Source organism: Streptomyces sp. NPDC006384, assembly GCF_042870695.1.
Lineage (GTDB): Bacteria > Actinomycetota > Actinomycetes > Streptomycetales > Streptomycetaceae > Streptomyces.
In genome coordinates this window covers 1-90,363 of sequence record NZ_JBIAHR010000031.1, presented here as the reverse complement: position 1 = coordinate 90,363, position 90,363 = coordinate 1, and the positions used below count along the sequence as shown (strand labels likewise).

81 protein-coding genes, 3 tRNA genes and 2 pseudogenes are annotated in these 90,363 nt (G+C 70.9%); 30 read left to right on the top strand and 56 right to left on the bottom strand.

The annotated features are described in order from the left end of the window. Positions 1-211 precede the first annotated feature (211 nt). Positions 212-604, bottom strand: a complete 393-nt coding sequence (locus ACFYOJ_RS32090) for a hypothetical protein (protein ID WP_356558620.1) — start codon at positions 602-604, stop codon at positions 212-214. A 584-nt stretch (positions 605-1,188) separates the two neighbouring features. Here ACFYOJ_RS32090 and ACFYOJ_RS32085 point away from each other — a divergent pair. Beyond that, positions 1,189-1,773 (top strand): hypothetical protein, encoded by a 585-nt coding sequence (locus ACFYOJ_RS32085; protein WP_356558619.1) that lies wholly within the window; start codon positions 1,189-1,191, stop codon positions 1,771-1,773. Between the two features lie 329 nt (positions 1,774-2,102). On the opposite strand, the gene ACFYOJ_RS32080 is transcribed toward ACFYOJ_RS32085, so the two are convergent. Further along, positions 2,103-3,509, bottom strand: coding sequence for a DUF2637 domain-containing protein (locus ACFYOJ_RS32080; protein WP_356558618.1), 1,407 nt, complete (start codon positions 3,507-3,509; stop codon positions 2,103-2,105). Between the two features lie 1,505 nt (positions 3,510-5,014). On the opposite strand from ACFYOJ_RS32080, the gene ACFYOJ_RS32075 reads away from it, so the two are divergent. From ACFYOJ_RS32075 to ACFYOJ_RS32045, 7 genes are all read left to right on the top strand, one after another. After that, a complete protein-coding gene (locus tag ACFYOJ_RS32075) occupies positions 5,015-5,965 on the top strand; it encodes a ParA family protein (protein ID WP_356558617.1) in 951 nt (316 codons plus the stop codon). A 628-nt stretch (positions 5,966-6,593) separates the two neighbouring features. Then, positions 6,594-7,022, top strand: coding sequence for a hypothetical protein (locus tag ACFYOJ_RS32070; protein WP_356558616.1), 429 nt, complete (start codon positions 6,594-6,596; stop codon positions 7,020-7,022). 565 nt (positions 7,023-7,587) lie between these two features. Continuing rightward, positions 7,588-8,400 carry a hypothetical protein gene (locus ACFYOJ_RS32065; RefSeq protein ID WP_356558615.1) on the top strand — a complete coding sequence of 271 codons (813 nt, stop codon included), beginning with the start codon at positions 7,588-7,590 and terminating at the stop codon, positions 8,398-8,400. A gap of 680 nt (positions 8,401-9,080) precedes the next feature. Beyond that, the gene (locus ACFYOJ_RS32060) at positions 9,081-11,600 is read left to right on the top strand and encodes a hypothetical protein (protein ID WP_356558614.1); all 2,520 of its coding nucleotides are present in this window, start codon (positions 9,081-9,083) and stop codon (positions 11,598-11,600) included. Positions 11,601-11,724: 124 nt separating this feature from the next. Then, positions 11,725-13,059 (top strand): MarR family transcriptional regulator, encoded by a 1,335-nt coding sequence (locus ACFYOJ_RS32055; RefSeq protein WP_356558613.1) that lies wholly within the window; start codon positions 11,725-11,727, stop codon positions 13,057-13,059. A 160-nt stretch (positions 13,060-13,219) separates the two neighbouring features. Continuing rightward, positions 13,220-17,455, top strand: a complete 4,236-nt coding sequence (locus ACFYOJ_RS32050; protein WP_356558612.1) for a DEAD/DEAH box helicase — start codon at positions 13,220-13,222, stop codon at positions 17,453-17,455. Further along, the gene (locus ACFYOJ_RS32045; RefSeq protein ID WP_356558611.1) at positions 17,452-18,666 is read left to right on the top strand and encodes a hypothetical protein; all 1,215 of its coding nucleotides are present in this window, start codon (positions 17,452-17,454) and stop codon (positions 18,664-18,666) included. The genes ACFYOJ_RS32050 and ACFYOJ_RS32045 overlap by 4 nt, the downstream gene beginning before the upstream one ends. Positions 18,667-18,897: 231 nt before the next feature. Here the strand turns inward: ACFYOJ_RS32045 and ACFYOJ_RS32040 are convergent, their stop codons facing one another. The 7 genes from ACFYOJ_RS32040 to ACFYOJ_RS32010 form a co-directional block, all read right to left on the bottom strand. After that, complete coding sequence (locus ACFYOJ_RS32040) at positions 18,898-19,086, bottom strand: hypothetical protein (RefSeq protein ID WP_356558610.1); 189 nt, start codon at positions 19,084-19,086, stop codon at positions 18,898-18,900. 190 nt (positions 19,087-19,276) lie between these two features. Next, positions 19,277-20,539 (bottom strand): endonuclease domain-containing protein, encoded by a 1,263-nt coding sequence (locus ACFYOJ_RS32035; RefSeq protein ID WP_356558609.1) that lies wholly within the window; start codon positions 20,537-20,539, stop codon positions 19,277-19,279. A gap of 256 nt (positions 20,540-20,795) precedes the next feature. After that, positions 20,796-21,380 (bottom strand): hypothetical protein, encoded by a 585-nt coding sequence (locus ACFYOJ_RS32030; protein ID WP_356558608.1) that lies wholly within the window; start codon positions 21,378-21,380, stop codon positions 20,796-20,798. Positions 21,381-21,486: 106 nt separating this feature from the next. Next, positions 21,487-22,461 (bottom strand): polyprenyl synthetase family protein, encoded by a 975-nt coding sequence (locus tag ACFYOJ_RS32025; protein ID WP_356558607.1) that lies wholly within the window; start codon positions 22,459-22,461, stop codon positions 21,487-21,489. Positions 22,462-22,479: 18 nt separating this feature from the next. Further along, positions 22,480-23,376 carry a squalene/phytoene synthase family protein gene (locus ACFYOJ_RS32020; protein ID WP_356558606.1) on the bottom strand — a complete coding sequence of 299 codons (897 nt, stop codon included), beginning with the start codon at positions 23,374-23,376 and terminating at the stop codon, positions 22,480-22,482. Positions 23,377-23,492: 116 nt separating this feature from the next. After that, a complete protein-coding gene (locus ACFYOJ_RS32015; protein WP_356558605.1) occupies positions 23,493-24,335 on the bottom strand; it encodes an ABC transporter permease in 843 nt (280 codons plus the stop codon). Further along, entirely contained in the window at positions 24,332-24,937 is a 606-nt protein-coding gene (locus ACFYOJ_RS32010; RefSeq protein WP_388598398.1) for an ATP-binding cassette domain-containing protein, read from the bottom strand. Before ACFYOJ_RS32010 ends, ACFYOJ_RS32015 begins: the two co-directional genes overlap by 4 nt. Before the next feature lie 536 nt (positions 24,938-25,473). Here ACFYOJ_RS32010 and ACFYOJ_RS32005 point away from each other — a divergent pair. From ACFYOJ_RS32005 to ACFYOJ_RS31985, 5 genes are all read left to right on the top strand, one after another. Then, positions 25,474-26,916 (top strand): NF041680 family putative transposase, encoded by a 1,443-nt coding sequence (locus tag ACFYOJ_RS32005; protein ID WP_356553034.1) that lies wholly within the window; start codon positions 25,474-25,476, stop codon positions 26,914-26,916. A gap of 282 nt (positions 26,917-27,198) precedes the next feature. Further along, entirely contained in the window at positions 27,199-28,164 is a 966-nt protein-coding gene (locus ACFYOJ_RS32000) for a nucleoside 2-deoxyribosyltransferase domain-containing protein (RefSeq protein ID WP_356558970.1), read from the top strand. A gap of 357 nt (positions 28,165-28,521) precedes the next feature. Beyond that, on the top strand, positions 28,522-28,803 hold the full coding sequence (locus ACFYOJ_RS31995; protein ID WP_356558972.1) for an HU family DNA-binding protein: 282 nt from the start codon (positions 28,522-28,524) through the stop codon (positions 28,801-28,803). A 169-nt stretch (positions 28,804-28,972) separates the two neighbouring features. Beyond that, positions 28,973-29,179, top strand: a complete 207-nt coding sequence (locus tag ACFYOJ_RS31990) for a cold-shock protein (protein ID WP_138058062.1) — start codon at positions 28,973-28,975, stop codon at positions 29,177-29,179. A 53-nt stretch (positions 29,180-29,232) separates the two neighbouring features. Next, positions 29,233-29,306, top strand: a tRNA-Met gene (locus ACFYOJ_RS31985). Between the two features lie 82 nt (positions 29,307-29,388). On the opposite strand, the gene ACFYOJ_RS31980 is transcribed toward ACFYOJ_RS31985, so the two are convergent. Next, positions 29,389-29,880 (bottom strand): hypothetical protein, encoded by a 492-nt coding sequence (locus tag ACFYOJ_RS31980; protein WP_356558974.1) that lies wholly within the window; start codon positions 29,878-29,880, stop codon positions 29,389-29,391. 128 nt (positions 29,881-30,008) lie between these two features. Here ACFYOJ_RS31980 and hemC point away from each other — a divergent pair, with 128 nt between their 5' ends. Both hemC and ACFYOJ_RS31970 read left to right on the top strand, forming a co-directional pair. After that, complete coding sequence (hemC, locus tag ACFYOJ_RS31975) at positions 30,009-30,932, top strand: hydroxymethylbilane synthase (protein WP_356558976.1); 924 nt, start codon at positions 30,009-30,011, stop codon at positions 30,930-30,932. 210 nt (positions 30,933-31,142) lie between these two features. Next, positions 31,143-33,908, top strand: a complete 2,766-nt coding sequence (locus ACFYOJ_RS31970) for a serine/threonine-protein kinase (protein WP_356558978.1) — start codon at positions 31,143-31,145, stop codon at positions 33,906-33,908. A gap of 115 nt (positions 33,909-34,023) precedes the next feature. Here ACFYOJ_RS31970 and ACFYOJ_RS31965 read toward each other — a convergent pair whose 3' ends face one another. From ACFYOJ_RS31965 to ACFYOJ_RS31915, 11 genes and pseudogenes are all read right to left on the bottom strand, one after another. Continuing rightward, positions 34,024-34,368 (bottom strand): hypothetical protein, encoded by a 345-nt coding sequence (locus ACFYOJ_RS31965; RefSeq protein ID WP_356558980.1) that lies wholly within the window; start codon positions 34,366-34,368, stop codon positions 34,024-34,026. Between the two features lie 27 nt (positions 34,369-34,395). Next, the gene (locus tag ACFYOJ_RS31960) at positions 34,396-34,542 is read right to left on the bottom strand and encodes a hypothetical protein (protein WP_356558982.1); all 147 of its coding nucleotides are present in this window, start codon (positions 34,540-34,542) and stop codon (positions 34,396-34,398) included. Between the two features lie 106 nt (positions 34,543-34,648). Beyond that, complete coding sequence (locus ACFYOJ_RS31955; protein WP_356558984.1) at positions 34,649-36,142, bottom strand: nuclease-related domain-containing protein; 1,494 nt, start codon at positions 36,140-36,142, stop codon at positions 34,649-34,651. A 45-nt stretch (positions 36,143-36,187) separates the two neighbouring features. Next, positions 36,188-36,397 carry a hypothetical protein gene (locus ACFYOJ_RS31950; protein ID WP_356558986.1) on the bottom strand — a complete coding sequence of 70 codons (210 nt, stop codon included), beginning with the start codon at positions 36,395-36,397 and terminating at the stop codon, positions 36,188-36,190. Continuing rightward, positions 36,381-36,935 (bottom strand): annotated as a pseudogene (locus tag ACFYOJ_RS31945) (HD domain-containing protein). Before ACFYOJ_RS31945 ends, ACFYOJ_RS31950 begins: the two are co-directional and overlap by 17 nt. Positions 36,936-37,168: 233 nt before the next feature. After that, a complete protein-coding gene (locus tag ACFYOJ_RS31940; RefSeq protein ID WP_388598389.1) occupies positions 37,169-38,326 on the bottom strand; it encodes a hypothetical protein in 1,158 nt (385 codons plus the stop codon). 57 nt (positions 38,327-38,383) lie between these two features. Beyond that, positions 38,384-38,827, bottom strand: coding sequence for a hypothetical protein (locus tag ACFYOJ_RS31935; RefSeq protein WP_356559071.1), 444 nt, complete (start codon positions 38,825-38,827; stop codon positions 38,384-38,386). Further along, entirely contained in the window at positions 38,824-39,216 is a 393-nt protein-coding gene (locus tag ACFYOJ_RS31930; protein WP_356559073.1) for a hypothetical protein, read from the bottom strand. Before ACFYOJ_RS31930 ends, ACFYOJ_RS31935 begins: the two co-directional genes overlap by 4 nt. Positions 39,217-39,495: 279 nt before the next feature. Further along, entirely contained in the window at positions 39,496-40,398 is a 903-nt protein-coding gene (locus ACFYOJ_RS31925; protein WP_356559075.1) for a hypothetical protein, read from the bottom strand. Positions 40,399-40,528: 130 nt separating this feature from the next. Next, entirely contained in the window at positions 40,529-41,389 is an 861-nt protein-coding gene (locus ACFYOJ_RS31920) for a hypothetical protein (RefSeq protein ID WP_356559077.1), read from the bottom strand. Positions 41,390-41,467: 78 nt separating this feature from the next. Continuing rightward, positions 41,468-41,740, bottom strand: coding sequence for a hypothetical protein (locus ACFYOJ_RS31915; RefSeq protein ID WP_356559079.1), 273 nt, complete (start codon positions 41,738-41,740; stop codon positions 41,468-41,470). Between the two features lie 1,199 nt (positions 41,741-42,939). Here ACFYOJ_RS31915 and ACFYOJ_RS31910 point away from each other — a divergent pair. Next, positions 42,940-43,392 carry a hypothetical protein gene (locus tag ACFYOJ_RS31910; RefSeq protein ID WP_356559081.1) on the top strand — a complete coding sequence of 151 codons (453 nt, stop codon included), beginning with the start codon at positions 42,940-42,942 and terminating at the stop codon, positions 43,390-43,392. Positions 43,393-43,816: 424 nt separating this feature from the next. Here the strand turns inward: ACFYOJ_RS31910 and ACFYOJ_RS31905 are convergent, their stop codons facing one another. From ACFYOJ_RS31905 to ACFYOJ_RS31850, 12 genes are all read right to left on the bottom strand, one after another. Then, positions 43,817-45,877, bottom strand: a complete 2,061-nt coding sequence (locus ACFYOJ_RS31905) for a hypothetical protein (protein ID WP_356559083.1) — start codon at positions 45,875-45,877, stop codon at positions 43,817-43,819. Between the two features lie 274 nt (positions 45,878-46,151). After that, positions 46,152-46,469 (bottom strand): hypothetical protein, encoded by a 318-nt coding sequence (locus ACFYOJ_RS31900; protein WP_356559085.1) that lies wholly within the window; start codon positions 46,467-46,469, stop codon positions 46,152-46,154. A gap of 89 nt (positions 46,470-46,558) precedes the next feature. Then, a complete protein-coding gene (locus tag ACFYOJ_RS31895) occupies positions 46,559-47,962 on the bottom strand; it encodes an ADP-ribosyltransferase (RefSeq protein ID WP_388598386.1) in 1,404 nt (467 codons plus the stop codon). Positions 47,963-48,150: 188 nt separating this feature from the next. Next, positions 48,151-49,422, bottom strand: coding sequence for an ADP-ribosyltransferase (locus ACFYOJ_RS31890; protein ID WP_388598385.1), 1,272 nt, complete (start codon positions 49,420-49,422; stop codon positions 48,151-48,153). A 273-nt stretch (positions 49,423-49,695) separates the two neighbouring features. Beyond that, positions 49,696-49,989 carry a hypothetical protein gene (locus tag ACFYOJ_RS31885; protein WP_356559346.1) on the bottom strand — a complete coding sequence of 98 codons (294 nt, stop codon included), beginning with the start codon at positions 49,987-49,989 and terminating at the stop codon, positions 49,696-49,698. An 85-nt stretch (positions 49,990-50,074) separates the two neighbouring features. After that, positions 50,075-50,890 (bottom strand): toxin glutamine deamidase domain-containing protein, encoded by an 816-nt coding sequence (locus ACFYOJ_RS31880; protein WP_356559344.1) that lies wholly within the window; start codon positions 50,888-50,890, stop codon positions 50,075-50,077. Between the two features lie 187 nt (positions 50,891-51,077). Next, a complete protein-coding gene (ligA, locus tag ACFYOJ_RS31875) occupies positions 51,078-53,132 on the bottom strand; it encodes an NAD-dependent DNA ligase LigA (protein WP_388598383.1) in 2,055 nt (684 codons plus the stop codon). Positions 53,133-53,274: 142 nt separating this feature from the next. Further along, positions 53,275-53,658 carry a hypothetical protein gene (locus ACFYOJ_RS31870; RefSeq protein ID WP_356558799.1) on the bottom strand — a complete coding sequence of 128 codons (384 nt, stop codon included), beginning with the start codon at positions 53,656-53,658 and terminating at the stop codon, positions 53,275-53,277. Between the two features lie 130 nt (positions 53,659-53,788). Continuing rightward, positions 53,789-54,241, bottom strand: a complete 453-nt coding sequence (locus ACFYOJ_RS31865; protein WP_356558797.1) for a hypothetical protein — start codon at positions 54,239-54,241, stop codon at positions 53,789-53,791. A 218-nt stretch (positions 54,242-54,459) separates the two neighbouring features. After that, positions 54,460-54,696, bottom strand: coding sequence for a hypothetical protein (locus ACFYOJ_RS31860; RefSeq protein ID WP_356558795.1), 237 nt, complete (start codon positions 54,694-54,696; stop codon positions 54,460-54,462). 36 nt (positions 54,697-54,732) lie between these two features. After that, positions 54,733-55,029 (bottom strand): hypothetical protein, encoded by a 297-nt coding sequence (locus ACFYOJ_RS31855; RefSeq protein WP_356558793.1) that lies wholly within the window; start codon positions 55,027-55,029, stop codon positions 54,733-54,735. Positions 55,030-55,125: 96 nt separating this feature from the next. Continuing rightward, the gene (locus ACFYOJ_RS31850; RefSeq protein ID WP_356558791.1) at positions 55,126-56,145 is read right to left on the bottom strand and encodes a DUF932 domain-containing protein; all 1,020 of its coding nucleotides are present in this window, start codon (positions 56,143-56,145) and stop codon (positions 55,126-55,128) included. Positions 56,146-56,381: 236 nt separating this feature from the next. Between ACFYOJ_RS31850 and ACFYOJ_RS31845 the strand changes: the two genes are divergently transcribed. Next, positions 56,382-56,612, top strand: a complete 231-nt coding sequence (locus ACFYOJ_RS31845) for a hypothetical protein (protein WP_356558789.1) — start codon at positions 56,382-56,384, stop codon at positions 56,610-56,612. 533 nt (positions 56,613-57,145) lie between these two features. Here the strand turns inward: ACFYOJ_RS31845 and ACFYOJ_RS31840 are convergent. The 22 genes from ACFYOJ_RS31840 to ACFYOJ_RS31735 all read right to left on the bottom strand — a co-directional run bounded on the left by ACFYOJ_RS31840 (position 57,146) and on the right by ACFYOJ_RS31735 (position 74,201). Further along, positions 57,146-57,469 carry a hypothetical protein gene (locus tag ACFYOJ_RS31840; protein WP_356558787.1) on the bottom strand — a complete coding sequence of 108 codons (324 nt, stop codon included), beginning with the start codon at positions 57,467-57,469 and terminating at the stop codon, positions 57,146-57,148. Positions 57,470-57,544: 75 nt separating this feature from the next. After that, a complete protein-coding gene (locus ACFYOJ_RS31835; RefSeq protein ID WP_356558785.1) occupies positions 57,545-58,531 on the bottom strand; it encodes a hypothetical protein in 987 nt (328 codons plus the stop codon). Positions 58,532-58,953: 422 nt separating this feature from the next. Next, positions 58,954-59,286 (bottom strand): hypothetical protein, encoded by a 333-nt coding sequence (locus ACFYOJ_RS31830; RefSeq protein ID WP_356558783.1) that lies wholly within the window; start codon positions 59,284-59,286, stop codon positions 58,954-58,956. Between the two features lie 87 nt (positions 59,287-59,373). Continuing rightward, a complete protein-coding gene (locus ACFYOJ_RS31825; protein WP_356558781.1) occupies positions 59,374-59,880 on the bottom strand; it encodes a hypothetical protein in 507 nt (168 codons plus the stop codon). Positions 59,881-60,540: 660 nt separating this feature from the next. Then, positions 60,541-61,713 carry a hypothetical protein gene (locus tag ACFYOJ_RS31820; RefSeq protein ID WP_356558779.1) on the bottom strand — a complete coding sequence of 391 codons (1,173 nt, stop codon included), beginning with the start codon at positions 61,711-61,713 and terminating at the stop codon, positions 60,541-60,543. 71 nt (positions 61,714-61,784) lie between these two features. Continuing rightward, positions 61,785-62,441, bottom strand: coding sequence for a hypothetical protein (locus tag ACFYOJ_RS31815; protein ID WP_356558777.1), 657 nt, complete (start codon positions 62,439-62,441; stop codon positions 61,785-61,787). A gap of 58 nt (positions 62,442-62,499) precedes the next feature. Then, positions 62,500-62,820 carry a hypothetical protein gene (locus ACFYOJ_RS31810; protein ID WP_356558775.1) on the bottom strand — a complete coding sequence of 107 codons (321 nt, stop codon included), beginning with the start codon at positions 62,818-62,820 and terminating at the stop codon, positions 62,500-62,502. A 100-nt stretch (positions 62,821-62,920) separates the two neighbouring features. Beyond that, entirely contained in the window at positions 62,921-63,322 is a 402-nt protein-coding gene (locus tag ACFYOJ_RS31805) for a hypothetical protein (RefSeq protein ID WP_356558773.1), read from the bottom strand. A gap of 315 nt (positions 63,323-63,637) precedes the next feature. After that, positions 63,638-64,669 (bottom strand): hypothetical protein, encoded by a 1,032-nt coding sequence (locus ACFYOJ_RS31800; protein WP_356558771.1) that lies wholly within the window; start codon positions 64,667-64,669, stop codon positions 63,638-63,640. Between the two features lie 229 nt (positions 64,670-64,898). After that, positions 64,899-65,219, bottom strand: coding sequence for a hypothetical protein (locus ACFYOJ_RS31795; RefSeq protein WP_356558769.1), 321 nt, complete (start codon positions 65,217-65,219; stop codon positions 64,899-64,901). A gap of 208 nt (positions 65,220-65,427) precedes the next feature. Beyond that, positions 65,428-66,441, bottom strand: coding sequence for a hypothetical protein (locus ACFYOJ_RS31790; protein WP_356558767.1), 1,014 nt, complete (start codon positions 66,439-66,441; stop codon positions 65,428-65,430). Between the two features lie 92 nt (positions 66,442-66,533). Continuing rightward, positions 66,534-66,734, bottom strand: coding sequence for a hypothetical protein (locus tag ACFYOJ_RS31785; protein WP_356558765.1), 201 nt, complete (start codon positions 66,732-66,734; stop codon positions 66,534-66,536). Positions 66,735-67,755: 1,021 nt separating this feature from the next. Further along, positions 67,756-68,334: an LPD29 domain-containing protein gene (locus ACFYOJ_RS31780; RefSeq protein ID WP_356559388.1), complete on the bottom strand. Its 579-nt coding sequence runs from the start codon at positions 68,332-68,334 to the stop codon at positions 67,756-67,758. Between the two features lie 710 nt (positions 68,335-69,044). After that, the gene (locus ACFYOJ_RS31775) at positions 69,045-69,497 is read right to left on the bottom strand and encodes a hypothetical protein (RefSeq protein ID WP_356559390.1); all 453 of its coding nucleotides are present in this window, start codon (positions 69,495-69,497) and stop codon (positions 69,045-69,047) included. Positions 69,498-69,570: 73 nt separating this feature from the next. Beyond that, complete coding sequence (locus ACFYOJ_RS31770) at positions 69,571-69,861, bottom strand: hypothetical protein (protein ID WP_356559392.1); 291 nt, start codon at positions 69,859-69,861, stop codon at positions 69,571-69,573. A 283-nt stretch (positions 69,862-70,144) separates the two neighbouring features. Beyond that, positions 70,145-70,684, bottom strand: coding sequence for a hypothetical protein (locus ACFYOJ_RS31765; RefSeq protein ID WP_356559394.1), 540 nt, complete (start codon positions 70,682-70,684; stop codon positions 70,145-70,147). Positions 70,685-70,763: 79 nt separating this feature from the next. Beyond that, entirely contained in the window at positions 70,764-71,186 is a 423-nt protein-coding gene (locus tag ACFYOJ_RS31760) for a hypothetical protein (protein ID WP_356559396.1), read from the bottom strand. A 502-nt stretch (positions 71,187-71,688) separates the two neighbouring features. Further along, positions 71,689-71,880 carry a hypothetical protein gene (locus ACFYOJ_RS31755; protein ID WP_356559151.1) on the bottom strand — a complete coding sequence of 64 codons (192 nt, stop codon included), beginning with the start codon at positions 71,878-71,880 and terminating at the stop codon, positions 71,689-71,691. Positions 71,881-72,090: 210 nt separating this feature from the next. Further along, a complete protein-coding gene (locus tag ACFYOJ_RS31750; RefSeq protein WP_356559149.1) occupies positions 72,091-72,657 on the bottom strand; it encodes an LPD29 domain-containing protein in 567 nt (188 codons plus the stop codon). A gap of 85 nt (positions 72,658-72,742) precedes the next feature. Beyond that, positions 72,743-73,018, bottom strand: coding sequence for a hypothetical protein (locus tag ACFYOJ_RS31745; RefSeq protein ID WP_356559147.1), 276 nt, complete (start codon positions 73,016-73,018; stop codon positions 72,743-72,745). Between the two features lie 595 nt (positions 73,019-73,613). Beyond that, positions 73,614-73,814 carry a hypothetical protein gene (locus ACFYOJ_RS31740; protein ID WP_356559145.1) on the bottom strand — a complete coding sequence of 67 codons (201 nt, stop codon included), beginning with the start codon at positions 73,812-73,814 and terminating at the stop codon, positions 73,614-73,616. A 3-nt stretch (positions 73,815-73,817) separates the two neighbouring features. Continuing rightward, positions 73,818-74,201: a hypothetical protein gene (locus ACFYOJ_RS31735; protein ID WP_388598375.1), complete on the bottom strand. Its 384-nt coding sequence runs from the start codon at positions 74,199-74,201 to the stop codon at positions 73,818-73,820. Positions 74,202-74,442: 241 nt separating this feature from the next. Here ACFYOJ_RS31735 and ACFYOJ_RS31730 point away from each other — a divergent pair, with 241 nt between their 5' ends. From ACFYOJ_RS31730 to ACFYOJ_RS31700, 7 genes are all read left to right on the top strand, one after another. Continuing rightward, on the top strand, positions 74,443-74,823 hold the full coding sequence (locus ACFYOJ_RS31730) for a hypothetical protein (RefSeq protein WP_356559141.1): 381 nt from the start codon (positions 74,443-74,445) through the stop codon (positions 74,821-74,823). A 53-nt stretch (positions 74,824-74,876) separates the two neighbouring features. Then, entirely contained in the window at positions 74,877-75,590 is a 714-nt protein-coding gene (locus ACFYOJ_RS31725; RefSeq protein ID WP_356559139.1) for a hypothetical protein, read from the top strand. A 202-nt stretch (positions 75,591-75,792) separates the two neighbouring features. After that, the gene (locus ACFYOJ_RS31720; protein WP_356559137.1) at positions 75,793-76,236 is read left to right on the top strand and encodes a hypothetical protein; all 444 of its coding nucleotides are present in this window, start codon (positions 75,793-75,795) and stop codon (positions 76,234-76,236) included. Between the two features lie 778 nt (positions 76,237-77,014). Further along, a tRNA-OTHER gene (locus ACFYOJ_RS31715) sits at positions 77,015-77,083 on the top strand. Positions 77,084-77,260: 177 nt separating this feature from the next. Next, a tRNA-Glu gene (locus ACFYOJ_RS31710) sits at positions 77,261-77,339 on the top strand. A 722-nt stretch (positions 77,340-78,061) separates the two neighbouring features. Then, the gene (locus ACFYOJ_RS31705) at positions 78,062-78,241 is read left to right on the top strand and encodes a hypothetical protein (protein WP_356559135.1); all 180 of its coding nucleotides are present in this window, start codon (positions 78,062-78,064) and stop codon (positions 78,239-78,241) included. 3,625 nt (positions 78,242-81,866) lie between these two features. Next, on the top strand, positions 81,867-82,052 hold the full coding sequence (locus tag ACFYOJ_RS31700; protein ID WP_388598372.1) for a hypothetical protein: 186 nt from the start codon (positions 81,867-81,869) through the stop codon (positions 82,050-82,052). Positions 82,053-82,101: 49 nt separating this feature from the next. Here ACFYOJ_RS31700 and ACFYOJ_RS31695 read toward each other — a convergent pair whose 3' ends face one another. Then, positions 82,102-82,302: a hypothetical protein gene (locus ACFYOJ_RS31695; RefSeq protein WP_388598370.1), complete on the bottom strand. Its 201-nt coding sequence runs from the start codon at positions 82,300-82,302 to the stop codon at positions 82,102-82,104. A gap of 905 nt (positions 82,303-83,207) precedes the next feature. On the opposite strand from ACFYOJ_RS31695, the gene ACFYOJ_RS31690 reads away from it, so the two are divergent. The 6 genes and pseudogenes from ACFYOJ_RS31690 to ACFYOJ_RS31665 all read left to right on the top strand — a co-directional run. Then, complete coding sequence (locus ACFYOJ_RS31690) at positions 83,208-84,218, top strand: hypothetical protein (protein WP_356559508.1); 1,011 nt, start codon at positions 83,208-83,210, stop codon at positions 84,216-84,218. 846 nt (positions 84,219-85,064) lie between these two features. After that, the gene (locus tag ACFYOJ_RS31685; RefSeq protein ID WP_356559432.1) at positions 85,065-86,273 is read left to right on the top strand and encodes a hypothetical protein; all 1,209 of its coding nucleotides are present in this window, start codon (positions 85,065-85,067) and stop codon (positions 86,271-86,273) included. A 430-nt stretch (positions 86,274-86,703) separates the two neighbouring features. Further along, positions 86,704-87,171: a lasso peptide biosynthesis protein gene (locus ACFYOJ_RS31680; RefSeq protein WP_356559434.1), complete on the top strand. Its 468-nt coding sequence runs from the start codon at positions 86,704-86,706 to the stop codon at positions 87,169-87,171. Positions 87,172-87,427: 256 nt separating this feature from the next. Next, on the top strand, positions 87,428-88,039 hold the full coding sequence (locus ACFYOJ_RS31675; RefSeq protein ID WP_388598366.1) for a GNAT family N-acetyltransferase: 612 nt from the start codon (positions 87,428-87,430) through the stop codon (positions 88,037-88,039). A 640-nt stretch (positions 88,040-88,679) separates the two neighbouring features. Next, the gene (locus ACFYOJ_RS31670) at positions 88,680-89,558 is read left to right on the top strand and encodes a hypothetical protein (protein ID WP_356559490.1); all 879 of its coding nucleotides are present in this window, start codon (positions 88,680-88,682) and stop codon (positions 89,556-89,558) included. 602 nt (positions 89,559-90,160) lie between these two features. After that, positions 90,161-90,363, top strand: a pseudogene (locus tag ACFYOJ_RS31665) (hypothetical protein); the annotation flags it as partial.

Below are 90,363 nucleotides of genomic sequence, written 5' to 3'. Positions count from 1 at the left end.
CACCTGGCAGCCGCTGGGCATGGACACCACCCGCTTCGGTCCACTGCCCGGCCACCTCGCGGCCCGCTGCGCGCCGACCGAACTCGACCAGGACAGGGAATGGCCCACATGCTGCGTCTTAACAAGCAGGGCAGCTCGGTGGCTACGGCGACCATGCGAGCAGTCCCCTTCCGTGCAGCTGCAGCCGCGATGGTGCCGAAGGCTCCCGTCGTCAGGCGCCGGGTCCCAGCGCCGCATCCACCAAAGTGCGTTGATGCTCCTCGCCCAAGACGTACGAGGCGCCCGGAGCTTTCACCAGGACCGGGGCCAGCACGAAGTCCGAGATGGTCTCGCCTAAATCCCGCAGTTGATCGCGCAGCGGCTGGGGAACAAGCTCGTCGAGCAGGTCTGCCTCCGCTGCCCTCATACCGATCCGGATCGCGGCGCGGAGGGCGAACACCTCCTGTGCCATGAGCTCGCGTAGGAATTGGGCGGACTGCGGCTCGCCCTCAACGTACGGGCTCATCCTTTGTGTCAGGTGGGCAAGCCGACCCAGGAGCCACTCCTGAAGATCCCGATCGGCGCGAGACAGCGGCGCTTGAGGAGTATGGCGGGGGGTGGGCATACACGCTTTGTAGCACCTGGGACCCGACTCGCCGATGCGCCGCGCCTGAAGGTCACTCGGTCCAGCGACCAGATCGAAGCGCGTCTTGCCCCCTGCATTCCAGCACGGTGTCCGGATGCTTCGGGTGGCCGTCACGGGACGAGCGGTACCCGCGCGGCGGGTGCGTGCCGGCCTGGCGCATGGCGCTCAGTAGCGAGAGCGCGATATATGGCCCGCTCACTGGCCAGCTGTGCTGCTTCGTCACACGGCCGCACCAGCCGCCCTATTCACGAGCAGGCGCCGGGCCGCTCGGGACCCACACATGCGTCGGACCACAGCACCCTGGAGCCCCGCCAGCGCACGGAGGGGCGCGGGCACAAAGCGAGGTCCTCGCCCCGAGCGCTGTGCACAACAACTACACGGTCCTGGTCGGGAGTTCCTCGGCGGGCATCGTGATGCGCTCCCGAGGCGATACCGTCAGGGCATGACCCGACCTCATCCGCCAGCCCGGTCGCCGGGACGCCTGCCTACTGGTCGATGCTGGAGCGCGAGGTCGGCAACTTCTCCCGAACCCGCCCGGCGACTGGTCCGATGCGCAACGGCTGATGACGTTTCTGCGCCTCTACGGCATGACAGGCCTCCTCGACCTGTGCACCCTGCTCGTCCTTCGCGCCGTCGACCGCTGTCCTGCCGAACTCCGTGACGCCCAGGACCGCCCGGACCTTTCGAAGATCATCGTGGGCAAGTCCGACGCACTCACCACCATCGACACCGCGTCCTCCGCGAATACGCGACTACACCGCGGCTCCGTGACGGCCGACGACCTCACCAGCGCCGAGGAACAGATCGAGCGCATCAACGGCCTGGAGCCGGTGGTGACCGCTGCCCTTCAGACTCGCCCCGGGCATCCCAAGGCGCGGCGCAACGTCCGCCGGACCCTCTCCGAGCAGGGCGAGGGCGCCGGCGAAGGGACCGCGATCTTCGGCATCCTCAGCGAGGTCATGGAAGCCGTCGGCCGCAGGACCTCTCCCATTCCAGGGCCTGCGCGACGAGCCCTCCCCCACGATGCGCGGGTGCGGCGCCCGGCACCGCACGGCGGCATCACATGGCCGTGCCGACATCGCGGACGCGGCAGGACCAGCGCTCCTGACGCTCGGCGCCGGCATCGGCAAGAGCCGGCCGCCGCTTAGAATCGATCCTGGCGAAGAATCGAACACATCGAACAAGCCCGAGGAAGTCGCGGCGGCCACCTCACCCCCCAACACGCGCAGCACCGAACAGGGGTGCCATCGTCGCCCCAGCCGCCCCTCGTGAGTACGACGGCACAGAGCACCATTACCAAGGTGACGAGCCACGTACGCGAACCGGAGCAGCCGATCGCGGCAGGGTGCGCAGCCGGCGGGAGCACACTCGGCTCGTGAAGGTCAGTCGCGGGCACTCCCCCACGGTCCGTTGGCGCACCAGGATCGGGAGGTCGCCGCGGTGCTTGGCCGGCCTCCCGCGAGGATCGCCGGCGCGGCTACAAGGTGCTCCTGACCGTGGAGGGGTGCCGATCGCGCTGTTGCCGTTCTTCCTCCTCCTTCGTGATCCGGTGCGCCTGCCCCCTGTTCACCTCCCGACCGTGAGCAGTCAGCCAGTCGACAACCGTCGGAGTGTGCGTGGACCCGAGCACCTCCATCGCGTAGCGGACAGCCGCGGCGTTCGACTTCAGGCACGCGATGGCGGCCTGATGCTCCGGGTCAGCTTGCACCTGCGCTGGCCTGACAGGTATACGCGCCTCCGGCGCTGCCGCCGAGCCACCCTTCTCCGAGGCGTCACGTACCCCTGGGGTATCCCCCGTCTCCAAGGGCGCGGCGCTGCGATCTCGGATCGCCTCGCTCGCGTCCAGTGCCTCTTCGCTCCGGCGCGATGTGGACCGTTCCAGCTGCCGGTCGCCCACGTCCCGAGCAGATGACGGGGCCGGTTCCTCAGTGCCCGCTGGGGAGGCTGCATCGCGGGGGCGCGCGGGCGCCGCTGCCTCTGGAAGCCCTCCGTCAGTTTCCGTCTGCTGCTCCGTCGGCGGTTCGAAGACCACCTCCGGTCGGGACGCGAGCTCGGGGCTCTGGCGCGGCTTCCGGTCAGGCGTCCCCCCGCCACACGGGCTCGCGCCCTCTCCTGCCTTGGGTTCTGGCCTTACCTGCTGGCCGTCATGTCCATCCTTCCCCGCAGCACTCTGAAGGTGGTCTCGTGTTCGGCTCGACGGTGCCTCAAGCGGGACGCCGTAGCGCGCGATCCGAAGTGGCAACAACTCGTCAACGGGAGCCCTCCAGCGCCACCCGCGGCCGAAGCGACCTCGGAGCCGGGCCTGGTAGACCAACCGCTGCTGCTCAGCCTGGATCACCTCGTCGTACTTCCGGATCTCCCAGAGCTTCATTCGACGCCAGAGCCTGAAGGTCGGCAGAGGCGCAAGGATCCAGCGCCACCATCGCACGCCCTCCATGTATCGGTCTGCGGTGATGGCGGCCAGCCGACCGATAGCGTGCCTGGCTGCCTCGACGGTGACGACGAAGAGCACCGGTATCACTCCGTGCATCCCGACACCCACTGGATCTGGCCAGGCGGCGGCCCCGTTGAACGCGATTGTTGCTGCGGTGAGTAGCCACGCCGCCTGGCGCAGCATCGGGAAGGGAATCCGCAACCAGGTCAGCAACAGGTCGAGCGCCAGGAGCACCCCGATGCCGGCATCAACACCGATCGGGAAGACGACAGCAAACTCACCGAAGCCCTTTCGCTCGGCTAGGTCTCGCACAGCCGCGTACGATCCCGCAAACCCGATCGCTGCGATGACAACAGCCCCGCCAAGCACGACAGCCACGAGTGCTCGCTGGGGTCGACTCAGACGAACGAGTCCTGTATTCCGCTCCACACTTCCCCTCCTTCCAGACATGGTCCTGGGGGAGCGTGCCAGGTCAAGCCTGTGGACAGAGTCTGTGCGCCACGGAGAAGGTGCGCCCCGCTGATGAACTTAGCTGTCAAGAGGAAGTAGCGGGCGTGATCCATGCCAGACTGAGCTGACCTCAGGATGCACTGACCTGCAAATATAGGTATCTAGATAGGTTCTTCGATCGCCATCTAGATATGGCTTCGGATGGTGACATACATAGGCTGCCACCTAGCTAGATAGTTAGCTAGATAGGCATGCAGCTAGGCTTCCACCTAGGGAGCGACATGGGCATGCACCTCACTACCTATCTACCTAAGTAAGTAGACATCTAGCATTCTTTGCGCATGTCTTAGCCGTCTCCTCTTAACGTCTGCTCCCTTACCCTCACTGCCTCATACGCTTAGGCACTCGATTCTTTTTCTGACGGCACCCTCATGCATCTTGACTTTCACTTCGGTCATCTTGAGGCGACTCATTGAGTGCTCTGCTTGTCTAGCCGATGCTGTCATGCGTCACGTTTCTATTTAGTTCCGTCGATTATTGCCTCGCGAGTCTGCTGTCTTGTTCACTTGTAACTGTGTTTTTTGCTCATGGTGCCTATCTGCCGCCACACAGCCTGATCATTCGGTGGTGTACTTGTTGTGTCATGTTTGCATTTCGATGACTGCTTGGCTTTGCACTTAATGATCACAAGTAACGCTCTGCCCTTTGTAGATGAAAACACCTCTTGCCTCGCTGACCCAGTTGCGTAGCTGCCAACTACACTGCGTCTTGCGCTAACAAGCGCATGTTGCACGCTTTCTGCTTTGTGTGGACTTCGAAGGGCACTCACTCAGCCTAGGAGTCAGGTCATGCTTCGTTATTGCGGCAACTGCTGCGCTACTTCGTTCTTCCTGGCTTCTCACGTATCCCTGCTCGCAACTGCCAGTCAGCTAGCCATTCGTGTCTATGCCTGAGCTGCTGCCCCTTGAATCCGCCGCCTCGCCCGTGACACTGCCGATCATCGATGGAGGCTGCAGCCCCACCCTTGACGCCGCCCCTGCGTTGGCCGTGACCGCATTCAGCACCCCGTGCAGAGATGCCTCGGCATTCGTCTTCAACTCCCAAGTCGGCTCTGAGTTGATGATGCTGCACTTCGGCTAGCCTGCCCCTGCCCCCGAGAGGCGCACCCATCCGACGTCCCGCTTGGGGATCGATGGTTCACTTGGGAGTCCCCTGGCCCCCTACGTTCGCGCTTCAGTCATCCGCCGGGAGTCTGCTGTGGCTAGCTCGTGACTGGACCAGGCCCGCCGCACTCAGTCCGGCCTACGAATGGCTCTCTGCCGTCGTGGATGCTGTCCAGGTGCCGCTGGTGCGGCCCTCTCGCCAGAAGCAGTTACCTCCAGCAGCTCCACGCCAGACTGACGCACGATCGTTCGTCACCGCGTGGCAACCGTCGAGTGGATAACTCGGACCTTCCACGCCACTCCGAGCACTGCAACTGCTCGACAGTCGATACGTCGTAGGATGTGGCCGATCGTAAGGACACTGAGGAGATCCACATGTGGGTTCTAGCCGTCGCCTCACAAAAGGGCGGCGTGGGCAAGACGACTACGACGGTGAACCTGGCAGCACGACTCGCTATGGCCGGCCAACGGGTGTTGGTCGTCGACCTTGAGCCGCAGGCTCAGGCTGGCACAGCACTCGGAGTCACTCTGGCTCCGCAGGGACCGGACGTGGCCAGCTCGCTCGGGTGGCTCATGCAGGCCACCCTGCAGGGAGTGAGCGAACCGGACATCATGCAGCACATCCGAGACGTCTCCCACGTTCTGGACACGTTCGACGGGGCTGGGGCGCTGGGAGTGCTTGCCTCCCTGGAGCACACGATGTCTCGTGCCCAGGAGATGTTCGTGACGGCGCCGAAGGAGCACACCCTCATCCTGCGCCAGTTGCTCAGCACTGCATCTGACGCATATGACATCGCCGTCATCGACACACCGCCTGCTGTCTCCAGTCTCAACCTGGTCGGTCTCCTAGCGGCCGACGCGGTCATCACCCTGTGCAACCCCGAGTACGCAACGGTCAAGGGCGCTCGTGTACTTCGCTCGGCTGTAATGAGCCTCGCGAACAACGAGACCCAGAAGGGCCGGCCGCAGTTCCTGGGAGCCCTCCTCAACCGGGCAAATCCTCCCACGGCCGAAACGGGAGAAGACGAGGACGTTCGTGCTCTGATGCTCAACGGGAACCTCATGCCGTTCGTGGCTGAGGTTCGGAGGAACCGCCTCATCTCCAAGGCATACGCATCCGGGGTACCTGCCGTGATCACCCACTCGGGCGGCACCGTTGGCCGGTCGTACACGAATCTGACCGAAGAGATCCTCCAGCGCATGCAAACACCGCAGGAGCAGTGGCGCCTCCCCGCCCCGCGTGAGGAGCAGGGTGAGTTCGAGGTGCCGGAGGAGGCGGTGACCGGTGCCTGACGACAAACCTTCGACGACGACACCGGGCCGCCGCCCCAGGAGGAAGGCGGCCCCGCTCGGCAACCTCATGAACAACCCAGCGTTCGCAGGGGCGGAAGACGTCGTCGACTACTCGGTCTTCGGATCGCCTCCTTCACCTCAGCAGGTTGGACAGGAACCTGGAGGCTCACCAGAGGCTCCTCATGGGGTGCCGGCTACGCCTGGCCAGCGTCAGTCAACGGATCCGCATACCTCAGTTTCTCCAGCTGACCCCGCGCTGGCTGTGGACGCTCAGCCGGAGACGGGATCCGAGCCTGCCCAGCCGGCGGACTCCAACGTGGCGGCCCATCCCGTCCCCGCCGCAAGCGCACAGAGCACGGGTCCGGACCCGGTGCCGGAGCCGGAGCCGGACCCGGAGCCGGACCCGGAGCCGGACCCGGAGCCGGACCCGGAGCCGGAGCCGGAGCCTGCCCAGTCGGCGGCTTCCAGGGGGGCGGACCATCCCGCCCCCGCGGCAAGCCGCGCCAGAACTGCCGGTCGTCGAAAGCGATCCCAGGAGCCCGCCGCCCAGGAGCCCGCCGCCCAGGAGTCCGCCACCCGGGAGCCCTCGGAGGCCCACAAGGCCGTGGCTCACTCCTGGACGGAAAGCATGTTGGACCTCATGCTCGGCGCGAAAGCTTGGACAGCTGTGCCGGTTCGCCTCACCGCGGGCATGGCGGAGGTCATCACCAACAGGATGGTCCTCGACTCCGAGGCCACCGGAAAGCGCATGACTCAAGCGCACTACGTGGACGCGGCCTTCAGGCGTCACCTGCCCTCGACTCTCGACGCGCAGGTGAAGCTCGCTGAGGCATACCTTCGATCAGGTCGTGCTGGCACGACAGGCAGACAGTCCACCTATCGCCTGGGGCCCGATGTGGCCAGCCTCGTGAAGAGCTTGCCGATGGGGATGAAGAAGGCAGGCCGCAGTCGAACCGCCGTTCATGTGTACTCGGCAGCCGTTCAACGACTACTCGATGAACTCGAAGCGGATGGCCCGCTGATCTGGCCGGAGGAGTCTCCGGACGGTGAGTCCTGACTGAGCTAATCCTTCGAAGGCCGAAGCCCCCTGACGTATCCCTTACGTCGGGGGGCTTCGTCGTGTCACAAAGCCGACAATCAGCGAATAGAGGTATACAGATAGCTTTCAATGTAGGGAACTCGATAGGTAGGTAGCGATCCACATAGGGATCGAACCACCTATCTAGCTATCTACGTAGGCATGCAGTCTCGCCTCTGCTCCGGCGGTAGCCCCTCCGCGTCCACGCAAGATCATTTGACCCTTTTGGCCTTCATGGCCGACATCGGTAACTGCTCCCCCCTCCTCGCCCCCCGCACCTCACTCGACACGTCGTGACAACTCCGGCCAGCGAGGGAGGCAATGAAGCGCGCAAAACACCCAATCAAGCCCCTTGGTGCGCGCGAACGTTGATACGGCGTAACATCTCGCGTGACGGTGTCAGTCGTGGCGTACGTGGCCCACGACGCTGAGTGACCGTCGTGCGTCCAGGAAGGAGGGACCCACGTTGTCTAGTCCCGCAGAGGCTCGCAGCGGTCACACGCGGCACCGAGTTGCTACGGCTGCAGACGTCAACACTCGTTGGGTGAAAGAGGCCATCAAGGAAGGCCTCGTCGACGAAACCGCGCTCGAGGGCGAAGACGTCATCGTGGTCCGCAGCTACGCCTTTCTGGACCGAGTCGTCTGGCCAGGGGAGCGCCGCGACCCGAAGGATTCCCGGCAAACCGCGCTCTGGCAGGTGCTGGCCCTCAACACAGTCCGCGATGCGCTGACTTCTCCCGAAGCGAACCCGGACACCGTGGTGTGGGCAAGCCCGGAAGGGGCGCTGGCCACTCACACCCCCCAGGACGCGGCCTCGCTCGCGGCACGAACCAGCGGCCGGACGATGGTCAAATTGCCGGTTGGGTCTTGGGCCGCTGCCCTACCTCATCCTTTCGAGATTCGTTACGCCGCCCGCGACTACGACGAAAATGCTCGAATCGTCGCTCGAGCAGCCGGCACGCCCCTCTCCTTGGTTCACCGGCTTGCTGCCGCAGACCTAGCCGACCTTCAGCATCTGGGGGTTCAGGACGTGATCATGCTCAAGGCGGCGGCCTCTCTCGACGGGGTGGCCTGGCCGAACAGCACAGTCACGCCGGGCTCACCCCATTCGTTCCCGGGCTGGGTTTCGGACGCTCTCGTGGCGGTCCGAACCGCCCTTCAGTCCTCTTCCTGCTCTGCACGCACCAACGTCTGGGCGACACCAAGTGGAGCACGTATCACCCACACACCTGGTGAAGCCGCCCAGTGGCTGATCGACGAGATCAATGACCAGCCGGTAGTCAAACTGCCCGTTGGCTACTGGTTGGCGCGCACACCGGATCCGCTCACCGAGTCGCCTCGCCCATCCAGCCGATAGCTAACTGAGTGCCGCCCGTACGGACAGAAAACGGCGGCCCCCGCAGGTTGGGGACCGCCGTCACCGCCGAGTCGGATCGGCCGACACGGAATCGTAAGGACACCCCCAGTATGCACGCACCCCCGGCGAAGCGCCGATACACCTCCTCCACAGGCGCGCGCGTGCCCCCTGCGCGGACGGCTCAGGTGACGTGGCGTCTGTGTGTCCAGGAGGCCGCAACCATGTTGGTTGCGGCCTCCTGGACACACCGGCATCAGAAGCGTCAGTCCCAGTTGGACAAGGTTCGCGCACGCCACCCGCTGAAGCTGGACTTTATCCACAGGCCGACTCCCGCAGGGTGTCCCGGAAGCGAACAGGCCCGGGACTGCCGATCCCGGACCGTTCGCACTGCGTGGAGGGGGTGTTGGCCAGCCAGGTAGCCAGCTGAGTTCCGGTGTCGCCGGGTCCGTCTCTCGTGCTTTCCCTAGCCAGACGGGCCGCGGTGCCGGTGTTCCCTTCCCACCTCGATTATGGAGCAGATCATCGCTGTCCGTACGAGGGCTGGCTCAGTCATGCCAAAAACGGCTGACCGGGCAGCTCGCTTCAAGCGTTCTGGTACGTCCCGGCGGCGCGGCGCGCGCGGGGGCGAGGTTGTTGAGCTGGCGGGTCCGGTCCCGGAGTCGGGGCCGGGGGATCCGCTGGTGCTGAACCGGGTGATGCGTGCCCGGCTGTACGCCGCGGTGCGGTGCCTCCTGGCGCACCCGTCCCTTGACGGTGCGTCCGATGCGGAGAAGGTGGCGGCGGTGGTACTGCTGGCGAAGGCGCCGGCGAGCAGTGCCGTGCTGCGGCTGCGGACGGGGGAGATGGGGCGGTGGCTCGGCGTGTCCGAGTCGTACGTCAAGCACACGGTGGCCCCGGCGATGCGGGAGGCCGCCGCGGTGGAGACGGAACCGTGGCTGGAGGAGTCCGGCCGGGTGGCGGGGCTGAAGTGGAAGCTGCTTCCGCTGCTCACGGCGCGGAAGAGCGGTGATGCGATGCACCCACTGGCCCTGGCCCGCAAGGATCTGGCGACGCTGTTGCGGTTCTGCGAGGCGCTGTTCGCGCCGGGCTGGGCACCGAAGGACGGTCCGGTGACGCCGCCCGGGCTGCTGGCGGCGCGGCGGGGTAGGGGCGCGGCGACGGACCGGCTGGCCCTGCTGCTCCTCGCGCTACAGACCCGTCCGGACGGGCGGGTGCGGCTGGTGGGCGGCTCGGTGAAGGAGGGCCGGGGACGCGCGGATGCCACGGTTGCGAAGGCCCTGGGCTGTTCGGTCTCCGGCGGGGGGAAGGTCGTCGACCGGCTGGAGGGCATGCGGCTGGTTGAGGTGGTGCGCGCGGACGGCCCGTTCGGCAAGTCGCGGCTGGTGGTTCCGGCGATCGCGGCGGCGTTCGGGCGCGGCTGGGTGCCGAAGGTGGTGGAGGGCGGCGTCGAGGAGCCGGAGGGGCGCTGCTCGTGCGCGTGCGGCGCGGACGGTGAGAGCGAGACGGCGTCTGATGAGGTGCTGGTGCTGTCGGGGGAGGGGTGGCAGCAGGAGTCGTTCGACGACGTCGAGCCCGAGGAGGCCCAGCGCCCCGCTGCTGTACGCGGAGATCTTGATGCCGGTCCGCAGGCCGAGAACCCGGTAGACAGCGGGGAAGAGGCCTGTGCGGCGGGCTCGGAGACCGGTGTGACCGAGCGCCCTGCTGGTGCACCCCTCCACGCCGATCACCCGCAGGTGGTCTCTCTCGGTGGTTCTCTCTTGCTCGATGGTGGGTTTTCCGGCGAAGCCGATCGTGGGTGCGGTGATCTGCCGGGAGGCGCGTACGCCCGCGAGGACGAGCACGGGCCGACCGAGACGGCGGAGGGTGCCGCCGAGTCGGGGCTGGGCGGCCCGCTGCGCGGGGAACAGCAGCAGGAGCTCGCTGGTCAGTCGGGGAAGTCGGCCTCGTACGGCCCGGTCAAGGGCGGGATGCGGCAACTGGGAGCGCCGGTGTTCGTCCGGGCTGCGGCGCTGCCGGAGGGCCTGGAGTCGGTGCTGGCTCCGGTGCGCATGGTCTGGGAGCGGATCGTGCGTCCGGCTGCCCGGCGGCATGTGGCTGCGGCGGTACGGGTCCAGCTCGGTGTGGTGCGCGGGATCGTCGGGCCGCACGATGCCGAGCAGGTCCTCGCCGAGCGTCTCGAGCGGCGGCTCGATCAGCAGATGGGCCGACCCGTGACCGATCCCGTTGGCTGGATCCTGGGCCGGGGCTTGGTCCAGCGGGCGTGGTGCTGGTCGCAGATGTGCGACGAAGGCCGGCGGATGGACACCGGCGGCGACTGCCCCAGCTGCCAGGTGCTGATCGGCGACCGGCGTGGACTGCGCGCCCGCATCGCCGAGGAGACGTCCCGGGAACTGGCCGACGCGGATCCGCAGGCGCTGCAGGCCGAGACCGAGAAGCGGTTGAACGCCGCGGTGAGGCTTCAGGCCGCAGCCCAGGCAGTGCGGCGAGAACAGACGCTGGCCCAGCAGGAGGCCCGCGCCCGGGTCATTGAGCAGCGCCGCGCCGAGTACGCGGCGGCCGAGCAGGCGCGCCTGGCGGCGCCGTGCGCGGACTGCGGGCTCCCGGACGCGGCCGGCCGGTGCATGTCCTGCACCCAACGCCGCTCGGTGGAGCGGCTGGTGGCCGAGGCGGTCGACCTCGCGGTCATGGCCCGGGCCGACCTGAGCGACGCGGCCGCGGTCGCCGAGGTGACGGCCCGGTGCACGCAGGACACCCGGGCGCTGCTGGAGCAGCACCTGGAGAGGCTGCGCGCGCAGGGCCTCGCCGATGTCGAGCTGCTGTTCGCGGCGCGGGAGACGGCCGAGAAGCTCCGCGACCGGCGGCGCGAGAGCCTGCACGGGCGGCTGATGTGCTCGGAGCGGGCCCAGGCGGAGGCGGACTTGGCGTACGACGCCACGATGCGCGCGGCGCACCGGTTCCCGAACCGGGCGATGGCTCAGGAGGCCGCCGAGCGGCGCGCGGACGAGGCCCTGGAGCGGGCGGTGGAGTTCCTGTACGCCGAGCGGGCCCGGCAGCTGCGCGTCGTGCGGGGCGAGCAGCCCGTACGGGCGGCGGAGACCGACTGGTCGCGCCGGTGCGCCGAGCTCGCCGACCAGAACCTTCCCGAGGACGGCGTCGACTGCACCGCCTCCCGTGCGCGGGAGGCGGTGAGCACGGCATGACTTCGCCTCCCGCCCGCGCAGGCCTGGCCTCGCCTTGCTCCGCACGGTTCGCGCCGCCGCGGTCTCCTCTCGGCGTGCCGACGCGCCGGCAGATGGAGTCCCCGCTGCGACCTGGGGCGACATCATGAGCGCCGCCAGCCTCACCCGCACCCGACCCGCGCCGCCGGCGCCGGTGTGGGAGCGGCGCCCGCTCTCTGCCCGCTCCCGGCGCCTGCTGCTTGAAGGCGATATCGAGGGCCGCTACGCCGGACGGGACGACGCGGACGCCGGCTACCGAATCACCATGGCCCTCGCCCTGGCCTGCTCGCAGCCCGGGCGGGAATGGACACCAGCTGACTTCCATCAGGCGCTGATCTACGCCCCGACCCGCGGAGGCTGGTGGGCGCGCAAGCTCCGCGAGCGCAAGGGCACCCTGTACGCGGAGAACAAGCTCACCGCGATGCTGGACAAGGCCCGCGAGTTCGTCGCCCGCAACGGAACGATCACCGGCCGGAACGATGCCCTGGCGCAGATCACCGAGGTACGGCACGCCGTCGAGCACTTGGCCTGGCCGGCGCGCGGCGGGGGAGCGGTCGACCAGAAGAACCTCGCCGCCCGGCTGACGCTGTGCGAACGCGCCGGCGGTCTGGACCACACCACCGCCCTGCGGCCGCACGCCGAGCGGATGGGCTGCGCGAAGTCGACCGTCGAGGCCAGCGACAAGCGGCTCGTCGAGATCGGCTGGCTGGAACTGCTGGAGGCCGGCACCGGCAAGAACCACGGCTCACGGTGGCGGCTGAAGATCCCCGAACCCGTACGGGAGCTCCTCGCGCGTGCAGCGCCGGGACACTCCCTGCCCCCCACTACCCCGGAGCTGGCAACTGTCCCGGATCCGCACACCTGCACCGACACCGCCGCACTCGCCTCGGTGATGGCCCACGACGCCTTCCACCACTACGGCCACGGCACCAGCGGCGCCCGCATCCTCACCTGCCTCGACGTCATCGAAGGCCTCAGCTCTGCCCAGCTCCAGCAGGCCACCGCCCTCCACCGCACCACCGTCTCGCGCCGCCTGGACAAGCTCGTCGCCGACGGCCTGGTCCGCGAGAGCGAGGGCCTGTACTACCTGGTGCGCGAACTCGCCGGCCCCGCCCGCCTCCAGCCCGACGAACATCTCCTCGACCAGGCCGCCGAACAGCAGGGCACCACCGGCCTTGGGGAACGCCGACGGCAGCGGCACGCCCGTGACCGCGCCAACTACCAGCGGTGGATGGCCGAACGATCCACCCGCTCCCGGCCCGTCCGCCCCCGGCCGCTCCTCGTGCCCGAAGGCGTCGTCGACCCCGACACCGGCGAACTCCTCGACGAAGGATGGCGCGGCTGGGACACCTCCGACCCCTTCAGGCCCGCCTGGCTCGCCCCGGGGGCCCACCTCATGCCCAACCGACGCTACGACCCCGTGGAGACAGCATGCGCGTAGCAGCCGGCGGCCCCGACCTGATGACCGCCAAGGACCTGCGGTGCCGAGGTGTGCCGGCAGGCACCGGACGTGTCGGTGTTCTCGCCTACTGTGGCGACGTCGAGGCCGCCAGTAACCGCCGTCCGAGCCCCGTGCCGGCGGCTTGTGCAGGGGAGTGGGAGTGAGTTTCACGGCTACAGCCGGTACGCCGACGACACCGGAAGACCACGAGGTGCGCGCGCTGGACGCCGACCAGTGGCACGAGGCGCTCAAGCAGCTCGCCGGATCGGACACCGACGACACCGCGATGGCCCGCGACGCCCTGCGCCGCAGCCGCGCCGGTCTGCTGAACGTGCGGGACATGCGCCTGGTGCTGCTGACCGCACCCCACACACCGGCCTGGACGCCGGCTCGGCAGGCCGTCATGGACGTCCTTGCCCGCAACCCCGAGACGGCGCGGCAGGTCCTGACCACCCACACGCAGGTGGAGGTGTGGCCGCCCCCGCGGTTCGAGGAGACCGACGCCGCCCAAGACGGCGACCAGGCGCAGGTCACCGTTGCCGCCGTCATCGGCCCGGCCGAGTCCCAGGTCACCGGCCCCGCACAGTCCGCTCCCACCAGCCGCCAGGCCAAGGACCGGGCGGCGCTCGCCCTGCTGGCCCGCCTCGCCGGTGTTGCCCTGCCCGGCCAGGAGTCGACCGCCCCCGGCGAAGCGAAGCGCCTGGTCCTGCCTGGGATGCCCTCCGAAGTCTTTGAGCAGCGCCTGCGCCAGGCCGTGGACGCCGGACGAGGCCCCGGCGCCGAGCTGGAGGCCGAAGCCCTGCACCGTGCCCGTGCCGGCCGGCTGCGCCACCGCGACCTGTACCTCCTGCTCCTTGAGGCCCGCAGCCCGGCCTGGGCCCGCGTACGCGAAGCCGCCCTCCAGCGGGCAGCGGCCATGCCGCCGGCCCCCGCCCGGCTCCTGCACTGGCACGCCGAGCAGCACGGCGCCGACCACGGCCTGACCTACACCGAAGAGATCGACGCGGACGGCCTGCACCACACGCGAGCCCAAGTCACGACGGGGGAGGGGACGTCGACCGGCCCGGTGCGCTCCGCCCTGGTGCGCAAGACAGCCCGGCACTACGCGGCGTGCGCGCTGCTCGCTCTCATGGCGGACCTGCCCGAGCCGCCATACCCGGCCGACGACAAGCCGGCGCGCACGCCGAAGATCACCATCCCCGGACCCGGCGAGGACCCGGTCAAGTACCTCAACAAGCACCACCAGCTCGACACCATCACCAAGCCCGAGACGAGCGTGCGCACGCTGGGCTCCCGCAAGAAGGTCACCTACTCCTGCCGGCACCGGGCGAGCGACACCCCGGTGAGAGCGACCGCCGCCGGCCCGGACAAGACCTCCGCGCGCCGAGCGGCGGCGTTGGAGCTGCTGCGCAAGCTCCACGCCCTCGACCACACCGCGCTCACCCCCACACCGGCGCCGGACGTCACCGGCGGCGAGCGGCGTGCGATCCGTCCGGAGACAGCCTCCGCCCCCTCCTCGGCACCGGCACCCGCTCCCCGTACGCCCACGGCCCCGCAGCGGGCCGTCCTGGAGGTGGGCAACCGTCCGGCGACCGCTCTGCTGATGGATGCCGTCACCTCCGGCTGCGCTGTCACGTTCGTGCCCGCCGGTGCCGGGCGGACGGCCGCGTGGCGGGTGCAGGACACCGGCCGGCTGGCGCTGCCGATGACCGGCCTGCCGGACCCGCTGACCGCGGAGGCCCCCTCCGACGGCCCGGCCGGCTGGAGCGTCCCCCTCCTTGAGGGCCTGCCCGTCCTGCGCGGCGCGCACCGCGGCGCGAGCGCGACGGCGGTGTTCTGGCAGCGGGCGCTGCACATCGCCCTCCAGCTCATCGCCGCCCAGCTGGTCTACCCCGCTGCTGAGGACGGCCGGGCGGCCTGGCGCGTCGGCCCGATCCCGCCGAACGCCGAGCACGCCCTGTCCGCGCTCGCCGCCGCCGCGCCCCCCGGCGCGACACCGCCCGCGATGTCGGCCCGCCAGGCGCTCACCGCCGCCGCCGACACGATCGCCGACACGCTGGTGCGCACCCCCGCGGCCGCACTGTTCGGCACCGGCCCCTGGACACACCCCGACCAGACGACGGTGGACACCGAAGGGGAGGTAGGTGTCTGGCTGGACAGGGTGGAGGACCAGGCCGACGACAGCCCGGCCCCGCAGGTGGTCCTGCGCATCGAGGACCCCAGCGACGATCAGGCCGCCACCGGACGCCTCACCGCCGAACTGCACCTGGCACCCGCCACCGAAGCTGCCCCCGGCGAGGACCCGGTGCCGGCCGCGCGCCTGTGGTCGGGCGCGGCCCGCCTCGCCGGCCAGCACCCGGACACCGTGCGTCCCCGCGTGCGGCGCGTCCTGCGCCGGGCCGCACGCCGGTGCGCCGCGCTGGCCGGACTCGCCGCCCAGGACCACCCCGCGCGGTCCACGCTGTACCCGGCCGCCATCGAGGCGCTGCTGGAGCAGGAAGCCGAACTCGCCGAGCACGGCGTGCGGGTGGTGTGGCCCGAGCAGCTGCGCGCCGCTCTGCAGGCCGCCGCGGTCATCGGCACCGAACCCGCCACCGGCGCGGCCGGGCACCGCCCGGCAGGGGAGGCGCCCCGGTTCAGCGTCACCGCGCTGCTGGACTTCCGCTGGCAGATCGCCCTGGACGGCGTGCCGCTGAGCGAGGAGGAGATGGACGCCCTCGCCGAAGCCGCCCGGCCCCTGGTCCGCGTCCGCGGCCGCTGGGTCCTGGCCGACCCCGTCCTGCGCCGTCGCGCACGCCACCGCCTGCTCGGTCACCTGCCCGGCACCCAGGCACTGACCGCCGCGCTGACCGGCACCCTCACCGTCGACAACACCGTCGTCCCCTGCCGCACGGCCGGACAGCTCGCCCGCATGATCGAGGTGCTTACCGGCAGCGAGCACCACCCCGAGCCGGTGCCCGCCCCGGACGGCCTGCGCGCGACGCTGCGCGGCTACCAGCAGCGGGCCTTGACCTGGCTCGCCCACACCACCGGCCTCGGCTTCGGCGCGGTCCTCGCCGACGACATGGGCCTGGGCAAGACCCTCACCGCGCTCGCCTTCACCCTGCACCACCAGCGGCACACCCCGGGCCCGACTCTGGTCATCTGCCCGGCGTCCCTGGTCACCACCTGGTGCCGCGAGGCCGCCCGGTTCACCCCCGGCCTGGATGTCCTCGCCTACCACGGCCCCGACCGCACCCTGGATGACGTCACCGACACCACGGTGGTGGTCACCACCTACGGCGTCCTGCGCCGCGACACCGCCCTCCTGGCCGGCCGCACCTGGTCGCTGGTCATCGCGGATGAGGCCCAGCACGCGAAGAACCCGACCTCCGCCACCGCCCGCCACCTGCGCGCCCTGCCCTCCACCACCCGCCTCGCGCTGACCGGCACCCCGGTGGAGAACAACCTCTCCGAGCTGTGGGCCCTGCTGGACTGGGCCAACCCGGGCCTGTTCGGGACGCTGAAGGCCTACCGGTCCCGGTGGGCGAACGCGGCGGAGAAGGACCCGGGCGGCGAGAAGGCGCTCGAACTCGGGCGGATCATCGCGCCCTTCCTGCTGCGGCGCCGAAAAACGGACCCCGGGATCGCCCCGGAACTCCCCGCGAAGATCGACCAGCCGCGCCTGGTGCGGCTCACCACCGAGCAGGCCGGCCTCTACGAAGCCGTCGTCCGGGAAACCCTCGAGCAGATCCAGGCCTCCCGCGGCGTCACCCGCAACGGTCTCGTCTTCAAGCTGCTCACCGCCCTGAAGAAGATCACCAACCACCCCGCGCACTACCTGCGCGAAGACCCGGCAACCGCAGCAGGCGCGCCCGAGTTCACCGCCCGCTCGGCCAAGGCCTCAGCCCTGATGGAGCTCCTCGAAGCGATCCGGTCCCGCTCCGAGGCCTCGCTCCTGTTCACCAGCTACGTGAGCATGGGACACCTGCTCCACCGCCACCTCGAACGGCACGGCTACGACCCCCTCTTCCTGCACGGCGCGACCACCCTGCCCGAGCGCCAGCGCATGGTCGACGCCTTCCAGGCCGGCCGGCACCCGGTGATGATCCTCTCCCTCAAGGCAGCCGGAACCGGACTGACCCTCACCCGCGCCGCCCACGTCATCCACTACGACCGCTTTTGGAACGCCGCCGTCGAGGACCAGGCCACCGACCGCGCGCACCGCATCGGCCAGCACAAGACCGTCACCGTGCACCGCCTGATCACCGAGCACACCGTCGAGGACCGCATCGACGAACTCCTCACCCACAAGCGCGACCTCGCCTCCGCCGTCCTGACCGGCGGCGACCGAGCACTCGCCCAGCTCACCGACCGCGAACTCGCCGACCTCGTCACCCTGGGAGCCAGCCGATGAGCCCCCGCACCACCGACGTGTGGGCCCGCGCCCTGACCGCCACGCTCACCACCCACGCCGACACCGCGACCCTGAACACCGCACGACGTCTCCTCGCCGGCACCGCCCCCCAGCTCAACGTCAACAAGGGCTTCGCCACCGCCAAATTCCCCCAGCCCGACGGCCGGCCCGCCCGAGCCCGCCTGATCGTCGAAGAACTCACCGCGGCACAGTGGGACCGCATCGAAGCAGCGATCGCCGCCCACCTCCCCGCCACCACCACCATCGGTGACCACCTCGCCGACCCCCACCACACCGCAGGCATCCCACTGCTCCCCTCCGCGCAGGACCTCTCCCACCACTGCACCTGCACCCAGGCGCCCGCCGGCCCGTGCGCCCACACCCTCGCCGTCGGCCTCCTCCTCGCCGAACGGCTGCGCACCGCGCCCGCCCCGCTGTTCACCCTCCGAGGCCGCCCCTACCAGCACATCAAGAAGCGCCTGCGCGACGGCGAACCCTCCGCCGTCGTGGCCGACGCGGCCCCGGCGCGCGTCCCCTCCCCGGCCGCCCCGCCGCCCGCCCGGCCCGCCACCGACCACGCCCCGGTCATCCCGGCCCAGCAGCCGGCCCCCATGCCCGAACCCGCCGACCTCGACCTCACCACCGCCCGCCCCGCCCTCACCGGGCCGCTCCCCCCGCCGCCCGCTCCACTGCCCGAACTACCCGCACAGCAGGCCCTGGTCGCCGACGCCGCCCACCGCGCCCGAGCACTCCTGGCCGGCACCGAGCAGCCGACGAGTCCCGACACCGGCAGCGACCTCGCCCGCTTCACCGCCCTCGAACACGGCGCCCCCTTCCGGCAGGCCGCCATGGACCACCTCGGCCTCGACGTCGTCGCCATGGGACACCTCACCCTCGCCCACACCCACGGCGGACCCGCCGGCGCCGCCGCCTACCTCCACCGCTACACCCTCGACCACGACCTCCTCGCCCGCGCCCAGGCCGACATCCAGCCCCTGCGGCCCGCCCCCAACGCCACCGTCGAATGCGAAGACAACCACCTCACCGACCCCGCCGCCGGCATCCAGCTCCGCTACGGGCCCGACGGCCGCTGGCACCCCTACCTCGCCCCATACGGCACCTGGCAACCCGTCCCCGGCCCCGCCGCCGACCCCGCCGACGCCTACCGCGCCGCCCGCACCGCGGCCCGGACGCACCGCCGCACGCGATAGGCCCCGGTGTCGGTACCCGCCGATACGCTTTTCCGCAGACCCGGCCCCCGTCAAGGGCCGGGACGCTGCGTGCCCACTGCCAAGGGCGCGTAGCGCGGCTGCCGACGGATGGCTTCCCGACGCAGCGCACGTCCCGGCCGTGGCAGCGGACCGGACACAGCCTCGGTGCCAAACGAGGCCGGCCGGCCCGCCCCGGACAACCGAGGCGGGCCGGCACCCCCAACCACCAGTTCAGTCGAACTCCAGACGGCGGCGAACGTCGTCGGCCTCCTGCTCACGCAGCGCGGCGATGATCTGCGGGTGCTCGGCGTCGAAGGCGGCCAGCGCGTCGCAGGCCCGCTCCCACTCCAGGCCATGCCCGAGACCACGGACAGTGGAGTCGAGGCGGCCCAGTTCAGGGTGCAGCGCGGTGAAGGGCATGGAGCGCGTTTTCCGGCGATCCGGCGTACTTGCGGCGTATCTGGCAGGACACCAGGTACCAGGCGTCACCGACAGAGGCCCCGGGCCTGGTGCTGGCCGGGGCCCCGGCCGCCGGGCGCCCGCCAGGGAGCCGCACGCCCGGCACCGGGGCCCGGTATGCGGCCAGCGCCCGCCCGGCCCGCGCCGCGTTTCAGACGGTGTGCCCGGCCGCCGGGTGGCGCCTGCTTGCGGAACCGCTGGCCCGCCTCCGTCCGGCAGGCGCCTCCGCCCGGTCCGTGCACCGCCCGCCCTCGGAGGGTGCCGCCGCCCCGGACAGCGCGGAATCGACGACACCGCGCACCAAGGCGTGTGCTTCGCCCACGGTGACGCTCCTCGTCCACGCCGGCACCCGGGGGTGCTGCCGGCACCGCAGCACGAACCCGTACGCCCCGTCCACCGCGCCCGCCGGCGTCACGGTCGGCTGCTCGGCACAGCGGCCGTGCCGCTCCGTGCGCTCCAGGTGCGCCTGGACGACCGCCGGATGGTACTGCTCCGGCAGACTGCGTTCCGCCCGGCAGCCCGGGCAGCCCAGCAGGTACCCGACAGCCCCCTGCCGCTGCAGGAAGACCGCCTCGAACTTCTTCTTCCCCTCGCTGGTGTTGCAACTGCCGCACAGCGGGCCGCGCACGAACTCGTGCTCCTCGATGTGGCAGTGGTCCCACGCCCACGCGCGCTGCGCCCCGCAGAGCCGGCACAGGTACTCGGCGGCCCGGTGCCGGCTCTCACGTGCCCACTGGTAGGTCCTGCCGGCCAGCTGGTCCTCGTAGCGGGGCACGAGCGCCCGGGAGCAGGGCGGGCAGCGCGTGACGTAGCCGGTGTCCTCCACGGTCCGCCAGCTCCCGTCGGCTGGCCCCCGCGTACCGCAGTCGCGGCAGATCCGGACCTGCTCGGCCAGTTCGTTCTCCCGCGCCTGCCAGCGGTCCAGGAGCTCGGCGTAGGCCCGGGGAAGCACCCACTGCCCCTGCGCCCGGCCCAACAGCCGCAGCGGCAGCGTCCCGCCGATGCTGAACACGTCGACCTGGACGCCCGGAAACTCCAGCGCGCCGGGCCGGGCATCCGGCCACGGCGCCGGATCCTGCCCCGGATAGACACGCCGGGTGAGGTCGGCCAGCCACCTGCCCAGCTGGGCCCGCCAGTCGGCCTTCGGTGTCCATTCGGCGTTCGGCAGGTCGACGGCGACGACGTCGTCCAGGTCCAGCGGCAGCTGCCGAGCCGCCCGGCGTACGTCCTTCTCCAGGTAGTGCCAGCGTCCGTGCTGCTTGTAGCGGGGGACGTGGACATCACCGATGAGGACGTCGCCGTGCGACTGGTACCGCGGCCGGGCCCGGGTGAACTCGCGAGGAAAGACAGGGATCGGTGCGCCATGGGTCAACTCGGCGAACCGGGACTGTGCTTGGGAAGGACTCCAGTACATGCCGCCGACCCTCGGCCTGGCGCCCTGTGGACAGAGTCTCGGATCTGGCACGGCTCCGACGCCCGCGACGACGCCGTGTGGCTGAGCACCTTACTTGACCGCCTTGAGTGCCTCACCGACATAAAGGGCCAGCTCGATGAGCGGACCGAGGAGCTCGATGCCGCGCGGACGGCTAAGCGGGAACTGACCCGGGCACTGAACCAGGCCCACTGAGAAGGCGTGGAATCCTGGCGGACAGGGGCCAGGGCCGCGGTGGCTACCAGGCGGTCTTGGCGGTGCTGTAGGAAGTGCGGCAAGTGGCGTCGGAGGCCGTAGCGGAAAGCTTGGCCATGGCCTCGGTCCACACCTTCTTGACCACCTTTTCCAGGCCCCGGACCGTCGCCGGGGTGTTCGGAGAGAACTTCCTGACCGTTCCCACAGTGGCGACGGTGAACTTGTTGCACACCGGCAGGGGAGCGTTGCGGTAGCGGTTGTCGAGTTCACTTGTTACGGCGGTGCTGTTGGCGGTGGCCCAACTGTTCCACGCCGCACAGGCAGGCTGGGTGAGTTCGGCCCGCTCGGTCTCGGTCAGACTGTCCAGAGCGGCGACAGAGGCGTTCCAGAACTCGTCCGGGATGGCGTAGCGGGTGGTGGCGAACTGATCCCCGGTCTTGAAGATCGCTTCCTGGCAGGCGAACGGCAGCGAAGCCGCTTGCGTAAGGGCGGCCAGGAGCGGAGGGGGCTTCACACTCCGGGCGGCCGGGGTCTCCTCCTGAGGGATGACAGTCACCGCCACCGCCAGGACACCGGCGGCCCCGGCCCCGGCCAGAGCGGAGCGCTTGAGGACGCGGGAGGTGTTCATGAGTGCGGACCTCCTGTACTTGAAGGGCTGAGCAGCCAGCCCGGTGCAGACCAGGGTCGGGGACTGGAAACGGAGCAGCGGCCACCGCGCCAGTCCCCGGCCCTGCTCAGTGCTGACGGTCGGCTGCTGATGTGGCCAGTTCGGCGAGCCGCGTGGAGTCCGGCAGGCCAGTGAGTGCGGCGCGTGCTTGTTCGGCGCAGGAGGATGCCATCTGGGCCGCCTTGGTGAGAGCTCCGGTGCGTGTCAGCACGGCGAGGATGTCCCGGTGTGCGGTGACGGGGTCGGTGTCGCTACGGAATGCAGTGGTCAGGCGGTCGCGGTCGGCTGTGTCGGCCACTTCGTAGGCGAGCAGGACAGGCAGGGTGGGCTGCAGGTTGGCGACGTCGCTGATGGCGCTCTTGCCGGTGATCTGGTCCTCGGCGGTGTAGGGGAGCAGGTCGTCCCGGATCTGGAAGGCCATGCCGAGCTGTTCTCCGTACTGGTGCAAAGCCTGGGTCTGCCCGGGGGTTGCTCCGGCCAGGATGGCGCCGGCCTGGCAGGCGGCGCCGGTCAGCGCGGCAGTCTTGGCTTGCATGACGTTCAGGACGGCGGGTACCCCGCAGGTCAGGTCGCCGCGGATTTCGATTTCGCGCATGATGCCCTGGCACATGTGACGCAGGGCCTCGATGGTGACCCGTGCTGCGTGCAGTACGCGCTCGGCGGGGCCGCCGCTGAGCATGGCCGCAATTCCGGCCATCGACAGTCCGTCGCCTGCTACCAGGGCCTCGGCGAGGCCGTACTGCTCGGCGGTGGAGGCCCGCCCGCGGCGTACCGGGTCCTGATCGACGATGTCGTCGTGGATGAGGCTCGCGACGTGCAGGCATTCGATGCCGGCCGCGAACGCCAGCACCTGCTCAGCGGTGCCGCCGACGGCTTTCGCCGACTCCATACACAGGATGGGGCGAAGGAGCTTGCCCGGGGGGAACAGGGCGTCCAGGCAGGCCACCTCCAGCAGACTGTCGCCGCTGCCCACCCAGCGCAGCAGCTCAGCCTCCAGGAGCGGAATGTGTGTGCCCCCAACTGGGGTCACGGCGATGGACAAGACACGTCCTTTCGATGGTCAGCAGGGGATGACGGCGCGCATGAGAGGGCGCCACACGTTGAGGAAGGCGCCCATGGGTGGCTGCACCGGCTGGTGTAGCACGTCCTGACCTGCGGCCAGCACGCTGGCCACTTGCAGCCTGAAATGCTCGCCAAATGCGTGGATGACGGGGCCGACCGGGGTGTGTTCCAGTTCAGCGGTCAGAGCGGTCAACCGGTCTGTGACACGCTCGGCCTCGAACGCGATGACGTCGGCCATGGCCGGTGTCCACCGTTTGGCCCTGACGTCCTCGGGGTGGACCCCGAACTGGTGGAGATCCGCGAGAGGGAGGTAGAAGCGGCCGTCGTCGAGGTCCTCCGACAGGTCACACAGCACGTCGGTCAACTGGCCAAGTTCGGCGAACTCACGGACCAGCGGCTGCGCTTCCGTGAGTTCGGTGCCCGCCACGGCCCACATGGCCCCGTAGAACGGGCAGCCCGAGACCTGCGTGGCCCACTGGCACAGTTCCGCGTAGGTGGCGAAGTCGCGGAAGTCGACGTCGCGCTGCATCCCGGTGAACATGTCCTCGATCAGTGACAGCGGCATGCCGAAGGTCCGGTAGGTGTGCACCGTGGCATGCAGGACGGGGTCGTCGGAGCCGCCGGCGGCGAAGGCAGCCCAGGTGGCCTCCGCGAACTCGGCGAGCCGACGCTGACGATCCTCTACCGGCCCGCTGTCCGCACAGGCATCGGCACGGCACCCGTGTGCAGACAGCGCCGCCGTATGAGGCCGTGCCGCTGCGGGCGTGATGCGCAGCACCACCCAGTGGCCGCGCCCTCTGCCGAAACCCGATACCTCTCGCGCGCACACCGTGTAGCAATGCCGAAGGACAGGATCGGTGATACCCGCCGCGTCCAGCCATCGCCCTACCAGCATCTGTGAACCCCTTTCTGCTCAACCGGCCCCCTTTCGGGGCCAGGACTTCGCTCTGCGATGAGGGCGCGACAGGTCCCTCCAGGGCCCTTGTTGGGCCGTCGTGCCGGGGTGTCGCTTCAGCGGGGCGTCGACGTGGCCCGGGCCGGGTGCGCAGGTTGTCGGCGCGCGGGCAGCCACGGCAGACGGAAGGACGGCTTTGCGGTCAGGGCGTCTTTGGTGCGGCGGTGGAAGGCGAGCAGGCCCAGGAACGCGGCGCCGGCGAACCACAAGAACTGAACGGCCAGATCACCGGGCAGCCACTCGCGGGTGAAACCCGCGGCCGAGGCAGCCTGCATGGTGCCGTAGGTAGGCAGGAACCGCACGACCTGGCTTCCGGCACCGCCGCCGGCCAGCGGATTTTGAAGACCGACATCCACGAGGCTGGTCATGACCAGGGCGAACATGCCCTCCACCTCACGGCGCAGCAGCGAGCCGAAGACGACGCCGAGCGCCCCGTAGGTCATCGCTCCGCAGAACAAGGCAGCGGCGAGCAGCAGTGGCTGGCGAGGGCTCCAGGCCATGCAGATCACCGCGGTGGCATAGGCGGCGATGGCACCGGAGGCCAGGGTCAGCGAGGTGGTCTTGGCCAGGACGAGATGGATGCGGGGGTAGCCGGCCAAGGCCAGGCGGCGGTCGAAGCGCCCGCCGTTGAACGTGACGGCGAACATCATGAACCCGGTGATGAGGGTGACGGCGTTGATGGCGCCGGTGATCTGCGTGATCTGGTTGCCGGCCGGTGCCAGGAGCTGCCCGGTCGCCCGCAGGCGGAAGGTCAGGTGCCTGCTGGGGATGACGGCGTACGCCAGGCTGGTCCAGCAGGGGATGAACACGGCGACCAGGACCATGGCGAGCCTGTTCCGGGCGTGTTCGACCAAGTCGAAGCGGACTGCTGTGACGAACAGGTTCAGGTGCCGCCTCACGCCGACACCCCCTCAGCGGGGCGCAGCACGCCGCCCTGAAGGCGCCACAACTCGTCCAGGCGCTCCGCGTCATAGGCCAGGTGCGAGACGACAAGGACTGAGCGGCCCGTATCGCGTAATCCGGCCGCCAAGTCCCAGAAACGCTGGTAGGTCTCCCAGTCGAAACCCTGGTAAGGCTCGTCCAACAGCACCACCTGCGGATCATGCATCAGAGCCAGGGTCAGGTTCAGCTTCTGACGGGTTCCGCCGCTGAGCAGGCCGGCACGCTCATCGACGTACTCCGACAACCGCAACACCTCCATCACCTGCCCGGCATGCCGCAGATCCGACAGCCCGCGCGCGACGCGGAAGAACTCCAGATGCTGGCGCACGGTCAGAGCCTCGTTGACCACCACATCCTGCGGGCAATAGCCGAAACGGCCCTCATGACGGACCGTGCCACCCAGCGGGCGCAGCTCACCAGACAAGATCTTCAACAGCGTCGACTTGCCCGCACCGTTCTCGCCGACAATCCCGGCCAGCACTCCAGGCCGTAGATCAAGATCGAGGCCCCGCAAGACCTCACGGCGACCGTATGCGTGACGCACATCCCGAACCTCCACCGCACCCCCGGGCTCTACGGCGGTGGCACGCACTCACTGCTGGCCACTCGCCGTCACGGCAAGGCTAGGCATCACGTACCGTCAAAACCGGGGCATGATCGCTGATTAGCACGCAAGGGTGAAGACCGCGCTGTAAACGGGGCTCGGACAGGGTGATCGCCTACGTTGTCGAACCGTCGCGCGAGGCAACGCACAGCGACAGGCGAGAGTTGGATTCTGGCAGCACGGGCTCGGCAGACCAGGACAACAAGGGTCACCTGACGCTCGGAACGGTTTCGTACCCCTACCAGCAGGCCCTGTTTCCGTGCGCAGCCCTCACGAAGATCACCCGTACGGGTTCCGGGTCGAGACATCCGTTCGCTTGCCACCCGACAAGATCGAAATGACAACAGCCTCTCAGCTTGTTCTTTTTCTTCCGGCCTCGAACGGTGTCTCGTACTGAGTCGCTCACCTGGGGGTTCGCCGGACGTGGGGGCGGCCTTCGTCTGATCATGTGCTCCGACCAAGGTGCACTGACCAAGACGAAGGCCGTGAGGGTGAGTCTGCTGCCTGATTCTGTCCGGAGGGAAGCATTCGCGGAGGCGTCACGCTTCCGGGGCGAGTTCTACGAGTGCCTGAGCGCCCGGCGCGATGCGTTGTTCGAGCTGGCGGACGCGGTGTTGTGTGCGGACGGTGCGGTGAAGTCCCCGGTGGACCTGACGCTGTTGCCCGAGCATCGTCGTGGGCACGGAGCGATGTACGGCGGCCTGAACCACGGCCGGATCGACGTCGGTCGGCTGCGGGCGGTGCTGGCCGGCCTGTCACTGCCGCGCTTCGACGGCGGACGCCTGGTCCTGGCGGTCGATGTCTCGCCATGGCTGCGTTCGGACGCGCCGTGCTCAGCGGAGCGGCTGTTCTGCCACGTCTACGGCCGTGCGAAGACGGCATCGCAGTTCATTCCGGGCTGGCCCTACTCCTTCGTCGCCGTGCTGGAGCCGGGTGCCACGTCCTGGACCGCGATCCTGGACGCGGTCCGGCTCGGCCCGGTGGACGACGCGACCGCGATCACCGCAGCCCAGCTGCGGGATGTCGTGGAGCGGCTCATCACCGCGGGCCAGTGGCAGACCGGCGACCCGCATATCGTGATCGTCAGCGACGCCGGCTACGACGTCACCCGCCTGGCCTGGGTCCTGAGTGACCTGCCCGTCGAGCTGGTCGGCAGGGTCCGGTCCGACCGCGTCATGCGGCTGCCGAAGCCGCCCCGCCAGCCGGGGACGAACGGACGGCCGCCCAAGCACGGCCCGGAGTTCCGCTTCACCAAGCCGGAGACCTGGCCCGAGCCCGCGATCACCACGGTCACCGACACCACCAACTACGGCAAGGCCGAAACGCAGGCATGGGACCGGGTCCATCCCCGGCTCACCCACCGCTCGGCCTGGCTCGACCACGACGGCGAACTCCCCTTGGTCGAGGGCACGTTGATCAGGCTGAAGGTCGAGCACCTGTCGAAGGAACGGGACGCTCCGCCAGTGTGGCTGTGGTCCTCGAAGACCGGCGCCACCCCGGACGATGTGGACCGTTTCTGGCAAGCATTTCTCCGTCGCTTCGATCTGGAGCACACCTTCCGCTTCGCGAAGCAGACCCTCGGCTGGACCACCCCGAAGCTCCGTACTCCCGAGGCGGCGGACCGCTGGACCTGGATCCTGATCGTCGCTCACACCCAGCTCCGGCTCGCCCGACCGCTCGCCACGGACCTCCGCCGGCCCTGGGAGAAACCCACCGCCTCGGACCGGCTCAGCCCGGCCCGGGTCCGCCGGGGGTTCAGGAACATCCGCGTCCACCTCGCCTGCCCGGCCCGCGTTCCCAAACCCCGAGGCGCCGGCCCTGGACGCCCGCCCGGCGCCAAGAACAGACACCGGGCACCCCGCTACAACGTCGGCAAAACCGTCAAACGCCCCGAGACCCTCAAGGCCATCGGCAAGCCCGGAAGATCTTGGTAGATAAAGAACAAGCTCAGTGACGGAAACAGCGATGGGCTCGCCAACTACCGCTGACCAAACTCGCCAACTACGTTCGACCACACACGCGTCACCTGCGGGATTTCTCCGGCCATCCGCCAACTATCAACAGCCGTCACAACGCCGGGCCTGGCATCTGCGGGATCCTCCGGCCCGGTTGCCGGGGAGGGTGAACAGGCAACAGGCAACTACTTCCGGCGCGTTGATGCTGCGGCCACGATCGACGGCATGACCACACGCCATCGCACGCCACGGAGTCCTGACGTGACCGACTGCGCTTTCTGCGACATCGCCACCGGGCGGGCCCCGGCGGTCATCGTCCGCGAGTGGCCCGACGCCATCGCAATCCGCCCGCGCAACGGCGGCGTCCACCCGGGCCACCTGCTCGTCATCCCGCGCCGGCACATCGCCGACGCGGGCGCGGACCTGGACAGCGCCGCCGCAGCCCAGCGTCGCGCCTCGGAACTCGTCGCCGAGCTTCCGGCCGCGAACATCATCACCAGCAAGGGGCCCGAGGCGACGCAGACGGTCTTCCACGCGCACTGGCACGTCCTGCCACGGGAGGCCTTCGACGGCTTCCTGCTCCCGTGGACCCCGCAGCAGGCCGCCCGCAACGCAGCCGGCCGGAGCGCCAGCGCGGGCAGCAGAATCAACCTGGCCGTGGCCCGCGAGCCCATCCCGGCCGGGCCGTCCGTCTTCCTCGCCGGGCCTACCCCCGACAAGAGCACGCCGGTCCCGTCCTGGCGGCCCGAGGCCGCCCGGCTCCTGGCCGAGCAGTGGACCGGTCAGCAGCCACTGGTCGTCCTCAGCCCCGAGTCCCGCAACGGCGAGCGCGCCGACCGGTACGAGACGCAAGTCAACTGGGAGACCGACGCCCGCGAAGCAGCCACGGCCATCATGTTCTGGATCCCCCGCGACATGCGCACCTTTCCCGGCATGACCACCATCGTGGAATTCGGCCTCGACGCCCCGAGTGGCCGGGCGGTCCTCGGGTGCCCGCCCGACTGCCCCAGCCCGGAGCGCAACAGGTACCTGATCCACGTGGCCCACCGCCACGCCGTTCCGGTGCGCACCACCCTGGCCGACACCGCAGCCGCAGCCCTCGCCCTGGTCACCGCTGCGGGCGCCCCGGCAGTGCGAGGGGACGCACGTCGGCGCTCCCCGAGGCATCGCACCGCCATCGCTCGGCGTCAGGCGCAGTGGGCACCGGCCGTCGGCGCGTGTGACTGAGCACGATGGCTGTCACCAATGCCTTGGCGTGACCTGGTGTTCTTCGTCGGCGTGAGCACGGTTGTTGTCACCAGATGAGCAGGCTACTTGTCACCAACTCGCCGTTCGCGGGCTTGTTGTCACCGGCGCCGATCTCACGGGACAGCCCTGACCTGCGTCGGTTGCCGTGCCGGGTTCCGCCGTGGGGCGTGGTGACAGATACCGCGCTCGCGGTGACAATCATCGTGCTCAGTCACAGCGCGACCTGCCGCCGGTACCGGGGCGCAGCGCTGTCCGACCCCGGTGACAGGATGGCGCAAGAACCGTCGCGTCCGCCCAGCGGCCGCGGCACCCCGAGCACCACGGAGCACCGTTTTCATGAACCGCAGTGAGCTGACCGCCGCCCTCGCAGAGCGCGCCGAGGTGACCCGCAAGGACGCCGACGCCGTGCTGACCGCCCTCGCCGAGATCACCGGTGAGGTCGTCGCCAAGGGCGACGAGAAGGTCACCATCCCCGGCTTCCTGACCTTCGAGCGCACCCACCGTGCCGCTCGCACCGCCCGTAACCCGCAGACCGGCGCCCCCATCGAGATTCCGGCCGGCTACAGCGTGAAGGTCTCTGCGGGCTCCAAGCTCAAGGAAGCCGCGAAGGGCAAGTAATTCCGCGTCCTCCGCCTCGCCGGGTGGCCCAACGGCACGCCTCACCCGCGCCGAAGCCGGATAGGCATCCCGCCCGCGGGGTAGTACAGACGTCGGACGCTCTCCGGCGACGGAGAGCACTACCCACAGACCAACCGGGCAAAACCCGGCATTTTCGAAGGACAAACGCATGGCCAGCGGCACCGTGAAGTGGTTCAACGCCGAGAAGGGCTTCGGCTTCATCTCCCAGGACGGCGGCGGACCGGACGTCTTCGCGCACTACTCCAACATCTCCGGCAACGGCTACCGCGAACTCGTCGAAGGCGAGCAGGTCACCTTCGACGTGACCCAGGGCCAGAAGGGCCCCCAGGCCGAGAACATCGTCCGCGGCGGCTGACCCCGGAAAATGAGCGCCGCCCCGTGACGGCCACTGTAGAGTGGTCTCACCGACGCGGGGTGGAGCAGCTCGGTAGCTCGCTGGGCTCATAACCCAGAGGTCGCAGGTTCAAATCCTGTCCCCGCTACTGACCGAAGGGCCCGGATTTCCGTCCGGGCCCTTCGTCGTATCCGGAGACCCCGCACCATCGCGGCCCAGCCGGACCTGCCTCACTCCAGCGAGACGACGTTGTCCGGGGAGACGCAGACGCGGCCCGACCCGATGGCGGCGGCCGTCGCCAGAGCACGGCTGACCAGCCCGGCATGACCACCGATGGCGATCCGCACGTCGTCGAGCGTGCTCATCCTCGCCTCGATCACGCCCCGGCGGCCGGCCACCTCCACCTCGAACCGGCCCGCACCGCGCTCGCACACCCGGTAGGTGTCCGGCCCGAGCGTGCATTCCCACCGACCAGGAGCGCTCTCAACCAGGTCAACGAGGGTACGGATCTGCTCCAGCGGACTGCGCCCGGCCGGATGGTTCTCGTCTGCGTGCTCCTCGAACGCTCTTCGGGCCAGCAGCGCGAAGGCGTGACGGCCCAGCTCACCGCACACCGGGCACGTCAAGGCGAACCGGTCGGGCCCGGCATCACCTGTCTCGGTGATCGTCGGCCGCAGCCCGTTGACCATCGGTTCCAGCGACTTGCGCTCACGTCGCCCCACCTGCCGGCCCTCCTTCCTCGTACGCCGTTCATCTCCGGCGCATTCTCCGCCACGGGCAGAGCCCGGCTCACGGCGACGGACACCATGTCGGCATGAGCACCCCCACATCGGGCCTACGGTGCATCGGTATGACGCAGCACATCAGGATCGCGAGCCGGGCCTCGGCCATGGCGACAGCACAGGTCAACTGGCTGATGGAACAGATCACCCGCACGAGCCCCGGCACCGTGCCGGAGTTCGTCCCCATCACGACAGCCGGCGACAGCTGGACCGGACCCCTGGCCGAAGTCGGCGGCAAGGGCGCCTTCACCAGCGCGGTCGCCCGGGCCGTTCTCGACGGTCGCGCGGACCTCGCGCTGCACTGCGCGAAGGACATGCCCGGCGACGAGCCAGAACCCGACGGCACGCTGTGCCTGTACCCGCGACGCGACAACGCCCACGACGTCCTGGTCCACCCCGCCGGAACCAAGCTCGACGACCTGCCCACCGGCACCCGCATCGGCACCTCCGCGCCCCGACGGCTCGCCCAGCTCACCGCCTCCCACCCCCACCTGACGATCGTCCCCGTACGCGGCAACGCCGACACCCGCCTCGGCCTGACCCGCTCCGGCGACGTCGACGCGGTGATCCTCGCCCTCGCCGGACTACGCCGCCTGGGTCGGGAGGCCGAAGCCACCGAGATCATCGACACCCACCGGATGATGCCCGCCCTCGGCGCCGGCCAGCTCGCCCTGCAGATCCGCGCCGACGACCACGACCTCCTCGACGTTCTCGCCCCGCTCACCGATGCCGCCGCCACCCGCGCCGCCCTCGCGGAGCGGACGCTGCTGCGCGCCCTCGCCGGGCACTGCCACGCCCCGATCGCCGGCCACGCCACCACCCATGCGGGGCAAGAACTTCACCTGGCCGCCCGGGTCTACACCCCGGACGGATCGGCCATGCTGGCCGCCGCACGGACCGGACCCGACCCCCAGACCCTGGGCCGAGCAGTCGCCCAGGACCTCATCGCCCAGGGCGCCAACAACCTCCTCGCCTCCTCCCGACGCCGCTGACCGGGCCTCCCCACAAGCTGCCGTCACTTCGGCCTCGGCGGAGGCCACAGGCCGGGAGGGCCGCATCCGTCCTCAGCTCATGCGGGCGCCCGAGCTGCTCCCAAGACGGTGACTACCTCGCGTCTGATCCGGCATGTGGAGCCTGCGCCGTACGGGACAATCGCCCTGGCGGGCGCGGCGCCCGGGCAGGCACGACGCACGGGCGGGGCGATGCAGGACGTACGGGAACTGCTGGCCGAGTACGGCCAGGTACACAGCGACGAGCTGCCGGCGCAGGACCGCCACCGGCTTCTGGCCGACGTGGTGGCGGCGCTGATCCGGCGTACCGACCCCGATGCGACGCTCGTCTACCGCTCGCCCGATGAGCCGGCCGTGTTCTTCGAGCTCGCCGGACGCGACTACGCGATCACGGTCACGACCGCAGTGGGCGAGGACGCGGTCACCGCAGCCCGCGTCGCGGTGACCGCCCGCGAGCGCGACCTCGGGCCGGGCGTGCGATGGGTCTTGATCTGCGCGAGGGCCACAGGCCGGGAAATCGGCGCCGAGGTGAGCGCCGTCCTACGTGCGCAGGGCATCCTCCTGGACCGGGACCATCTCGAGGCCGCCGTCTGCGACCTCACCCCGCTCACCGCTCTGATCCGCGCGGCCTTCCGGCCGCCACGACCACCGCATACCCCGCTGCACGAGCTCCTGCTGCACGAACCTGCGGAGCCCGCCCCGGCGCTGGCCCTGGCGGCTCGCCCGTCCGGGACACCGAGCGTGCCGTCCCAGACGCCGGCCGGCGTCGACCTCTGCGTCGTCCTGGCCGGCGAGGCCTGGCCGGTGCGCCCGTCCGGGATGGCCTGGGAGTCCGCCGAGCGCGCACTGATCACCGCCGAGGCGGGTGTTGCGGAAGTGGACCTGCAGCGCGGTGGGACCAGGTGGCGGCTGCCCCTGCCCGGCGTGCACGGCGACGCAGCCGTGCTAGCGGACGGCTCGGTGTGGGTGCTGTGCGGGCCGGCGGTGGTGCAGTGGCGCGACGGCGTGCTGCGGGCGGTCGGCGGCGGATTCGAGGCGAACGCCAGCCTGCTGCTCGGCCCCAACTCCAGTGTGTGGGTCCTGTCCGGGTCCGGAGCGACGCTCGGCGCCGGAACCGGCTCGACCCTGGCGCTCACTCGGCTCGATGAGCAGGTGGGCGACCAGCAGCGCTTCGCGCTCGACTTCGACGCGGCGGTCCGCTCGGCCGCCTGGCTCGGTGAGCGACGCTTCCTCCTCGCCGCCGGCGGGCACAGCGCCGTCGTCGACCTCGCCGTCAGCACCAGCGCCGGAACCCGTGAGGACTGGATGCTGACCCCGGTGTCCTACCCGGGACATATCGCGCGCAGCGGTGGCGACACCGTCCTGGTGGCGGGGCGGGCCGGCTCGGGCGTCGGCGTGGAACTGCATGCCCTCGATACCGTCGGCCGCACCAGCGACCCGGTCGCCGAGGTACAGCTCGGCGACGTCCTCGGACTCGTCCAAGGCCCGGCGGGCGGGCCCGCATACCTGCTGGGGGAGCGGCCGACGAACGACATCACCGCCGTCCACCCCGTGCTGGTGAAGATCACCGGCCACACCGCCGCCACCTCCTCGGCCGCCCCGGACCCCGAGCCGCCGGCCGCCGACGCCTACGCCGAGGTGCGCCGCCTGGCCCGCGGCGAGCGGAAGGACTACGCCCTGGAGAAGTTCGCGCTGCCGGACGGAGAGGGCGGCATGGGCATCGTCCACGAGGCCGTGCACAAGACGACGGGGACGGTCGTCGCCTTCAAGAAGCCGCGCTCGCTGCGCGAGAACCTGACCGCGAGGATGCTGCGCGAGATCGAGGTGGCGCAGAAGCTCGGCACCAACCGCCACGTGATGCCGGTCCTCGACTCCAGCCCCCGGGCCGAGTGGTTCGTCATGCCGATGGCCCAGAGCACCGCCGAACGCCTCCAGCCCGCACTGCAACACGATCCGGTCGCCCTGCGGGCCCTGGTCGACGCGGTCGCCTCCGCCCTGGCCGACGCCCACCGCCTGGACTACCTGCACCGCGACATCAAGCCCGCCAACATCCTGCTCCTCGACGGCCGCTGGGTCCTCGGCGACTGGGGCATCGTGCGCCGCCCTCTCGGACAGACCACCAACCCCAAGCGCACCGGCACCGCGATCGGGACCGTCGAGTTCGGCGCTCCCGAACTGTCCGTCGACCCGCACAACGCCACGCCCGCCAGCGACATCTACAGCCTGGGCAAGGTCATCGGCTGGCTGCTCACCGGACTCCCGCCGGAGGCGAACGTGCCGCTGCTGCCGTCCGGGCCCTGGCGCGGCGTCGTGCGGCGGTGCACCTACCGTGATCCGCGCCAGCGCCCCCAGACGATCGCCGACTTCCTCGACGTGGTCGAGCAGGAGACCGCACCGCAGATCGACCTGCCCGTCGCGCGGGCCCAACAACTCCTGACGGCTGCCCAGGAGGAAGACCTCGACGCCGCCCGCCGGCTGCTGGCCCTCGCCGCCGACCACGCCGACGACTACGAGCTCTACCTCGACGTCCTGCCCAACCTGGACATGGAAACGGTCGCGCCGCTCCTGCTGGACCACCCCGAGCAGACCCGCACCCTGGTACAGGCGATGACCCGGCACGTTCGGGGCGACGGAAACAGCCAGCCGCACTACAACGAGTCCAAGCGCGCCATCGCCTGGCTGCGCGGCGTCGCCCGGCATGCCGCCGAGGAAGAGCGGTGGGACCTCCTGGAGGAAGCCGCCCGCGGCATGTACACCTGGGATGAGGCATCCAACGAGTTCGACCAGCAGATCGCGACCTGCGACTGGCTGCGCCGCCTGCACGGCCAAGCGGCCCGGATCGTCGCCGGTGTACTGCGAGACCACCCCAGCAGTGCCCGCTTCTACTACGAACTGGCGGGCGAGCGCGCCGTGGACATGGCGATCCGCAGCGCCGTCAACCAGGCGACCGGCAACTGACCCCACCCCCTTACGCGGCCGGACCGCGCATTCGCGCACCTGCCAGGACTCCCAGCCCGAGGTGCGCGGTCCGCTGCGGCCGCGGCGGACCGAGGCCCTCAATCGGACCGAGCAGCTACGGCGTCATCCGGGCCAGTTCCCGGACGGCCTGGAGGGACGCCGGGTTGAGCTCGGTGGCTTCTGCTTCCTCAAGGACCCGCGGGGCGAAGGAGAGTGTCGCCTGCCGGGGGAGGACCCGCGTGTTGAACGCGCTCCGGGCCTGCAGCAGGGAGGTGCCGAAGTGATGCGCGCTGTCGCGCAACGCGGACGGATCGCCACGGTGGGCCGCAGCCATCAGGTCGCGGGCCTTCTCCGCGACCGCCTGCTGCTCCTTGCGGACGGTGCGCACCGCGTCGCCGGCGAAGCAGAGGGTCACCAGCATGAGCGGGAGGAGACCGGCCGCTGCGAAGTCGGCGGTCATCACCTCGTCCCAGCCGATGTCCAGCCATCACAGGAGCACGGGGGCGAGCGTGGCGGTGAGAACCGGCCAGGCGATGTCCGCCCCCCCCCACATCGCCGCGGTGAACCGTCGGCGCACCGCCGCCGGAGTCAGCGTCGGGGCAGGTGCTTCCTCGTCCTTCATGCAGAGCGTCATGCCTGCTCACACGGGCAGGCTGGCGCCGAGGAGGGCGGCAGGCACGCTCGGCGGCGACGGTGTCGGACGTGGTGGCCCCCGGATGGTGCGCCCCTTTCGCACGGTGTCACCGCGCCGCCCCCCGGCCGGGGCTTCGGGGGCGCGCGAACGGAATAGCCGACCAGCCCTGCTCCAGCACCGCGTTGTGATTCAGGAACGTGTGCCCCTGGAAGAGCGGCCGCAGCGCAGCGCCCCCGCCGGCCGCACTTGCACGCAGGACGTCGGCCAGGCTCGTGCCGGTGATGGTGACCGCGGCCTCCAGCTCCTGGATGGACGTCACGGTCACCGGCACGCTGGTCGCCGGCAGCTCGCGCCGGTGATCGGGCGTGTTGATCTGGTGGAACTGCTCGGCGGTGACCACCATGCCGACCATCGGACGATCGGGCGGAATGTGGTCGAACTCAGGGTGCGCCCCGGAGCGGATGCGCTCCGCCGAGTTGTCGACCTGCTTGAAGGCCTTGCGGAACTGGCCGTCCAGGATCGTGGTGAAGTCTTCCGCACCCAGCCGCAGCGCCTCGCCCGGCCGGGTCGACTTGACCTCGACCAGGAGCACCAGGTCCCGAAAGACCACGATCCAGTCGACCGACTTCCCTTGCTGCTTCCGGGGCAGCTTGTACTCCACCTCGGGATGCACCTCGGCGTCGGGCAGCAGGGCGAGCTGGCGGCCCACGTACCGTTCGAACAGGCGACCCACGTCCCGGGTGAAGGCCTTGCCCCGCTCCGAGTTGTTGTCGCCCCCGGTGTAGTACAGGCCGAGCGGCGTGGCCTTGCCGAGCACCGCGGCCGGGACCGGCACGAGGTAGCCGCCGGGCATCCCGCTGACCAGGGGGCGGGACCGCAGCGGGTTGTGGGTGTAGCGCCTCACGAGTGGGTCGGCGTCAGCAGGAAAGCTCGTGCGGAGCTTGATCTTGGTGGTGGCGAAGTGCCGCCGCAGCACCGCCTTGACCTGGGCCGGAGAGCGCAGATGGTCGAACTCGACGTAGTCCCCGGCCGGGTACCACTCCACGGCGAACCGGCCCTGGCGGCGCGGGTCCGGATGGTGGGTGGCGCAGGCCCAGACGAGCTCGGCGAGGCCGACGTAGTCGGTCAGCGAGCAGCCGAGCAGCTCGTGATCCCAGCCGGGGCGGATGACTTCCAGGCTGTCGGGGTGAGGCGTCTGCTGGAGCAGGGCGACGGACCGGCTGAGCTGGGCGTAGTCGCTCTCCTGCCAGCCCCCCTGCTGGTGGGTGACGCGCTGGAGGAGACGCTCCAGCCGGAGTCCGTCGTCGGGCTCGTGGGTGATCGGGTCGTCCAGGGACAGGTAGAGGCCCACGATCTCCGCCAGGTCGTCGCTCGTTGCGGCAGGCCTGGCGTCGTTCCCCAGCGCCAGGGACACCCACGCCGCATCCAGCAGGGCCCACGGACCGTACGGGCTCAGATCCCGTTTCCCGAGCTCGCGGACGGCCGGAAGCCCAGGGCTGGTGGCCGCGATCAGCCGGACCAGCGAGTCCGGCGAGTGGCGCAGAACGCGCTCGATGTACCGGTGTTCCGGTACGGGGTGCGAGGGAAGGATGTGCCGCATACCTGGATTCTTCATCCCGCCTGACCTGCCGCGCACCGAGATTCCTCACCCAGCAGGAGGCCGTGGACGGCTCGACGTGCCGGCTAAGGTCACCGTCTTCCTCGACGCCACCGCAACGGTGCCGCCCACCGTGCCGCGCTTGACCAGCACGTCACCGCCCGGGCGCTCCTGCGAGCCTTCGGCGTGGCCGGCGGCCGACTCCAGCAGCCGGGTGACGTCCTCGGTCGGATCGTTCTGGTCACCGGCCTGGTTCATGCCGGTCTCCCCTTGCGGGAACCGAGGGCGTAGCGAAGACCTCATCCAGCTCAGCGAGCAGCGCCGGATTGACGATCCGCACGATCGCCTCGACGTCAGCACGGCTCGCCGCCGGCCACAGCGTGGCGCGCGCCGTACGGGACTTCGCCGCCAGGCGCTCGCGCTTGTCCTGCGGGAGCTGGGCGGCCCGGTCGGGGTGGCTGTTGTGGGTGTTGTCAGCGATCTTCACGAGCGTCGCCGATGAGTCGGCGGTGATCCGCCGGATCTTCTCCTCGTACGTCATGCCCGCGATCATTGGTCACCGCCTCGAAGATCTCGACGACCCACAGGGGAATCCCGGAGGCCAGCATCTTCTCGGCCGTGAAGTCGGTGTCTTCGACGATGTCGTGCAGCAGGCCCGCCATGACGAGGACGTCACCGAACGGCGCCAGCCCGGCGGCCACCGCACGGACATGCCCAATGTAGGGGCGCCGATCTTGTCGACCTGCCCGGCATGCGCACGCTCGGCCATGATGACTACCTCGCTGACGGACTTCATCGTTCCCCTCCTTCGCCGGGATGCCCGGCCTCGACGGCCGTCACACGGCCCGGTTGGGGAACACCCTGCCGCCCAGAGACCGTCGGCGAGGGGGGTGATGCGGTCAGATCAGGCAGCGCCCGCGAGGGCGGCCCGGTCAAGCACGGTGACATGGCCGGCCTGGGCCACGAAGGCTGGCGACCAGAGGCAGGCGGCACGTTGTGCTCCAGTCACTTCCGGATCCGGCCGTAGTCTCATCCGGCCGCCTCAGCGCCCTTGCGGATCGTGCGGGCCACTCCCTCGAAGGCATCGATCGCGCGGGAGTCGAACTGTCCGAACTCGGCCTGGATGTCCTTCCCCAGCTGGTCGAAGAAGCCAATCGCCTCGCGGATCCTGCCCGCTTCTTCAGCTTCTACGGCTTCGGCCATCCGCTGCTCGACCTGCGCGTCGGTGAGGGTGTGCCGGCTCATCGGGTGATCTCCTGACTTCACGGCCGCTCTCCGGCGCGCGTGCTGGTCTCCGTCGGGGCCCGGCAGGGCCAAGTCCGCGGCACCCTGTGCCGCTTGCAGTGCTTCGTTGAAAAGGTCGAGGGCCCTGGCGGCCTCGTCGCTCATCCCCTCGATCTCGGCAACCGCGAGATCATCGTGGGCGGTGGCCGCCAGAAGGCCGAGCAAGTCGTCGGTCCCCGCCGACAGACACCTGAGCTGCCTGAGCTCGCGACGCCGCTCCTCCGCCTCGGCGATCTGCGTGGCGTAGTGCTCCAAGGCCTCGACGCGCTGCCCGATGCTGGAGAGGCTCGTCCGCAGGATTCTGCGGCGAGGTTCCAGGGCCCGCTCGACCACGGCGCTGACCGGGCTTGCCGGCTCGCTCTTCGCCACCCGGCTGTACGCGCGCAGCGCCTCGGCGATCTCCCATACCTGCGTGTCCAGCCGCCGGTCGTTGTGCTGCTTGTCAGCCGGGTCCAGACGCTGCACCGAGGAACGCTTGACCCAGGCGGCAGCACACGCGGCACGAGCAAGTAGCTCGGCCGCCTCGGAGTCGAGCTCGGTGCCGAGGACGAACTGGTCGTGCGCTTCGGCTATCCGGACCTGTACGGCGTTGCGCCGCCGACGCTGCAGTACGGCGACCGCGCTGCTCAGCCCGTAAGCGCAGGCACCCGCGCCGACCATGAACATGCTGCGGGCGAAGACGCTGAGCAGGAGCCACCCGAACCACCATGAGCCGCGACGACCTCCGAGGGGGTCGGCCAGACCCCACCACGGGCTGGAGGGCCCGGCGTCCACCGCCTCGCGCACGAGCACAGGGTCGGCCTGCCGCAGGAACTCCTGCATGTCGACAGGCAGCTCCGGGTCCAGCGTCAGCGGCGGCACGTCGGCGCTGGTGTCCTCCGGCCCCGTACGCTCTGCATCCAACGGCTTCCACCATTGCGTCACCTCGGTGACTCCCCTCCTCGCAGGTGCGGCCGGCCTTCAGCCGTCGTGATGGGCCACGGCCACGGCGGCGCCCGGCGGAGAGAACGAGGCCAGCGCACGCAGTACTTCGTCGAAGACGACCTGCTCGCCGAAGACCTTCACCTCGAACCCGCGGGCATCGCGTGCGAACTGGACCACCCCGTCGGCCGTCTCCGGCTGCACGACGAATCCCTTACCACCGCGCAGCAGGGCGGCGTCGATCGCGCCGATCCACGTCTGCTCGTCGGCCACCTCGGCGCTGGGCTCCACCCAGATCTGGTGCCACTGGAGGGACGCTTCCGGCCCGTACACCAGATGGAAGAGGCGGCCGAAGTGGCTGCCGTTGACGAGCTGCTGGCACTGAGACTGCCGGCTGAAGACGACCGCGTAGGCACCGTCGAAGCTCTCGACTTCCAGAACGTCGCCGTCACCGGCCCAGACCTGCCCCGCCCCCGGCTTCACTGAGCCGCCTTCGAGCCGACCGCGGGGGCCAGGTGCTCCTGCCCGCCCCAGCACGGCCCCTGCTCGGGCAGGACCAGGTCGCACGTACCCCAGCCGGTCGGCTCGGCGCAGCGCTCCAGCCGGACGTCCCCGAGCTCCCGGAGGGCGGCGAAGAGCGCGGACGCGGTGGCCACAACCTCCTGCCTGGTCTGCTCGGTGCGGGTGCGCGGAAAGTGCTGGCGCCGCGCCCGGCTGAACGCCTGCTGGGATTCGGCGAGCTGGGGGTAGCGCGAGGTCCAGCCCAAGGTCGCCTCGTCGAGCATCGACAGCGGCCCCGTCAGCTCAGGTGACTGGCACTGAACGCCGCCCAAGACGTCAGCGAGCTCGGTGGACGTGAGCGTTTTCAACATCTGCGTCGCCTTTCAGCACAGGCATCGGGGTTGGTGGTACCAGCAGCGCGGGCGGCGAACGCGGCCTCGAACCAAGGGCCCAGGCAGCGCACTCCGCGCACGTGACCGTGGTGCCCCCGGGCAGTGCGTGGCCCTCGCCCTGTTCGGTGAGCCGGTCGCACAGCGCGGCTCAGGGTTGCGAGGTGCCCTCCCGCGCGCTGCATCCGAGGATCGCCACGGGCGGCCCCACCGGAATCAGCCGCTGGGACCTGGGCTGCGTGGCGCCGCCGGCGGTCGGCGTCATGAACCCTCCACCCCGCCGTCGACCCGCCCGGCGCCGGCGAGCAGCGGGCCGCCTCCGGGCTCGATCGTCCCCTCGTCGGTGCCGCGGGTCTCCAGCTCACCGGCGATGACGCGCGGGGCCCTGCCGAAGGCCGCCTGGCCCGCAACGACTCCGCGCCTGCGCAGGTAGTCGAGCAGTTCCAGGGCGAGAGAGGGCGGGACATGGCTGAACGTGACCTCCACCTCGCTGGCGTCACGGTTCAGGGTCACCCTTCCGCCGACGGGCAGCGCCACCTGTCCCTCGGGGACATGGTCGCGACCGGACCAGAAGGAGGTGTCGCGGTCGGGAGCGTCGCCGGGGCGCGTACCGCCGATTCCGTGGACGCCCGGCACGATCTGCTCGATGAGCCCGTTCAGTCCTGCGCGCGCCCGCCGCTGCGCCTCACTGCGGCGTGCCTCCGCCAGCCCTTCGAGGAGCGTGTCCTTGTAGGCGGGCATCAGCCGCCGCAGGACGTCCGCGGCGATCGCCTCCGGCGCGCGGTCCATCGACACCGTGATCGGCTCGGCGCGCCACCCGCAGTAGCCGCGCGGGTATCCGGTCTCGACCTTCAGACGCCTGCCGGCCGCACCCTTGCGGGTCCTGCCGTCGTGCCGGAAGGAGAAGCGCATGCCGTCGCGATGGCCGACCGTCACGTTGCCCCAGTAGGCCGGCTGGATGGTGTGCGTCCAGCCTCCGCCCTCGATGTCGCGCGCGTTGAAGGCCGCTGCCACTCCGCGCCCGAGGACGTCGAAGTGCATCAGCATGCCGGCCAGCTCGTCGCGATTGCGGGCGTCCTGCAGGAAGTCGTCGCCGGGGGAGACGACCACGGAGAGGGCCTGGGCGAGTGCGGGAGAGAGTGTAGGTGCCTGGGGGGCTGCCAAGTTGAGGTCCTCCTTCAAGGGGCGGGTCAGGGGCGGTGTGGGTCACCACGGGTGCCGGCGGCGGCCGCGTGCCACTCGTTGTGGAGCTCCTGCTCCACACGGGTCGAGACGGCCGGCACGGCGGCCGCGGTCACCGGTCGTCCTCCTGCCCGGAGGCGCCGGCGGCCGGGGTGACGGCGCCGGAGTGGCGCTGCCCCTTGCCGGTGAGGCTGACGACGAGGTCGTCCTCGTGGCCGGCGGCCATCTTCTGCATCTCCTTCTTGTAGATCCGGCGGGTGCGGACCAGGCCGTGCTCGAGCAGGGTGTCGAGCGCCGCGGTGACCTCGGAGTCGGCCGGCTGGAAGTGCAGCTGCACCTGGTGGCCGTTGCCCACGACGCCCTCGATCGCGTCGGCGACGGTCTGGTGGCCGGCGGCGGTGGAGGCCACCTCGGCGCCGGCCGCGGCCGCGGCGAGGGAGTCCAGCAGGGCACGCTCGATCGGGGTGAGCGGGATCTCGGTGCGGCGCACGCCGGGCTTGCGGTTGTACTCGTTCTCGGCGAACGTGCGCACGCCGGACGCGAGGTAGACGGGACCGGACGCCAGCTCCTGGACGAGGTAGGGCGCCAGCCTGGCGCGGAGCTGGCTGGCCCGGCTCGTGGTCGTTCCGGTGATCTGGGCGACTTCGGTCATGCCGGCCAGCTCGGGCACGAGCGGTTCGGCGAGGCGGCGGTCGAACTCCTCCTCGGTGATCACCTCGTAGCCGGTCATCAGGTGCGGCTGGAAGCCCTCGTGCTTCAGCAGGGCGCCCAGGATGTACTCGACGCCGCGAGTGCCGGCGTCGACGGGACTGTCCGCCTCGAGGAACAGGCGAACGGTCAGACCGCCGGCGGGGGAGGATCCGACGGAGACGTCGTAGCGGGCCAGGTCCTCGTGGACGGCGGTGATGACGGTGTCGGGCGGAGTCTCGTGCACGCCGAATTCGACGCGCACGTTGTACATGGTCTGGCTCATGGCTTCCTCATCTAAGGGGCAGGGCGGTGACGGCGCGGTCGGCCGGGCGCCGGGAGTGTCCCCGGCGCCCCCGGCCGGTCAGTGAGTGCGCTGGGGCTTGGGCTTGCCCTTGCGTTCGGTCTCGCAGACGAAGCCGAAGCGCTTGAGGTCCGCCTTCGCGTTCTTCAGGCCGCGGTACTCACTTGGGGTGCTGGGCATCGTCGTGACGAACTTCAGCACCTCCTCCTGCGTGGCGGTGGCCTCGGAGACGACGAGGAACACCTTGTAGTGGTTGCTCTTGGTTTCGATGAATCGGAATCCCTGCTTCTCCGCCTTCTTCCGGAGCTGGTTCAGGTCCTTCTTCGTGGCCATGTTCTCCCCTAACGCTTAACGCCGTCAAGAATTATGATCTCACACATCACTAAACAAAGTCAAGCAATGTGAAAAAAGGTCGAGTTTGGTGGGGGAGGAAGGCCCGTAGGGGCCGCCACGTTGCCGTGTCACGGCCGTGGGCACGGCCCCAGACCCCTCAGACGCGCCACGTCCGAACGCGTCGCTCTCGAGAGGGATGCCGGCCGCCCGTTGGCGGGAACGGCGCAAGCACGCCGAGGCGGGCGCTATGGGGTCCCTCGGGCAGGGACTGCCGCCTTCGTCCGCACCGACAGCGGGATCGGCGGCATCCCGGGACTGCGGGCCCGCCCCACCCCAGCCGCACCGACACGCTGCTCCTGGCCCGCCCCGGCCACCGCGCCCACCTCACCCTGCGCGCCCGACCGGCCATCCTGCAGCAGACCGAGGGCCACATCCTGGCCGTCGGCCTCGAACCGCCGTGGCCCACGTGCACCCCGCAGCCCGGCGAGCGGTAGGCATGGGACCGCCTGGCAGGCACCCTGCCGTCCGAGGAGACGGCACTGTGGAGCCGCGCTCTGCGCCGCGCCGGCCAGACACGCGGACTGGTCCCGTACCGCGCCCGAGCCCGGGCAGCTGGATGGCCCCAAGCCCCAGCGCATCGCTGCCCGCCCTGTCGGCCCGCCCTGTCGGCCCGGCCAGAGGCCCGGCCCGAGGCGTCATCGCCGTGACCAGCTCCCGCGGGCAGGGAGGTCTCGGCTGCACCACCACCGCGCTCACCCTCGCCGGGGCCCTGGCACGCACCGGCGCCACGGTTGCCTTCCTCGGCGCCGACGACCCAAACGGGCTCCACCGGATCCTGAAGACGACACCGCAGTCGGGACAGTGGCACGATCTGCTGCCCGATCTGCCGGACCCGGGCACCCTGCGCGCCATGGCTCTCCCTGAGCGCACCCGACGCCTCGGCACTCCTCGCCAATGCAGTCCGCAGGCACGACACCGTGGTTCTCGACGCCGGCACGGTCTTCCAGCTACGGCATCTGGCCGCGCGGACGCGGCCGTCGTCCTCACCGACCTCGACCCGACCGTATGGGGAAGCACAGAGGTCCTCGACCGGCGCCCCGACTGGGCGCAGGTGTGGGACTGGCTCAACACCCGCTACCTCACCGCCCGAGCCCGCGACGCACTCCCAGCTCCTCCGATTCCTGGACGAGACGTTCGAGATGTACGTCTGGGATCGAGTCTCGGACGACAACCTCGACGTCTACGACGCCGACGGCCCTGAGGACACCGCCGCCTGGTGGGACGACTTCCAACCCGATTCCGCCCCTGACCCCGACGGTGAAGACGACGAAGACGAGCCGCTGCCGGAGGACCTCGACGGCGAGCTCCTGGACATCTGGCGTCAGGACTTCCTGACCCTCCTCGTCCCCGAAGGGGCAACCCGCCACCCGGGCACCTGGCCCGCCGTCGCCGCCGTGTGGATCGACCACAACCGAAGCCTCGACCTTCCAGGCAGCACCGTCGACGAAGCCTTCACCGTGGAAGTCCTCCGCGAGGCCGCCCCCATCGCCGTCGCCCGCTGGGGCGAGCAGACGTGGCAGGAGCACCACCCCCGGTGGCAGCAGCCGACGCCCGCACCCGCAAGGACAGCGTCACCTCCTGGCAGCACCTGATCGAGGAGACGATCCAGCCTGGGGACCTGGCCGCCACCGTGGGGTTTCTGCTCGCCCACCTGAACGAGCCGGCCGCCCCCCCATTGCGCTGGCGATCGCGCACGTCGACAACGCCCTCGACAACGAGCAGCACCACCTCGCCGCCCTCCGCGACGCCCTACGCTCCGAGGGCATCCCCGCCCTCACCGTCCTGCCGGACCTGCACGATCACCCGGCACGAGGAGAAAACCTGCAGTGCCTGACCCAGCCCTCGGGCCGGGAAGCCGCCGCCAACCGCCTGACCGTGGTGGCGGCCGACCTGCTCACCTCTCGGGCACGCCGCTGACCACGCGCCGCGTCCCACCCACCCGCCAGCCCCGCTCGCCTCCAGCACGGATGGCGGGCACGGCAGACACTCCCGGAAGCCAGCAGCCGACGGCCGTCGTCATCCCCGCCTGGCAGCCGAGGCATCCCGGCCGTCCTTCAAGGCGCTGCTCAGCACCGCCCCGAGTTCCTCCTGGACCAGCTTGACCCGCTCATCGTTCCAGGTCGAGGGCGCGAACAGGAGCCCCTCGAACGCCTTGAGCTGGCGCACCGTGCACAGGGCGACCACGCCGTGGCCGCGCAGAGCGGCAGCCGTCTCGGCGACCGCTTCAGGGCCGCCCATGGGCCGGTACATGTTGGTGATCACGACCACGGGCATCTGCGGATCAAGGCCCAGGGCACGAACACCGCGCAGAAGGGCGGCGGCCGTCTCCTCGCCGGTGGCGGGCCGCTGACGGCGCTCGATACGGTCGTCGAAGTCACGGACCCGCGCGACGTCACTGCGCACCCCGGCCACCCACTGGCCGATGACCGATCCCCAGTCCACCTCCGCGGCCGTGATCGGGGCGAGGGCAGCGGCGAACCGCCGACGCAGCTCGGGAAGCTCCTCCTCGGCAGGCGCGAACGGTGCACGCTTGTCCCGCTCCAGGCGGCGGTGGTGCTCCACCCAGTGTGCGCGGACCTCGGACCACACCTCGCCATGGCGCCGGGCCCCCTCGTCCTCGACCGCCGCGAGGAAGGCGGCCCACCTCTGCTCCCGGACGTCCGCATCGTTGTCAGGGCCGGGCGGGAACGGGAAGACGCCGCCGTCCAGGGACCGGGCGGCTGCGGTCGCATCCCACCAGTCGTCACCCGTCACCTCGTCGGCCAGCGCCGCGAACCCTTCGGCTTTGTGCGGCCCGTGGTTGAGGAAGCGGGCGTCCAGCACCGCCTTCAGCGTCTCCGCCGCCGACCGGGGCAGGTACGGCGCATCGTGGCGCAGGTGTGCGTTGAACTGGGCGTCGAGCCACCGCGTCAGCTTCGCGGTGCGCCACGTCTCCTGCTCCTCAACGGTGGCCGCGCGCGGCTGTAGGTCGCCCTCGGATGCCACGGTAGCGAGGAACTCGGACGCCTGCACGGCCAGGTCCTCGATGGGATCCCCGTCGGGGCTGAGGCGCTGCAAATTGCGCCGCCGGTTGTGCGTGATCCAGGTGTCGCGCACCGCGTCCCAGCTGTCCGGGTGCCGGCGCTGCCCCTCGGGGGTGATGAAGTCCAGGAAGTGGCGGCGCCACAGGTCCAGAGGTGCCCCGTCTTCGGGCGGTAGGACATCGTCGGGGTGTCCGGGCGACCCGTCGGCCCCCAAGTCCCACCACTCCTCGACGTCATCGGCATCGGCGACGTCGTACACGTCGACCTCGTCAGGGGCCGACAGTCGGAGCATGGCGTAGTAGAAGAACTCCCGGTCCAGCGCCGTACGCAGCCGGTCGGCGTCGAGCTGTTCCGTCGAGGGGCGCCACCACCGGGCGAAGCGCTCGTCGAGCGCGGCGAAGACACGGATCTGCTCGGGCCTGCGGTCGATGACGTCGACCTTCACCCAGTCCCGGGCGCGGTAGTAGTCGGTCAGCACGGTCAGGTCGGCGGCCGGCAGATCGGCGAGCTCGGCGGGCGGGCGACCGCCCACGTCAAGGACCACGACGTCACCGCGGCCCGTCGCCTCCGCTGCGCGCACGTCCAGGTGTTCCCCGTAGTAACCGTGCGAGGCGGCCAGCAGCCGGCCGCCTCCTGCCGGGGTGAACGGCTCGTGCCACACCGCCGCATCGTCGGCCGCCTCCTTGGCCACATGCCGCAGCATCGCGTCGTCGGTCACCAGCGCAACGGTGCGCCCGGCGCGGGTCAGCCCGTAGGCGATCTGGACGCTCAGCGTGCTGCAGCCGACCCCGCCTTTCGTCGAGCGGACGTGCACGATCTGCGGGCGCCGGGAGACCGGCCCGTGCGGGCGCGCCATCAGCGCGGACTCGTCACCGGCCAGCTCGGCGAGCGTCGGCTCCCGCGAAGCCCAGTGGGAGGCGACCTCGCGAGCCAGGAGCGGGCGACGCAGCGCGCGACTCCAGGCGGGCGCCAACTCGGCGAGGGAGATGTCGATGAGGCGGCGGGTGGATCGTTCCTTCTGGTCGATGGAGTTCAGGACGGGCCCGGGGAACATCAGCCGGAGCCTGCACGGGGGCGGGGAGCCGCCGGGCGCCGCGGGGTGTTCGCCGTGGACCGGGAGCAGGCGCGCGCCCGTGCGGGGCTGAGTGCGGGGACGACTCCGGCGCGGGGGCCGCGCCGACGGGACCTGAGCGGTCAGGGGCGGGTGACGCGTACGGCGTGACCGGTATGGAGGGCAGTCTCCGCGGGCAGGGAGGCCGGTGCGGCACTGTTGAAGGTCGTGGCCAGGCTGTACCCGTCCGTCCTTGGGGCTCGGTGTGGCCGGACGCTCAGAGACTGATCAGGTCGCGGATCGCGTCGGGCAGCTGGGCGATCTGGTCGGGGCGGTCGAAGTAGTAGTCGCGGATGCGGCCGACGAGCTCGGCGTCCACGGTCACCGGCTGCGGCGCCGCCGGCAGTCCGAGCGCGTCGCGTGCGGCGTCGTCCAGGTGCGCGGTGAGCGGCTGGTAGTTCCGGCTGTCGGCTTGCGCCACCAGCTCGTCGAAGCTGGGGCGCGGGCCGACCTTCGGGAGCGGTCCGACCGGCCGCAGTGCCGGCTGGTCTGCGAACCGCGAGTCGCGGGGGGTGGGCTGCTGCCGGTCTGTCATGTCGTCCTCCGGGGTCTGGGGGTGCTCCTCACCCTGAAATACACCCTACATGGATTATTAAACTTTGTCAAGAAATACGGAAAAGCAGCTCAGTGGCGGGGGATCTCGTTCATGTCGACGAGCTGGACCACGACGCACTTGCGGCCCCTGATCGTCACGTTCTCTTGGATGCCCACGGAAACCCAGTTCGAGCCGCTCTCCTGCAGCCGCTCCCGCTCCAGATTCCCGTACTGGGACACCTGTGCCACTGCTGCCCCGCGGCGGGAGACCATCTCGAACACCACCGCGTGGTCGGCCTGCCCCGAGCGGCCGTCGTCCTCCCAGTCGGTCCGCGCGAAATAGGGGGCGGCGGCCACGTTGGGGCAGTGCGACGAGGAAAGGAACGACGGGCTGTGATAGCGGCTGCCGGCCGGGAAGTTCTCCCTCGCCCACTGCGCGACCCGGTTTTCCTTGCGGACCTCCAGCGGGGGAGTGAACCCACGGAAGGTGTGGTGCGGGACCTCGGCCGTGCCCGCCGAGCGGATTGCCGCGTTGATGTTCTCCGTGACCACCCGCATCGCCACGTCCATCTTCTCCGCAGGCTCGTCGAGATCGCGCCCGCTGTAGAGGTGGGCGTTGATCTGCCGGTACTTCGAGCCGGTGTACGTGCTGACCCAGTGGTGCTGCTCGGAGCTGAGGTTGGAGGCCCACGCCGCCGACTCCGGGACCAGGGCTCCGGCCCGGTGCTCCTCGAGCTGGTGCCGGTACGGATCGCGGCCCAGACCGTGCCGTTCCCAGGGCCGGGCCGCCTGCCGGCTGCGCGCCGCGGCGATGATCTGCTCGGCGTGATCGGCGGGGACGCGGTCGTAGATGACCTGCCCGTTCTCGATCCGGTAGGGCCAGGGGGAGTCGGCCAGCGCCTGGTAGCGGCCCTGGTCGAGCCGGTTGAACACGACCCGGGCGTGCGGCGGTTCATCGCCGTCGGCCGGATACACGGTCGCGGAGCCGGCGAAGTCGTCGCCGCGCCAGGCCACCGTCTGCCCGCCGTCGGCGCGCGGCACGAACGTCGCGGCCCCGCCCGCACCGCTGGCCCGCGCGAACGCGTCGGCGGCACGGACGTGCTCGGGGTACTCCGGCATCTGCGCCGCACCCCAGTCGTCCTCGGCCGGCTCGGGAGTCCGCGCGGGCATCGCCCACGCGACGCGCGGGTCCGCGGCGGCATTGGGGTAGCGGGGGGTCTGCTTGCGGTCGGCGAGCATGGTGCGCGTCGCGGCCGCGGCCAGCTTCGCGTTGTCCGCGTACAGCTTGGCCTGCTCGTCCTCACCGCTCTCCACCGCCTGGCGGGTCTTGGCCTCCCACATCTGGGCCGTGGCGTACGCGCCGAGCGCGGGGTGCCCGGGGCCGGCCGCGGCGACGTCCTTGCGCAGCGCGGTCGAGGCAGCGCGGCGCGCGGCCCGGACGGCCGGGTGGGACGAGCCGCACCTGCGCCCGCCCTTCGACTGCGACCTGCACACCGGAAAGCGCCCTCCCTTGCTCGCCCGCGGCCTGCGGGGCTGCCCCGGCGGGCAGCAACGCGATCTTGGAAGGGGTGGCCTGTGGACAGAGTCCGGTGATCAAGCCGAAACAGGGCGCGGGGCGCGGGCACACGTGACGCTGGGCCGGACCCGAGGTCGGGTCCGGCCCAGCGCAGCAGGGCAGAGGGTCAGTAGCGGTGGCTGTCCCGGGTGTCGCAGAGCTGGACCACCATGTACTTCCGGTTGCCGATGGAGACGCCTTCCTGGACGCCGACGACCGTCCACTCCATGCCGCGGGGCATCAGCCGCTCCCGCTCGTGGTTGCCGTACTTCGATACGGACGCGACCGCCGCACCACGGCGGCTGACCGTCTCGAAGATCACCCCGTGGTCCGCGCCCAAGGTCCTGGCGAACCTGGTCGCCACCGCAGGATCGTGCGAGACGGACATGTAGGAGTCGTCCCGGTACGTGCCGCCGACCACGAACTTCTCCCGAACCCACGAGGAGACCCGGTTGCCGGCCAGGACTTCCAGCGGCGGGGTGAAGCCCCGGTACCCACGGTGTGCGGTCTCGGCCACTCCGGCCGAGTCGATCGCGGAGTCCAAGTGCTTGGTGACCGTGCGCATCTTCACCTTGAGATGGCCGGCCCGCTCATCCAGGCTCCTCCCCTCGTATAGGTGCTGGTTGATCGCCCGGTAGTCCTTGCCCGTGTACCTCTTGACCCACCGTTGCTGGCTGTTGTTGAGGCCGCCGGCCCACGTCTGAGATTCGGGCCACAGCTTTGCCGCCTCGGCGGGATCGAGCTCGTCGCGGTGGAGGGCCCCGGAAAGCCCGTGCCGCTCCCACGGCTTGGCGGCGCGGCGGGAGGCGGCCGCGCGGATGATCTGCTCGGCGTGGTCGACCGGGACCCGGTCGTAGATGACCTGCCCGTCCTCGGTCCGGTACGGCCAGGGCGAGTCGGCGAGCGCTTGGTAGCGGTCGCGGTCGAGCCGGCTGAACACGACCCGGGCGTACGGGGGATCGTCTCCCTCACCGGGGTAGACGGTCGCCGCACCGCCGAACCCCTCGTCGTTCCACGCGGTCGTCTGCCCGCCGTCGGCCCGCGGCGGCAGCACCCGCGCCCGCCCGCCGATCCCCGCCGCCCCGGCCAACGCGCGAGCCGCACGGGTCTGCTCCGGGGGCCGCGGAGGCGGCGCGGCGTTCACCGCGCTGGGATCACCGGCATCCGGGTAGGGCTCCTTGGGCTGCTTGCCGCGGGCGTACGCACGGGCCGCAGCCGCGCACCTCTTCGCGTTGTCCGCGTACATCCGCGCCCGGTCGTCGTGCCCGGCCTCCAACGCCTCCTTGGTGCGCACCGCCCACGCCTGCGCGTTCGCGTACGCGCTCTGCGCGTCGGGGTCGCCGGTCTCGGCGAGGGCCTTGCCCAGATGCACGGAGGCCGCACGCCGCGCCGCGCGCATGGCTGGCTGCGAGGACGTACACCGCCGGCCCCCATTCGAGATCGCCCTGCACACGCCCCGCTCCCTTCAGCCGCTCACCGCGCGGACATCCGTCCGGCGGTCGCGTGATCTTGAAAGGGGCGGCCTGTGGACAGAGTCCGCGGGTCACCGAAGGGGGTGGGGCTCACGGCGGGGCGCCGGCGAGGATGCGGACGCAGAAAGGCGGGGCAGCCGCGTGCGGCTGCCCCGCCTCAGCGGGTTGAGGATCGAAGACGTCCCCGGGCTCGAGCCGGGTCAGCTGAACAGCGGCTCCGGGTTGGGACGGCGCTGGATCGATGGGTCGAGCGCGACCTGGACGGAGGGGAGGGAATCGACGCGACCGGTCTCCTTGTAGACCACGGTGACGCCGCCGACGATCTGGAAGGCAGGGTCCTGGTCCTTGAGGAACTCGCGCGCGCCGACCTCGAAGACGTACATGTCGTCGTTCTCCACGATCGTCCGGTCGTCGATGGCGAACGTGCCGGTGCTCCAGGAAGGCGCAAGTTCCGCACGCACCCGGTCACGGGCCTGCTCGTACGTGATGGTCATGGGGGAGTCCTATCCTCGTATCTGATATCACTAATGTACTCTGACGGGGGGTATATGTCAAGTTGCAATAACGCGGGTTCGCTGTCTAGTCCGCGATGAAGCGCTCCAGCGTCTTCTTCGACGGCGTGGGCTTGTCGTCCAGGCGCATGTACGCACTGGACTTGGCCAGCGAGAAGTAGTGCGCGGCGTCGGTCACCGGAGGGGTCGGCTGGCCGTCGACAAACCGGATCTTGCCCCCGACGTTCTCGACGGTGAAAGCGTGCCCACCGCCGTTCTTCCACCACACGGCGACCATGCCACGGGAACCCGGCTCGCTGAACGCGCGCTCGATCTCGGAACGGCCGACATCCGCGGTGCCGCTGTCGCAATGGGTGAAACTGCCGCCCCACGCCTGCGCGAGCTCGGACACCGTCCGACCGCGTGTGGAGTCGGGGCCGGCCTGGACGTCCATCCCGCGCCGGCGCAGCTCGTACGCCTGCGCCACGTGACTGCAGTTCATCGAGTACGCCTGCACGCCCGGCTGGTACTTCGGGTTGACGGCATGCAGCGCCTGGTCGACCTGCTTGTTCGTGCGCCGCGCCGCCGCAGCCCGGGCGACGCTCCCTTGGGTATGGCTCCGGGCCAGCAAGGCGGCGTGATTCATCTGGTTCTTGGCATCCAGGGCCGCACGCTGAGCCGCGTCGTGGTCCCCCGCCTCCGCTGCGGCACGGGCCCGGTCGGCGCTCGACTCGGCCCGCCGGCGGGCCCGCCATGCCGGTCCGCCGTAGTCGACCTCACCCTCGTCCAGAGCCTGCTGGTAGTTCCTGGCGGCCGCGGAGGTGGTGGTGGCATACCGGGCCCGCCGCACCGCGAGGCTGCTCCCCTTGCAGCGCCGGCCGCCCTGGGCGAGTGATCTGCACACATCTGCTCCCCTGCTCCGGGCCAGTTGCCTGGCCGTTCGCGCAGCAGACTGGATCGGGCGGCCTGTGGATAGAGGTCGAGCACCGCCCCGGCGCACGACCGGGCGATGGGGCGACCGGGGGAGGGGCGGGAACGCGAAGGAAGCGGAGCGGCCGGTAGGGCCGCCCCGCCTCCGCAAGGGGGGTGGGTCAGGAGAGGTGCTCGGCGATGAGCGCCGCGAACGTCTCCTCGTCCAGGATCTTGATGCCGTCGAGCTGCTGGGCCTTGGCGAGCTTGGACCCGGCGTTCTCCCCTGCGACCAGCATGGTCGTCTTCTTGCTGACGCTGCCCGCGGGCTGGCCGCCCGCCGCCTCGATCAGGTCGTTCATCGCGCTCCGGTTGCGCCCGGCCAGCGGACCGGTCATGCCGCCGGTGACCACGACGGACTCCCCGGCGAGCGGGCCGGAGGTGTTCTTCGCGGGGGCGTCCGGCTGCGTCATGGTGACGCCCGCGGCCTTCAACTTCGCGATGACCGGGCGCAGCACCTGAAGGTGCGCGGCGATCTTCGCCGCGTTCGCGGAGCCGATCTTGTTCACCCGCACGGTCACCTGGGCCAAGGCCTCGACGTCGGCGGCCAGAACCTTGTCCATGGTGCCGAACTGACGAGCGAGCGCCTTCGATACGGACCGGCCGGTCCGCACGATCCCGAGGCTGCACAGCACCCGGTCCAGCGGCTGCTCCTTGGCCTTGGCGATCTCGCCGAGCACGGTCTTGGCCCGCTTCGCGGACCCCGTGGCCTCGGTCAGCTGCTCCTCGGTCAGGGTGAAGTAGTCCGCGACGTCGCCGAGGACGCCCATGTCGAGCAGGGCCTCGATGTAGGTGTCGCCGAGCCCTTCGATGTGCAGCTGTTCGCGGCCGACCGCGTAGATGAGTCCGGCGAGCGCCCCGCAGGTCCCGTTGATGCCCTCGGCGCACTCCCACCGCTCGCCGGAGGTGTCGACGTCGCCGCCGCACTGCGGGCACGACGAGGGGAAATCGACCGGCTTCTCGTTGCCGGTGCGCTTGTCCGCCGCCACGCTCAGGACCTTCGGGATCACGTCACCGCCCTTGGCGATGATCACGGTGTCCCCGATCTTCACGCCCAGCTCACGGATGAAGCGCGGGTTGTTCAGCGTCGCGTACTCCACCGTGCTGCCGTCCAACTCGACCGGCTCCAGCACGGCGCGGGGCGCGATGATGCGGGTCTTGCCGACGTTCCACTCGATGCCGACGAGCCGGGTGCTCGCCGTCTCCGGCGGCAGCTTGAAGGCGGTGGCCCAGTGCGGGTGATCACTGGCGTTCCCGGCCTCCTCCTGCTCGGCGAACGCGTTGGCCTTGACGACCACGCCGTCGATCCCGAAGGGCAGGTCCGGACGCATCGCGGCGATCTCGTCGACCCGCTGCTGCGCCTGGGCCAGCGTGGCGTACACCCGCAGCCCGGCGGCGGAGTCGGCGGTGGTCTGCACCCCCGCCTGGGCGATCTGCGCGAGCAGCGCCTCGTGCGTGGACACGGTCGGGGCGAACGGGAGGCCGTCCAGCTCGACGGCCCCGTACGCGAAGAACGAGAGCTCGATGCGGTACGGGCGGTTCTTGGCCGCCAGCGTGCCGGCCGCCCCAGCCCGCGGGTTCTTGAACGGCTTGGCCTTGTGCGCGCGGCGGATCTCGTTGGCCGCTGCGAACTGGGCGCGGGACAGCAGGACCTCGCCGCGGATCTCGATGGTCAGCGGCACGGACAGCGTCTCGGGCAGGCCGACGATGTCGCCGATCGCGTGCGAGACGTCCTCCCCCATCGCGTGGTCGCCGCGCTTGATCAGCTGGACCAGACGGCCGTTGCGGTAGCGGGCGGCCACGGCCAGCCCGTCGAGCTTCGCCTCCACCGCGTACCCGCCGCGCACCGGTCCGCCCAGGCGGCGCGACAGGGATGCCTGCCACTTCACGAGTTCCTCGGGCGAGTACACGTTGCCGAGCGACAGCATGGGCACGGTGTGGGCGACGTCGCCGCTCACCGCGCCGCCGCCGACCTTGCCGACGGGGGAGTCCTCCCGCACGTGCTCGGGGTGGGCCTGCTCGTACGCGTGGATCTGGCGAGCCAGCTCGTCGTACGCGGCGTCGGACAGGGAGGTGTCCCCCACCCCGTAGTACGTCCGGCAGGCGTCGAGCGCGGTGTCCACCGCGGTGTTGTACGCCGTGAGGTCGGCCAGGGGAGTAGCGAGTGCAGTGGTCATGCGGGTTTCCTCTCGAAAGGGGACGGGGGCAGGGCAGCCGAGCGGGCTGCCCCGGGGTGACGGACCCGGAAGTCGTGTACGTCGCCGGTGATGGCCGTGCGCCAGCCCGTAGGCACGAACGGGCGCGGCGCAGCCGGGGCGGTTACGCCAGTTCGAGGTGCTGGGCGCAGATCCAGGCATGGACCCAGCCTTCGGTGACGCGGCCGAGGGAGACGCCGTGGGCGCTGGTGACCGGTTCGCACAGGCCGCAGGTGACCTTGCCGGTACGCAGCAGCTGACGCGGCGTGAAGCGGGTGGTGTCGGGCACGGTCCACCGTTCGGTGCGGATGGTGTCGTTGTCGTACGGGCGGTAGCTGACCGAGAGCCGGGTGATACCCGGAATCTCGTGGTGATCGGTGCCGGTCACAGTGACTGCGGCCCCGTTCACGTCGAGGAGGTCGTCCTCGCGCAGTTCGCAGGCTTCGACGACGGCGACGACGGAGCCGGTCATGATGACGGCTCCCGCGGGCAGGTCAGCAAGGCGCATCAGCGGCCTCCGTTCAGGAGCCGGTGAGGTCAGGGCGGCGGCCGGCCTGCCCCAGCCAGCAGCATTGGGCACGGGTCAGGCAGCGGGGCGGAAAGGGAGAACCACTCGCCCGCCCCGCAATGCCCGCGGGCTATGCCGCTGCGGCGAAGGCGTTGCGGATGGTCTTGAGCGCCTGCTCGGCCTTCTTGGCGCGCGGCTTCCACTTCTCCAGTTCGCGGGAGACCTTCGACAGCTCCTTGAGGGCGGCGTCGCGCTCCGAGCAGTACCGGATGGCGTACTGCGCGCGCTCGACGAGTTCGGCGATGGTCAGACCGGTGACGTCGATCTCCGCGGGCTCCGGGGCCTTGCTCGGCGTCTCGGTCTGGGGCTTGTGGACCTTGGTGTGCGGCCACACCCCGCTGGCGGACGGCCGCGTGAACTCACACTCCGGCCAGACGCAGTTGTAGACGACCGAGCCGTCCTCCAGGAGGACCTCCAGGACCTCCTTGTAGTAGCGGCGGTCCTCCGGCGTGCTGCGGGGGGTCTCGGCGAAGTCGAAGGACTCGACCTTCAGTCCGTTGAGGATTCCGTTGGCGGTCGCCATAGGAGCGGTTCCTTACTGTGAGGGCGGGGTGGAAGAGGGGCCACGGGCGCCAGGGACGGGTCTGGCACCCGTGACCGGTCAGGGGAGGGGCACCGGCGGCCAGCGGGGGACTGGAAAGGCAGGTCACGCCACGCACGGCCCCGGGCGAGCATCGAGGCTTGGAAGGTGCCGCGCGGAAGTGCACTCTGCGTGGGCGCGTCCGCTCTGCCGGGCCTCGGCTACCGGGACCGGTGGTCGTGCTCGATCTCGTGGGCCTCGTACCGGCCGATGTACCGGCCGCCCCAGGTGACGGTGCACCGCCACACAGTGGGGGCGTACTCCAGGGTCGACCATCCCTGTACGACGCCGTCCGGGGGCAGGGTGTGCCCGCCGACGCGCTTGACGCGGTCGCCCTTGCTGAATCCCTCGCGGCTGTCGGCAGTGTCCACGTGGGGCACGTCGAGCAGGACGAGCATGGTTCTGGTTCCTGTCTGCTGAGTTGCGGGGAGGGGTCAGGCCAGGTCAGGCCGTATGGCCGGTCGTGGTGGCCCTGGAGGGCCGCAGATGCCGCACGGGCGGGGGCCGCCTTCGACGGGCGGCCCGGACTTCCAGGTCAGGCCGCGCCCGCAGCGCGCCCACGCGGACGCGATCCAGTAGCTGAGGCGGTCCTCGGCCCAGAGGCTGTCGGGGTTGCCCGCCCAGTGCCGGACCAGCCAGGGGCCGGCCGCGATGTGAACGAGGACGCCGTCCTCGTGGTCGCTGACGCCGTGCCCGTAGAGGGAGGCATCGTGTTCGGCGTCGGGGGACAAAGGACTCTCCGCGCTTCGGTCGCTTCGGTAGCTGGGGGGAGGGGGCCGCCGGGAGCGGGTGGGGTGGGGGCTCCCGGCGGCCGGTCTGAGGGCCGGTCAGGCGGCCAGGGCGAGGAGCTGGCGGTGAGCGGCGGTCTTCTTCTTGGTGACCGCGCCGGTGTCGGACAGCGACCGCGCCGCGCGCACCGAGTGGGAGTTCGCCTTGGCGTAGTGGTCGAGGTACTCGCCGATCGCGTTCCAGCCCGCCCACGCGGTGCCCCGGATGCTCTCCTGGGTGGCCGCGTTCTCGAAGAGGCTGCGCAGGGTGTTCATGCGCTCCTCGTAGTTCTTGCGGGTGCGGGGGGTCGGGCTGGTCGGAACCGGCCACAGGTCGCGGCTCGTGACGAGCTTCTCGAACTGGCCCATGGTCAGCGGGGTGTTGAGCATCCGCTCGGCCTCCCGCACGTAGGCGTCCTCCCAGTCGAAGAGGACGGCCAGCTCGTCCTCCAGCGTGACGAGCTTGTCCAGGGCGGAGGCGGTGTGCGGGACCGACACCTTGTGCTTGGCGCCCGCGATGATGATCCTCTGCATGTTGCCGCAGTCCAGGCGGGTCGGGCCGATGTGCAGGGAGTTGGACGAGGAGCCGTCGTGGCTGCCGAAGAGGGTCAGGTGCATGTTGTGCTCGTCGACCCCGCCGATGCGCACGGTGCCCGGCAGGCTCATCGAGATGAAGAACTTCTTGCCGCCGTCGTACGCGCCCGCCTTGTGGAAGACGGCGCCGCTCTCGCGGCGGGCCAGGTCCAGCACGTTCTCGTACGCCTCGATCTGAACCGGGGTGTACTTGCGGCCCACGGCGCTGAGGTACTCGGTCACGCCGGTGCGCGGGTTGGTGCGAACGGTGGCGCGGGTGTCGGGCATCTTCACCTCGGTGGCGCTGACACCGTCGTCGTGGAGCGTGACCTCGCTGGCGGTGACGTTGCCCATGAGGCGGACGTCCCAGCCGCGAAGATCGGCCATTTCCAGGGCCTCGCGGGCGGTGTTCGCCTCGCTGACGTCGGCGCCCAGAATGCTCCAGGCGTCCTTGCGGCCCGGGGCGCGAAGGGCAGTTCCGTTGGTGGGGGTCTCAAGCACAGTCACAGGCAATAGCTCCTCGGTCTGCGGGGATCCCGTCCGACCCCCTGACACTTATAATTTAACTCACGCGGTACGCTTGAGTCAAGTTAAAAGGGTCAAGCAATCTGTGGGGCCGCTCCCGTCCCGTAGGACACGTGCAAAAGAGGACCGCCGGTGGACAAGTCGTCGACCGGCGGGCGGCGGGAAACGGGGTGCGGCACACTCACCCGTGGCGCAGGAAAGCCTTCGGAGGTATGGACATGGTGGGGCGTTCGGAGAGGCCGGCGAGGAGCCAGGCGTTCGTGAGCGTGGTCGTGGTCGCCGGCGTGCTGGCCTTCGCGGTGGCGTTGGTCGCGAACGCGGCCCAGCAGGTTGCCGTGACATGGACGGCTGTGGCGGCCGTGATGGCCTGCACGGTGTGGCTGGCCTGGGACGGCTGGCGGCGCTGGCAGTGTGCGCAGGAGGAGCGGCGCTCAGAGTCGGCCAAGTAGCAGCGAAGGGCTGCACCAGGAGAGAAAAGAAGCGGGGCCGGACGACAGACCGAAGTCTCCCCCTCCGGTGAAGGAGAGGGTTGCAAGGCCGTCCGGCCCCTAGCCACGATCACGCCGCCCAGCCGCCGAAGCGAGCTGGAAAGGTGAGCGCACGCCTACTGTAGCGGCCCCGCGCCGCATCCAGGCCCGTTCCCTCAGGGACGGGCCTCCGCTGTGCCGGCAGGCGGGGAAATGTGGTGTCCCCGGTGCCACCTGCCGCAACGCCCCCAGAGTGATCAGCCGGTACGCCGGCGTTGACCCGCGCATGGGTCTTGTCGGCCCCGCCTTGGGGCGCGACCGACTTCCGGGGCCATCTGGCTCGGCGGTGCCCCGAGAACCACGTGGGTACGAGCGTGCCGCCGGCCGTGCTCTGGTCGCGCCGTGACCTTCGGGGTATTCAGGGGCGCCCAGCCTCAGCGTCAGCGCACAGGGCTGGCCCCGTACGAACGCCCCCGGCCACGGGCCGGGGGCCGGTGTGTGGGAGATGAGAGAGGTCAGGCGGCGGCCTGGCGGATGATGCGTTCGGTCTCCTCCGGGCCGGACTGCACAATCAGGTAGGCCACCTGCCGGTCCAGGCCGCCGTTGTTGATGGCGGCGGCCTTGCGCCCGGCCTCGTCGTGCAGCTCGTCGCCCTCGTCGTCCATGGCGTCCTCGTCGGTGGAGTTGTACGCCGCGCTGGCGTACTGCGAGGCGGCGTCGTGCACGGCTTCGTCCAGATCGGCGGGGTCGATCCCGCGGGAGTGCGCGAGGGCCAGGAGCCGGTCGGTGTGCGCGGCGTCGGCGGGGCTGAGGGGGGCGTCGGCTTCGACGTCGAGCAAGGTGTGCCCTTTCTTCGTTCGGGTGCCCAGCAGGGCAAGTGCGGTCGGGGAGGTGCAGGACATCGCTCTGAGCGGTCAGGAGTCGGCCGCTGCGCCGTCGGGCTCGGCGGGGCAGAGCTTGCGGTTGCGGACCAGCCAGTTCCAGACCTCGGCGACGTCGCGGGTGCTGCGGTCGTCCTTGGCGGGGAAGGGGTCGTCGACCTTCTCCGGGGTGTACGCGCGGGCGTAGTGCTTGATCGTCTCCTTGTTGAGGCCGAACTTGCGGGCGAGTGCGGTGGGGCCGAGCCGGCGCGATTCCTGCTCAGGGGAGGGGGCCGGGGGGCGCAGCACATCGTGTCCGGCGTCCATCAGGTCGAGCAGCTCGGCCAGCCACTCCGCCTGGCCCGGCTCCTCCAGGTGGAGTACTTCTGCCAGCCACTCCACGGGCACGCTCGTGTCGGCCGCACGCGCGAGCCGGGCCCGCTCGACGACGTCACGCTGGCCGATGGTGAGTCCCAGCTCGTCCAGGTAGATCCGCCCGTCGACGGGCTCCGACCCGTCGGCGGCCCGCTTCAGCAGCCACACGCGGACGTCCGCCCAGTTCCGCGCGCCGTCCTCGCCCGCTGCCGGGATCGGGTCGTTCTTGCGCAGGAACCATGCCCGGACCTGGCTCCAGGAGCGCTTTCCGTCGGCGTCGGCCAGCGGGAAGGGGTCCTTGGCCTCGGACGCCGGGTAGCGTTCGGCGTACTTGTTCACCGCGCGCCGCGTCAGGCCCAGCAGGTCGGCCAGCTCGCTGGTGTCCAGCAGTGCCTGGGCGGGCTGAGCGGAGATGACCTTCGTCTCCAGGTCGCGGGGGCCGGAGCGGTCGGGCCGGGCGAAGGGCTGGGAGGCGTACCACTTCCAGACGGCGTCGCGGTCGCGGTAGACCGTGCGCCCCCCGTGGTCCTTCTTGCCGCGAGGGAACGAGGGGTTCTGCACCCAGTTGTGGATGTGTGCGCGGCCGGTGGCCTCGGCGATCTGCGCGGCGGTGACGCGCTCGGGCAGCGCTGCGAAGGCCCTCTTGACCTCGGTGATGTTCTTCACGGGGGGACTCCGGGTGGGCGTATGGGCAGTTCAGGAAGGTACTTGGCAGTCCCTCCGCCCCTTAGAAGGGTTCTCTAATGTTCTTAGTTCGGGGGGCACGTGTCAAGTTTGCGGGTCACTCGCGAGCGGTGGAAGGGGGTGACCAGAGCCCTCCGCACGCAGTGGTCCGCCGGCCGTATCCGCGACGCTGCGCCTGGAGACGGTCAGCCGGAGCAGGTGAGGGTGCCCGCGGTGCTCACCAGCGGGGTCCGCTGCGCCCAGGAGGTGGCCGCAGGTATCGAGGAAGCTGGCGAGACCGAGCTCTTCCAGCGCGCGGACGTCGGCCGCGCTGACGAGCATCGGGTGGATGCTGCCCGAGGGTCGGACGGCGGCGTCGCGGAGCGCCGTGAGCCGGCGGGGCGTCAGGCGGAGAGGCATGCCGGTCAGCCCCAGGCCACGTCGCGGCCGTGATCGACGCACCACTGGGCGAAGCCGAGCAGGCCCGCCAGGAGCGCCGCGTGGCGCTGGGGCACATTCACCTCCGGAGTGAACTCGCCGCCCGGATCGACGTCGTGGACGTGCAGCGGGTACTCGGGGCAGATCTCGGGCATCGCGCACCCGGGCAGCGCACGCCGGGCGGGACCGGTGCTGAGGGCCGCGACGCTGGCCTTCTCGTACGTGTCGTGCCGCACGGCGAGCGCCGTGGCCCGTTCGCAGCCGCAGGTGACGGCGAACTGGGCGGCCGGCCGCCAGTCGGCGGTGAAGGTCACGGACACGAGTGCCTCTCCTTGTTCTGGTGCTGCGGGCCCAATGCCTTGGCCGGGGGCGGGTGTTGAGGTCTCCGCAACACCCGCCCCCGGCGGTCAGTAGCGTGCGGCGACCGGGCCGATCGTGTGGAGCGGTGAGGTGAACGGGCTCTCCATGCCGGGGTCCACGCCGAAGAGCATCCGGTGGATCGCGCGGGCATGCACCCACTCCTCGTCCCAGTCACCGTCGCTGTCGATCGCGAAGCAGTCGGGGGCGAGCGTGTGGGCGCGCAGCATGACGGCGGTGACCGCCATGTCATAGGGCTTGGGCCGGATACCGCCGGTCTTGCAGAAGGAGTAGGTGAAGCCCCGCTCGTCCTCGAACTCCGGCTCCAGCTCGATCGCGAAGGTCTCGTAGTCCTCACCCGCGGCCATCAGGCCGTTGAAGACGATGGCGTCGTCATCGATGCGCGGCGCTCCGGTGCCCGCCCCGCCAGCGAGGGCAATGCCCTGGGTCTGCTCGACGAGGTCCAGGATCGCTGCCGCGTCGAGGCGCAGTTGCAGCCAGATGGACCGGAAGTTCTCCGCCTTGGGTGTGTACGCGAAGTAGTTGGTGTGTCCCATGGCGGAGCTCCTTGCGTCGAATGCGTGGTCGTGGCCACCGATCGGGCGCTTGCATCGCCCGTTCAGCTATTTACTAATGTACCTCATGTGGGGGGTGGTGTCAACTATTGCTTCTCGGTGAACCTCGTGAGGATGTCGCCGCGGTGGAGGGTCACGCCATCGTTGTTGCCATCCAGTTCTTGATCGCGGCCCTGTCCTCGGCGTCTCCCGCGGAAAGGGGTCGGAGGTCGCAGTGGTCGAGTGCGGGGCGTCGTGGGTGAGTGCCGAGGGGGAGCTCGATCGTGACGCCCGCCTCGTCGGCGATGCAGGCCGGATCTGCGGGGGAGGGTTCAAGGGGGCCGCCCAGAAGTCGAGGGGGCTCCTCGTGCTGCAGTGGCCGGCCCCGCGCCTCCGGGTGTGCGGTGAGGGCTCGGGTGTGATCGGTGACAGGGTTCATGGGGCCTCCAAGGGGGCGGTGGGCCTCGAGGTGCGGCGGCCGCGAGTGTGGCCCTCTCGATGACCGGCCATCCTGGCCGGGAGTCGCCGACCTTCGGATGGAGCACCCCAACTCGTAACATTAATTTACTTCTGTGAGGGGTGTGGTCACCTTTATTGCGTCTCTTTGGGGTGGGGTCTGGGAGCGAAGCCGGGGCAGCAGATCAGCCCCTGCGGCGCTGGCGCTCAGTCGCCTGCCAGCGCGAAGTGGGCGAGGATCAGGGCCGCGGCCGCACCCTCGCAGGAGTTGAACGGCTCAGTAATGCCCGGACCGGCCCACATTCCACCGGAGGTGCGACGTACGGGCCCGAGTTCCGTGCGGTCCACGCGGACCGACTGCTCGCCGGCGGCGGTGAGCGCGCCGAGCCGAGCACGGGCGAGCGCGTTGTCGATGGTGCGGACGGTACCCAGCCGACCGGTGTCGTCGAGCACCCGGGCGGTGGCCTCCAGTCGTTCCCCGGTCTCGGCGGCGAGAGCGGACAGTTCCCGGACCAGGACGCTCCGCACCCCGTCCGCGCCGAACGTGCTGGCCGCTGCGATCTCGTCGGCCGCTGCGCGGACGTGCGCGAGGCGGGCGGCCGTCGAGCGGCAGCTCTTCGAGGACTGCGCGTAGTTGCCTCCGGGGAGTGAGGTCATGGCCGCGTCGAGCCCCGTGAGTTCGGATGGCACCGAGCAGGCCGATTGGAGGTCACGCCAGATCCGGTGGAGGGTGTCCAGGTCCGTATCCGCGCTGTGGCGTGAGGTGTACCGGCCGAGGAGGTCGGCGGTCGGCTGCTCGGCCGTCGCCTCCAGGCGCACGCGCGCCTGAAGGCAGAACGTCAGCAGCCGCGCCAGCGGCAGCACAAGCCATTCGCGGGTGTCGCCTCTCGATTCGTCCAGGAGCGCCTGGGCCGGTTCCTGAACCAGGCGAAGCAGCCGAGCGATGCGCCGGCACCCGGTGCGGCTGTGTACGGCGTCCCGCTCGGCCCCCACGATCTCGAGTCCGCTGAGGATCGCGGCGACGTGCGGCTGGCGCAGCGCGTAGAAGGTGAAGGCCCGCGCCGTCGTGTCGACGATCTCCTGGCGCTGAAGCGGGACGAGACTGACGGCGACGCGCGCCTCAGGCACGCCCGAGTATGCGGCGGCCGGCTCGTCCGGAAGACCGTGACCAGCCACATGCAGCATGACGGCGTCCCCGCCCGCAGCCTGCAGGCTCTCCCGGCGCGGGCCCCTGTCGGCACCGACCCGGGCGAAGTGTCCGCCGCCCACCGGCAGGACCTGGCCAACGCGACGACCGTCGCCGGCAAGGACGTCGTGCGCCTCTGCGCCGTCCGAGCGCAGGCGGAACGTGGGGAAGGCGTCGAGGGCTTCTGTATCCATGATCGTGTGACTCCTGGCGGGAAGAAGGAGGATCCGGTCGCGCCCGCCGATCGGCTTGGCGCGACCGGTGATCACTCAGTGATGGCGATGGGGGCGACGGGGGCGCGCCGGGTGGTGCCGAACCAGTTGGTCTCGTACCGGAAGTCGCAGAAGGGCCCGGTGAGCTGCATGCCCCACCGCACGAGATTGGCGGCCAGGCGATGGTCCGACTCGGCTGCCTCGAAGGTGGTCACGTCGTAGAACAGGCGGCGGGGCTCGTGGGAGCAGCAGCATGCGCACACAAGCCGCACGGCGATCGTGCCGTCGGTGCAGTACCGGGCGAGCTCGACGCATACGAACCCCCTGGCGCACTGCTCGGCGCGCTGGGCCTCCCATACGTCGCGGGCGTTGTAGAGCGCGCTCCGCGTGTCCTGGACCATCTTCTCGGTGATGCCGGTCTCGGCGAAGTCGTCCCAGGTCTTGCGTCCGTCGCTGACCTCGTGGACCAGGTTGGACAGGGCGACCGCCACGCGGGTCAGCTCGAAGCCCAGGTTGAAGCCGTCGCCGTACCCGGCGCCGGTCTCCCGTACCGGGCGGTGGCACAGGAGGTAGGCGTTCTCTCCCTCTACGGGCTTGGCGTCCTGGAGGACCGCCTGGACGATCGGGTAGTCGCCGGACGGGCAGTACTGGGTGATGTCGTGCGCGTACAGCTCGGCAGGGATCCTGAAGGCACCGGCGGGTGTGGACATGACGACCTCTCGTCTTGTGGGGAGCGGGCCCACTGGCCGGTGTGCCCGCTCTGGGTGGTCAGGCGATGCGGAGCAGCAGCCGCAGCGCCTCGGGGCGAACCTCGTCGTCCCGCACGACGGAGCCGTCCGCGGCCGTCCAGTACGCCTCGGTCCCGTTGTCGCGGACGACGACGGTGCGCAGCAGGGCGCGCGAGCCGTCGGTGACGACGTCGCCGCAGCGGAAGTGGCCGGCGATGACTTCGACGTCCAGGTCGTCCTCGGACTCGAACTCGATGTACGTGCGGGGGGAGAGCTCGAGACATCCCGGTCCCGGCTGCTTGACGGTCGCGGAGATGGTGACGCGGACGTGGTCGCCGGGGGACAGGCGGGGGATCGGCACGAAGCTTCCTGGGCTGTTGGCGGGCGGCTGGAGGGCCGGTGAGTGAGAACGCGGGCTGGCCTGCGGCGGGGATGTGGTGGCCCCGGGCCGCGCGAGTGGCTCAGACGGCGAGGGCCAGCGTCCGGGTGCATGCACAGTCGTCGAGGGCCCTGCCGGAGGCGGCGGGGAGCCGTGCGGCGGGGATGACCATCACGAGCTCGTCCGGCCGCCACACGAAGGACTCGCCGTCCAGGGCCAGCGACTCGCCCGCACGGTCCGTCGCGGGTGCCGTCTCGAAAGCGGCGTGGGTGTGCACGCCCCAGAACACCCCGAGCATGGCGCTGGTCGGCTGCTCGCAGTCGCCGAGGTACCAGTCACCCGGCCGGACGTCGCGGGCGGCGACCAGGCGCAGCTCGGCGGGGTCGGTTCCGGCCGGAGGCTGCTGATAGGCGTAGCCCAGGGAGTCGGCGAGCGGGCGGGCGGTCACGATGACCGGGAAGAACTCGACGTCGATGACGGCCATGGGAGGGCTCCTCGGCTGGATCGGGTGACCGTGGTCTCCGGCGCGGTGCTTGCTTCACCGAGCCGCTTAACTCAAATGTACCCTAGTGAGGGACATGAGGCAACCCGTAAGGGTCATGGTGTGTGGGTGCGCCTGCAGGCATCCGAGAGCGTCACCGCGCGCTGAGTATGGTCGGGCTCGCGCGAGAACCCTTGGCGCCCGCACATGCTCGACCGGCCCGCGACCCGCCGCGGGCCTGGCGCACATGGGGCGAGGCGGCCCCAGGGCGATGGCTCACCCCGGGGCCAAGCACGCCTTACGGCGGCGGGTGGCAACCTACTTGGCGGTCCGCGGCGCGCGGAGGGCCGCGATGAACTCCGCGACGAAGGCGGCGGCGCGCGCCGAGTCCGTGGTGCAGTCGGGCCAGCCGTGTGCGGCCGGTGCGCTGAAGAGCGGGTCGCCGACGGGCTCTCCCGTGCTGTCGTGGCGGAAGACGACCCAGCCGCGGTGGGCCGCAGGCATGTGGCCCGTCGAACCGGTCCGGTCCGCGATGGACAGGTGGGCGCTGGACCATACCCTCTCCGCCGGCAGGTCGGGCGCCAGGGGGACGGCGTAGGCGTTGTCCCAGACGGCCGGAGTGATGCCGTGCGCGGCGAGCGCGCGCACCAGCTCGGCGCCCGCCGTGGGCCTCGGCTTGGCGAACCACTGGGCCACGGCCTGCGCACCACGGTCGATCGTGTCTGCGCCGGGCACCCCACGGGACTCGAAGACGGTGGCCACCTCGTGGAAGTCCACTCCGCCGTCAGGCTTCCAGGCCACGGCGCTGAACCCGTCCGGCCAGCCGTCAGAGGCCGTGAACACCTGCAGCAGCACATGCGGCTCCTTCAGAGCGCGGTCCTGCGGGACATGGACCGGGTGCGCGATCACCACCCCCTCCTCCGTGTCGTAGAAGCCGGCCACCTTCGCCCGCCGGAGCGCGTCAAGAAGCCGCTGCGCGGAGCCGGGAACGGGGTCGGGCGCGCGGCCGGGGAAGTAGCGGGCCGCGTAGTCGACGATCGCGGCTGCGCAGCGCCGCGAGTCCTCGCTGATGCTGTGCGCCGGATCGCCGGCGAACACGGTGTCGACGAACTCGTGATCCGCTTCGAAGAGAGAAGCCGACCACGGCTCATCGTGCTCGGCAACGGGCCGGTCGGCCCGCTCCCCGGAAGCGACGAGCACATGCGGGTGGTCCTGGACGTCGCCTTCGCAGACGGTGGGATTGAGGGGCACGGCGAGCGCGGTGATGCCGCCCTCCTCGTAGAGGTAGGCGGGGTAGCCGTGAGCACCGAGGGCGGCTGACATGACGTCGGCTTCCGTGAGGTGAGCCATCGAGCAGGGTTCCTTCCGAAAAGCGGTGGCAGGGAACGGAAGGGCGGGCACGGCCGCCCGCCGGGGGATCAGGGGGGATGGGAGACGAGATGCGGGAGGTAACGCGTGGGCGGAGTGCCGTCGCGGTAACGGAGGAGGATCAGCCCGTCATCGCCGACGTCGTGCCATACGCCTTCGTCATCGATGAGGGACACGACCCCGGGCCGCTCGCCGTCGTCGGCACGGACCATCACGTGCTGCCCCAGCGCACCCGGGAGGGATCGACTGGGAGTCCGGCCAGCCAGGGCAGCACGTTGTCCCGGTAGTGGTGGAGGTTTCCGAGGTCGCTCATGAGCCGCTTGCCAGCCGCGCATCGGGCGGCGGTGTTCCAGAAGCCGGGTACGCAGCGGCAGATCGAGCAGGCGGCGGTCTTCTCGCCGAGCGCGTCGACCAGCTCGGCGTGGCTGTCCGCGATCTGCTGCGCGGTGGGGCGCAGCGCAGGACCGAGGTGGACCAGGCCGTGCGGGTGGGCCGAGGTGGTCTGGCCGCCGGGGACCCGAAGGAAGATCATCCGGTTGCGGGTCGAGGCGTCCAACCAGGTGCCGAGGACGGCGTGGGGGCCCGGGCGGGATCGCAGGGACGGAACAGCCGAGCTCCCGCCGGGTACTGCAGCACGGACTCGACCTGACGGCGGGGCCGGCGCGGCGCGGGGGAGCCGGGCGGAGCGTCGGCCGCGGTCACCGCCGTCGGCTCGGGGGCCGGGACGCCTCGGTGAGGCGTCAACGGGTGTCCTCGTCGGAGGCGGAGAGGAAGACCGGCGGTGCGATGCGGACGCAGCCGGACAGGGCGCGACGGAAGGACCGGCCGTCCGGGCCTGCGAGGAGGGCCAACGGCACGCCGGTTACGAGGTCGTTGCCGGGGGCGGAATTGGTGACCTTGGCGCGGGCAGTGGGACCGGTGTTGTGCCGACTGCCGTCGGCGGGGAACTCGACGATGTCCCCGCCGCCGATGCTGGACTCACCCGGCGGCGGCGGAGTGACGGTGCCCATCAGCAGATGCCGCTCGTAGGCAGCGGCCGTGCACAGCTCGTACTCCCAGCCGCTGGGCAGGTCGTCGAGGACGACGTCCCAGTAGGTGCGCTCGACGACGATCTCCACCGGCATCAGGTCGAACGGGGAGCGGGCGCAGCTCAGGCAGTTGTAGATGTTCCCGCGGGCGGGGAGCCGCTGGGCCATGTCCCAGTCGGTGGGGCCGTGATCGCGCCGATGCAATTCGGCAAGGCGGGCCAGTTCGCCGCGTACGGCGTCTCCGGTCGGCAGCACGGCGGGACCCTGGCGGTGAAGCCGGTAGAAGCGGGAGCTGTCAGGGGTGGGCGGTGCCGGCGTGGGCACGCCCAGGCCGGGCAGCTCGTCCAGTCCGAGCGGACGGTGCGTGATGACCGTGTGCTCCTCGACGAGGCGCTCCACCACGTTCCACTTCTGCCGGGACGCCCAGTGACGGCGCAACGCGTAGGGGACGGCGATGCGCGCCCGGTCCTGGATGGTGCGGGCGTTGCGGTGCCTGGAGTGGATGATCCACGCGACGCTGTGCACGCGGGCCAGCGTGAACTCGTGGTCGGGTTCGACGACGAGGTGGCGACCCGGCCGCTGCTGCTGTTCGGTCGCCTCGAACGAGACGCCCACAGCCATACCGTCCGGGGACACTTGCCGGCGCAAGGACTCCACCGTCTCCAGATGAGTGCCGCTCAGGACGACGGCGCCGACGTACAGGTCCTTTGCTGCGATGTTGAGCATATGCTCCTTCAGTTCATAGGTGCGGCACCTGTGTGCGTCTCTTCCGCGGCCCGCAGGGACTCCGGTCTGGTGCACCGTCGAGCAGCGTCCGGTCAGCTCATGGGAGCCGTAGCCGTGCCCTCGATGGCCGCATCGAAGACCAAGTTCCGTGCTTCAAAGGGGTCGAGCAGACCCCGCAGTTCCTGGAGCATCCTGTGCATGTCCCATGGGCCGAAGGTCCGGCCGGGGAGGACGGAGAACTCTGCGGTGTAGCGGCCGCGTACGGCGCAAACGGTGACGGTCTGGACGGGCATACGTAAACCCCTCCTTCGAGGTGGCGAGGGCGGGTGGACGCAGGGCGCGCCCGTGGGCAGGGGGGCGGAACGACGGTGCGCTTGGCGCTGGACAGGGCGGCCGACCGCCAGAGCAGGAACGATCTGGAGGCGGTGTCCCCTCCGCCGGAAGGACCCGTCAAGGGTTTCGCGTAGATTCACGCCCCCCGATTTCTGGTTACTAATTTACCCTAGCACTCCGGCATAGTCAAATTTATTGCGCCACCTTCCATTGTGTGCGTCCCGGGGTGGCACGGCGCAAGTGGGGGGCAGAGCCGTCGGCGTGCCGGCCCGAAGTGGGATGCAGAGCGGGCAGGTTGCCGGCACTCGCGCCCAACGGGGCTCGTGCGACGACGAGGCGCTGCTCGCTCAGGCTCCTCGCCTCCGCCCCTCCGGCCGAAATCGGAGCAGCTGCTCGCGGCCGGTTCCGCTCTCGCGGTACTGTCCGCCTCCCGCACTCCACGAAGTCGGCCTCCGGAGGCTAGGCGCCGCTGCACGGCCGGGCCCGTGCAGTGCATGTCCGTGCAGCGCCGGGCGGAACGTCGTGCTGCTCGGGCAGCAGGACGTGTTGCGCCCACTCCCGCAGGCGCGACACGAAACGGTGCGGCGTGCGTCGGTCGGCGCTGCTGCCACGGCGGCCCGGGCAGGCTCGCTGCCCTCGCCGATTCACGGTGCTGCGGCTCTGATCTGCACGAACGGTCAGCTCTGCAGGGCAGCAGGCGTCTGAGCGTGGCGCAGCACGAGCGGATGTTGCGTACGGGCTCGGGAGGAACGGCACCAGTCTGCAGCAGCGGCGTCGGGGTGGTGGAGTGCAGCAGCCCGCGACGGCTGCCAGGACACGTTGATCAGGCACTCGCCCGGAGCCACGTGCCCGCTGTACGCGAGGTCGTACAGCAGCGTCTTCGCAGGCGGCGCGCAGCCCAGGGTGCCGGCCAGCCGCTTGCGGATCGCCTCGCACTGGGTGAAGGGGGGAGCCCCGGCCTGTGGCCGGGGCCGGGCGGGCTCAGGATGCCGCGCGGTTCAGGTGGATGGCGAAGGCGTGGGGCTCGCCGTGGTGGCGGTGGCCGTCGACGGTGACGGACACCCAGGCCGGACGGCAGCGCTCGGGGTCGCCGTAGTGGGCCAGCAGTGGCGCAGTGACGGTGGCGACGGCGGTGCGGCTCGGGCCGCCGCTCCAGGCGACCGTGATCTCGTAGCGCCGCCGCCCGCGCCCGCAGCGGACGGAGAACTTCACGCCGGGGAAGGTGCGGCGCAGGAGTTGGCGCAGGTAGACCGCGGTGGCCTTGGTCGTCAGGTACATCGCGGCGTGCATCCGCTCGTCCTCGGTGGGCTCCGGCACGACGGAGGTGTGGCGGACGTGGGTCACGCCGGTCGGGAGGCCGGCGACAGTCCGCAGTTCGTAGCGCGTCGCGGGGCGGCCGAGCAGGACATCTGCGGTGCAGATGGCGCAGGAGCAGGGCTGGACAGTCGCCGGGCCGTGCGCGTGGGACGCGGTGCCGATGTAACGGACCTTGGCGCCGGGCGTCAGGCGCAGGGCGAGGTAGGCGGAGGTGAGGCGGCGGCGGGCGGTGGCGGAGGTCATGGCGCACGTCCTTGGATCGTGGTGATCGTGGTGTCCGGTCCAGCGCTTGCATCGCCTTTCCAGTAATCACTAATGTACTCAAGGAGGGGGGTGTCGTCAAGCCTGAAAGGTCCCCGTTCCGGCGGCCGCACAGCAGGCCCTCCTCCCCGTACACGGGCCGGCCCTACTTGAACGCCGTTCCCCAGTCCTCGTCGTCCGGGTGCTGATGGGCGCTCTCACCGCCGTGGGCGCGGACGAGCTCGCGAAGGAGGGCGGCCAGGTCCTTGCCTGTACCAGGTGACGGCCCCGGCGCCCCGCGGGGGCCTGGCGGGGGTGTGCCAGGGGGCGGGCCAGCCTTCCGGCGCGGTGAGCGGCGCGACCAGTCCCACCTGGAGCGCCTCGTACGGGCCGGGGTAGTCGGCAGGTGCACTCGGGGCAGGTCCCACCGGGAAGGCCGAGGGGGCGGCCGGGGGGTGCACTGGCTGGAGTGGCTCGTGAGGATTTGGATCTGGAATCAGCCCGCCAGGCACACCGGCAGCATGCTGCGGAGCCGGTGCGGGATGGTCAGGGCTGACCGAGGGCCCTGCGCCGGCGCTCCTCGGCTTCAGTACAGGCCGCGGCCGCCCTGGCGCTGAACAGGCGCCGATACCGGTCCAGGTCGCAGTCCTTCAGTGCCTGGGCCATGGCCGCGCTGTACGCCTCCCAGGAGCGGCGCTCCGGCCCGGCCGCCGTCACTGGCCGACCTGCAGAACGACGGGGGTGGCGGAGTGCGTGCGCGGACTCATCTCCGGGGCGTACTCCGTGGCATACGACATGCTCCCGGGCTCGTCCACCCATGCCCGTACCCGGCGCGCACGCTGCTGCCACCCCGGCGAAGCCTTCACCCGGTCACCCCACCGGCTACGTCCCTCCGCGCACACCGTGCAGCGCAATCGACCGTCGATCTCCCATACCTCCGGGCTGGTCGTGAAGCAGACCGGGCAGCACCCCTCGGACCAGGCCGGGGGGTGGCACGGCTCGACCGCGAGAGCCGTGATGATCACGTGACCGCAGTGTCCGCACTCGATCCCGCGCAGCGCGTGGCGCTCGCAGCGCGGGCAGAACTTGCCGACGGGCTCCATCTGGTCCCGGCCTTCGGCGCCCAGAGCCGTGACGGTGGTGGTGCTGTGCGAGGTGATGGGCATGAAGGCTCCTCGGTGCAGTGGGCGGGTGTTCTGGTGGCTCGCTGTGCCAGGTCTCCGGTCGGCGCGTGCTGCGCTAGCGGAGCTGGCGTCGGGTAGTGACGCGGTAGCGGGTGAGGCGGATCCAGTCGCAGCCGCCGTGGACGTAGAGGTCGCAGGTGGCGGGGTTCTCGCCGGACCGGTCGACGTCAAGGTGGGTGCGACGAGCGAGGTCGCGCACGAGATCGAGGAAGTCGTCGGCGGCCAGGTCCCGGTCCGTGTAGACGCCCTTGACCGAGCCGCCCTCGTAGTCCTCGCCGGACTCGAGAATCCACACGCTCGGCTCCTGCTCGGTGGCAGTGCCCTGCGTGGTGGCGAGCTCTGTCATGGGCGTCACTCCCTATCGGGTCGGGATCACGGCGGCGAGGGGAACTCCAACCCCCCTTGATTCACTAATGTACCTCGTTCGCTAAATGGAATCAACTTTTAAGGGTCGCCTGTCTGGGTGAGGGGGATCGGCTCCCTACGAGGTCGTGTGCGGGCCGGGGCCTGCCACTCGATGACCGCAGCCCCCTCGACGGCCACAGGCCGCAGCCGCGAACGTGGTGTCCCCCTGTGCCAGCTGCGGCGAGGGGGTGGGCGGGGTGCGCACCTGCGCCCCGCCCTGGCGGTCACTTGCAGGGCCCCGCCATGTCGCCGCACTCCCAAACGGAGCTCTCCATCTCCCCCGGCCGGTGGCGCTCCAGGTCGTCGGCAGCAGGCTGCACGGCCGGGGTGGTGGCCCGGCGGTGGGCTACGTAGTGCAGAGCGAGAAGTACGGATACGGCGCCCAGCAGGGCAAACGTGCCCGCGGTGGGCGCAGGGGCGGCGGCGTGGCTGTGGTCCACGGCGAGAGCCGTCATGAACGCGAGTGCCGCGAGAAATGCCGCCAGATCGGCAGCGATCGCGAGCGCCGCCCACGCGGAACGCACGGTCAGCCGACGACGGTCCCGCGAGCGGTGGGCGCCCTCCGGGATGAGGGCGTGCGTCAGCAGGACCACACCGAGCTGGACGCTGCCGAGAAGGACCAGGAGCACCGCCGTGGCCGCGCCGCCGTAGACGACGGCGGTCAGCAGGCCGGGCAGCAGCATGACAAGGATGAGGCGGTGCAGGAGTGCGCACTGACGGTGAGGGCAGGAGCGGGTGGGCAGGTGGCCGAGGGCGGCGTTCATGGTGGGACCTCCTGGGCAGGGGGAGGCGGCAGCGGTGGGCCGGGGCCAGGCGCTCACGCCCGGCCCCGGCGGGCGGGGCTCAGTACCGCCGGGCGCGGCGGTGGGAACGACGGTGCGCGAAGTGGTGCACGGCGCACAGGCCCAGGAAGCCCGCCATCGTGACCACGCCGTCGGAGGAGAGCGACGCGCCGGAGCCCCCGCCCAGCTGGGCGCCAGCCAGGAGACCGGCCGCAATCAGCAGCACCAGGACGTCGCTGGTGAGCGCCACGGCCGCGCGGACCCGGCCGATGGAGCGCTTCGGGGCGCGCCGGGCGGCGCGCCGCGCACCGAACACCATGAGCAGGCCGAGGGCAGCGAGCGTGATGAGCGTGAAGGCCGTCACGTTGGGGCCGCCGCCGAACAGGGCGGGGACCATGCCCGCGATGAGGACCGTGCGGCCGGCCAGAGTGCACCAGCGGTGCGGGAAGGACTGGACGATGCCGGACTGGGCGGGGCAGCTCATCAGGAGTGACTCCTCGTCATGGGTGATCGTGGCATCCGGCCTAGGTGCTCGCTTCACCCGCTCCGGCATTCACTAATGTACTCTATGTGGGGGCAAGTGGCAATCTAGAAGGGTCATGAAGGGCGTGCGAGGGCCTGGGTCGACGGCGGCCGGCCCGGCGCCGCGCGTGCTGTCGCGCCAGTGCCGCTTCCATCGGGTGCGCCACGGGTACCGCTGCGACGGCCCCCCCAAAGGCGCGCCCCCCAGGCGGCGCGGTCTGGGGCGTCGCGAGGAACCAGCCGACCCTGAAGGGGGAGTTCAGCGCGAGCAGGGGGAGTGGAAGGGTGGCGTTGAAGATGCGTTCGTAGGGCGCGGCATGCCTTTCTGGCGGGCGTGGAGTCGGGGGGGGGGGGGGGGGGCGGGGGGGGGGGCGGGGGGGGGGGGGGGGGGGGGGGGGGGGGGGGGGGGGGGGGGGGGGGCGCGCCCCGCCCCCCCCCCCCCCCCCCCCCCCCCCTCCGGGGAGTCAGCAGGGGGCCTCGGCGTGGCAGGCGTGGCAGCAGCGCCCGCAGCTCGCCTCGCAGTTGATCTGGACCCGCTCGCCGCAGCCCTCGCACGGGATGTAGGCGTCGTCGGGAGCGAAGAAGCCGCCCGCGCCGGTTCCGTCGCAGGTGCACGAGTCGGGGGCGGACTGAAGGGTGACGGTGGTGAGCGGCATCTCGACTCCTCGTGGTGGCGTGGCCCGTGGCGACCGGCCGGGCGCTTGCATCGCCCTTTCGGTAATCACTAATGTACCTGAAAGGGTGGGAGGGGTCAATCTTTAGTTGGGTGGGAGTGATGAGGATGAGGGGCCGGACCAGGGGTGCGCCTCGGGGCCGGCGCCCGTCCGGAGCCGGTGGACGGGGCGGTCGGCGGGTGCGGGAGCCGGTCAGCGGCGGCGCAGCGCGATCGCGTCCACGAGCGGCGTTCCGTGCGTCGTGCGTCCGAACCGGGTCACCGTGACCGGCCGCGCCCGGCGCCGCTCCGGCGCGGTGTAGTCGGCGAGCAGCGGCGCGGCGACCGTTGCCACCTCGACCTCCGAGGGGTCGCCGCTCCAGCTCACGGTGAGCATCCGGCCGTGCTTGCGGCGGACTGAGAACCGGACGCCGGGGAAGGACCGTCGCAGCATCCGGCGCAGGTGGGTCGCGGTCTGCGGCAGTGTCAACGCAGGGGCGTAGGTCTGGAACAACTCGTCCGGCCGGAGCACCGGGACGACCGAGGTGTAGCGGACGTGGACGAGGGGCGCCTCGGTCCCGTCAGACGTGCGCAGTTCGTAGTGGGAGGCTGGGGCGCCGAGCAGTGTCGCGGACATGCAGAGCGGGCACGCGCAGGGCAGCGTGATCCAGATACGCCAGGTCTCGTCGTCCACGTGGCGGGTCCAGGTGCCGGAGGGCAGTCGCAGGGCCAGGTAGTCAGCCGTGTGCGGGTCCGGAGCCGGTGAAGTCGTCGCGGTCATGCTCGTGTCCTCTGATTCAGGCGGGGCGAGTACGTTTGCGGTCGGGCTGGTTCCGGCTACAGAGGGGGTGGGCGGCCGGGCGGTGTCAGATGACCCGCATCCCGAGCAAGCGGGGAGAGGCGTCCCGGATGCCGCACCACTCGTCGGCGCAGTCGGAGCACATCTGGTGGGGGCAGCCGCAGTCGTCCAGGTTGTAGACGTGCCATCCGGCGTCGTGTGCCGCTTCGGTGCCCTCGTCCGCGTCGTCGAGGAAGGCGGAGAGTTTGCCGCACTGCCCGCACTCGATCCGGTCGAAGTCGAGGACCTCGATGACGCCGGCGCCCAGGAGGCGGAACGTGGTCTCGATGAGCATGGCGGTCATGGCGCACTCCTCGCGGCGGTGGTTCGTGGCGGCTGGTGGGGGCGTGCTCACCCTCCATTAATCTCTAATGTACCCAAATTGGGGGTAAAGGTCAATGTAAAAGGGTTCTTTGCTGCGGGCGGCTCCCGTGCTGCGGCACGGAGGGCCAGGCTCGGCCTTGCCTGCCATTCCGGAGGCCCGGAGCGTTGCTACAGCCAGGGCCGGCCGTCGTCGGGGCGTACGCCGATCACTCCGGCACGGCCGAGGAGCGTGGCCTCCACCGCGTCGCTGGCGTAGTCCCATCCTTTCCGCCGCGCGGACAGCGACGTAGGTGTAGGAGTGGCCGAGGGCGCAGCTGTATCCCGAATCCGTATGACGCAATGGGCCGCCGCACTCGAAGGCGGTGGGACCGTCCTCCTCGTAGCCCTGGACGAGGCCGTGGCACTGCTCCTGGGGCCCGGCCTGGTCGTCCGGGAGGCTTTCGAGCGGCGGTGTGGCGGGCACGTGGTGCTCTTTGCGGAGGGGACGGGGTGGCGGGCGAGGCTGCTTGAGGGCGGGCTGATCCGGGCGAAGGGAACGCCGAGGCAGGTGCGCCGGAGACGATGTTGAGCGCTTGTCAGCCGCTATGGGCCCTGCCTGCCGCGACCGGGTCGGGCACGGCAAGAGGTGTGAGCCGAAGGGCCATTCCCTCGGCCCGCGTCTCGACGATGAGCACGCCGGTGGTGTGCACGGAGGCATCGCTGCCGATCCGCAGCACATCGTTGGTAAGTGTGCGGACCTCGCTGGCGGACGCCGTGTCCTTGAGCGCACCCCTCATGGTTCAGGAGCCACGCCCGGCGTGCGTCGTCTCGACGCCGTAGCGGGCCGCGAGTGCATAAGCGGGAGTCAGCCGCTTCCAGCCGCCGACCGGAGTGAACCGGAAGCTGACGTTGTCGGCGAAGAGCGTCAGGAGGCCGTTTTCCAGGAGGGTGGCCATGCTGTCCTTCTGGTGGAGCAGCGCAGCGCCGACCAGCTCGACGCTCGCGCCCGCGAGCGTGCCGTCGGGCATCGTGTAGCGATCCATCGGCCGCCAAGTACCGTCGGCGGTGTCCCTGCGCTCGAACGAGTAGCGCGCGGCGAGGTGCGGGATGGACAGGTGGCCGTGGGAGTCGGGCGAGATGAGCGAGGTCAGTGCGATCTCCAGGAGAAGGGTTGAGCGATGCAAATGACGTAATAAAATTGACCATGGATTGGTCAATGAGTACATTAGTAAACGAGGGGCGGTGCAAGCGCCCCGCACCGCCCGCCGCGATTGCACTGGAGACCTTTGTGAACGTCCAACTCCCGCTCCCGACAACGCTCGAAAACCTCGCGGAGGAGATGGCTCAGCATGGGTGGGAGGTCTCCCGGCAGCGCGACTAAGGCGCCGCGCGTGTAGAGGGAAGCCAGCGTGGAGGGCGGCCGTCATGGCCGCCGCGCGCTACACGCTCGAAAAGGGCTGGCTTGCTCGCTTCTACGTGATCGGCTCGGTCGACGACGGCTGGACCGCATGGTTGCGCGTCCGGCGGGCAGGACTGATCCACTTCATCGCCACGAACACCCTTCCTCTCGAAGTGCCTGGCTGGCCGGTCCGAGACTCCAAGTGCCGGTGCGGCAAGCGGGCAGAGCCGACCCAGTGGCGCGCTCTGCACCTGCTGGCGGGTATCCAGCTCGACCGCCTCCGCGACGAGGGCGCAGAGCAGGAGAAGCGGGCGTACCCCTGCCGCCACGACACCCGGCGCTGGCACCTCACCTCCCAGGCCGAGCGGACTTCCGGGCCCTGGCGCGGAGCAGCGGCCGCCCTCTGAGCGGCCCGTCCCGCCGACACCAGCTAACCCACCGCACCGAGGAGCTCCCGAGCATGTCGAGCCGGATTCCCCTGAACACCAACGGCCACGATCTCCTGCCCAAGCGCACCGACGCAGTACACGTCTTTGCGGAGCCCGGCGAAGAGCCGTTCGTGGCGGGCGCCCACTGGACTTGCGCCACCTGCGACGAACGGCCCACGTACGTCCTTCGTGACGGCACCGTTCACGTCCAGGACCCGTGCAAGTACCCGATGGGCATCACCACGGAGATCACCCTTGACGTACCGTCCGGGAAGCTGATCGTCACAGACGACCTGCGCGACGTCTACGAGGTCGACTTCGACGCCGGCGCCTCCTACAACACCGCTCTCGGTCAGGCTCAGGTCGTCGAAGCGATGGCGGCCCTCGGCTGCGCTTACGGACCGGTGGGCAACAGCTGCCCCGGCCTGTACCGCGAGGGGGAGAACAGCTACATCATCGCTTCCCCGATCCTTGACGACGATGACCTGCCCTCCCTGCCGGAGGATAACCGGCTGGCGAGCATCTGCACCGACCTCTGGGCGTACTCGATCGCCGACTTCGAGGACTGGCGGGCCAAGGGCGGCGCCCCCGGGCAGAAGAGGCTCGGCCACTACGCTGTCGTAGACGTCCCGCCGGGCACCTACAAATTCACCCTCCACGTCGGCGAACGCGGATTCGACAAGTACGCCGACGCCACCGTGATCTTCGCGCACATCGAGCGCATCGCCCCGGTCCACACGGCCTGAGACATCGGTGGGCGCCCCGCTGATGCCACGTCCACGCCACCAGCCTGACCACCGCACGCGTCACCGCCCGCGAGCTGGTCCCGGCGCGCGCCCCGTCTTCGCCCACGTCGAGCGCATCGACTGACCCACCCGAGCGTCCCTCCGCAAGGCAACGCCCCCGCATGGATGCTGCCCACCCTCTGTCCCCCGTCAAGGAGCCGCCATGACTCTCCCCGCCGACGACTTCCCATCGCTCCCGCACATCCCCGACCCACTCACCCTGATTGTCGACGACCCGGCCTTCACGTTCCCCTCGGCCTGCGCGGGCGGGGGAGGACTGGCTGGGCTGCGCGTATGGCGGACGGCCGACGACGGTCATCTGGCGATCGTCACCGAGAAAGGCCTCGGCGTGAGCATCACCAACGCGGCCGAGGAGATCGCCGCCGCGCTCACCGCCCGCTTCCGAGGTCCTCTGGTCATCCTGGAGCATTGGCTCCCCGGCGATGGCGCCGACCACGACCGCCTCGACCAGGTCCTCGTACCGCCTGGCCGCGCCCCGCGGTGGCGTCCGGTGTGGCCCGTCCCGCCGGCCAACCACGACCACCCCGCGCACCGGGAGTGGATGCGCACCTGCGGGCACGCACTGCTCACCGCCCCCACCATCTGAACCCAGCCGCGCCCCCGCCCAGACCACGGCTGCCACCTGCTGCGCCAGACCGGTCCGTTCCTGCGCCGCGAAGCAGCCGCTGCCGCGCACCACAGTGTCGCCTGGGGGGGCGTCGTGGCCCTCCCCAGCCGCCACCAGCCCCACGCTCGCCCGGCATAGCGCCGGCCTCGCCCGCTGTGTGCTGCTGCCATGCTGGGTGGTTCCGTGGTGTCCCCGCTACGGGCGGGCCAGGTCCTCGCGGTCGGTACCGGGGGCCGGGCCCTGCGGCTGGCCGCCACCATGCGGTCACAGGGCTCAGCGGCACGTCGGCAGCGCCATCCCTGTCGCGCGGGCACGCTTCGCCCGGCAGGCAAGGAGGGCCAATAGCCGACCGGAGCTCCCGGTGCGTCGACCCTGCTGCGCGCCGGTGTCGGCTTGCGGGTTCGCACCACTCGGTGAGTCCGCGCCTCTCGAACGTGCGCACCTCAGCCCGATGACGCTTAAGGGTTGATGCATGACCGTGCATGCGTTAATATAAAAGAGTCAGCGGGGGTGATCGACCCCGCAGGACGCCGGACAGTCAGGAGCGGCCGCTCAGGACTGTATGGCAGATCCGCAGCTACAGGAGCTGGCCCTTGAGGCATCGAGGGGAGGGGTTCAACTCCCCTCGGATCGCGATGTGCTGGTGTGCCCCCCTCCAGAGGCGAGGTCCCCGTTGAGAGGGCGCGCACCGGCACAGCAGAACGAACCTGCCTGGTTGATCCCCGGTGCGGGTTGAAGGAGGGAGGACGCTCCCTCTGGGACGGTAGCTCAATTGGCAGAGCAACCCTGCGGGGTTGGATGCGGGTTCAAGTCCCGTCCGTTCACGACGTGCCAGCGGGAAGGTGATGCTTCCCCCCCCAGCGGATCCGGTCCGCTGACACGCGTCGCCCAAGGTTCCTGGGGAGGTGCCGACGGCGGCCTCGCCCCGGCCGGGGAAGGTGATGGGCAAGCCCTCGCGGGCCCTACCTGATCCGGTCCCCGGCCGACGGCGGGAAACACACACGCCCCTGTGGAGTAGTCCGGCCTATCTCGCCCCCCTCTCAAGGGGGAGACCGCGGGTTCGAATCCCGCCAGGGGTACCACGCACCGGTGCGGCCTTGGGAAAGGGCGCTCCCGGCGCGGCAAGCGGACCCGTCCGGCCTGATATCACCGGCGCGGGTCGAAGGAGGGGTAGCTCCCCTCTGGAGCTCTGGTGTTGGTAGCACACCCCCGGGTGGGGGAGGAGCGGGATCACGCCCCGCAAGCTCACGGCGTCGTGCGGCCCATCCCTGGTCCCACCCGGGTAGGACCGTGCGGCCCTGGGAACGGCATTGGACGGCTCGCTTCGCCGTCCGGGCCCGGAACCCTCTGACAGGCCGCCAAGGCCCGGAATCCCCCGCCCTTCCGGCGGTGCGCCCGGTGCCGGCCTGCCATGGACCCGGGCCCGGAGCGACGCACGGTGCCTGCCGCATTGCTCCCCACCCCGGTTCGTCCGGAGCGGGCAGCAGCCGCCGTTTCCCCGCTGACGCGCCGCCCCGCGGTGCCCAGAGGCGGTGGTCCCCCGAAGGGGCGCGATCGCCCGACCCCGGCCTGCCGGGACAGGACATGCGACCCGCGCGGCTCCCCACACCGCGCACCGACTCGCTTCCCGTCCCGGCAGGCTGCACCCGCGGAAGGACGCACGACCCGCCCGGTCCGACGAACCGCGCGCCGACTGCCTTCCACCCGCTGTGTACCCCCTCCCGCTTCCCGTGCTGGCCACGGGGACCTGTTCCACCGCCCCAAGGCGGCCTGCCACGGTGCTGACGGATAGGAGTCATGACGCATGGGTGCCTACGACTTCATCACCCCCGGCTCGGGTCAGGACGTCGAGAACGCGTTCTTCGGCGCCAAGAAGGAAGCCGCCTGGGAGTTCGGACACGGGGGATACACCGGGACGATCGCCGAGAAGCGCGACTTCGTGCTGGTCGCGGACACCCCCATGGCAGCCCTTGCCACACCCTGACCCTGTCCCCGCGCGACCTCCACGACCTGCTGAGCGTCCTGCTGGACATCGCCATCGACTTCGGCGACGGCACTCTCTCGGCCGGAGCCTGTGGTTTCACAGAAGCCGACATCCACGAGGCCATCGACCTCCACCAGCACCACTACGGCCCGCTCCTGGACTGTTGACCCCTGGCGCCCGGCTGGGGGTGGGCCTGGAGTCTGCAGGTGCGGGTCTATGTGGTGTCCCCCTGCTGTTTCGCACGTTTGCGGATGCGCCGTGACAGTGCTTGTCCTGCGCCGCCTTGCAGCCCGGTGCTGCGGATGGCCGTCAGCGCCGTCCGGCCGTCGGTTCCGGCGTCGCGGAACTGCGGCGCACCGCTGCGATGAGGCTGCCGAGCCGAGGAGCACGGGATGATGGGCAGGTGAATGCCCTCTTCCTGCTGGCTGCTGGAGTCGCGGCCGGAATGCGCTGCGGTGCTGGTGACCTGTTCAGCGGGCTTTTCGATGGGCCGAGCGTCAGGAGCACAGGTCTGCTGCGTGGTGGCTGGCTCAGCCGGCCCTGGCTGGGGCCATCCTCGTCGCCTGGAGCGCACACCCGAGACGGAGCCTTGCCAACGCCCGGTCGTGGGATGCGGCTGACCAGCATCTACCTCCCCCGCAGTTCGACCCGGACTGGGCGTCCAAGCGCCGGCCCGGACGGTCATTGTGAGGCCGTGACACACCTTCCGATGACAGCGCGGCGACCGCCGGGGCCGCACCGCGCGGCTGCTTCTCCGCCATCTCGGCCCTTCCCCGCATCGCCGTCGCCCGCCCGCCGACCCCGCGTGCCGGACCCGGCCACGTTGTCCCCCGCCCGCCGCCCGCTACCGACCCATCACCGCGCTGCTCAGGCCTACCGCGTCCCCGCCGGGTCCTGGCGGCGCGCTGCCCGCCCGCGCATGCAGCACATGGCCGGGCAGTACAGCTTCGCCACCCCGTGCTGCAGCGAGCCCGTCCCCTCTTGCAGCTGCCGCTGCTGCATGCTGCACACCAGCAGCCGCAGGCCGCCGCTGCACAGTCCCCGGGCACAGGCTGCTGCACGAGGGGCGGGCAGCATCCGGTGCTGCTACACCCTGGCCAGCGGCCGCATCGCTGCACTCCGCTACTCGTCGTTCTCCGCCCGCCTGCCCCGGCGTGAATGTGCCGAGCCGGGCCTGCCCCGAGGCCTCCCGGCGCGATCACCGACCCAGGTCTGCCACCAGGCCACGTGCCGTCGTCCGCCGCCCGGGTCAGGACCGGGCGGCTCCTGCTCGCCCGGCCCAGCTCGTGTCACGCCCAGCGTCACGCCGCCTGTCACGGCCGCTTGTCACGCTCCCTGAAAACTTGCCCTGACCTGCGCAGTTCCCTGCACGGCGGTGCTTCGCTGAGGAGAGCGTGACAGCGGTCCCGCCGCATGCCCACGGGGCCGAGCTGAGCGGGGCTGTCCTGTGACAGTGATCGTTGACCGATTGCCACCGAAGGCTGATGGATGGCCGTTTGTGTCATCGAAGGATGACTGCGCAGGTCAGCACGTCGAGGAACGCCTCGGCACCTGGGCAGCCCGTCAACGGCCCGCACCGGATCCAATGGCAGTCCGTCACTCCTCAGTGGCACGCGGTCACCGTTCGTTGGCACGGGACACTGCCGACCGAGCGAGACCGCAGACGGGCCTCCGATGGCGGGCGCCACAGGTCCCGGCCTCCCAGTGCCCGGCAGGGCAGACCTTCGCCGGCACCCGCCGGAAGCCGACGAGACGGCCGTCTGACAGACCGCCCGTCCGATCCCGGCCGGCCGCACGGGTCGTTGCCCGCCTCCGAGATGCAGCGCCAGCGACGCATCGTCGCCCGCACGCGGCACAGGGCCGGTGCAGCGCGCGGGCGGCAGCGTACCTGGCTGCACCCGCGCTGCTTCCCACCGCTGCTTCACCCGGCGCCTCTGCTACACGCCGAAGTACGAAGTGCTGCTGCTTCCCACCGCCTGCAGCACGACACCGAGGCATGCTGCACCGCTGGCACTGCCGCATCTGCTGCCCGAGCTGCTGGCCCGTCGCTGCAAGCCATGCTGCGTACGCGCGGCCGCGTAATCCGACAGTGCCCCGCTCGCTCGCGGGTGTGGACTGAGCGTCCCGCCGCCTTCATCGACTTCGACAGCGCCGCCGCTCCCGCAGCCCCTCGAGGTCTCGGCTTCGCCGTCCGGCGTTAGGGGGTGCACACAGGTGGACGACGCCGGTGAGCGGGTCGTCCGAGCAGGAGCACGCCCACACCTCGAGCAACTGCTTCGACACAGCTCTGGACTGACAAGACGGCACTCCGCCCACCGCCTCCCACCCGCGCATATGGACCGCAGGAGCCGACCAGAGCAACCGAGGACGTCACGCTCGGTGTCACGCCGGGTGTCACGCTCCCCAGAATCAGGCTCTGACCTGGGGAAACCAGCGTTTCTCGGCCATTCGGGTGTCGGGCGTGACAGCGTGACACCACGTCGAGAAGTTCAGCCTGCCGTCCGTGTCCCGTCTCCGGCGATCTGCTCCCCGTCTCGGACGATCTGGTCCTGCCGAGCCATGCTGGTTGAGATGCCCTGGTCAGCGGCAGAGCGCACGCGGCGCATTCGCGGTTCCGGGACCAGATCCTCTGAGATTCACGGGCTGATTCCGTCTCAACTGAACTGGTCGTCGCAGGGCGCGGCCGCGGCCACGGCGTGATCGTTTGAGACGGGACAGTCCGTCCCGCCGCCCGCGGGCCATCCTGCCGTCCGCACCGGGCCGTTGGCGCCCGCGCCCGCCTGCCGTCCGTCCCGCGTCTCCAGCGGCGCGCCGCGCCGCGGGCCGGTGCCGCGTCGCCCCGCCGTCGCCGCCAGGGCTCGTGCCGCCCGGTGCCGTGCTGCTGCACCCGCTGGTGCTGCTGGTGGTGCCGGTGCTTGTCGCCGTGGCGCCGCCGTTCCGCTGTGGTCTGGCCGTCGTGGTGCTGCTCGCCGCCCCACGGCCCGGTCCCGCTGCTCGCTCGCGCTCGTTGCCGTCTGGACCCGCGCTCGTCGTCGCGCTGCCCGGGCCTCCGAGTCCGGGGTTCCGGACTCGCCCGCGCCGCGGGCCGCGCTGTGCGGGTCCTGCGTCGTCCAGCGTGGTCCTCGGCCCGGCCGTGCGGGTCCGCCTCGCCTCGTCCCGGGCCGCGTCCCCGCCCTGGGCCGTGTGTCCGGCGGCGCCCTGCTCTGCCGCGTGCCGGGCCCGGCGGTTGCCGGCCTCCGAGTCCAGCGTGCCATCCCGTGTCTCGCCCGGCCGTACCCCGCCGTGCTCCGACGTCCGCTGTACCGTACTGTGCCGGCCGCGTCGGCTGCTGCTGGTCCGGAGGAGTGCTGCTGCCCGCGCCCGCCGCGGCCCCCGGCCCCTGAGCACGTCGCCGGCCCCCGGCCCCTCGGCCTGCCGCCTGGCCGCTGCCCTCGCCGCCCGGCTGCTTGGCCGCGTCTAGTGGTCCGCTGTTCCGGGCCCTCCGCTGCTCGCCGTCCGACCGGCCCTCGTCCCCCTTTCCACGAAACGGGGCCCTTCGCCTGCTCGGAAGGCCGAAACCTGCCGCCCGCCCACCAGCCGGGGCCACCATGTCCGGGTACGCCCCGCCGACAAGGAGAACGACGCCGTGATCCGTGCCCATCACCGGCTCAAGGGCGGTGCTGCCCAGCTCGGTGCCACCGGTCCCGGTCTGCCCGGCCCGTTCGGGATCTGGCCTGCCGACGGCGGCCGCGACGAGGAGGACCAAGAGGACGAGCAATGCGCCGGTGACCCGAGCGCCGACGTTGCGTTGTCCCGGTCGACCGCCGGGTGAGTAGTGCGCTGAGCGACGTCGTGGCGGGGCCCGGCGCACGGCACGCGCCTCACGGCCGGACCGGCGCGTCCGTACGGCGGCCGCGCGAGCGCCGGCGCTCGCGCAGGGCCGTCAGCAGGCCGCGCTTGTGCGCACGCTCGACCCGGGTCTCCCGCTTCTCGGCCGTGCGGGACTGGTAGCCGGTCCGCTCGCTGATCCCCAGCGGGGAGATGCCCGCCTCCAGTGCACGAGCCGCCGTCCTGCCGCGCACGGGCGGTCAGCCGGAGCCCTGCCTGGTTGTGCGCGGTGCGCTGCTGGCCGATCTCATCGAGCTCGCGCAGCGCCTGGTCGTCTCCGCGTACGTCTTCATGCCGCCGATCGTGCCCGCCGGGACAGGCCTGCACGGGGAGGGTTCCCGGAGCATGGCGCAGAGCGCGCGCCGCCGCCGTTCACCCATGCTGATCCCTGTCGGTCCCGGCCTCCGCGGCCCGCGCCGCGTCCCCGCCGCCGCTCGTCGCTGTGCTGTGTCGTCCCGCGCCGGCTGCTGCCCTATTGCCGCGCCCGTGCTGGCCCTGGCCGCCCGCCGGCCCCGGCTGGCCGCCGTTGCCCCGCCCGGCCCGCGTCTTGTCGTTCGCTGCTGCTGGCCGTGCTGTGCCGCCGGCCGCGCGCCTCGACCGTGCTGTCCGGCCCCCCGTACGTCGCTGCCCGGTGATGCTGCGTGCCGTCCGGTCCGGCCGCGGCTGTTGTCCTGGGCGGGGCTGCTGCTCGCAGTCGCGCCCACTGCTCCCGTCCTGCTGTCCCGTCCCGGCCCGAGAGCACCTGTGCCGCCTTGCACGCCCTCGCTGCATGGTCCGGTCTGGTCGTCGTGGTGCTGCTGGCTGCGGGGCCCGTGCCGTTGGTGCCGCGTCCTGTGGTCATGTCCGCCCGGCTGGCGCCGCCCCGGGCACTGGTCCCGAGGCCGCTCGCAGACTGTGTCCCGCCGTCGCGGCGGGCGTATCGACAAACCACTTGACCCTTTAAAGTTGACGCATTGTGCACAGTGGAGTACATTAAAGGGTATGGGTGGTGTGGACGCACCCTTGCCCCGCCTTGCGAGCCAACCGGCCAGAGCAAGGAGCAGAGCGGCCCACCGGCGCCCAGCCAGCAACGACCACTCCCGACACATGGAGTCACCCCATGCCCAGCCTCACCGACCTCGCTGTGACCGCTGAGCAGATGCGCGCGGACCTCGCCGACTTCCTCGGCAAGAAGGCCGGTGGCGCGTCCGCTGCCCTGGACCTCCTCCGGGCTATGCACCTGAGTCGGACCGGCTGGGACTTCGCCGCTGACCAGCAGTCCGTCAAATTCCACCTCGAGCGTCTCACCGACATGTCCAGGAATCTTGACCATGCCCAGGTGTGGGTCGCATCTCCCGGGCTCACCGCAGCCGTAGCCGACCACGAGCTGGTGACCAGTTCCGACGGCTACCTTCTGGAAAGCACCGACGAGGCTCCCGCCCCGGTTGGTGTTGTGCTCTTCGCCGATCCGATCACCGGCGCCTCCGACCTCCCGATTTACGGCCTGGCCTGGGAGTCCGAAGGGACCGGGGAGAGCCTCCACCTGGCCGTCACCGCACTGACCAGGGCCTCCGACCTTTACGACACCCTCCCGCCGCGCTTCCTCCCCAGGCGCCGTGACCGCAGCGTTTACACCCCCAACGCCATGGTCCTGGCCGTGTCCCAGGTCAGCACGTCGATCCAGAGCTACGGGCACCACCCTCACTGGGGGGCCGCCCCGGCATCCGTCCTCGTCGGACTCCTCCTGGCGTTCTGGGACCTGCGTCCCGCCTTCGAGCACGACGAGCAGACGGTCACGCAGAAGACCGGCAAGGGCCGCAAGCTGCGCGTGAAGTTCCGTCCGGTCCGCGTGATCCGCGAGACCGCGACCCGGCACACCGGCACCCCGGTCCCCGCCGAACACGAGCACCGGTGGGCCGAGCAGACCCTGCGCTGGAAGGTCCAGGAGCAGTGGAGCTGGCGCTGCCCCAACCCCCACAACCACAAGGCCATCATCGAAGCGGGCGGCTCCTGCCCGAAGGTCAGGGTCCGGGTCAAGGAGCATGTCAACGGCCCCAAGGGACGCCAGCTCGACCCTCGCCGTGCCGCCCGGATCACCACCATCAGCACTAAGGAGAGCGAGACCAGCTGACACCGCACACTTGGCGTGGCCTGCCGTGCCGGGCACCGCCGCGCAGATCGTCGAATACCTACACGACAGGGGGTATGCCCCCGCAGGCAGCGAGAGGGCGCGCGGCAGCGCGGATGGAGCCATACCCGCCAAGGCGGGGCAGAAGGGACCGGCCCCAGGTGACCCGAGCGGGACCCGCCCGTGCTGCGTCGCCCGGTCCGCTGCTGCTGCCCCCGCTGTGCCGTTCCGCCGCTCGGCGGCCGGGCCACCCCTGCCGCTGGCCGCCGTCCCGCCGGGGCCGTGAGTATGTCGGCACCGGCGGGTCCGTCCGCCCTGCTCGGGTCTCCGGCCGTGGTCCGTTCGGTGCTCGTTCGGCGCCCGGAAGATCTGCTGCTCACCGCTGCGCCGCCCACCCGGTCCGGCGCCGTCCCGCCCCCGGTCATCCCGCACGACGCCGCGCTCGGCCGCCCGGGCCCGCTACCGTCTCGCTCTGGTTTGCTCCGCCCGAGCCTGCCTCCATCCCGCCCGGCGCCTCGGCACCGCCGCGCCCCGGCTGCCGGGCCGCTCTCACTGCTTGCGGTTCCGCCGGTCCCTCCGTATCAGCATCGGTGGCCTCCTCGAGGTTGCCGTGCAGGACTGGCCGGCGCTGCCGGTCACCGTGCCGCGTCCCCACAGCGGCGCCGAGGAGCGTCCCACGCCAGCGCCGGGCAGAGCCTGAACCGCCCCGGCGGGTGCGACTGCTCCTCGTGCTTCCCCGGCTGCGGGCCGGGGTGCCCGCGTCTCGCCCGCGCCCCGGCAGTACGCGACGGTGAGCCGCTACGGTGAGCGGCGCGCCAGGTAGCACGTCCGGCCGACAGGAGAGCAACGATGACCACCCCCGCGGTGACCGCCCGTTCAGTACCCGATCTCACGAACCTGGGGATCGAGTTTCACCACCGCCACCGCCTGGCCGACCCCGGACAGGGTCTTCAGGAGTGGCACATCCGCGTCCTGGACGACGAGCGTGAGGTGGGCAGCCTGCGTGCGGCCCGCTGCCTGTACTACAGCGCCGGCAATCTGGCTGAGCGGATGACCGACCACGGCGGGCTCTGTGCCCTCGCCGCCGGCCGACTCCTGACTCCGGACGGCGGCCTCACGCACGAGCTGGAGGAGGCCGTCGAACAGCCCGGCAACTTCCTGGTCCTCGACCGGCTGGACATCCAGGCCCCCTTCGACGAGCAGACCGTCGTCACCGCCGTCGTCGCCGAGGCCATCGACCGGCTGACCGACAACTACTACGCCGTCGTCCTGCCGCGCACGGGGCCGGACGCCGACACGGGCACGCGCCTGCTCGCCCGGGCCGCCACCGAGCTTGCCGCCGAGGACTTCGACGACGAGCTCCAGCTCATCGACACCTGCCTCGCCAAGCCAGAAGAAGCCGCGGCCCGTGCCCGTGCCCGTCTCGTCTCCCGTGTCCGACACCCGCACCTCGACGAGGAGGACGAAGAGGGATGGCCGGAAGAGGACGACGAGGGCGTACTGACCGCCCGCACGGCCGCCGTGCTGCGCCTCGCGGGCGAGGAACTGTCCGCTCTGGCCTGGCAGGAGGTGACCGCGCTCGGTGACGAGCCCCTGCCTCGTGGAGTTGGCGGGGTGTTCGGCCTGCTCCCGGCGATCACGCTGCGCTGCGGCGAGCAGTGGCGCAGGCAGATGGCCCGGGCCTTCGATGACCTGGCCGGCGACCTTCAGGCGGCGGACGAGACCTGGACGGGGCCTCGGTGTACGGGCGAGGAGATGGCTCTCCACCTGATGATCGACCGGGCCCGGTCGATCACGGCCGACCGCCCGAACGCCGTGCGTGCTCTCGTCGCCGACCTGCCCCAGAACAGCGCCGACTACGACTGGCAGGGCTGCTCGGACTACCTCTTCGAGGACCACGACGTGTTGATGCTCTTCGACGCCCAGCTTGACGGCATGGAGGCCCCGGACAGCGACATTCATCAGGCCATGGGCATGGTGAGCCTCGCAGCCGACGAGTGGTTCGAGCCCTTCAGCGCGGACAACGCCCGAGACCCTGACCGCGGGTTCCGCCTTTGACGATCTGCCCGCCCGTCACCCCGGCCACCGCCCGCCAGCCCCGGTAGCGCCGGCCGTGCGCCGCCCCGCGCACGGCCGCGCACCCTGGCGACAAGAACGCGCTCCTGCTGACCACCCGCCTCCTCACCCACCCTGCCCGCACGTTGTTCCATGCCGCGCAGGCCATGACCGAGCACCCGGACAAAGAGCCCATCGGTGGCCTTGTGCTGGGCGCTGTTCGAGACCGGCGTCTTCGACGTCCTCCAGGACTGACTCTGCCTCGCCCGCGTAGCGACCCGCCTTGAGGGTAGGGCTTGCGGCGCAAGGGTCTCCTCAAACAGCACACCCCCGCAGTCGGCCAGGCTCGGAGAGAGGTCGGCCGTTTGTCCCCGCCCCTGGAGGTTCGGGAGGAGGCGACGGTAGCCGTGACCGTCCTCTACAGTCCGCGCCCATGACGACACACTCCTTCTCTACCCGCTCCGCACCGCCGCTCGACCTGGAGCGTGTCCGGACCGAAGCTATCCGTGCCCGCGCTGCCTTCGAAACCGGCCCGCTCCCTGAACAGCTCCCGCACTTTCCACGCGGGGCGTGCCGGCGCTCCTCGCTCGCTCTCGCCGCTCACCTGCGCCACAGGGGCCTGGGGGAGTGGGAGTTGTGTACGGGCGTCCGTCAAGAGGACTCCTACACCTTGACCCATGCCTGGCTCGAGCGCGGCGGCGTCCTGCTCGACATCACCGCCGACCAGTTCCACACCTACGGTCTGCCACTGCGGGCGGGCCCTGTTCTCCTGGGGACCGACCGTAGCTGGCATGCCCAGTTTGGATGCCCCAACCGGCATCCGGCTGTCCCGTTCGAGGGCGACCTTCCCACCCTCGCCGTCACCGCCTGGTTGACCGACGCGCTGTACGCCGGAGAGTGAATGGCCCCGAGGCTCCGGCCCGGTCCTTGGAGCCGTTCCGTTGCTGGCCGTTGTCTGGTCCCCGTTTGGTCCTGGTCCGGTGGCTGCCGGGGGCTGGTCACCTGGCGGCGTGCGGTGAGCCCGCCCGCCGTCGGGCTGCCGGCGCTTGTCTGTTCGCCGGCCTCGGCCGGGGAGGTCTGGTGTCAGACCTGTGCGGCAGAAGGGTGACGGTCCGTACTCTGGCGGCACCGTACCGTCACAGCGTAAGGGACAGCTCGTGGGACGCCAGAAGCAGAACAAGCCCCGCCGCCCGGCGGGCGGCTCCTTCCTCGTCCGGGACGCCCTCGACGTGGACATCCCCGGTCTCTGCGCCGTGATGCCCGAGGCCTTCGGGTTCATGGGCGGCGCCCCGTGGGCGGGTCCCGGCTACATCGCGCAGGGGCTGGAGTCCTGTGCCGCGGGCCTGTCCGGGCGCCAGCGGATCAAGGTGGCGCTGGAGGACTCGCTCGTGGCCGGCGGCTCCTACAGCGGGCTGGCCCTCGCCGACGACGGGCAGACGGCGCACACCCAGCTCGGCGTCATCCACGGCATCGCGGTCCGGCCCGACCGCCGCCGCCGCGGGGCCGCGTCCGCGCTGCTCACCGCCTGCGAGGACTACCTGGGCGACGAAGGCGCGCGCGTCATGCTCGCCGAGGTACGGCCCCGCTCGGTGGGGTTCTTCGCCGCCCGCGGCTACGGGACCGCGCCCGGCCCGGCACTCCGCATCCCCACGGCCGCGGGGACGTACGTGCACCGGCAGACCACCCCCACCACGACCTTGATGTGGAAGAGCCGCTCGGCGGCGGTGAGGCTGGACGGCACGGTCATGGTGGGCCTGCTCGACACCTGACTCCGCCGCTACGCTGCTCCAGGCGCCGCGGCTGTCCCTGGGCCCCGGCCACCTCGACGTAAAAAAGTTGACAGAGGCTGGGGGTGTGAGTACTGTGGTGCGTGTAACCCCTGGGGTGCTGTCACTGCTCTGCTTGTTCTGCACACAGTCCGGGGGAGTGCTATCCGCCCGCGTACGGGGTGGAGGCGAGGGTCAGGCGTCCGGATCGCCTGGCCCTTTCGTTTTTGCAGGGCTGACGCTTCGCCCATCCCTCGCCGCCCGCCTCCACCGCCCCGGCCGCTGGCCGCTGGTCCGGCTCGCCGTCCCGCCGGACAGGGGCAGGCGGCACAGCGCCTGGGGCGACGAGCACGGACGGCCAGCGCCGGCCCGGCGGACGGCGGGCCGGGCCCCTTTCCGGGCGTCCGGGTCGCTCGCGTCGTTGCCCGGCCGTCGTACCGTCGCTCGGGCCGGGCAGCCGGTTCGTTCCGCTCGGCTGCCGAGGTCGCCGTCCCCGCCCTCCGGCCCGGCCCTGCCTCTGCCCTCACCTCCGGCGCCCCGCCGTCGTCCCGCCTCCTCCACGCTTGGCCGTCCTCGCCCCGGCCCATGCCCGCCGCCGGGCCCGTGCCGTGACGGTCGGGGGGCGAGGGGTGCATGTACCGGTGTGGGCAGGCTCTGCTGGGCGGACGTGGTGGAGCGGGCCGCCGTCATCGTGACCGGCTACGACGCGGTCGGCGGCTGCACCTTGCGCCAGGTCTACTACCGGCTGGTGGCCGAGGCCGCCCTCCCGCACACCGCGCCGGCCTACCGCCGCTTGTCCGCGCGCCTCGCGCAGGCCCGCCGCCTGGAGGGGTTTCCCGATCTGATCGACCCGCTGCGTGAGGTCCACGTCCCGCCGGCCTGGCCGGACGCCGGCGCCTTCCTGCGTCAGGCGCCCGCCTGGTTCTGCCTGGACCACACCGCCGGCCAGGCCGCGGCCGTGTACGTGGCCTGCGAGAAGGACACCCTGCGCGCCCAGCTCACCGGCTGGCTGGAGAAGACCGGGATCCCCGTTCTGGTCGTGCGGGGGTTCGGCAGCCAGAGCTACGTCCAGGTCGTCCGTGAGCGCACTGCCCGCGACCCGCGCCCGGCCGTGCTGCTCTACGTCGGGGACTTCGACGCCTCCGGCGCCGACATCGAACGCGACTGGGTGGCGCGTACCGCCTGCTGGGCCTCGGTGGAACGCGTGCTGCTCACCCACGACCAGGTCCGCGGGCACGAGCTGCCGCCGGCCGGGGGGAAGCCGGGCGATCCCCGCTGGCCGGCGTTCGCCCGCCGCTACGGGCTCGATGCGAACCGTCCCGTGCAGTGGGAGGTCGAAGCACTCGATCCGGCCGAGCTCCGGCGCCTGGTCGCCGCCGCCGTCGCCCTGTACATCGACAGCACGGTCCTTGCCGCCCGCCTGGCCGAGGAGACGCGACAGCGCGCACGGCTCCGCGCGGTCCTCGACGAAGCAGGGCGCCGGCTGGCGGGGGAGGACCCGGCGGACGGCGCCGACATGTGATCACCCCACCTGCCCGCCCGCTCGCGTTCACCGGCCCGCCGGGGCGCGAGGGCTCCATCGTCCGTCGACCGCGGCGCCCTCGCCCTGCTGCTCACCGGCCGGCACGCCCATATCGCTGCTGGTGGTGGAGTTGTTCGGCGTTGTTCGGCCGTATCCGTCGTTCCGCGCTTCCCGGCCCGGTTGCGGCTCGTCGAGGGCCAGTTGTCCGACGTTGTGCGATGCCGTCCTCGCTTCCGTTCTGACGACGCCCCCGTGGGGGTCGTGCCCCGGCCGTGCCGACTGCGCTTGGCCGCCGCCGGTCAGTGGGAGCCGGGCATGGGCGCGGACGCCGGCCCCGGCGGGCCCCGGCTCTGCCGGGCCCGAGCAACTACGCGGCGCACCGCGCACCGCACCGTGGTGTCCCCCCTCTGGCCTGCATCATCCGGCGCAACTTCTCCAGACGGAGACGGACGGCGACCGCCTCGTCATGGGCCCGTGCGGCTCGGCAAGGCTGCCGGCACCGGGCTGTCGCACCCGAGTTCTGACTGGGCGCCCGGACGCGCGGACCGGTGTGGCCGGGCAGCGGCAACAGCCCACGCCCGTCGGCGCCGCGGGAGGAGCAGGTGCGCGAGGACGAGATCCGGCACCCGGCCCTGGACGGCGTGCGCTGGCCGGTGATCGGCGTGCGGGTGCGCCGCGAGGACTCCGGCCCGCGGGCGGCGTCCTGGCGGCCGGCGCCGCGCGCGGTGCTCCAGGAGGTCCTGCTGCCGAGCACGTGGCCGGAGTTGGAGCGCCTCGCCGAGATCCCCACCGGCCGCAGCCGGGC

Coding starts and splice junctions, on each gene's coding strand:
- ACFYOJ_RS31990 (WP_138058062.1), top strand. CDS start 28,973: ATGGCCAGCGGCACCGTGAAGTGGTTCAACGCCGAGAAGGGCTTCGGC.
- ACFYOJ_RS31955 (WP_356558984.1), bottom strand. CDS start 36,142: ATGCGGCACATCCTTCCCTCGCACCCCGTACCGGAACACCGGTACATC.
- ACFYOJ_RS31900 (WP_356559085.1), bottom strand. CDS start 46,469: ATGACAGACCGGCAGCAGCCCACCCCCCGCGACTCGCGGTTCGCAGAC.
- ACFYOJ_RS31845 (WP_356558789.1), top strand. CDS start 56,382: ATGGTGGGGCGTTCGGAGAGGCCGGCGAGGAGCCAGGCGTTCGTGAGC.
- ACFYOJ_RS32040 (WP_356558610.1), bottom strand. CDS start 19,086: ATGCCCTTCACCGCGCTGCACCCTGAACTGGGCCGCCTCGACTCCACT.
- ACFYOJ_RS31960 (WP_356558982.1), bottom strand. CDS start 34,542: ATGACGCTCTGCATGAAGGACGAGGAAGCACCTGCCCCGACGCTGACT.
- ACFYOJ_RS31890 (WP_388598385.1), bottom strand. CDS start 49,422: ATGCGCGCGGCGCGGCGTGCGGCCTCCGTGCATCTGGGCAAGGCCCTC.
- ACFYOJ_RS31760 (WP_356559396.1), bottom strand. CDS start 71,186: ATGAGCTGCCCCGCCCAGTCCGGCATCGTCCAGTCCTTCCCGCACCGC.
- ACFYOJ_RS31795 (WP_356558769.1), bottom strand. CDS start 65,219: ATGATCTTCCTTCGGGTCCCCGGCGGCCAGACCACCTCGGCCCACCCG.
- ACFYOJ_RS32085 (WP_356558619.1), top strand. CDS start 1,189: ATGACGTTTCTGCGCCTCTACGGCATGACAGGCCTCCTCGACCTGTGC.
- ACFYOJ_RS31920 (WP_356559077.1), bottom strand. CDS start 41,389: ATGAGCCAGACCATGTACAACGTGCGCGTCGAATTCGGCGTGCACGAG.
- ACFYOJ_RS31755 (WP_356559151.1), bottom strand. CDS start 71,880: ATGCCGCTCACCACCGTCACCCTTCAGTCCGCCCCCGACTCGTGCACC.
- ACFYOJ_RS31815 (WP_356558777.1), bottom strand. CDS start 62,441: ATGTCCACACCCGCCGGTGCCTTCAGGATCCCTGCCGAGCTGTACGCG.
- ACFYOJ_RS32055 (WP_356558613.1), top strand. CDS start 11,725: ATGAGCGCCGCCAGCCTCACCCGCACCCGACCCGCGCCGCCGGCGCCG.
- ACFYOJ_RS31860 (WP_356558795.1), bottom strand. CDS start 54,696: ATGCTCGTCCTGCTCGACGTGCCCCACGTGGACACTGCCGACAGCCGC.
- ACFYOJ_RS31910 (WP_356559081.1), top strand. CDS start 42,940: ATGTACGTCTGGGATCGAGTCTCGGACGACAACCTCGACGTCTACGAC.
- ACFYOJ_RS32020 (WP_356558606.1), bottom strand. CDS start 23,376: ATGCTGGTAGGGCGATGGCTGGACGCGGCGGGTATCACCGATCCTGTC.
- ACFYOJ_RS31725 (WP_356559139.1), top strand. CDS start 74,877: ATGTCGAGCCGGATTCCCCTGAACACCAACGGCCACGATCTCCTGCCC.
- ACFYOJ_RS31775 (WP_356559390.1), bottom strand. CDS start 69,497: ATGCCCATCACCTCGCACAGCACCACCACCGTCACGGCTCTGGGCGCC.
- ACFYOJ_RS31825 (WP_356558781.1), bottom strand. CDS start 59,880: ATGGGACACACCAACTACTTCGCGTACACACCCAAGGCGGAGAACTTC.
- ACFYOJ_RS31745 (WP_356559147.1), bottom strand. CDS start 73,018: ATGACCGCCATGCTCATCGAGACCACGTTCCGCCTCCTGGGCGCCGGC.
- ACFYOJ_RS31820 (WP_356558779.1), bottom strand. CDS start 61,713: ATGGATACAGAAGCCCTCGACGCCTTCCCCACGTTCCGCCTGCGCTCG.
- ACFYOJ_RS31965 (WP_356558980.1), bottom strand. CDS start 34,368: ATGACCGCCGACTTCGCAGCGGCCGGTCTCCTCCCGCTCATGCTGGTG.
- ACFYOJ_RS31905 (WP_356559083.1), bottom strand. CDS start 45,877: ATGTTCCCCGGGCCCGTCCTGAACTCCATCGACCAGAAGGAACGATCC.
- ACFYOJ_RS31685 (WP_356559432.1), top strand. CDS start 85,065: ATGACCACCCCCGCGGTGACCGCCCGTTCAGTACCCGATCTCACGAAC.
- ACFYOJ_RS31690 (WP_356559508.1), top strand. CDS start 83,208: ATGCCCAGCCTCACCGACCTCGCTGTGACCGCTGAGCAGATGCGCGCG.
- ACFYOJ_RS31865 (WP_356558797.1), bottom strand. CDS start 54,241: ATGGCGACCGCCAACGGAATCCTCAACGGACTGAAGGTCGAGTCCTTC.
- ACFYOJ_RS31785 (WP_356558765.1), bottom strand. CDS start 66,734: ATGCCCGTCCAGACCGTCACCGTTTGCGCCGTACGCGGCCGCTACACC.
- ACFYOJ_RS32035 (WP_356558609.1), bottom strand. CDS start 20,539: ATGTACTGGAGTCCTTCCCAAGCACAGTCCCGGTTCGCCGAGTTGACC.
- hemC (WP_356558976.1), top strand. CDS start 30,009: ATGACGCAGCACATCAGGATCGCGAGCCGGGCCTCGGCCATGGCGACA.
- ACFYOJ_RS32090 (WP_356558620.1), bottom strand. CDS start 604: ATGCCCACCCCCCGCCATACTCCTCAAGCGCCGCTGTCTCGCGCCGAT.
- ACFYOJ_RS31800 (WP_356558771.1), bottom strand. CDS start 64,669: ATGGCTCACCTCACGGAAGCCGACGTCATGTCAGCCGCCCTCGGTGCT.
- ACFYOJ_RS32080 (WP_356558618.1), bottom strand. CDS start 3,509: ATGTCTGGAAGGAGGGGAAGTGTGGAGCGGAATACAGGACTCGTTCGT.
- ACFYOJ_RS31915 (WP_356559079.1), bottom strand. CDS start 41,740: ATGGCCACGAAGAAGGACCTGAACCAGCTCCGGAAGAAGGCGGAGAAG.
- ACFYOJ_RS31770 (WP_356559392.1), bottom strand. CDS start 69,861: ATGACAGAGCTCGCCACCACGCAGGGCACTGCCACCGAGCAGGAGCCG.
- ACFYOJ_RS31780 (WP_356559388.1), bottom strand. CDS start 68,334: ATGACCTCCGCCACCGCCCGCCGCCGCCTCACCTCCGCCTACCTCGCC.
- ACFYOJ_RS31950 (WP_356558986.1), bottom strand. CDS start 36,397: ATGAACCAGGCCGGTGACCAGAACGATCCGACCGAGGACGTCACCCGG.
- ACFYOJ_RS31750 (WP_356559149.1), bottom strand. CDS start 72,657: ATGACCGCGACGACTTCACCGGCTCCGGACCCGCACACGGCTGACTAC.
- ACFYOJ_RS31995 (WP_356558972.1), top strand. CDS start 28,522: ATGAACCGCAGTGAGCTGACCGCCGCCCTCGCAGAGCGCGCCGAGGTG.
- ACFYOJ_RS31870 (WP_356558799.1), bottom strand. CDS start 53,658: ATGCGCCTTGCTGACCTGCCCGCGGGAGCCGTCATCATGACCGGCTCC.
- ACFYOJ_RS31930 (WP_356559073.1), bottom strand. CDS start 39,216: ATGTTGAAAACGCTCACGTCCACCGAGCTCGCTGACGTCTTGGGCGGC.
- ACFYOJ_RS31970 (WP_356558978.1), top strand. CDS start 31,143: ATGCAGGACGTACGGGAACTGCTGGCCGAGTACGGCCAGGTACACAGC.
- ACFYOJ_RS31805 (WP_356558773.1), bottom strand. CDS start 63,322: ATGGCCGTCATCGACGTCGAGTTCTTCCCGGTCATCGTGACCGCCCGC.
- ACFYOJ_RS31790 (WP_356558767.1), bottom strand. CDS start 66,441: ATGCTCAACATCGCAGCAAAGGACCTGTACGTCGGCGCCGTCGTCCTG.
- ACFYOJ_RS31680 (WP_356559434.1), top strand. CDS start 86,704: ATGACGACACACTCCTTCTCTACCCGCTCCGCACCGCCGCTCGACCTG.
- ACFYOJ_RS31730 (WP_356559141.1), top strand. CDS start 74,443: ATGGCCGCCGCGCGCTACACGCTCGAAAAGGGCTGGCTTGCTCGCTTC.
- ACFYOJ_RS32070 (WP_356558616.1), top strand. CDS start 6,594: ATGTTGGACCTCATGCTCGGCGCGAAAGCTTGGACAGCTGTGCCGGTT.
- ligA (WP_388598383.1), bottom strand. CDS start 53,132: ATGACCACTGCACTCGCTACTCCCCTGGCCGACCTCACGGCGTACAAC.
- ACFYOJ_RS31720 (WP_356559137.1), top strand. CDS start 75,793: ATGACTCTCCCCGCCGACGACTTCCCATCGCTCCCGCACATCCCCGAC.
- ACFYOJ_RS32030 (WP_356558608.1), bottom strand. CDS start 21,380: ATGAACACCTCCCGCGTCCTCAAGCGCTCCGCTCTGGCCGGGGCCGGG.
- ACFYOJ_RS31740 (WP_356559145.1), bottom strand. CDS start 73,814: ATGAGGGGTGCGCTCAAGGACACGGCGTCCGCCAGCGAGGTCCGCACA.
- ACFYOJ_RS32045 (WP_356558611.1), top strand. CDS start 17,452: ATGAGCCCCCGCACCACCGACGTGTGGGCCCGCGCCCTGACCGCCACG.
- ACFYOJ_RS31705 (WP_356559135.1), top strand. CDS start 78,062: ATGGGTGCCTACGACTTCATCACCCCCGGCTCGGGTCAGGACGTCGAG.
- ACFYOJ_RS31765 (WP_356559394.1), bottom strand. CDS start 70,684: ATGAACGCCGCCCTCGGCCACCTGCCCACCCGCTCCTGCCCTCACCGT.
- ACFYOJ_RS31885 (WP_356559346.1), bottom strand. CDS start 49,989: ATGACCATCACGTACGAGCAGGCCCGTGACCGGGTGCGTGCGGAACTT.